93 protein-coding genes and 2 tRNA genes (2 of these 95 cut by a window edge) are annotated in these 115,343 nt (G+C 40.2%); 2 read left to right on the forward strand and 93 right to left on the reverse strand.

Going from position 1 to position 115,343, the window contains the following annotated elements; genetic code table 11:
• The 48 genes from recG to G610_RS0103255 all read right to left on the reverse strand — a co-directional run.
• Positions 1–1,561, reverse strand: partial view of an ATP-dependent DNA helicase RecG gene (recG, locus tag G610_RS0103020; RefSeq protein WP_051197575.1) — the 5' portion only. The gene continues 494 nt to the left of window position 1, outside the view; only the first 1,561 of its 2,055 coding nucleotides appear in the window; the start codon lies at positions 1,559–1,561; its stop codon lies off the left edge, out of view.
• A 10-nt stretch (positions 1,562–1,571) separates the two neighbouring features.
• Positions 1,572–3,317 (reverse strand): DAK2 domain-containing protein, encoded by a 1,746-nt coding sequence (locus G610_RS0103025; RefSeq protein WP_051197577.1) that lies wholly within the window; start codon positions 3,315–3,317, stop codon positions 1,572–1,574.
• Between the two features lie 53 nt (positions 3,318–3,370).
• The gene (locus G610_RS0103030; protein ID WP_026523598.1) at positions 3,371–3,733 is read right to left on the reverse strand and encodes an Asp23/Gls24 family envelope stress response protein; all 363 of its coding nucleotides are present in this window, start codon (positions 3,731–3,733) and stop codon (positions 3,371–3,373) included.
• A 144-nt stretch (positions 3,734–3,877) separates the two neighbouring features.
• Positions 3,878–4,063 carry a 50S ribosomal protein L28 gene (rpmB, locus tag G610_RS0103035; RefSeq protein ID WP_026494616.1) on the reverse strand — a complete coding sequence of 62 codons (186 nt, stop codon included), beginning with the start codon at positions 4,061–4,063 and terminating at the stop codon, positions 3,878–3,880.
• Positions 4,064–4,211: 148 nt separating this feature from the next.
• Positions 4,212–4,745 (reverse strand): J domain-containing protein, encoded by a 534-nt coding sequence (locus G610_RS0103040; RefSeq protein ID WP_026523599.1) that lies wholly within the window; start codon positions 4,743–4,745, stop codon positions 4,212–4,214.
• A gap of 28 nt (positions 4,746–4,773) precedes the next feature.
• The gene (locus G610_RS0103045) at positions 4,774–5,166 is read right to left on the reverse strand and encodes a GerW family sporulation protein (RefSeq protein WP_026523600.1); all 393 of its coding nucleotides are present in this window, start codon (positions 5,164–5,166) and stop codon (positions 4,774–4,776) included.
• 16 nt (positions 5,167–5,182) lie between these two features.
• Positions 5,183–6,247 carry a hypothetical protein gene (locus G610_RS0103050; RefSeq protein WP_026523601.1) on the reverse strand — a complete coding sequence of 355 codons (1,065 nt, stop codon included), beginning with the start codon at positions 6,245–6,247 and terminating at the stop codon, positions 5,183–5,185.
• A gap of 1 nt (position 6,248) precedes the next feature.
• Complete coding sequence (locus G610_RS0103055) at positions 6,249–6,584, reverse strand: hypothetical protein (RefSeq protein WP_026523602.1); 336 nt, start codon at positions 6,582–6,584, stop codon at positions 6,249–6,251.
• Between the two features lie 22 nt (positions 6,585–6,606).
• On the reverse strand, positions 6,607–8,052 hold the full coding sequence (locus G610_RS0103060; RefSeq protein WP_026523603.1) for a peptidoglycan D,D-transpeptidase FtsI family protein: 1,446 nt from the start codon (positions 8,050–8,052) through the stop codon (positions 6,607–6,609).
• Complete coding sequence (locus tag G610_RS0103065; protein WP_026523604.1) at positions 8,030–9,421, reverse strand: FtsW/RodA/SpoVE family cell cycle protein; 1,392 nt, start codon at positions 9,419–9,421, stop codon at positions 8,030–8,032. The genes G610_RS0103060 and G610_RS0103065 overlap by 23 nt, the downstream gene beginning before the upstream one ends.
• Before the next feature lie 3 nt (positions 9,422–9,424).
• The gene (locus G610_RS0103070; protein WP_026523605.1) at positions 9,425–11,773 is read right to left on the reverse strand and encodes a peptidase U32 family protein; all 2,349 of its coding nucleotides are present in this window, start codon (positions 11,771–11,773) and stop codon (positions 9,425–9,427) included.
• Between the two features lie 42 nt (positions 11,774–11,815).
• Positions 11,816–12,223, reverse strand: a complete 408-nt coding sequence (locus G610_RS0103075) for a cell division protein ZapA (protein ID WP_196808053.1) — start codon at positions 12,221–12,223, stop codon at positions 11,816–11,818.
• 163 nt (positions 12,224–12,386) lie between these two features.
• Positions 12,387–13,409 (reverse strand): Holliday junction branch migration DNA helicase RuvB, encoded by a 1,023-nt coding sequence (gene ruvB / locus G610_RS0103080; protein ID WP_026523607.1) that lies wholly within the window; start codon positions 13,407–13,409, stop codon positions 12,387–12,389.
• A gap of 63 nt (positions 13,410–13,472) precedes the next feature.
• Positions 13,473–14,090: a Holliday junction branch migration protein RuvA gene (gene ruvA / locus G610_RS0103085; RefSeq protein WP_026523608.1), complete on the reverse strand. Its 618-nt coding sequence runs from the start codon at positions 14,088–14,090 to the stop codon at positions 13,473–13,475.
• Complete coding sequence (locus G610_RS0103090; protein WP_051197543.1) at positions 14,087–14,629, reverse strand: Gx transporter family protein; 543 nt, start codon at positions 14,627–14,629, stop codon at positions 14,087–14,089. The genes ruvA and G610_RS0103090 overlap by 4 nt, the downstream gene beginning before the upstream one ends.
• A gap of 12 nt (positions 14,630–14,641) precedes the next feature.
• Positions 14,642–15,160 carry a GNAT family N-acetyltransferase gene (locus tag G610_RS0103095; RefSeq protein WP_026523610.1) on the reverse strand — a complete coding sequence of 173 codons (519 nt, stop codon included), beginning with the start codon at positions 15,158–15,160 and terminating at the stop codon, positions 14,642–14,644.
• A 76-nt stretch (positions 15,161–15,236) separates the two neighbouring features.
• Positions 15,237–17,024 (reverse strand): ABC transporter ATP-binding protein, encoded by a 1,788-nt coding sequence (locus tag G610_RS0103100; RefSeq protein ID WP_026523611.1) that lies wholly within the window; start codon positions 17,022–17,024, stop codon positions 15,237–15,239.
• 48 nt (positions 17,025–17,072) lie between these two features.
• Positions 17,073–18,854 carry an ABC transporter ATP-binding protein gene (locus G610_RS0103105; protein ID WP_051197545.1) on the reverse strand — a complete coding sequence of 594 codons (1,782 nt, stop codon included), beginning with the start codon at positions 18,852–18,854 and terminating at the stop codon, positions 17,073–17,075.
• Positions 18,855–19,033: 179 nt separating this feature from the next.
• The gene (locus G610_RS0103110; protein ID WP_026523613.1) at positions 19,034–19,426 is read right to left on the reverse strand and encodes a NusG domain II-containing protein; all 393 of its coding nucleotides are present in this window, start codon (positions 19,424–19,426) and stop codon (positions 19,034–19,036) included.
• Between the two features lie 198 nt (positions 19,427–19,624).
• Positions 19,625–20,656 carry a branched-chain amino acid aminotransferase gene (locus G610_RS0103115; RefSeq protein WP_026523614.1) on the reverse strand — a complete coding sequence of 344 codons (1,032 nt, stop codon included), beginning with the start codon at positions 20,654–20,656 and terminating at the stop codon, positions 19,625–19,627.
• 108 nt (positions 20,657–20,764) lie between these two features.
• Entirely contained in the window at positions 20,765–22,225 is a 1,461-nt protein-coding gene (locus G610_RS19540; RefSeq protein ID WP_051197548.1) for an AI-2E family transporter, read from the reverse strand.
• A gap of 62 nt (positions 22,226–22,287) precedes the next feature.
• Positions 22,288–23,106 carry an Mrp/NBP35 family ATP-binding protein gene (locus tag G610_RS0103125; protein WP_026523615.1) on the reverse strand — a complete coding sequence of 273 codons (819 nt, stop codon included), beginning with the start codon at positions 23,104–23,106 and terminating at the stop codon, positions 22,288–22,290.
• A gap of 21 nt (positions 23,107–23,127) precedes the next feature.
• Positions 23,128–24,129: a glycosyltransferase family 2 protein gene (locus G610_RS0103130; RefSeq protein ID WP_026523616.1), complete on the reverse strand. Its 1,002-nt coding sequence runs from the start codon at positions 24,127–24,129 to the stop codon at positions 23,128–23,130.
• Positions 24,116–24,607 (reverse strand): 3-isopropylmalate dehydratase small subunit, encoded by a 492-nt coding sequence (gene leuD / locus G610_RS0103135; RefSeq protein WP_026523617.1) that lies wholly within the window; start codon positions 24,605–24,607, stop codon positions 24,116–24,118. Before leuD ends, G610_RS0103130 begins: the two co-directional genes overlap by 14 nt.
• Positions 24,608–24,627: 20 nt before the next feature.
• Positions 24,628–25,893 carry a 3-isopropylmalate dehydratase large subunit gene (leuC, locus tag G610_RS0103140; protein WP_026523618.1) on the reverse strand — a complete coding sequence of 422 codons (1,266 nt, stop codon included), beginning with the start codon at positions 25,891–25,893 and terminating at the stop codon, positions 24,628–24,630.
• A gap of 46 nt (positions 25,894–25,939) precedes the next feature.
• Positions 25,940–28,369 carry a YfhO family protein gene (locus G610_RS0103145; protein WP_026523619.1) on the reverse strand — a complete coding sequence of 810 codons (2,430 nt, stop codon included), beginning with the start codon at positions 28,367–28,369 and terminating at the stop codon, positions 25,940–25,942.
• 91 nt (positions 28,370–28,460) lie between these two features.
• The gene (ilvC, locus tag G610_RS0103150; protein WP_026523620.1) at positions 28,461–29,489 is read right to left on the reverse strand and encodes a ketol-acid reductoisomerase; all 1,029 of its coding nucleotides are present in this window, start codon (positions 29,487–29,489) and stop codon (positions 28,461–28,463) included.
• Between the two features lie 67 nt (positions 29,490–29,556).
• Complete coding sequence (gene ilvN, locus G610_RS0103155; protein ID WP_026523621.1) at positions 29,557–30,072, reverse strand: acetolactate synthase small subunit; 516 nt, start codon at positions 30,070–30,072, stop codon at positions 29,557–29,559.
• Between the two features lie 129 nt (positions 30,073–30,201).
• Entirely contained in the window at positions 30,202–30,693 is a 492-nt protein-coding gene (gene ilvN, locus G610_RS0103160; protein ID WP_026523622.1) for an acetolactate synthase small subunit, read from the reverse strand.
• Between the two features lie 14 nt (positions 30,694–30,707).
• On the reverse strand, positions 30,708–32,342 hold the full coding sequence (ilvB, locus tag G610_RS0103165) for a biosynthetic-type acetolactate synthase large subunit (protein WP_026523623.1): 1,635 nt from the start codon (positions 32,340–32,342) through the stop codon (positions 30,708–30,710).
• Positions 32,343–32,388: 46 nt separating this feature from the next.
• On the reverse strand, positions 32,389–34,899 hold the full coding sequence (locus G610_RS0103170; RefSeq protein WP_026523624.1) for a homocysteine S-methyltransferase family protein: 2,511 nt from the start codon (positions 34,897–34,899) through the stop codon (positions 32,389–32,391).
• Between the two features lie 121 nt (positions 34,900–35,020).
• Positions 35,021–36,094: an acyltransferase family protein gene (locus G610_RS0103175; RefSeq protein ID WP_026523625.1), complete on the reverse strand. Its 1,074-nt coding sequence runs from the start codon at positions 36,092–36,094 to the stop codon at positions 35,021–35,023.
• Positions 36,095–36,166: 72 nt separating this feature from the next.
• The gene (gene atpC, locus G610_RS0103180) at positions 36,167–36,586 is read right to left on the reverse strand and encodes an ATP synthase F1 subunit epsilon (RefSeq protein ID WP_026523626.1); all 420 of its coding nucleotides are present in this window, start codon (positions 36,584–36,586) and stop codon (positions 36,167–36,169) included.
• Between the two features lie 66 nt (positions 36,587–36,652).
• Positions 36,653–38,056 (reverse strand): F0F1 ATP synthase subunit beta, encoded by a 1,404-nt coding sequence (atpD, locus tag G610_RS0103185; protein WP_026523627.1) that lies wholly within the window; start codon positions 38,054–38,056, stop codon positions 36,653–36,655.
• A 15-nt stretch (positions 38,057–38,071) separates the two neighbouring features.
• Positions 38,072–39,010: an ATP synthase F1 subunit gamma gene (gene atpG, locus G610_RS0103190; protein WP_026523628.1), complete on the reverse strand. Its 939-nt coding sequence runs from the start codon at positions 39,008–39,010 to the stop codon at positions 38,072–38,074.
• 11 nt (positions 39,011–39,021) lie between these two features.
• The gene (atpA, locus tag G610_RS0103195) at positions 39,022–40,821 is read right to left on the reverse strand and encodes a F0F1 ATP synthase subunit alpha (RefSeq protein ID WP_026523629.1); all 1,800 of its coding nucleotides are present in this window, start codon (positions 40,819–40,821) and stop codon (positions 39,022–39,024) included.
• A gap of 22 nt (positions 40,822–40,843) precedes the next feature.
• Positions 40,844–41,335, reverse strand: a complete 492-nt coding sequence (locus tag G610_RS0103200; RefSeq protein ID WP_155830940.1) for an ATP synthase F0 subunit B — start codon at positions 41,333–41,335, stop codon at positions 40,844–40,846.
• A gap of 22 nt (positions 41,336–41,357) precedes the next feature.
• Positions 41,358–41,573 carry an ATP synthase F0 subunit C gene (gene atpE, locus G610_RS0103205; protein WP_026494584.1) on the reverse strand — a complete coding sequence of 72 codons (216 nt, stop codon included), beginning with the start codon at positions 41,571–41,573 and terminating at the stop codon, positions 41,358–41,360.
• 230 nt (positions 41,574–41,803) lie between these two features.
• Positions 41,804–42,487, reverse strand: coding sequence for a F0F1 ATP synthase subunit A (locus G610_RS0103210; RefSeq protein WP_026523630.1), 684 nt, complete (start codon positions 42,485–42,487; stop codon positions 41,804–41,806).
• 182 nt (positions 42,488–42,669) lie between these two features.
• Entirely contained in the window at positions 42,670–45,030 is a 2,361-nt protein-coding gene (locus G610_RS0103215) for a hypothetical protein (protein ID WP_026523631.1), read from the reverse strand.
• A 129-nt stretch (positions 45,031–45,159) separates the two neighbouring features.
• Positions 45,160–46,038, reverse strand: coding sequence for an HAD-IIA family hydrolase (locus tag G610_RS0103220; RefSeq protein WP_026523632.1), 879 nt, complete (start codon positions 46,036–46,038; stop codon positions 45,160–45,162).
• A 78-nt stretch (positions 46,039–46,116) separates the two neighbouring features.
• Entirely contained in the window at positions 46,117–46,320 is a 204-nt protein-coding gene (locus tag G610_RS0103225) for a DUF6465 family protein (RefSeq protein ID WP_026523633.1), read from the reverse strand.
• 76 nt (positions 46,321–46,396) lie between these two features.
• Complete coding sequence (locus G610_RS0103230) at positions 46,397–47,071, reverse strand: UDP-N-acetylglucosamine pyrophosphorylase (protein WP_026523634.1); 675 nt, start codon at positions 47,069–47,071, stop codon at positions 46,397–46,399.
• A 49-nt stretch (positions 47,072–47,120) separates the two neighbouring features.
• Positions 47,121–50,588, reverse strand: a complete 3,468-nt coding sequence (locus tag G610_RS19545) for a DNA topoisomerase III (RefSeq protein WP_035796762.1) — start codon at positions 50,586–50,588, stop codon at positions 47,121–47,123.
• Between the two features lie 114 nt (positions 50,589–50,702).
• Positions 50,703–52,082, reverse strand: a complete 1,380-nt coding sequence (locus tag G610_RS0103240) for an ATP-binding protein (RefSeq protein WP_026523635.1) — start codon at positions 52,080–52,082, stop codon at positions 50,703–50,705.
• Between the two features lie 23 nt (positions 52,083–52,105).
• Complete coding sequence (gene asd, locus G610_RS0103245; protein WP_026523636.1) at positions 52,106–53,191, reverse strand: aspartate-semialdehyde dehydrogenase; 1,086 nt, start codon at positions 53,189–53,191, stop codon at positions 52,106–52,108.
• A gap of 54 nt (positions 53,192–53,245) precedes the next feature.
• A complete protein-coding gene (gene argH / locus G610_RS19550; RefSeq protein WP_051197550.1) occupies positions 53,246–54,673 on the reverse strand; it encodes an argininosuccinate lyase in 1,428 nt (475 codons plus the stop codon).
• Positions 54,674–54,840: 167 nt separating this feature from the next.
• Positions 54,841–57,024 carry a leucine-rich repeat protein gene (locus tag G610_RS0103255; RefSeq protein ID WP_081667176.1) on the reverse strand — a complete coding sequence of 728 codons (2,184 nt, stop codon included), beginning with the start codon at positions 57,022–57,024 and terminating at the stop codon, positions 54,841–54,843.
• A 272-nt stretch (positions 57,025–57,296) separates the two neighbouring features.
• Between G610_RS0103255 and G610_RS0103260 the strand changes: the two genes are divergently transcribed.
• A tRNA-Thr gene (locus G610_RS0103260) sits at positions 57,297–57,369 on the forward strand.
• A gap of 86 nt (positions 57,370–57,455) precedes the next feature.
• Here G610_RS0103260 and G610_RS19555 read toward each other — a convergent pair.
• From G610_RS19555 to G610_RS0103465, 40 genes are all read right to left on the reverse strand, one after another.
• Positions 57,456–58,382 carry a mechanosensitive ion channel family protein gene (locus G610_RS19555; RefSeq protein WP_051197552.1) on the reverse strand — a complete coding sequence of 309 codons (927 nt, stop codon included), beginning with the start codon at positions 58,380–58,382 and terminating at the stop codon, positions 57,456–57,458.
• A gap of 6 nt (positions 58,383–58,388) precedes the next feature.
• Positions 58,389–60,929: a 1,4-alpha-glucan branching protein GlgB gene (glgB, locus tag G610_RS19560; RefSeq protein ID WP_051197554.1), complete on the reverse strand. Its 2,541-nt coding sequence runs from the start codon at positions 60,927–60,929 to the stop codon at positions 58,389–58,391.
• A 649-nt stretch (positions 60,930–61,578) separates the two neighbouring features.
• Positions 61,579–62,139: a DUF4340 domain-containing protein gene (locus tag G610_RS0103275; protein WP_026523638.1), complete on the reverse strand. Its 561-nt coding sequence runs from the start codon at positions 62,137–62,139 to the stop codon at positions 61,579–61,581.
• 80 nt (positions 62,140–62,219) lie between these two features.
• On the reverse strand, positions 62,220–64,349 hold the full coding sequence (locus tag G610_RS0103280; RefSeq protein WP_026523639.1) for a Gldg family protein: 2,130 nt from the start codon (positions 64,347–64,349) through the stop codon (positions 62,220–62,222).
• Positions 64,349–65,422, reverse strand: a complete 1,074-nt coding sequence (locus G610_RS0103285; protein ID WP_026523640.1) for an ABC transporter ATP-binding protein — start codon at positions 65,420–65,422, stop codon at positions 64,349–64,351. The genes G610_RS0103280 and G610_RS0103285 overlap by 1 nt, the downstream gene beginning before the upstream one ends.
• A gap of 147 nt (positions 65,423–65,569) precedes the next feature.
• Positions 65,570–66,007, reverse strand: coding sequence for a dUTP diphosphatase (gene dut / locus G610_RS0103290; protein ID WP_026523641.1), 438 nt, complete (start codon positions 66,005–66,007; stop codon positions 65,570–65,572).
• Between the two features lie 83 nt (positions 66,008–66,090).
• Positions 66,091–67,398, reverse strand: coding sequence for an alpha-amylase family glycosyl hydrolase (locus G610_RS0103295; RefSeq protein WP_026523642.1), 1,308 nt, complete (start codon positions 67,396–67,398; stop codon positions 66,091–66,093).
• A 208-nt stretch (positions 67,399–67,606) separates the two neighbouring features.
• Complete coding sequence (locus G610_RS19565) at positions 67,607–69,250, reverse strand: DEAD/DEAH box helicase (RefSeq protein ID WP_051197556.1); 1,644 nt, start codon at positions 69,248–69,250, stop codon at positions 67,607–67,609.
• A gap of 78 nt (positions 69,251–69,328) precedes the next feature.
• The gene (pgsA, locus tag G610_RS0103305; protein ID WP_026523643.1) at positions 69,329–69,865 is read right to left on the reverse strand and encodes a CDP-diacylglycerol--glycerol-3-phosphate 3-phosphatidyltransferase; all 537 of its coding nucleotides are present in this window, start codon (positions 69,863–69,865) and stop codon (positions 69,329–69,331) included.
• Positions 69,849–71,246, reverse strand: a complete 1,398-nt coding sequence (gene rimO / locus G610_RS0103310; RefSeq protein WP_026523644.1) for a 30S ribosomal protein S12 methylthiotransferase RimO — start codon at positions 71,244–71,246, stop codon at positions 69,849–69,851. Before rimO ends, pgsA begins: the two co-directional genes overlap by 17 nt.
• A gap of 13 nt (positions 71,247–71,259) precedes the next feature.
• Positions 71,260–71,541: a DNA-directed RNA polymerase subunit omega gene (gene rpoZ / locus G610_RS0103315; protein ID WP_026523645.1), complete on the reverse strand. Its 282-nt coding sequence runs from the start codon at positions 71,539–71,541 to the stop codon at positions 71,260–71,262.
• A gap of 36 nt (positions 71,542–71,577) precedes the next feature.
• Positions 71,578–72,201, reverse strand: coding sequence for a guanylate kinase (gmk, locus tag G610_RS0103320; RefSeq protein WP_026523646.1), 624 nt, complete (start codon positions 72,199–72,201; stop codon positions 71,578–71,580).
• Positions 72,202–72,285: 84 nt separating this feature from the next.
• Positions 72,286–73,173 (reverse strand): YicC/YloC family endoribonuclease, encoded by an 888-nt coding sequence (locus G610_RS0103325; protein WP_026523647.1) that lies wholly within the window; start codon positions 73,171–73,173, stop codon positions 72,286–72,288.
• 180 nt (positions 73,174–73,353) lie between these two features.
• Positions 73,354–75,147, reverse strand: coding sequence for an Rqc2 family fibronectin-binding protein (locus tag G610_RS0103330; RefSeq protein ID WP_026523648.1), 1,794 nt, complete (start codon positions 75,145–75,147; stop codon positions 73,354–73,356).
• Between the two features lie 61 nt (positions 75,148–75,208).
• Complete coding sequence (locus G610_RS0103335) at positions 75,209–76,855, reverse strand: putative polysaccharide biosynthesis protein (protein WP_026523649.1); 1,647 nt, start codon at positions 76,853–76,855, stop codon at positions 75,209–75,211.
• A gap of 5 nt (positions 76,856–76,860) precedes the next feature.
• Positions 76,861–78,306, reverse strand: a complete 1,446-nt coding sequence (gene glgA / locus G610_RS0103340; RefSeq protein WP_026523650.1) for a glycogen synthase GlgA — start codon at positions 78,304–78,306, stop codon at positions 76,861–76,863.
• A 15-nt stretch (positions 78,307–78,321) separates the two neighbouring features.
• On the reverse strand, positions 78,322–79,416 hold the full coding sequence (trpS, locus tag G610_RS0103345) for a tryptophan--tRNA ligase (RefSeq protein ID WP_026523651.1): 1,095 nt from the start codon (positions 79,414–79,416) through the stop codon (positions 78,322–78,324).
• Between the two features lie 50 nt (positions 79,417–79,466).
• Positions 79,467–80,654 (reverse strand): cobalt-precorrin-5B (C(1))-methyltransferase, encoded by a 1,188-nt coding sequence (locus tag G610_RS0103350; protein WP_196809799.1) that lies wholly within the window; start codon positions 80,652–80,654, stop codon positions 79,467–79,469.
• Between the two features lie 374 nt (positions 80,655–81,028).
• On the reverse strand, positions 81,029–82,504 hold the full coding sequence (gene rho / locus G610_RS0103360) for a transcription termination factor Rho (protein WP_026523653.1): 1,476 nt from the start codon (positions 82,502–82,504) through the stop codon (positions 81,029–81,031).
• A gap of 165 nt (positions 82,505–82,669) precedes the next feature.
• A complete protein-coding gene (locus G610_RS0103365) occupies positions 82,670–82,969 on the reverse strand; it encodes a hypothetical protein (protein WP_026494560.1) in 300 nt (99 codons plus the stop codon).
• Positions 82,970–83,052: 83 nt separating this feature from the next.
• Positions 83,053–83,964 carry an SPFH domain-containing protein gene (locus G610_RS0103370; RefSeq protein ID WP_026523654.1) on the reverse strand — a complete coding sequence of 304 codons (912 nt, stop codon included), beginning with the start codon at positions 83,962–83,964 and terminating at the stop codon, positions 83,053–83,055.
• 17 nt (positions 83,965–83,981) lie between these two features.
• Positions 83,982–84,434: an NfeD family protein gene (locus G610_RS0103375; RefSeq protein ID WP_051197558.1), complete on the reverse strand. Its 453-nt coding sequence runs from the start codon at positions 84,432–84,434 to the stop codon at positions 83,982–83,984.
• Between the two features lie 30 nt (positions 84,435–84,464).
• Complete coding sequence (locus tag G610_RS0103380) at positions 84,465–87,011, reverse strand: ABC transporter substrate-binding protein (RefSeq protein WP_026523656.1); 2,547 nt, start codon at positions 87,009–87,011, stop codon at positions 84,465–84,467.
• A gap of 32 nt (positions 87,012–87,043) precedes the next feature.
• A complete protein-coding gene (locus G610_RS0103385) occupies positions 87,044–88,261 on the reverse strand; it encodes an ABC transporter permease (RefSeq protein WP_026523657.1) in 1,218 nt (405 codons plus the stop codon).
• Positions 88,254–89,909 carry a biotin/lipoyl-binding protein gene (locus tag G610_RS0103390; protein ID WP_026523658.1) on the reverse strand — a complete coding sequence of 552 codons (1,656 nt, stop codon included), beginning with the start codon at positions 89,907–89,909 and terminating at the stop codon, positions 88,254–88,256. The genes G610_RS0103385 and G610_RS0103390 overlap by 8 nt, the downstream gene beginning before the upstream one ends.
• 41 nt (positions 89,910–89,950) lie before the next feature.
• Positions 89,951–90,904, reverse strand: coding sequence for a carbohydrate ABC transporter permease (locus G610_RS0103395; RefSeq protein WP_081667178.1), 954 nt, complete (start codon positions 90,902–90,904; stop codon positions 89,951–89,953).
• Between the two features lie 3 nt (positions 90,905–90,907).
• The gene (locus G610_RS0103400) at positions 90,908–91,918 is read right to left on the reverse strand and encodes a carbohydrate ABC transporter permease (protein WP_242829604.1); all 1,011 of its coding nucleotides are present in this window, start codon (positions 91,916–91,918) and stop codon (positions 90,908–90,910) included.
• 16 nt (positions 91,919–91,934) lie between these two features.
• Complete coding sequence (locus G610_RS0103405) at positions 91,935–93,299, reverse strand: PFL family protein (RefSeq protein WP_026523661.1); 1,365 nt, start codon at positions 93,297–93,299, stop codon at positions 91,935–91,937.
• A gap of 10 nt (positions 93,300–93,309) precedes the next feature.
• Complete coding sequence (locus tag G610_RS0103410; RefSeq protein WP_026523662.1) at positions 93,310–93,582, reverse strand: ACT domain-containing protein; 273 nt, start codon at positions 93,580–93,582, stop codon at positions 93,310–93,312.
• Between the two features lie 16 nt (positions 93,583–93,598).
• Complete coding sequence (locus G610_RS0103415) at positions 93,599–94,396, reverse strand: MBL fold metallo-hydrolase (protein WP_026523663.1); 798 nt, start codon at positions 94,394–94,396, stop codon at positions 93,599–93,601.
• Positions 94,397–94,466: 70 nt separating this feature from the next.
• Complete coding sequence (locus tag G610_RS0103420) at positions 94,467–96,635, reverse strand: cell division protein FtsA (protein WP_051197560.1); 2,169 nt, start codon at positions 96,633–96,635, stop codon at positions 94,467–94,469.
• On the reverse strand, positions 96,635–97,228 hold the full coding sequence (gene coaE, locus G610_RS0103425) for a dephospho-CoA kinase (RefSeq protein WP_026523665.1): 594 nt from the start codon (positions 97,226–97,228) through the stop codon (positions 96,635–96,637). The genes G610_RS0103420 and coaE overlap by 1 nt, the downstream gene beginning before the upstream one ends.
• 2 nt (positions 97,229–97,230) lie before the next feature.
• A complete protein-coding gene (polA, locus tag G610_RS0103430; protein WP_026523666.1) occupies positions 97,231–99,888 on the reverse strand; it encodes a DNA polymerase I in 2,658 nt (885 codons plus the stop codon).
• A 23-nt stretch (positions 99,889–99,911) separates the two neighbouring features.
• Positions 99,912–100,235 carry a zf-HC2 domain-containing protein gene (locus G610_RS0103435; protein WP_026523667.1) on the reverse strand — a complete coding sequence of 108 codons (324 nt, stop codon included), beginning with the start codon at positions 100,233–100,235 and terminating at the stop codon, positions 99,912–99,914.
• Positions 100,236–100,416: 181 nt separating this feature from the next.
• Positions 100,417–101,844, reverse strand: a complete 1,428-nt coding sequence (locus G610_RS0103440; protein ID WP_026523668.1) for a glycoside-pentoside-hexuronide (GPH):cation symporter — start codon at positions 101,842–101,844, stop codon at positions 100,417–100,419.
• Positions 101,841–103,340: a DUF6937 domain-containing protein gene (locus G610_RS0103445; RefSeq protein ID WP_026523669.1), complete on the reverse strand. Its 1,500-nt coding sequence runs from the start codon at positions 103,338–103,340 to the stop codon at positions 101,841–101,843. The genes G610_RS0103440 and G610_RS0103445 overlap by 4 nt, the downstream gene beginning before the upstream one ends.
• A complete protein-coding gene (locus G610_RS0103450; RefSeq protein WP_026523670.1) occupies positions 103,333–105,816 on the reverse strand; it encodes a glycoside hydrolase family 2 protein in 2,484 nt (827 codons plus the stop codon). Before G610_RS0103450 ends, G610_RS0103445 begins: the two co-directional genes overlap by 8 nt.
• A gap of 220 nt (positions 105,817–106,036) precedes the next feature.
• Positions 106,037–106,119, reverse strand: a tRNA-Leu gene (locus tag G610_RS0103455).
• 81 nt (positions 106,120–106,200) lie between these two features.
• Complete coding sequence (locus tag G610_RS0103460) at positions 106,201–106,470, reverse strand: hypothetical protein (protein ID WP_026523671.1); 270 nt, start codon at positions 106,468–106,470, stop codon at positions 106,201–106,203.
• 36 nt (positions 106,471–106,506) lie between these two features.
• Positions 106,507–107,253 carry an alpha/beta hydrolase family protein gene (locus G610_RS0103465; RefSeq protein ID WP_051197563.1) on the reverse strand — a complete coding sequence of 249 codons (747 nt, stop codon included), beginning with the start codon at positions 107,251–107,253 and terminating at the stop codon, positions 106,507–106,509.
• Between the two features lie 262 nt (positions 107,254–107,515).
• Between G610_RS0103465 and G610_RS0103470 the strand changes: the two genes are divergently transcribed.
• Entirely contained in the window at positions 107,516–107,698 is a 183-nt protein-coding gene (locus G610_RS0103470; RefSeq protein ID WP_026523673.1) for a hypothetical protein, read from the forward strand.
• A gap of 93 nt (positions 107,699–107,791) precedes the next feature.
• Here the strand turns inward: G610_RS0103470 and G610_RS21955 are convergent, their stop codons facing one another.
• From G610_RS21955 to G610_RS0103495, 5 genes are all read right to left on the reverse strand, one after another.
• Positions 107,792–109,345, reverse strand: coding sequence for an Ig-like domain-containing protein (locus G610_RS21955; protein ID WP_051197565.1), 1,554 nt, complete (start codon positions 109,343–109,345; stop codon positions 107,792–107,794).
• A gap of 54 nt (positions 109,346–109,399) precedes the next feature.
• Positions 109,400–111,046, reverse strand: a complete 1,647-nt coding sequence (locus tag G610_RS0103480) for a putative manganese-dependent inorganic diphosphatase (protein ID WP_026523674.1) — start codon at positions 111,044–111,046, stop codon at positions 109,400–109,402.
• A gap of 137 nt (positions 111,047–111,183) precedes the next feature.
• A complete protein-coding gene (locus G610_RS0103485; RefSeq protein WP_026523675.1) occupies positions 111,184–111,993 on the reverse strand; it encodes a hypothetical protein in 810 nt (269 codons plus the stop codon).
• 111 nt (positions 111,994–112,104) lie between these two features.
• A complete protein-coding gene (locus G610_RS0103490) occupies positions 112,105–113,832 on the reverse strand; it encodes an ABC transporter ATP-binding protein (protein WP_035796766.1) in 1,728 nt (575 codons plus the stop codon).
• 60 nt (positions 113,833–113,892) lie between these two features.
• Positions 113,893–115,343, reverse strand: partial view of an ABC transporter ATP-binding protein gene (locus G610_RS0103495; protein ID WP_026523677.1) — the 3' portion only. The gene runs 274 nt beyond the window's last position; 1,451 of the gene's 1,725 nt are visible here — the last part of the coding sequence; its start codon lies off the right edge, out of view — the gene reads right to left on this strand; it ends in the stop codon at positions 113,893–113,895.

Raw genomic sequence — 115,343 nt, forward strand, 5'->3', positions numbered from 1 at the left:
CTTTTTCGGAAGGCTTCATTTTTCCGTGAAGAAGACCAATTCTTAAATCAGGAAGCGTGCGCTTAAGCATTTCACTGTAATCAGTGACATTCTCAGAAGAACTGTTCTCCCCCTCTTCTATCATGGGACAAATTACATAGCACTGCCTTTTTTGCATTACCTGATCGTGTATGAATTTATAGGCTGTAGGTCTGTATTCTTTTCCTACAACGCAGTTCTTAATAGGTATTCTTCCGCCAGGCATCTCATCCAATACAGAAACGCTAAGGTCTCCATAAAGAATAATAGCAAGAGTTCTTGGTATCGGCGTTGCACTCATTGCGAGAATATGAGTATTAAAGCCCTTTTCTGAGAGCTTCTCTCTCTGTTTTACGCCAAATCTGTGCTGCTCATCTGTGATAACCAGTGAGAGCTTATTGTAGCTTACTTTTTCCTGTATAAGCGCATTGGTCCCAACAATACAGTTGCACTCACCGCTTTCAATAATTGCATAGGCTTCACGCTTCTCCTTTGCAGTTAGTGAGCCAACAAGAAGTACCGGTTTTAAAACAAGATCGTAATCCTTAGCCATTTTTACAAAGGATTCATAATGCTGTCTTGCAAGAACCTCTGTTGGAGCCATAATCGCACCCTGGTATCCGTTTGCAGCTGTAAAAAGAAGAGCCATAAAAGCAAGAATGGTTTTACCGGAACCAACATCACCCTGAATAAGCCTGTTCATTACGTGAGGCCCCATGAGGTCCGACTTTATATCATTCCAGATAGACAGCTGTTTCCCTGTAAGCTCATAGGGAAGATTTGAAAGAAGCTTATCAATCTCTCCCGATTCACTATATACATAGTCATTAATTGACTCTTCGGATTCTCTTTTAAGGAATCTGATTTTCAGGATAAACTGCAGTATCTCATTAAATGCAATTCTCCTTCTGGCCACAGTAAATTCATCCATATTGGCAGGAAAATGAATCTTCCTCACAGCCTCGGAATAGTCCATTAGATTAAGCTCACGCTTCATGCTCTGTGATAAAGCATCTTCAAGATAAGGAGTTGCACCTATAGCCTGGGTTACTGTCTTTATCATCAGCTGATTGGACAGACCCTTAACAAGAGGATATTTCGGCTGCATGGTACCCATGATTTCGAGATAGTCTTCATACTTATACATTTTGGGCTGTTCCATTACAAAGTGATTACCCTTTTTCTGCACCAGTCCTCTGAAAACATAAAAGGTCTTAGCCTTTATGTTATTGACCATGTAAGGCATATTGAAATATGTAATGTTCATCTCACCTGTTGCATCCGAAGCTTTAAAAGCAAGTATGCTTAAGTTTCTTACACGCCTTACAGCAACCTTCCCTGCCATCGCAACTCTTACCGCACAGGTCTCGCCTTCTGTAAGATCAGCAACATTAATTACAGGCCCGCAGATATCATAATCTCTTGGAAAATAATTAAGGAGATCTTCTACAGTTCTTATTCCGCACTTTTCAAAAAGGGCGCTGCTTTTATCGCCAACGCCCTTTAAAGATGATACATGTTCAATTAAAGATGGATTTTTCACCTTCAAAATTTTACTCCGCACTCACAATATAGTAGTAAATCGGCTGTCCGCCATACTGAACTTCTACATCACACTTAGGGAACTTCTCAGAGATGCGATCACTAAGTACATTTGCTTCGTCTTCGTTAATATCTGAACCATAGTAGAGACTGATAAGCTCTGTTGAATCATCAGCAATCTTCTCAATCATCATGGCTGTTACATCATCAATGCTACTGCCTACACCAAGAATTCCGCTATCGCCGATTCCCATGTAATCGCCCTGCTTGATTGTAACATCATCAATCATGGTATCTCTTACTGCATAAGTAACTTCACCTGTCTTAACAGTACCGATTGCATCGATCATAGCTGCTTCATTATCCTCAGCCGGAATATCAGGAATGAAGTTGATAGCTGCTGTGATACCCTGAGGAACTGTCTTTGTAGGTATTACAACGATCTTCTTATCAGAATCGTTATCTTCCATCATTACCTTAGCCTGGTTAGCAGCAAGAATAATGTTCTTGTTGTTAGGAAGTACGAAAACTGTATCTGCATTAACCTTGCATGCTGCATCATAAATATCAGCAGTGCTGGGATTCATGGTCTGACCGCCTTCGATAACGTAGTCAACGCCAAGACCTCTGAATATCTCTGCAAGACCATCGCCTGCACATACAGCTACAAATCCCATCTCTTTATGCTCAGTGGGAACCTCGGGCTCCTCTGCAGCAGCCTGGCTGCTTACTGTTCCATCCTTAAGCGGGATGTCATCACCTGCACTGTATGTAGGTGTTGCTTCAGCTGCGCCATTAATTTCTGTTTCTATCTCTGCGTACTCACCACTTTCATTCTCATGGAAAAGCTTCTCGCGGTGTTCCATTCTCATGTTATCAATCTTCATGTTGGAAAGCTGACCATACATGAGTGCTCTCTGAATAGCAAGTCCGGGATCATTGGAATGTACATGAACCTTACAAATCTCGTCATCAGCAACCATTACGATACTGTCACCGATTGACTCAAGAAATGCCTTGAAATCCATTTCCTGCTTGATATTTAAAGGCTTGCTCAAAAGTACGATAAACTCTGTACAATAGCCAAACTTAATATCAGTCTCAAGCTCTGCAGCAACCTGCTTCTTTGATACAGGTGTAGCAGCTGCTTCATCAACCTTGTAATCAACGTCTCTGCCCTGATAGAAATCAAGAGCGCCCTTGAGAACCTGTACGAGTCCCTGTCCGCCTGAATCTACAACGCCTGCCTGCTTTAGAACAGGAAGCATCTCAGGAGTCTTAGCAAGAACTTCATCTGCGTATTTAATGATCTCTTCAAAGAAAGGACCAAGGTCTGTAGCGCCTTCCTTAGCAAGCTCAGAAGCCTTCTCACTGGCTCCCTTAGCTACTGTAAGGATTGTACCTTCCTTGGGCTTCATAACTGCCTTATAAGCAGTCTCAACAGCTTTTTCAAATGCAGCTGCGATAATCACAGCATCAAGCTCAGAATAATCTCTGCATCCCTTTGTAAATCCTCTAAGCAGCTGAGAAAGAATAACACCTGAGTTACCTCTGGCACCTCTCATGGCACCTGAGTAAATGTTCTTACAAAGTGTAGCCATATCCACATCATCCGACAGCGACTGTACATCCTTAGCTGCTGACATGATGGTCATTGTCATATTGGTACCTGTATCTCCGTCAGGAACGGGGAATACATTAAGCTCATTGATCCATTCTTTTTTTGCATTCAAGTTGCTTGCGCCGGCAAGAAACATTTTCTTAACCTGTGACGCATTAATTGTGTTACTCAAAGTTAAGCCCTCCTTGATCAATCGATGACGCGAACGCCCTCGACAAAGATATTTATCTTTTCTATTTCAAGGCCGGTGAATTCCTCAACCTTGTATTTAACATTATCAATAAGATTATCAGTTACAGCAGAAATGCTAACGCCATATGCGACGATAACATGAAAATCAAGAGTAAGCTTTCGTCCCTGGCCTACAGAAACTCCGATTCCTCTCTTGATATTATCCTTTTTCAAAAGACTTACAAGTCCGTCTGCTACGTTAACGTTTGCCATGCCAACTATACCAAAGCATTCATTTGCAACGGCACCGGCATACTGAGCGATAACTTCATTGTCGATAGCAATATTCCCCATATGGGTATTTATTGAAGTAGACTTCATTCCACACCTCCATTAAATTGCATACATAAAATGATTATACAGTAAGCAGTCGTAAAATGGAACACGAATTTATCTTGTGAATTTTCCAAGAAAAAAGGACTCACCCGTAAGTGAATCCTTAAAATCTTTCTTACTTAGAACGGATTATGCACGCTCAACTTTTTTAGATCTGAGACAGCTTGTACATACATTCATTCTCTTTGAGCCGCCTTCAACCTTAACAGCAACCTTATGTACGTTTGCATTCCAAACTCTATTTGTTTTTCTATGGGAATGGCTTACGTTGTTACCGAAATGAACGCCCTTGCCGCAAACTTCACATTTAGCCATTTTGACACCTCCTTATAAGCCATATTTTAAATCAAATGCTACAGCGGATAATCAACAAATAATAAATTTACCCGCAACATGAGATATATTAACAGATATTATAAGAAAGTGCAAGTGAAAATTTAAATATTTATAATTTCCTGTAACCTTATGCCTTCATATAAGAATCATACTGTCTTAAAAGAACATTATATTCCTGATTAATCAGGTCACACATCTCATGATCACCGCGAAGATTATCCGGATGATATATCTTCATAAGATCACGATAGCGCTTCTTAAGAGAAAGAAGTGAATCTACCCCTGTAAAGAAAATCTCTGCACGGTGATATTCATCTTCCCTTATGTAACCCTTCTCCTGTTCAAGCTTCTTCCACTCACGCTCGATTTTCTTCTTATCGGTGTTGAGCTTATCAAAACCATCCTTCAGGATCTCAATCTGCTGATCAAACAGAGCCTGCTCATCCTTAAGCTTCTGCTTATCGTGCTCAAGCTTACTTCTCTCGCGCTGGATGCTGGTTCTGAAGTAGCCTACTTCCTTCTCAATCTCGGCCACCTTCTTGTCAACCATTGCCTGTTCCTGCTCGAGGCGCTGACTCTCTTTGTAAATCCAGAGCTTCATCTCAAGAAGCTCTTCCTCCGTCGCAACATCAATACGTTCTTCACTAATGAACTTTTCCATACGGAACCCCCTATACTAACTATGAAACTCAGGTTTCATCCTCAGGAAAAGCGATACTTTCAGCCTCCTCGTCGCTCATAATATCGCTACCTTTGTTTAAGAAACGATCGGCTATATCAGGAACGAGATCCAGTACCTTGGTAACTGCATCCTGATTCTTGATGTTTACAAGCTTTGTCTGACCGTTTTTAATTACAAGAACTGCGCTGGGTGACATTTTGGCTGCAAAACCGCCTGCACCGGAGTTCTTTTTATCACCATCGCTTGCACCTGCACCTACACCAAAGGACACATCCACAAGCGGAAGAATGATCGTATCACCGACCTTTGTAGCTTCGCCAACTACAGTCTTAGAACCAAGCATAGTATTCATACCATGCATAAGTGAATCAATAACACCATTAAAATTATGCTCTGCCATAAAACTCTCCCCTAAGTTATGAATTAAGTATCTTCTTAAATCGTCTGATGGTCTTGCGTACGTCCTTATTAAAATAAAGAACCGCAGCAGCCCATACTATCGTAACAAGTCTGATTCTACCTTTGATTCTGACAGATCCGGCTATCACGGGATTCTCAAAATCAGGTGTTATATATACCTTACCTGCAAGTATGGGATAAAGTATTCCGTAAGCGGCGAAAATATCTGCCGTCGCAGTGGGATCACTCATACCTACACGCAGATTAATGTTGCATTTCCTTGGAATGATCATCTTCAGAACTCTTAAAACCTGCTTCTTGGAAACATTAAAAGCTCTTTTAAAAATATCATTTTCAAGCGTTTTCTTAACCATGTCTATCTTAGCATAAATGCTAGATATTGTACATTTAATTTTTTGATACACATTTTGTGGTGTTTTTATAATTTGAACCACAATATCTTTTATTTTCTTCAGTACGTCGAGGAAGCTTTGCTTTTCTTCCTCCTCTTCATCATCAAAATTTTCTTCTGATGAAGCGTCATTTTCACGTTCTGCGCCATCCGGGTTCGAATCATCATTTTCTGCAGAGCTATCACTATCTTCTATATCGGTATTTTGAGTTTCATCCTGAACTTCGTTTTGAGATTCGTCCTTAGACTCTTCTTTTGACGTTTCTGCATCACTTTCCGGCTGTTCTGATTCAGATTCTCCGGATTCCTGATTTTCAAAGCCCTCTTCCATTTCGTATGGAAGCTCCTCTTCAAACTCCTCTGTGGTGTCCTCATCTTTATTTTTGCCGGGGAAAACCTTGAAAAACAAAACCTTTACGGTAAATTCCATATCCTTTGGATATTCGATATAACCTCTTACAAGATGCATAAGAAAATTGAATCCTGCTTTTGCCTGTATTCGATCCTTTAGCTTGTCTACTTCTGTTTCCAGGTTGGTCTCTTCAATATCAGCGTTTACATAGTATCTTATGGGCACAAATAATAGCAGCAAAAGAACTACCAAAACCACCGCCAGGATCACAAGAAGTACAATCCCTATTATTTTTAAAATTGTCAGAAAAAGTGACATCTTATTCCCCCAAAACTGTGTTTAAGTATCCTTTCAAATCGCCTTCCATACCACAGGCTGATGCCTCCTCGCTTATCTTTACAATCAGATCAAAGGCTTCTTCTCGACTCCCTGCTATTCCGTAAACAAAAGCAGGATGCTTTTTATAGTATTTCTGTTTCAAAAACGCACAGTGAGTAATTTCAAGTTGGTCCGCTTCATTGGCAGCAGCTGTTATAACATAAATAAGGAGCTGCCCTGCGCCATGTTTGAGCTTCCACTTAACCTTAGCGGAATTTTTTATGGATTCACCCACATATAAATTTTTATAAAATCTGCAATATCCGCGTATTGACATATATTTCCCTCGCTAAGTTCTCTCAGCTAAAGTATTTATCAAAAATCCTCTTAGCTATGGGCACGGCGAATTCACCACCTGACCCTGCGTTTTCTACTATTATGGTAACAGCAATTTCAGGATCCTCATAGGGTGCAAATCCCGTAAACCAGGCATGAGAATCAGATGTTGAATCCTTGAACTCGGCAGAGCCGGTCTTTCCTGCTGCAGTATAGGATAATCCCTTTAGCTTTGAAGCAGTTCCCTTTTCTACAACTTCATGCATAAGATCTCTTAAAAACTCAGCTTCTTCTGAGGTTATGAGCTGCTTAGTCTCATCTTCATAAAAACTCTTAATGACTTTTCCTTCATCAGAAACAACTCTGTCCATTACCCGAGGCTTTACAAGGCTTCCTCCATTTGCAATAGCCGAAGTGATAAGGTGCATATGAAGCGGCGTAACCGTAGTTTTTCCCTGACCTATTCCAAGCTGCATGATATCGTTATCGCTAAGACCCTCATTGCAAATTGCTGATGACTTTTTGTGGTTCATATCCCAGGGAAGTTCACTTCCAAACATAAGCCCGGACAAAGTGCTGTTAAAAGAGTTCCTGTCCAAAGTTATAGCCATATTTGCAAAGGATGAATTACATGACTTTGCAAAGGATAAAGGAAAATCAACGCTTCCGTGGCTCTCGCCATGAAAACAGTTTATGGTATTGCCCTCGTATGTAAATCTGCCGTTACAGCTAAAGTGATAATTCTTGTAGTTATCACCATTTTCTCTGAAATATTCAAGAGCAGTAACTATCTTAAATGTGGATCCCGGAGGATAGAGTCCCTGTGTCGCTCTGTTTAGGAGCTGGGTATTGTCTTCGTCTGTAGTCATTGATACCCATTCCTTATCAAGGTTATTGGGATCAAAGTCAGGCTTTGAAACCATAGCAAGGATTTCACCTGTCTTAACATTTGAAACGATTACCGCTCCTTTATGGGCAGAAAGCGCCTCATAAGCAGTTTCCTGTAGTCTTGTATCGAGGGTTGTATAGAGACTGTCTCCCGGGAACTTTTCTTCATTCTCATAGGCATTAGCTTTTGAATTAATGGAGATATTGCTGTTTATCAGGTAATAGTTGGCCATATCTTCAATTCCGCTTCTTCCATGGGATGAAAAGCCCACGATATGAGCGAAAACTTTTTCGTAAGGATACTCTCTTACTTCTTCGCCTTTATCATCCTTTACAGTTCTCGCCAATATCTTGCCATCTGATGAATAAATTGAACCTCTGGAATTCTGCTTTTTCAAAAGAGCCTGATGGGTATTATAGCTGTTATCCATCATCTCCTGCTTATTAGAAAAAGAAAATACACAGATATAGCTTATCATTACGGCAAAAAGCACAATAAAAGCAGAGCCGATAAAGACTATGGAATATAGATTTTTATTTGTAGTTTTACTGTTTTTTTCAGTCTGATTTTCTTTGTCCATTATTTACGGCCTTATTTCTATAGGCTGCCTCTTTCTTTTTCTCTAAATAATCCTGGTACCTCTCATCGCTCCTGACAAGGCACTCGCCCTCAATAAAAGCAAACATAACTATGGATACCAGTACAGAAGTTCCGCCATAGCTAACAAGAGGAAGCGTCACTCCTGTAAGAGGAATGAATTTTGAATTTCCTCCCGCTGTAAGGAACACCTGAAAAATATACGTGACTCCAAAACCAAGACAAAGGAGTCTTCCAAAATCATTTTTAATCTTGTAGGCTTCACGTAATACCATTACAAAGGTTGATATACAAATCGCAAGAAGGCAGCAGGCAAAAATTATGCCAAGCTCCTCTGAAATCGCTGCGAAAATAAAGTCTTCCTCAACGTAGGGAATAGATGTGGGATTACCCCCATAAAGCCCCAGTCCAAAAAGTCCTCCGCCGCTTATTGCAAAAAGTGACTGTGCTATCTGATAGCCCCCTGTTTCGATATCAGCCCACGGATTGATAAATGCTGCAACTCTGACCTGAATGTGAGGAAAAAGCTTGTATGCTACGACACTGGCAAGTCCTCCAAAGGCAAAGCCCGAAATAAAGTACAAAGGATTCCCGGTTGCCACAAGAAGAATGCACATATATACCACAAAGTAAATAAGCGCACTTCCAAGGTCTTTTAATAAAACAAGAATTATCACATGAGCAGCAGCAAGCACAGAACAAATAGCTACGTTCTTAAAATTTGTCTTCATAGACAGGACTGACGCCGCAAAAAATACAAAGAAAAGCTTTACAACCTCTGTAGGCATAAAGGAAATGCCGGCGATTCTGAAATTGATTTTTGAGCCATTGGTTACAGTTCCATATACCAGAAGCACAGTCAGCAAAATAAGCCCCGCTGCTGCAAAAACGTAGCCCATCTTTTCTAAAATCTCTAATCTGAATATTATCTCAGGAATAAGCAGTGCGATAACTATTGAAACCGATGCTATCATGAACTGCTTGATGCCCTTCCAGTAAGAAACTCTCGTAATTACCAGCATCCCAACCATCAGCATAAAACACATATTGTGAATAATAAGCCTGTTTCCGTCAGGATATATCATCTTATACAGTGAAATGGTTGTGAGGATTACAAGGGTTTGGATTGCAAGAAGAAGCAAATACCGCTTACTTCCCGTCTTTGCGATTATCTGAATAAAGCAGGCAAATTGGGTAAGAAAAAGAAACGCCGTCTGAAAACCGTAGATCCATCCGCGTCTTTTTTCTCCTTTATAGACAAATACCAGGAAGCTGAAAAATGTATAAGCAAGAATACATCCCCCAATTACATACTTGGCTATTTCAGATAAATAAAAATCAAGTATCCCCAAACTTTAATCTGCGCTCCTCTCAAAATGTCCCGTAGTGTAATCCATACTAAGAAGCTTTTCAATATACATATCCTTATCCTTTCCGGATCCGAATTTCAAAAGCTCCTCATATCCCCTAATTATATCTCTGCTCATATCTGCCTTCTCGGTGGTAAGATCCACCCTGAAGCAGGTGTTGTATTTTGATGAAAAACTACTGAGCTTATCTGCCTTTTTAAATAATGATACAGGTACGCTGTTCCAGATAATATTGGTGCAGTATCTGCAATCATAGGTTACAGGCATGGTTCTGCCTGTTCTGTCATTTATAAAAATAGTCTCGTAGGAAACTTCGCCGCCTCTTTTTCCTGTGCAGTCCCCAAAGGTGTTCCTGATACAGTTTGCAGTGTGCATCATGGGAACCCTTCCATAAACCTGCAACATAGCTGTAGGCAGTGAAATCTGCTCATGTCTACCCGATGAAATTATGTGACCATAAATACCTTTCATGGTATCGTTCATCTCGGGATAGCTAAGCTCTAAAGGAAGCGAAAAATCCGTAAAGCCTTGATTTTTAAGGATTTCTCCATATAACTTAAATGCTTCTTCATTCCAGAGATAAAGACCATAATCCGGAACTATTCTACCCTTATAGCCATAATGAAGTGCATAGGAAAGCTCCTCAAGATTCCTTACAACTATGCCATCAAGGCCGAATTTATCCGCATAATCAAGAATTCTTTTCAGATCGTATCTGTCAGGAATACCCTTTTCACATCTAAGTACATAAGGAAGCGCAGCAAAAACCTCTGCTCTACCCATATCAGGCAATTCCTGATTTAAAAGAAGGAGCCTTGAGTCCACAATAACTCTGTCGATATTGCCTCTGTTTACACATTCCTGTGAAACCACGTCAAGCTGAGCCTTACTCATTACGCTTACGCAAAGAGTAGGCTTACTTATAAAGCTCTTAATTTTCTCATGTTTATATTCATTTCTCGGAAGCCTTTCTATAGGTGGCATTTCGATGTTATCTTCATATCCGCGGTTTCTTATTATAGCTTCTTCAAGCTCTGCTGCAGCTTTTCTTCTTAGCTCATTAAGTGCTTTTACAGGCATGAAAATTCCTGCATCATCCAAAGCAATATCACAGGATGAAACTGAAAACTCCGAATTACCAAACTTTAAAAGCTGTTTTTTGCAATCATCTAAAGCCATTGGTCTGTTCTGAGCTCTCTGAACAATGTCGCCCGTAACTGTAACCGATACGGGATCATCTGTAACAGTAGTAAGTGTTAATGCAGCCTCTTTATCAGCAATTAGTTCGCATTTTAAATCAATCGGAATAAGCTTTTTGCCGGATAAGTATTTTTCTCCAACCTCTCTAAGAACCTCTTCGTCAGATCCGTTATAGGAAGGATTCTCTAGAGTCACCATATCCTTACTGTTGTGTCTGAAATAATAGCCCTCGCCAATTTCAGAACGAAGATACAGGCTTGATAAAATCTTCTTATCTCCCGCATTGGATAAAAGCTTAACTGTGCCCTTTTCCTTGCCTGCTGCAATAGCTTCGTAATACTTATCAATAAATCTTCTGTAAACAGAAGTAACTCCTGCTGCATATTCAGGCTTTTTCATTCGACCTTCGATCTTAAAGGAATTGATTCCCGCTTCTATAAGCTCAGGAATCCTGTCTACCATACACATATCCTTAAGACTTAAGGGATAGCACTCTTTTCCGTGTCCGTTAAGCTTATAGGGAAGTCTGCAGGGCTGTGCGCAGCGACCTCTGTTGCCGCTTCTCTCACCTACCATACTTGAAAAAAGGCAGGCTCCTGAATAGCTGTAGCACATTGCACCATGAATAAAGGCTTCGATTTCGATGCCTACGCCATCTATCTTTTTACAATATTCATGAATTCCGTGAATCTCATCAAGGGTAAGCTCTCTTGCAGGCACAACTCTTGTGGCACCAAGCTCCTTAAGAAGTCTTGCTCCCTCGGGCCCCGTTATTGTCATCTGTGTGCTGGCATGTCTCTCAACCCATGGGAATTCTTCGCTTATAATTTTGAACACACCAAGATCCTGGATGATGGCACCATCCAGGCCTGCATAGGCATAAGGTTCAAAGAATTCCTTAAAAGAATCTATCTCATTTTCTTTGAGCAAAATATTGGTAGTCAGATAGATCTTTTTGCCATGAAGATGCGCATATCTTATGGCAGATACAACCTCTTCCTCTGTGAAATTGTCAGCAAATGCTCTTGCGCCAAAGCCCTGTCCGCCAAGATATACAGCGTCAGCACCTGCAGCAAAAGCGCCCAGCATGGTCTCGTAGTTCCCTGCCGGGGCAAGTAATTCAACTTTATCCATATAATTCACCGAAAAAGGCTGCCCATATCGGCAGCCTTCACATTACTTTTTCAGAGTCTTAAGCTCTGTTTCCATCTGAATAATCTTTCTTGAATCCTCTGTAATGTCAGACTGAAGATTCTTAACGTTTTTCTCAGTATTTTCAAGCTTTATCTGAGTGGCAATAAGCTCATGCTTAATGTCATAAAGCTCCTTTTCCTTGTCACTGAGCTGACCCTCTAAAAGCTCAACCTGTTTCTTGGCTTTAAAGTAGTCATCAGCAATATTAAGCTGAAGCAGAACGTTCTGAGTATCGAGTGGCTGTCTCTTGAAGCCCTCCATCTTGTTATAGTCTGCAATCTTATTATTTATATATGAGGCAACCTTCTGTAAGTATTCCTCACTTTCATATCCACTTAAGGTAAAAACCTTTCCCCCAATGATAACCTCGGTATCTGTCTTAGAAGCCATAATTTCCTCCCCCGAAAAAGTGTTATGAATGAATTATATACTTCTTTTAGCCCCTATTTCAAGAGAAAATCCAAGAATTATATAATAAAAAACCTACAATATACTGTATTTATCAGATATTATACTACAATATATATTGCAGGAAAATATATATTGGGTTAAATTATTCAAAATCAAGTCCCAAATGCTGATATGCCAGATCTGTCACAACTCTTCCCCTTGGAGTTCTGTTAATAAGACCATTTTTCAAAAGGTAAGGCTCATAAACATCCTCAATTGTTCCCGGATCTTCGCCTATGGAAGCAGCCAGCGTATCAAGACCTGCGGGGCCACCACCAAATTTCTCAATAAGAGTAATCAGAAGTGTTCTGTCATTGTGATCCAGGCCCAGCTTATCAACATCCATAAGGTCAAGGGCAGTTTTAGCAACTTCTTCTGTGATAACGCCATCATACCTTACCTGTGCATAATCCCTGACTCTCTTAAGTATTCTGTTGGCAATTCGCGGCGTTCCGCGACTCCTTTTTGCCATCTCTTTTGCGCCGCCTGCTTCTGTTTCTACATTAAGGACCTTTGCGGACTGAAGGATAATATTCATAAGCTCTTCAATCTCATAAAACTCCATTCTATAGAGCATCCCGAATCTGTCACGAAGAGGTGCTGAAAGCATTCCTGCTCTTGTGGTGGCACCAACCAGCGTAAAATGAGGAAGATCAAGTCTGATGGATCTGGCAGTCGGACCTTTTCCAATCATGATATCAATCTTATAATCCTCCATTGCAGGATAAAGAACCTCTTCAACCTGCCTGTTAAGGCGGTGAATCTCATCAATGAAAAGGACATCACCTTCCTTAAGATTATTTAAAATAGCAGCTATTTCACCCGGCTTTTCAATGGCAGGACCGCTTGTAACCTTGCAGTTTACACCCATCTCATTTGCGATGATCTCCGCAAGGGTTGTCTTTCCAAGTCCGGGAGGTCCGTAGAGAAGAATGTGATCAAGACTCTGACCTCTCTGCTTTGCCGCTTCAATTGAGATGTTCAGATTGTCCTTAATCTTCTGCTGGCCAATGTAATCGGCAAGCTTCTTTGGACGAAGTGACCCCTCAAGCTTTATATCTTCATTTGTAAACTCAGCATTTGTGGTATTTGATTTTGCTGATGTGCGAATAGTTCTCTTTTCCATAAAAATCTCCATAGTAGGAATTTATGCTCTGCAATGTATCATTTAAGAGACATAGCTGCTGTCTTAGAATAATTCCTTCAAGGCAAGCTTAAGTATGCTTTCTGTATCAGAACCGTCTACATTTCCTGCTGACAGAACCTTTCTCACTGCTTTTGCAGCCTCTGTGCCGGAATATCCAAGAGCAACCAGTGCTTCGATTGCCTCATTTTGAGGTTCGCTATCACTTGAAGGAATAAGTGAATCTGCATCTCCTGAAACTCTTCCTGATGTAATATCCTCTGAAGAAATCTTGTCATGAAGCTCTAATACAAGTCTTTCAGCTGTCTTTTTGCCAACACCGGGAGCCTTTGAAATAGCCTTGGAATCTCCTGCCAAAATTGCAAATCTGAGATCGTCAGGTGTCATAACGGATAAAATAGCCTGACCGCCTTTTGGACCAATACCGCTTACGCTGATAAGAAGCTTGAAAAATTCCAGCTCATCCTTAGACAAAAAGCCATAAAGGTTCATGGCGTCTTCTCTAACACTTAGATAGGTATAGAGCTTAACCACTTCTCCCTTGGCAGGAAGCCTGTCAGCCGTATATGCAGATACAAACACGTTATATCCGATACCATTAACATCTATTACAGCAACGGTATCATCAATCTGATCCACAATTCCATTTAAAAATGCAATCATCTATTTTTACTCCTGATAAAACTTTTATTTAAATATATGCTCAACTTTTCAGCGATAAAGCCATTGAGGAAGCCCGTTACGGCGCCTGACACAAGAAGCACAGGCAGATAAAACATGATTCCTGACGTCTTTACTATAAATGCGGCAACCAAGAGCTGCGCAATATTGTGGCAAAGTCCGCCTATAACGCTTACTCCTCTCATATCAAAAAGCCCTGATTTTTTCGCAATTATCATACATAAAAAACTGATAAGGGCGCCTGATATCGAGAACATGATTCCAAAAAGATTTCCAAATAAAAAGCCGCTTAAAATAATCCTTAAAACATTAATGACAATGCCTTCTTTTGCACCGTACCTGTAAATAAGGATTACAACGGCCATATTGGGTAGTCCCAGCTTCATACCAGGAACTCCGAATGGGAATGGAATCAAAGACTCAACATAAGATAAAATAAGCGAAAGGGCCAGCATAAAGCCCAGAATCACAACATAAGATGTTCGATTATCGTCATTTCCCCAAAACTCTTTACCATTCATACCATATACATTTTATCTAATAAGCTTCTCCATGTAAATCATGTCATAACATCTGCCGAATTTCCTGCCACACTCATTAAAAGTTCCGCAGAGTTTATATCCCATGTGTTCATGGAAACGCATGCTGTTATTTGTGAGGTACTCATCCTCCACCTTGGTGTAAGCAATGCAGGCATAGAGATTAACAACGCCCATCTTTAACAGTCTCTCTTCAATTGCCTCATAGAGAACTCTGCCTGCTCCAAGTCCGTGATAATCCTTATCAAGATAAATGCTAAGTGTTGCGCAGTGATCGTATGCTGCTCTGTCTACAAAACTGCTGGCATAGACATAGCCTATGATTTTTCCCTCATACTCGGCCACAAGATAAGGATATTTTTTAAGGGTATTGCTGATTCTGCCTCTAAAATCCTCGACAGTCACATCCTCGATCTCGTAGGTGATTGCAGTTTCCTCAATGTAGTAATTGTATATCTCAATGAGCCTTGATGCATCCTCAAGGCTCACCTCTCTAATTTTTAATTTTTCCATAATCTCCTCCAAAAGCTATATTTCTAATAGCTTAATAAATAATAAACTTTATCAGTTTAAATTCAAAATGTCCGGATCAGGCAATGCCCCTTAGTCCCTCAACCTGAGCTGTGTAAAGCTTATAATAATCGCCTTTTTTAGCCATGAGTTCATCGTGGGTTCCGGCTTCAGTAATACCGCCGTCATTAATATACATAATCTTATCACAACCTGTGATGGTTGATAATCTGTGAGCGATAATAAAGCTTGTTCTGCCCTTAAGCATAGCATTAAGTCCCTGCTGCAGCGCTTTTTCCGTCTGCACATCGATACTTGAAGTTGCTTCGTCAAGTACCAGAATTGCAGGATCGGATAAAAGTGTTCTCGCAAAGGATATAAGCTGCTTCTGACCCTGAGAAAGAATTGCACCGCGCTCTCTAACTTCAGTATCATAGCCGTCTGACATACCATTAATGAAATCATGAGCACATACGGTCTTACTTGCTTTTACAATTTCTTCACTGGTGGCATCGAGCTTACCATACCTGATATTGTCCTCAATTGTACCTGAGAAAATAAAGCTGTCCTGAAGCATTATTCCCATTTGCTGACGAAGTGACTTAAGTGTAACCTTTGAAATATCCTGTCCGTCTATAAGAATACTTCCGCTGTCCACGTTGTAGAATCTTGATATCAGGCTGACAATCGTACTTTTTCCTGCGCCTGTAGGTCCAACCAGGGCAACGCTCTCACCGGGCTTAACCGTAAATGAAACGTCATGAAGAATCTCTTTGCCCTTTTCGTATGAAAAGCTTACATTCTTAAACTCAACTTCGCCCTTCATCTCTTTCATGGGAACTGCATCCTCAGCATCCGTAACGGTTACAGGTTCATCCATGGTCTCGAAGATTCGCTCCAGATAAGCGATGTTATTAATAAAGTTATTGAAAATATTTCCAAGGTTCATAATGGGCTGCCAGAATCTTGAAGCATAGCTTGATATGGCTACGATTGTTCCAAGGGTCTGATGTCCCCCTGCAAAAATAACAAGTCCGAAGATGTATATAGCTGCTCTAACAAATACAGATATGGTATCAATTCCGGGCCATACAAGAGTACTGTAGTAAATAGCCTTCATCCAGGTTTTTCTGCAATCTCCTGAAAGGTCCTTGAATATCTTTGCATTCTCATCCTCTCTTGCAAAAATCTGTGTGATTCTGGCTCCTACAATATTCTCCTGAAGATATGCGTTCAGGTTGGAGTTTTTATTGGAAACTGCCTGCCATGCTTTTCTCTGTCTGTTCTTAATCCAGAACATGAAAACCATGAGAATAGGTACACCCGCAAGAACCACAAGGCTCAGCTGAATATCCACATAAAGCATAAAAGCCACGATAAAAATCAGGTTAAGAAATTCCAGAACCAGATTTATAAGACCGTTACTTAGCATATCCGAAACTGAATTTACATAGTTAACTACCCTTACCAGAATTTTTCCATGAGGTCTGTCGTCATAATACTGGAAAGGGAGCTGTTGCAGATGCTCAAAGAGATCTTTTCTTATCTGGTAAATGATATCCTGGGATACATTTACCATGATCTTTGATCTGACTGTTATGAAAAGCATACTCAGCAGGTAAAATACTGCCATGGTTATAACCAAAGTAAACAGCATTTTCTTATCAGCGTTGGGAATAGCCTCATCCAGAGCCTTCTGAACTAGAATCGGGCTCACAAGGGCCGTAATTCCGCCTATGGCTGAAAGCACCAGTGCCAGTATCATTTTTCCTGCGTGTCTTTTAATATATACAGATGCCCTAAGGAGATGCTTTATATCAAAGGGCTCTTCAAGTATTTCATCCTGTTTGTAAGTATTGCGTGCCATTTTTGTCTCCTATTTTTTTAAAAAACAAATTGTCGTAATGTTCTGTATTTAAGCACCGGCCTGCAGTTTAACAAGCTCTGCGTAGTATCCACCCTGCTTTATAAGTTCTTCGTGGGTACCACGCTCAGTGATCTCACCATGCTGCATGATAAGTATCTGATCCGCATCCTTAGTGGTGGAGATACGCTGGGCAATTATTATCTTGGTGCATTTAAAATCAAGCTCCCGCAGGTGATCCTGAATAGCCTTCTCTGTCTCTAAATCAACAGCAGAGGTAGTATCGTCGAGAATAAGAATTGATGGTCTTACGGCAAGGGCTCTTGCAAGAGATATCCTCTGCTTTTGACCGCCGGAAAGTCCAACACCTCTCTCACCTACAATTGTCTCATAGCCTTCAGGCATCTTTGCGATAAAATCCGAAGCCTGTGAATATCTTGCAAATTTGGTAACATCCTCTTTGCTTAGGAACTGATCACCGTAAGCTATATTTCCATCTATAGTATCCGAATACAAAAGCACATCCTGAGTTGCAAGACCTATATTTTTCCTTAGCTGGTTCAGCTTTATATCCTGCACGTTAACGCCATCAACAAGGACTTTGCCCTCTGTAGGCTCATAGAATCTGGGAATCAGATGGATAAGCGATGTTTTACCACAGCCGGTTTCACCCATTATGGCAACGGTCTGTCCAGGTTCAGCAGTAAATGAAATATGCTTAAGAACAGGAAGCTTACCATCGGAGTATTTAAAGCTAACATCCCTGAATTCAATTTTCCCATCGAATCTGTTGGGCATAAGGGCTGTATATTCTTTATCAACGATCTCAGGTTCTGAGTAATAGATTTCCATGACCTTAACGGATGCCGCAGAGAATCTCTGGAACTCGTTCATGATGTTTCCAAGCTGTCTCATGGGGTTGGCAATAGCCCAGATAAGACCTGAAAATGCCACGTACTGCCCCATGGTCATCTGATCTCCGATAAGGAAAAGTCCGCCCACCAGCAAAAGTATAAGAGGCAGCAGGTTTGCAAGACTTTCTACATAAGGGAAAAATCTAAGCCATGTATAAGCTGTCTTTTTATTGGTTTCTCTATAATCTGTGTTGCATTTATCAAAGTTTTCTATCTCATAATCTTCTCTGGCAAAGGCTTTAACCACGCGGTTTCCTGCGATATTTTCCTGGGCCATTGTATTCATTCTTGCAAGCTTTTCACGAAGAAGCCTGTGCATGGGGGCTACCTGCATCTTGAAGGCTACAATAATCGCAAGAATGAAAGGCGCCACAGCTAAAAGGCAAAGCGCCATTTTCCAGTTCATGAACATGAAATAGATACCAACTGCGGTAATCAGAGAAATGGCTTCAATAACCATTCTTACAACCCAGGCAATCATGTGTCTTACAGCGTCAAGGTCACCTGTTACTCTTGTCATAAGGTCACCTGTTCTGTAGGTGCTATAGAATTTCATGTCCTGTCTTTGGATTTTGTCATAAAGAATGTTTCTGACACGGAATAAAACTGCCTGTGATACTTTCTCGTATCCAAGACAGTCGAAGTAGACTATGATGCATCTAAGTAATGTGAATCCTATCATCATGAAGATGAGGCGATAGAATTCATCAGGGTGTAATGCAAAGTTTTCTTTTGCATTAGGGCCGGTTAAGAATTCATCAATGATTCTCGATGAAAAGTAAGGAACAGTGAGTTGCATCATGTTATAAACAACTGTCCCGAAAATAATAACAACATAAAGTCCCCTAAATCCCTCCATGTTGTCCCAAATCCACTGCAATCTTGTTCTAGGAAATTTCCACTCAGCTGACTGATTCATGATTATTATCTCCATTTAGTCCCATGTGCGTGCTTATGGAGGCAATAGCCCGTTTCCGGACTCGTAAGGCTCGTATACGCAAAATTATTGGTAATATTTAGGCTGTGGACGAGCCTTCAATCACCGGTAACGGGCTATTGCCTTCAACGCTTCGCACATGTCATTGAATTGGTTATAGGTTATTTGGTTATTGCGTCAACGTTGCTAGACGTATCTGATGAGTTATGTATAGTTATTACCAGTTTGTGGGGGAGGCAGATGATGGATTCGCCGTTGTGGCTGATTTTGCCTTGCTTAATGCAGAGCTTGTCCGGGCAATCGGCTTCGGTTACATAGCATACACCATTATTGATGATGAGTTTGTTGGTGCCGCCGTCAGTGCCTGTGATAAGTAGTTCGGTATTCTCAGACAGAGGTAATTCATAAACTGTCTCTCCGTCTACTGATACTTCTGCGTAGTCGCCGGTTTTAGCTAAAGCTTTGTTTGCTACAAATATGCAGACAGCAATAATGCAGACAGCAAGAAGTAAAATGTATGTGTTTTTCTTTTGATTTTCTCCGCCCATAATCATGTATATTCACTTTAAACAAGTGAATAATGCACCTCTTTTAATATCAATTATCTAATAACCCGCACCTTTGCTAGTTATTAAATGCAGTTTTGATTATACTCCATAAACTAATATGACCACAGCCTATTTCGAATAATTATTTAAGAATAAATACGAAATTAGCTGTGGTCTATACTTTCTAAAATATAATCCTACAAATTATTTAATAACGTGAACCCAACCTTCGGGAGCTTCGATCTCACCCATCTGGATGCCTGTAAGTGTGTCATAAAGCTTCTTGATAACAGGTCCCATCTCTTCCATACCGGATTCGAAGCAGATCTCCTTGCCGTGGTCATTAATCTTGCCAACGGGGCTGATAACTGCGGCTGTTCCGCAAAGTCCCATCTCCTTGAAGTTTGATACTTCGTCAAGTCTTACAGGTCTCTCATCAACCTTAAGTCCAAGATAATCCTTAGCAACCTGAACAATTGATCTTCTTGTGATGGAAGGAAGAATTGAATTGGTGTGTGACTTAGGAACAACTAAGTTTCCATCAGCATCTACGAATATGATGTTTGCTCCGCCTGTCTCCTCGATATAGGTTCTGCTCTCAGCATCGAGATATACGTTCTCAGCAAATCCCTCTTCATGAGCTGTAACAATAGCATGAAGGCTCATTGCGTAGTTGAGGCCGGCCTTGATGTTACCAGTTCCGTGCGGTGCTGCTCTGTCAAAATCACTTATCTTTACAACGATGGGCTTTGCGCCACCCTTGAAGTAAGGGCCAACAGGTGTTACGAAAATTCTGAACTGATACTCATCTGCAGGCTTAACACCGATTACATTTCCTGTAGCAAACATAACAGGTCTGATATAGAGTGTTGCGCCGCTTCCAAAAGGCGGTACCCAGTCTTCATTCGCCTTAACAACCTCTTCAACAGCCTTGATAAATCTGTCTTCAGGGAATGCAGGCATCTCAAGACGCTTAGCTGAATCTACCATTCTGGTTGCATTTAAGTCAGGTCTGAAGCAAACGATATGACCATCCTCTGTCTCATAGGCCTTAAGTCCTTCAAAAACTTCCTGAGCATAATGAAGAACACCTGAATCTTCGCTGAGGACTACTCTTGCATCCTCTGTAATAATGCCATCATCCCATTTTCCATCCTTAAAGTTGGAAACATAGCGATAATCTGTCTTGTGATAGTTAAACCCAATACCAGACCAATCTAAATCTTTTTTACTCATAATATCTGCTCCTCCCTATATAAAAAGATTTTATTTGCTTAATCAGTACTAAAGCATTTGAATTTCGTTCATTAAATATTATCAATTATAAAACTTGAAAAAACAGTGTCAAGATTCAATATTATCCTCATTATCAAGTTTTGATTCTTGATCTTTTTTAACATCATCTTCCGCAGAGTCATTAATATCTTCAGTCTCATCCTTTGCAGATGCCATGGGAACCACGTTTTCGATATAGCTCTTACCCTTTTTATAGAATTTAAACATTCTTCTAAGGCTTGATGACTCGTTATGGACGTAATACTTGCTGTTATCGGCATCTTCAATATTGGTAATGCCGTCATCATCGATATAGGCAGCATCGATGTAGGATGAAGTATCCCTCGGGAGCTTCTTTTCTTTAAGCCGCTTTCTTGCAACATAACCTATGAAGGTATAAATGCATGCAAAAGTAGGCACACCGATAAGCCATCCGATAGGTCCAAAAACTCCGCCAAATACAAGTATTGCAAATATTACCCAAAAGCTTGAAAGTCCCGTTGAGTTACCAAGGATAATCGGTCCGAGGATATTTCCGTCAAACTGCTGGATTATCATTATAAGAAGCAGGAAAACCAAAGCCTTCAAGGGATTTATCATAATCAAAAGTATCGCTCCAAAGAATGCTCCGATATAAGGTCCAAAGAAAGGAATAATATTTGTCAGACCCACTACGAATGACAAAAGTACCGCATATGGAATCTTTAAAATCTCACAGAAAATAAATGTGATAATTCCGATAATCAATGAATCCACCAGCTTACCGATTACAAAACCGGTAAATGTATAGTGGGCATATCTGAATGCTCCGATAACTTCGTTGGCACTTTCTTTTTTCATGAAGGCATAGCAAAGCTTCTTTGCCTGTCCCATGAAAAGCTCTTTCGAGTTAAGAACATAGATAGCAACAATTACACCTACCACCAGATAAAGGAAAATCTGTATTGCGCTCATCATACTCTTTGATACAGTTGAAATTACTGTGGAAATGTTGGGTATTACCTTGGATTTAAACATCTCCATCACAGTTGATGAGTAGGTCTGGATCAGATTATCAACAGTGGATCTGACCCTTGGATTATCATTTAAATATTTATCTACATATTTTTGCAAATTGGTAATGTAGTAAGGGAAATTTCTGATGATCTCATTTATACTTCTGACAAGCTGAGGTATCAGCACCATCAGCATTGCATAGAGAATAAATGCAGCAAAGCCCATTGTCAGTAAAACACTGATCTTCCTGATATTCTTGCGCTTTTTTCTGTGTTCAGGTTTTTTGAGGTCGATTCCCCTCATTTTATGAACAGGATACAGCCACCTGGACTCAATAAAATTGAGAACTGGTGTAAGGATATAAGCTATTACGCATCCTGTGATGACCGGCGCAAGAATGGAAATAAGCGAGCTTATGGCCCCTGCTATCTTGCTGCCATTAAAAAGAACATAGTAAAAAAGAATAATTACTATGGCACATATGATTACGGACAGCATTATGCTGACCTGTTTTTTCCCCGGTTTCCACTTCATGGAAGTACCCCCAAAACATTTTCATATATAGTAGAGCTTAAATGTTTTAATACTTACTGGATTTAGATATTCTCAAGTCTGTAAACAAGACTATCAAGGAAATCAGGTTCATACTCCTCAATTTTGCCTGCATCACACTTCTTGGAAAATTCAGGATCAAGGGGTATCTTGGCAAGAACGTCCATTCCTTTACTTGCAGCGTAGGAATCAAGCTTGCTCTCTCCAAATACATAAATAGGTTTGTTGCAGTGAGGACAGTTCATATAGCTCATGTTCTCAACAAGACCTATGATGGGCACATTCATAAGACCTGCCATGTTTACTGCCTTCTCAACGATCATTGAAACAAGCTCCTGAGGTGTTGAAACCACAATAATTCCATCTACAGGAAGTGACTGGAAAACAGTAAGGGGAACATCACCTGTTCCGGGAGGCATATCAACAAACATATAATCTATATCGCCCCAGTTGGTCTCACCGTAAAACTGTTTTACAACACCAGCAATTACAGGACCTCTCCAGATAACCGGATCTGTGTCATTCTCCATAAGAAGATTAACTGAAATAAGCTTAATTCCCTTATCTGATACAGCAGGAATCATATTACCGTTTTCGTCAGCATATCTAAGGGGATCAGCACCGAACATCTTAGGAATTGAAGGGCCTGTGATATCTGCATCAAGTACACCTGTCTTGTATCCCTTTCTGTTCATAGCGCAGGCGCAAAGTCCTGTAACAAGGCTCTTACCAACGCCGCCCTTACCACTGACTACGCCAATGATCTTCTTTATATTTGTCCCCTCAGCGGTCTTTACACGGAAGCTCTCCATGCTCTCACGCTTAAAGTCCTCGGGTGTTTTTTTCTTCTTTTCTTCTGCCATTTCTAAAAAATCTCCAATTCTTTATTTCTCAAATTTGACATCAGTTAAGGAAATAGTCTCCTTATCCGATTCATCGCAAAGATATTTGCCGATGATATATCTGGGCCTGTTTTTGGTCTCCAGATAGATTTTGCCAATGTATTCACCTATTACGCCAAGGGAAATCATTGTAAGTCCGCCGATGGCCCAAACAGAAAGAACCGTTGTGGTCCATCCGGGAATAGTATGTCCTGTAAAATATCTAACAAGACTATATATAAGTACAACAATACTTACTATAAAAATGAAAACACCAAGCTCAGCAATAAATCTTATGGGTTTGGTACTAAGAGATGTAATTCCCTCAAATGCAAATGAAAGCATTTTGAAAAGTGGATATTTACTCTCTCCTGCAAATCTCTCGGAACGCTCATAATAAACGATGTCGGTATCAAGACCGATCATGGGAACTATTCCTCTAAGGAAAAGATTTACTTCTCCAAATTCCGCAAGCATATTAAGAGCTTTGCTGCTCATAAGTCTGAAATCAGCATGGTTAAAGACAATGTCTGCTCCCATCCTGTTCATTAACTTATAATAGCCTTCCGCTGTAAAGCGTTTGAAAAATGTATCCGTAGTGCGTCTGCTTCTTACGCCAAATACAATATCCTTACCTTCGTTAAATTTCTCCAGCATCTCATCAATTGCATTAATGTCATCCTGAAGATCCGCATCCATGGAAATAGAGACATCACAGATATCCTTCACAGTCATTAGACCTGAAAGAAGTGCATTCTGATGTCCCCTGTTTCTGGAAAGCTTAATCCCCTGAAAAATAGGATTCTCATTATGAAGCTTCTCAATGATCTCCCAGGTATTATCCTTTGATCCGTCATTTACAAAAACAATTCGGCTGTCGGAAGTAATAACTCCCTTGCCGATCAGATCATTGTATTTTGCAAGAAGCCTTTTTGAAGTCTCAGGTAATACCTCCTGCTCGTTATAGCAGGGGATTACCATGAAAAGTCTGTTAGTTGTTTGCATTGATATAATTTACCAGTCCTTCACTGTCTATTATTTTCTGCATAAAAGGAGGAAATGCCTGACCCTGATAGGTCTTGCCGGTGGTCTCGTCAGTGATAACGCCTGTATCAAAGTTGATGCTTACTACATCTCCATCAGCAATTTCCTTAGCAGCTTCTTCACACTCAACTATGGGTAAACCAATATTAATACTGTTGCGATAGAAAATTCTTGCAAAGGTCTCAGCAATAACGCAGGAAACTCCTGCGGCTTTAATTGCGATCGGTGCATGCTCTCTGGATGATCCGCATCCAAAGTTCTTGTTTGCAACGATGATATCGCCTTCCTTTACATTCTTTATAAAATCCTTATCGATATCTTCCATGCAGTGAGCGGCAAGCTCCTTGTGATCTGTGGTATTAAGATATCTTGCAGGAATGATTACATCTGTATCTACATTGTCGCCGAATTTAAATACTCGTCCCTTAGCTTCCTTCATGTCTATATCCTCTCATATTCTTACAGCTCAGAAGGCTGTGAAAGTTTGCCGGTTATTGCACTTGCAGCTGCTACTGCAGGAGATGCAAGATAAATCTCGGAATCGGTAGCGCCCATACGTCCTACAAAGTTACGGTTTGTGGTTGATACACATCTCTCTCCTGATGCAAGAATTCCCATGTATCCACCAAGACAAGGGCCGCATGTAGGTGTAGAAACAACTGCGCCTGCTTCGATGAAGATTCTGATAAGTCCCTCTTCCATAGCCTGCAGATAAATTGACTGAGTAGCAGGGATAACAATACATCTTACTCCGTCAGCAACCTTTCTGCCCTTTAAGATATCTGCGGCGATTCTCATGTCATTAATACGTCCGTTTGTGCAGGAACCTATTACAACCTGGTCAATCTTAATATCAAAATTCTCATCAAAGGTATGAGTATTCTCAGGAAGATGAGGGAATGCTACTGTGGGCTTAAGTGATGAAAGGTCAATGTCATAAACCTCATCATATTCAGCATCCGCATCAGCTTCGTAAACCTTGATCTCTTTACCCGGAGCATGCTCCTTAAGATATTCAAGAGTCTTCTCATCTACAGGGAAAATACCGTTCTTTCCGCCTGCTTCGATAGCCATGTTGGCGATTGTGAATCTGTCGTCCATTGAAAGTGAAGCTACTCCTTCACCTGTAAACTCCATGGATTTATATAAAGCGCCGTCAACACCTATTTTACCGATGATGTGAAGAATTACATCCTTACCGCTTACATTCTCAGAAAGCTTACCTGTAAGGTTGAATTTGATGGCTGAAGGAACCTTGAACCATGCTTTTCCTGTTGCCATGCCGGCTGCCATATCTGTGGAACCAACGCCGGTACTAAATGCACCAAGTGCTCCATAAGTACAGGTATGTGAATCAGCTCCGATTATAAGGTCGCCTGCAACGGTCAGACCTTTTTCAGGAAGAAGTGCATGCTCGATACCCATCTGTCCTACTTCAAAATAATTGGTGATATCATTTTTCTTTGCGAATTCGCGAACGCATTTGCAGTTCTGCGCTGACTTGATGTCCTTATTTGGAACGAAATGATCCGGGACGAGCGCGATCTTATCTTTATCGAAAACGCCCTTAGTGTTAAACTTTTCCATCTCCCCGATAGCGACGGGACTTGTGATGTCATTACCAAGAACAAGGTCAAGATCTGCCTCAATAAGCTGGCCGGCCTTAACTTCATCAAGGTGTGCATGTGCTGCCAGAATCTTCTGGCTCATTGTCATCTTGCTCATAAATTCCACGCTCCTTATATTTTTCCCAACTAATAATTTACCATTTTTAACGCTGTTTGTAAAAACGAACAAACACTAAATATGCCGATAAAACAGCAATTCCAATAATAGTTAATATAATTCCCTGACCATATCCCTTAGGAGTATAGTCAGCTCTTATTTCATGTACTCCCGCAGATACCTTAACAGCCATCATTCCATAATCTGCGTTTATGATCTCAGCCTCTACTCCATCCACTGTCATGGTGAAGTTATCCATATTAGGTACAGAGAAGAAAATAAGCTTCGTCTTATCAAGATTAGCTGTTGTTGCACTAAAACCATGGGTATCAGGCTTAAATGAAACACAGGCGGTTTCACGCTTCTCCTCACAGTTCATATTGAAAAACTCAATAGGGATCTCTGCCTGGTAGTAAGCTTCGGGAAGTTCTTCTAATTCACCCTCAAGCTGATCAGCGTCATCATCACTTACAATTACGCCTGCGCTAAGGACCTTATCTCTTATGCCATCATTAAGCATCTCTTCGTAATCGGATTCTGCTATATAGTAATCATAGGCAATTCCCATGGGTATATAGTTTTCGTTGTAGTAAATATCTATACCGTTCCTGGAATCGACATTTATGAATTCTTCTATACCATCTCCGTTATTGAATATTCCATCCTTATTGATTATTGAATTCTCAAGATAATATTTCTGAGACAAAATTGCTCTTAGTCCAACCTTCTCAGCAGGTATCTTGGTCTCAACTGATCTATTTATACCGCCTGTTTTTCCAAGGAAGTCAAAGGTCTCACCCGGTATGGTACTTATAAAACTATGAAGTGAAGACTTTCCCCATACAAACTCATAATTGGTAGCGGTATCATCTGTCTCAATTCTGTAGAACTCATCTCCTTCAAGCTTAGGAGATGTCTTAAGCATCTGAATCTCCCACTGCTCTTTACCGTAATCTGTGATAAGATCGCTTCCCGCCTTCAGCATAAGGAAAAGAGTAAGTACGCTTCCAAATACAGTAAGTACGAAAAGAACATTAAGCCTCATTATGGGCTTTTTAAGAGTCTTTTTGCCGATTTTCCTAAGGCACTTTGGAAATGCAAAAACAGTGATTACCAAAAGCACCATCATTACTGCGGTTCCAACCACCTGCTTTTCATAGATCTTCGTATTCTCTATGAGCTTATTAAATACAATGTCCCCATTTTTATCATAGCTGGGGAAAATTGATATAAGCAAAATTACTATGTATACGAAGTTAGTGATAAGCACACCCTTTTTCAGGTGAATGGATCTGCCCCTCTCTATCATTTTGGCAGTTACCATAGCCATGAAAAGAATGGGCATATAGAACCATCTGAAATAATAAGTGGCGTTAAACATTGAAAAGCTGGCATTCAGTATCGGTATAAATGAAAAGATAAGACATACCAAAAGCAGTCTTTTATACTCATCCTTCTTAAATTTATGTGATATAAAATATGCCACAACTCCTGCTATTCCAAACACCGGCAGATATGCTGCAAGGGAAGCTACTCTAACTTCTCCCGTGTAGAAAACAGTGCCCTTACCGATAATATCAGGAATCATTACCATGCTTTTAACTATGTCCCAAAGCATCTTCATGCTTGGATAAGCAACGGCGTCATAACCGATCATCAGCTCCGATAATCTGTCATTTCCCGTAATTCCATAAAATGCCTGAAGCAGATAAAAGCCGCCAATCAGGCATCCAAGCACTCCGCCAAAGAGTGCCCTTAAAAACATTCTGAAAATCTGCTTTGGTCTGTTACCCGGAACGAATCTCACCACAAAATAAATAAGCAGAAATACTACCTGTCCAAAAAAGAAATAGTAATTTATGACAGCCATAAGTAGCGTCATAAGTGAAAAAGCCACAAGCTTTTTTCCTGCGGGTATATAAAACCAATGATCCTGATGATGGTCTATCTCCATTAGCTCATCAAAGGTATACAGAAACAAAGGGAAGAACGCCACAACATCCGTAAAATGGTTAAACACAATGTTACATGCATTAAAACCTGAAAATGCATATAGCAAAGCTCCGATCATTGCGGATTCGTCTCTGATAACATGCTTTCTTATATAGAAATAAGCGGTCCCTGCACAGATTGCATATTTTAATGCCATTAGAAATGGCATCATATATGGAATAGCCGATTCAGGAAATGGAATTGTCAGCCAGAAAAACGGACTTCCCAACAGATAAAAAGAGAAGGAAGTCATCATTGTGGTTCCAAGATCAACATTCCAGTTTAGAAACAACTCTCCGTTCCTAATAGCTCTGTGAGCCTGCATATAAAAAGGAATCTGCTGCACATTGTAATCACCGTAATAGAAAAATGGCATCCCTCTGGTGATAAAAAATGGCAAGGCAGCCACCATATACATTACAAAAGACAGCACCATAATCTGAATTATACGAATATGTGTGGGCCTTGTTCTGTAATATTCCATTACTAAAACACTCCAAATAAATTATAAGATAGGATTTTATCTCTGATGAAAAAGGCTGCCGCTTTTGCGGCAGCCTCCATGTATCACAAAATTAGTTGTTTATAAGCTTGTCGTTCTCGTTGTTCCAGCTGTAAAGCTTTCTGATCTCCTTACCGATCTGCTCAGCGGGATGCTCAGATGCAAGCTTTCTCATAGCATTGAAGTGAACCTGTCCGCCTGCTTCACTCATATCAAGAAGGAATTCCTTAGCAAAGGTTCCATCCTGGATATCGGAAAGGATTTTCTTCATAGCCTTCTTGGTATCTTCTGTAACGATCTTAGGACCTGTTACATAATCACCGTACTCAGCTGTATTGGAGATTGAATATCTCATTCCTGCAAAACCTGACTGATAGATAAGATCTACGATGAGCTTCATCTCGTGTACACACTCGAAGTATGCGTTTCTCGGATCATAACCGGCCTCAACAAGAGTCTCAAAACCAGCCTGCATAAGTGCGCAAACACCGCCGCAAAGAACTGCCTGCTCACCGAAGAGGTCTGTCTCTGTCTCTGTTCTGAATGTGGTCTCAAGGATACCTGCTCTTGCACCGCCGATACCAGCGCCATAAGCCAGAGCCTTATCAAGAGCCTTACCTGTAGCATCCTGATGTACAGCTACAAGACAAGGTGTTCCCTTACCTGCCTGATACTCACTTCTTACTGTGTGGCCGGGAGCCTTAGGAGCGATCATTGTTACATCAACATCCTTGGGGGGCTGAATGAGACCAAAGTGAATATTGAAGCCGTGTGCGAACATAAGCATGTTGCCTGCTTCAAGGTTGGGCTCGATATCTTCCTTATACATCTTAGCCTGCTTCTCATCGTTGATAAGGATCATAATCACATCAGCCATCTTTGCAGCTTCAGCTGTGGGATAAACCTTAAGTCCCTGCGCCTCAGCTTTTGCTTTACTCTTAGAGCCTTCATAGAGACCGATAATGACGTTGCAGCCTGACTCCTTAAGGTTCAGTGCGTGTGCGTGACCCTGTGAACCATATCCGATAATTGCAATGGTCTTACCCTCTAAGAGTGATAAGTTGCAATCCTCCTGATAGAAAATGCGTGCTTCCTGTGACATGTTTCCTTACCTCCGTAAATTTAAATTTTATATATACAGCGAAATAGATAATATTTCGTAGTAAACCTTATTTTTCTTCCAGTTCCTTAACAGAAACTACTTTATCAACGCCTCTTGTAAGACCGGCAATACCTGTTCTTGCAAGCTCTAAGATCTCTTTGCCCTCAAGCATCTTAAGAAGTGCGTCTACCTTAGACTGGTTACCTGTGATCTCGATTATAAGAGACTCAGGTGTAACATCGATGATATTAGCTCTGAAAATATTGGCGATTGTCATGATACTCTCGCGCTCTTTCTCACCGGCTCTGACCTTGATAAGAGAAAGCTCTCTGTATACACTTTCTTCCGGCTCAAGCTCGTGAATATCTCTTACGTCGATGAGCTTACTGAGCTGTTTCTCAATCTGATCTAAGATCACATCATCACCTGATGCTACGATTGTTATTCTGGTATAGTTTGGATCTGTGGTAGTACCGGCTGTAATACTTTCGATATTATAACCGCGGCGTGCGAAAAGACCTGAAATCCTGGTCAAAACGCCTGATGTATTATCTACCAGCAGCTGAAATACTTTTTTCTTCATACTCCTCCAATGAACTGCCGTTTAAACTTATATCAATAAATTTTATGCGTTTTTAATGCATAAGTCAATGAAATACTTTTATAATTTAAAGCTTTAACGCTTTAAATTATTGTATATTTTAAACAAAGTTCAGTTTTTATCATTTTCACCGCATTTTGTAAGGGCTACAGTACCTGTTCTTGCTATCTCAACAATGGATACTGTGCGAAGCATTTCTATGAAAAGCTCAACCCTCTCAGGGGTGTCGCATATCTGAATCATCATAAGATTCTTACTCATATCCACGATCTGAGCCTTCATTATGTCGCAGTTTTCCATAATATCTCTGCGGTTATCTCTGTTGTAGCGCACCTTAATAAGAGTGAGCTCTCTGCATATACTCATGCTCTCCTTAAAGGTCTTTACCTTGATGACATCAAGCTTTTTGTTGAGCTGTTTTTCTATCTGTTCGATAGTTCGCTCATCGCCGCTTGATACAATTGTCATGCAGGACACATCCCTTGAATTGGTCTCGCCCACAACCAGAGAATCAATATTGAAATTTCTTCTTGAAAACAATCCCGCTACCTTACAAAGAACGCCGGCATGGTTTTCTACAAGTACAGAATAAATTCTTTTCATAATCTACCACCCCTTTACTTAGCCAGGTCATAAGGATCAACAACGATTTCTGCAATTACAGGTGCATCATCCTTTAAAAGTGCTTCTATAAGTTCTTCAGCCTCTTCCTGATTACTTGCTTTCATATAGTTCATATCATAAGCTTCAGCGATCTTATCAAGCTTTGGTGATTCGTCCAGAATAACCATATTGTATCTGTCATCCAGCTTATAGTGCTGATACTCACGAACCATTCCAAGGAAATTATTTCTGAAAATAATGATCTTTACGTTATTTCCATACTGCTTCAAAGTGGAAAGCTCCATCATTGACATCTGGAAACCTCCCTCACCCATAACAGCAACAACTGTCTTATTAGGATCAGCTTCCTTTGCGCCAAAGGCAGCAGGTATCGAATAGCCCATGGTTCCCATACCGCCTGATGTAAGGAATCTGCCTTTCTTTACAAGGTGCCATCTGCAGGACCAAATCTGATTCTGTCCTACGTCAGCTACATAAATGGCATCCTCAGGAAGTCTTATGGAAAGCTTATTAAGGAACTGCATGGGATCAACAAATTTTGAGGTGTCGATTTCAGGTCTTTTCTCAACCATGGTGAGTCTGTACTCATTCAAAGTATCGATCCAGTCCTGTCTCTTATGGATCAGATCCTCTTTATCCTCAAATTCATTTATTTTCTTGAAAATATGCTTTATATCTCCTACAAGAGGTATGGTAGGGCCTACGTTTTTACCGATCTCTGCAGGATCTACATCGATATGAATAAGAACCTTATTCTCAGTTATAAGATCAGGTCGGTTCACAGCTCTGTCTGCTACGCGGGCACCAACCATCAAAAGAAGGTCAGATTCATTAAGAGCTCTGTTTGCATAAGGTCTTCCGTTATTACCAACCATTCCAAAATACATGGGATCAAGAGAGCTCATAACACCTATACCCATCATTGTTGATACAACAGGAATCTGATTCTCTTTGGAAAACTTTCTTATCTCATCTACAGCACCGGAAAGGTGTACACCGCCACCTACGCAGATAATAGGTCTCTTTGCCTGAGCAACCTCTTTTACGACCTTCTTTATCTGAACAGCGTTACCCTCTACTGTAGGCTTGTAGGTACGCATATTAACTTTTTCAGGATATGAAAACTTGGATATCTCTGCCATCTGGATATCCATGGGAATATCAATAAGAACAGGGCCTCTTCTTCCGGTGTTTGCAATGTGAAAAGCTTCCTTGAAAACTCTCGGAATATCATTTACGTCCCTGATTAGATAACTGTATTTTACAAATGATTCTGCTGCGCCTGTGATGTCAGCCTCCTGGAAAACATCACTGCCGATAAGCTCAGAATTAACCTGACCTGTGATGCAAACAAGGGGAATACTGTCAGCATAAGCTGTAGCGATTCCGGTGATAAGGTTGGTGGCACCGGGGCCGCTTGTTACAGCACATACGCCTACATTTCTGCTGATTCGTGCATAGCCGCTGGCGCAATGAGCGGCATTCTGCTCGGTTCTTACAAGAACCTGCTTGATATCAACTTCTCCGAGAGCATCATAAAAAGGAGCTATTGCAACTCCGGAGTAGCCGTAAACAACCTTTACTTTTTCTTCTTCGAGACATTTAACTATCGCCTGTGCTCCGTTCATAATTAAGCCTCCATTTTTGTAAATTTTATCACGTATAGGGAAAATGTTACACTGCGCTGATGATGTTCTTAACCACTCTTACGCAGTTTGCTGCATCGGATGAATATCCGTCAGCACCTATTTCCCAGGCATAATCCTCAGTAACAACCGCGCCGCCGATGATTATCTTAGCGTTGCAGTTCTTTTCCTTAGCAATTCTGACCACGTTTTTCATTTCCTGCATGGTCGTGGTCATTAGAGCTGAAAGTGCGATAATTCCTGCATTTTCAGAAATAGCTGTATCAACTATCTTTTCACTTGGAACATCCTTTCCAAGATCGATAACATTAAATCCGTGGTTCTTAAGCATAAGGGCCACAAGGTTCTTACCTATGTCATGGATATCACCGTGAACGGTGGCTATTACTATTGTGACCTTATCCTTGGAATCCTCTCCACCTGCTTCTTTGAGAAGCGGCTCAAGCTTCGCAATACTGAGCTTCATGGCTTCAGCACTGGCAATTAGCTGCGGAAGGAAGTATTTTCCTTTATCAAAAAGCTCACCTACTTCGTTGATTGCAGGCATAAGCACATCGTTAAGAAGCACTTTAGGCTCGCACCCTGCATCTACGGCATCAAGGGTGTCCTTTTCAATGTTTTTCTTAGAGCCCTTCATTACGTCTGTTTTTACTTTTTCATAAAAAGCCGTTTTGGCATCGACTTCTTTAAGCTCAGTACCTTCCTTTGAAGCTGCTGTTTTTTCATCTTTTACAGAAGGTGTTACGGAAAGAGTCTGTCCTTTAGGTACGCATGCAACCTGCACATTCATACCATCGTAACGGTTCATTCTGTCGATATAACGAATATCGGCTTCTTCCTTATGCCTCAAAAGGTCTGATGCAAAAGCACTGTTTACAAGAAGTTCCTGAGAAGGATTACAGATAGCCATTGTAAGACCGTTTGCAATCGCCATTGTTAGGAAAGCTGTATTTATAAATGCTCTCTGAGGAAGACCAAAGGAAATATTGGAAAGTCCACAGATAGTAGCAAGACCTTTTTCTTTGCAGTAAGCAATAGTTGAAAGAGTCTCCAGCGCTGCCTCGGGATTGGCACCGATTGTGGCAACAAGGCCGTCAACAACAATATCCTCTTTTGTAAGGCCATGTTCGTAAGCCTTATTACAAAGTTCATCGATGAAGCTGTGCTTTTCAGCAAGATCCTTAGGAAGGCCTTTGGGTCCAACAGGAAGTGCTATAAACATCGCTCCGTATTTTTTCGCAAGAGGCAGGAATCTTTCTGCCTTATCTTTTTCCAGGGAGATAGAGTTTATAAGAGCTCTTCCCGGATATTTTCTAAGAGCCATCTCCATGGTGGCTTCATCACTGGTATCTATGCAAAGAGGAAGTGATGTAAGAGGCATTATCTCATCAAAAACATCACTCATCATCTGCTTCTCATCGATACCGCTCATGCCCACGTTAACATCAAGAATTGCTGCTCCATCGCTCTCTTGTTGTGATACAAAATCGCAGACCATATCAAGCTTGCCTTCACAAAGCTCTGCCTGAAGCTTTTTCTTACCTGTAGGATTGATTCTCTCACCCACGATCATGAAAGGATCATTAAGAGAAAATGCAACAGTTTCTCTCTCGCTTGTAAGGTATCTTATTCCTTCAGGCTTCCTTGAAGCATCACTCTCGAAGCCTGTGTATTTATCGTGAATTCCCTTAATATAATCAGGATCTGTTCCGCAGCATCCACCAATAACAGTGGCACCGGCATTAAGAATATTCTCCATCTCAGTTACAAAGGTATCGCAGTCCATGTCGTAGCCTGTACTTCCATCGGGATTCATAACAGGAAGTCCTGCATTGGGCTTTGCGATTACGGGAATAGACGTAACTGAAGCAATCTCTTTTACAATATTTACTATTTTATCTGGTCCTGTGCCGCAGTTTGTTCCGATTGCTGCAGCTCCCATGGATTCAAGAACTATAGCAGCAGTCTTGGCATCTGTTCCGAAAAGTGTTCTTCCATCTGCTTCAAAAGAAAGAGTAACCATTACAGCTATGTCTGAAACTTCCTTTGCTGCAATCAGGGCTGCTCTGCATTCCTGAAGACTGAGCATGGTCTCCACTACAAGTAGATCCACCCCTGCATCTACAAGAGCTCTTATCTGTTCCTTATAAACATCTATAAGTTCCTCAAAATCAAGGTCGCCCATAGGTTTAAGCTGTCTGCCTGTCATTGTGATATCACCGGCAACCAGGGCTTTACCGGCAGCACTTTCTTTTGCAATCCTGACAAGCTCTGTATTTATCTCAGTGACCTTATCCTCAAGGCCGAAGTTTTTTAGCTTAATTCTGTTTCCAGTAAAAGTCGGTGCATAAATAATATCTGATCCTGCAGCAACATAAGCGCTCTGCAGCTCTTTGATAACATCTTCGTGTTCTATAAGCCACTGCTCTGTACATGCGCCTGCAGGCAGACCTCTTTTCATAAGAAAAGTCCCGGTACCGCCATCAAGGAAAACAATCTTCTTGTCATTTATAAATTTAATCAGTTCTTCTCTGTTCATATAATGTAATCTTTCTTCAGTATATTTCTTCAAGTTTTGAGCTATTATAATACAGCATAGACTAATTTATCAATTTTAAAGGAATGTATATTTATGAATATCGAAATGAGTATCTGTATAATTATACATTTTTATCCTTTTTAGTCAAAGTTTTTATTTTATAAATTGTTAGCGAAAGCACAATCGTAAGAACAATCACCATAAATGGTCTGGCATACATAAAGGATTCATTCCCATATATCTCAGGATTTATTCTGTCTATAAACCAGCCAAACAAGGATATTACAAAAACATGCATATAATAAACATGTGATGAAATAGTTCTTCCCACAAATTCAAATGTCTTTATGTGAAAAAATTTCTTTTTGCCCATGTTTCTTCCGGCATTCTCCAAGATTAGTAAAGCAAGAACAATAAGAAATGATCCAAAGTAAACTTCCTTACTGTTCCAAATTGAATACTCTGCCATGGTTGAGATAATACCTAATGCCAGACATGTAATGCCTGCCGAAACATTATAGAAAAATTCCTTCTTCGAAAGCTTATCGCTAAACCACACTCCCAGCATTGTGAAGGGTACGCCTACAAAGAGCCAGTTTCTTACAACGTACCAGGTGGAAATACTGATATCAAATGGTCTTATGGGATAATAGGTCTGTAAGAGTTCAAGGACAAAAAGAAGCATCATAAGTGATACCGTAAGAAAAGGCGCCCAGCTTCTGACAAACCTTGCAAATATTATTACAAGCAAATACACATAAATAAGTGCCAATATAAACCACAGATGATCAAATGAATACGTAAAATCGTATATAAACTTACCGGAATTAAAAAGTATCAGTCTTGAAAATTCAAAGCTGTTGTACTTATCGGAAAGCCATTCAGATACTGTATGTCCTACTGTGCAGCTATACCAAAAGGAATATACCGTATAGAAAATCCAGACAGGAAAAAGAACCCCAAGAAGCTTTTTTGTTTTCTGAAAAACAGTCTTTCTGATATCAGATACTTCTATGCAGGATTCCTTTAAAAGATATTTCCCAGAAATCACAAAGAAGAATGGAACTGCAAAGCGTGCAAGGGCTTCGCACAAATCTCCTGTAATACCGGGAAACTTACAATGAATCAATATAACAAATATACAGGCAATCGCCTTAATTTCATCAAGTAAAGCACTATGTGCTGTTTTTTTCATACCCCTCCGGGACACCATATCATTTTAAAACTCCCAATATGATGTCAGATAATACAATATATAAAACAAACTTTAGTCAAGACCATAGTCTGATGAGTGTTTAAGTCTTGTAAGAGCTCTTGCCATGGCAGCCTGAGCAGTATAATACTCCTTGATGGATTTATTCTGTCTCATCTCTTCCTCTGCTCGCTCCAAGGCTCTTCTTGCTCTGTTTCTGTCGATATCTTCGGGCTTTTCAACTGTATCAACAATAACAATAACTCTGTTATTGGCAATCTGAGCTGAGCCCACACCAACGATACAGTCAATCTTATCGCCAATCTCATCTCTTATGGTCATCTTGCCGTTGTAGATAGCAAGCACAAGCTCCTCATGCTCCGGGAGAATGGCGTATTCACCGTCAATGCAGGGCAAAATAATCTCGGCCGCTCTGCCATTATAAAATATTCCGTTTATGGACATAACCTGTAGATTAAAGGTTTTTCTCTCCAAAACTTATCACCTCAAATAAACAATAGCTTTTGTTACGATCACTCAAAAGCAACTATTCGAAAGCTCTTATCTCTCGCCGCCTTCAAGCTTTTTAGCCTTTTCAATTACATCATCAATTGTACCTACATTGAAAAATGCAGCTTCAGGATAATCATCCATCATACCATCAATGATCATTTTAAAGCCTCTGATCGTCTCTTTAAGAGGAACATAAACACCCTTAACGCCTGTGAAGGTCTCAGCTACATGGAAGGGCTGTGATAAAAATCTCTGAATCTTACGTGCTCTGTAAACAGTAAGCTTATCATCTTCACCAAGCTCGTCCATACCAAGAATCGCAATAATATCCTGGAGCTCTTTATATTTCTGAAGCATCTCCTGAACCTTGGTGGCAACATAATAATGCTCTTCACCTACGACATCAGCTTCAAGAATTCGGCTTGATGATTCAAGAGGATCAACAGCCGGATAAATACCCTGTTCTACAATCTTACGGGATAAAACCGTCGTAGCATCCAGGTGAGCGAATGTGGTTGCGGGAGCAGGATCCGTAAGGTCATCAGCAGGCACGTAAACAGCCTGTACAGAAGTAACGGAACCTGTCTTGGTGGATGCAATTCTCTCCTGAAGCTGACCTAAGTCAGTAGCAAGAGTGGGCTGATATCCAACCGCAGAGGGCATACGTCCAAGAAGTGATGAAACCTCTGAACCTGCCTGTACAAATCTGAAAATATTATCAATGAACAAAAGCACATCCTGTCGCTCTCTGTCACGGAAATACTCAGCCATTGTAAGACCTGTCTCAGCAACTCTCATACGAGCTCCCGGAGGCTCATTCATCTGTCCAAAAACAAGAGCTGTTTTCTCTAAAACGCCGGACTCCTTCATCTCGGTCCACAGATCATTACCTTCACGAGAGCGCTCTCCAACACCTGTAAAAATGGAGTATCCACCGTGCTCTGTAGCGATATTCTGAATAAGCTCCTGAATAAGAACTGTCTTACCTACACCGGCGCCACCGAAAAGACCTATCTTACCACCCTTAGCATAAGGTGCAAGAAGGTCGATAACCTTTATACCAGTCTCAAGGATTTCAGCAACAGGGCTCATATCCTCAAGCTTTGGAGGCTCTCTGTGAATTGACCAGTGCTTTTCTCCGTCAAGATTAGCTCCGCCGTCAATGGTATCTCCAAGAACATTGAAAAGTCTTCCAAGGTTCTTCCTTCCAACAGGTACGCTGATAGGACCGCCGGTCTGATAAACAGGCATATCCTTAGCAAGACCTTCACTTGCTGTAAGCATAATGCATCTTACAACATTGTCTCCCACGTGCTGAGCAACCTCCATGACGCCCTTTTTCTCACCTACCATTACCTTAAGAGCATCACTTATGTATGGAAGATTACCATTTTCAAATAAGACATCTACTACAGGTCCCATAACCTGCAGGATTTTTCCTTCGTTATTCACTCGCTCATCCTCTTATTATTTACTAGCGCGATTTTTACGCTGTTTGATTTCTTTAGCTCTCTTAAGTGCTTTGGCTCCGCTGACAACCTCAGTAATCTCCTGGGTTATCGCCGCCTGCCTCTTTCTGTTATACTGTTTTACCAGCTCTCCTATCATGGATGTAGCATTTTTATTGGCATTATCCATGGCCATCATTCTGGCATTCTGTTCAGAACAGAAGGTCTCAACCAAAGTTCCAAAAATAAATCCCGTGATGAAGTTAGGAACAATGTTATCGATTATGGCCTTAGGGCTTGGATCAAAGATAAATTCCTCATTGTAGGCATCAATGATCCTGTATCTGTTTCTGGCATTCTCAATAATATCCAAGGGAAGTATCTTCTCGATCTTAACCTCGCTCGTAAGAGAATTCTTCATGGATGTATAGACTACATAGACCTCATCCAAAACACCGTTTCTGTAATCTTCAAGTATTGTAGCGGAAATATCTCTGGCTCTGTCCAGATTAGGGTTCTGCGCAGTATATCTGAAGTTCTCTTCTATCTTGAAGCCGAGACTTGTAAAATAATGTCTTCCAAATTCACCAACAACATAGAGCTTATAGTTTAGGAGTTTGTTACTCTCTCTAATATGCTCCTCTGCCAGCTTAACCACATTGTGGTTAAATGCACCTGCAAGACCTTTATCCGAAGTAAGTATCAGATAACCTTTTGCCCTTGCGTGAAAAGGAATCCCTTCCGCGTTCTGAAGGAAAATATCATCCACGTCATCGGGAATATGCCTTGATACTCTTGCAATCATAGCCTGAAGCGCATAGAAATAAGGCTCGGTATCTGCAAGCTGTTTCTTTGCCTTACGGAGCTTATTGGAGGAGATCATATACATCGCATTTGTAATTTTCATTGTGTCGCGAATACTGCTGATTCTATCGCGAATCTCTTTTATGTTAGCCACAAAAAATCACCTTAATCCAAATTCAATATCTTTCTCTTCTTTTTGAGCTCCTCTTTGAGGTGTTCATTGTTAATTCTCTCAAACTCATCAGCTGACTCAAGAATAGCCTTCTTTGTAGAATCCGAGAGGTCATTGGATTTAACTATATCTTCAATGATATCCTGTCTGTTTTCTTCAAAATACTTAAGGAGACGGACCTTATAATCCTTAACATCATTTACCGGCACAAAATCAAGCTTTCCGCCGTTTGCACAAACAAGCAGGATAACCTGTTCATACATTGCATAAGGCTTACCCAGTGGCTGTTTTAACAGTTCCATAAGTACGCTGCCATGACGAAGCTGACTCTTTGTGGTCTCATCAAGGTCAGATGCAAACTGAGTAAATACAGCCATCTCTCTGTACTGCGCAAGATCGATACGTATGCTTCCGGAAGCCTTCTTCATGGCCTTGGTCTGAGCCGCACTACCTACACGGGATACAGAAAGTCCTACGTTTACAGCAGGTCTCATACCCTCAAAGAACAGATCTGATTCAAGGAAAATCTGTCCGTCAGTAATCGAAATAACATTGGTAGGAATATATGCAGATACATCTCCCGCCTGGGTTTCGATAATAGGAAGCGCTGTTATTGAACCGCCTCCAAGATCGCTTGAAAGCTTACTTGATCTCTCAAGAAGTCTTGAGTGCAGATAGAATACATCTCCGGGATAAGCTTCACGTCCGGGGGATCTCTCAAGCAAAAGTGAAAGTGCTCTGTATGCAACAGCATGTTTTGACAGATCATCATAGATTATCAGAACATCTTTGCCCATCAGCATGAAATATTCAGCCATAGCCGTTCCTGCATAGGGTGCAATATACTGCAAAGGCGCACTGTCTGAAGCTGTAGATGCAACAACAATTGTATAATCCATAGCACCGGATTCTTTAAAGGTATTTATGAGCTTTGCAATGGTACTAGCCTTCTGACCGATTGCAACATAAACACAGATAACATCCTTACCCTTCTGGTTAAGAATGGCATCCATTGCAATAGATGTTTTTCCGGTCTGTCTGTCACCGATGATAAGCTCACGCTGGCCTCTTCCAATAGGGAACATGGTATCGATAGAAAGAATACCTGTCTCCAAGGGCTCATTAACTGAACGTCTCTCAACAATTCCGGGAGCCGGTTCTTCAACAGGTCTGTAAACCTCTGTCTTTATCTCTTCACCGCCATCTACCGGATTACCAAGAGCATCAATAACTCTTCCAATAAAGGCTTCGCCTACAGGAATACCTGCCTGCTTATAGGTACGGGCACATCTTGTACCCTGTCTTATTCCTTCGTCACTTCCAAAGAGTATGACACCGATATGATCATCTCTGATATCCTGTACCATTCCCTTTGTTCCATCCTCAAAACGAACAATCTCGCCGTAAAAGGCATGATCTATTCCTACAACATTGGCAATTCCGTCACCGACCCAAATGGTTCTGCCGACTTCCTTACCCTCTGCTTTAAGGTCAAATTTATTAACCCTGTCTCTGATAATAGAAACAAGATTCTCGGCATTAGTATTCTGCCTTTTTCTGGTAAGCTCAATTAATTCCTTAAGCTGTCTGGTACGACCTTCATCACTCCAGTCATATTCGAAGTTACCGTAGTTAACTACGAAACCGCCTCCAACCTTTGGATCATGAATAATTTCAAGCTCCAGGTCAGGATTACCAAACCTCTTTGCAAGAGCTTCCTTAATCTGCTCCGCCTGTCCTTCGGAAGGTGCAACTGATGAATATCTGAGTCTTGCTACGTTATCTCTTAACATAAATTAAAACCCCTGATTTTGGTTATTCGCTCTTCTCAATTGCCTCGAAAATGAACTTATTATAAAGTTCCTTATCTGTCTCCTCGTCATGCTTGGAAACGGCAATCTTATTAGCTGCATGCACAACAAGATCTGTGAGTTCTGATACATAAGCATCCTTCTCACGCTGTGCCTCTAACTGTGCATTGTGCTTAGCTTCAACGATGATCTGCTCAGCCTTGGCTTTCGCATCATTAACAATGCGATCATACTCATCATAGCCGTCCTTTTTGGACTTAGAGATGAGCTCTTCGCATTCCTTATCAGCATCCTGAAGCTTTTTAGCATAAGATTCTTTTAATTCTTCTGCTTCCTTCTGCTTTTTCTTAGCATCATCGGTAGCATGGTCTATCTCATTCCTTCTCTGATGAAGGATGCTGTCAACCTTTTTGAACAAAAATAGTCTGAACACCACGTAAAGGAGCAAAACATTGATCGCATTATATACGATGTTCATAATACTGATATTTAACACTGCTTTTTTCCCTCCCTAAAAATCAGGTAAAGAGTATCATGATAGATACAACGAATCCGTAAATAGCGGTTGCCTCTGCAAGTGCGCAACCAAGAAGAAGGAGCTTCATGATCTTACCGTCTGCCTCAGGCTGACGTGCTACGGCATCAACTGCCTTAGATGTTGCGATACCGATACCAACACCTGCTCCAATTCCTGTAAATGCTGCGATTGCAGCTCCAATTGCTGCTAAATTCATAAGTATACCTCCTACAATGTTGAATGGTTTAGCCCGTTGACGGAACTGAACATATGCCCTCGGAAAGGCATAAAAAAGAACTATTTATATTATTGAAATGGTCGACGTTGTGAAAATATGCCTTTCTACGGGCATACATTCAGTTCCGTCAACTCACTTAATAATTTCAGCTTTATATGGTTGTTTATTATTTAAAGTATTCTATAAACGATAGATAGTGGCTGCTTCTTTTATTCTACTGCCTCTTTTATGTAGAGTGAGGTTAAGAATACAAATACGTAAGCTTGGATTAATCCGTCGAAAATATCGAAATATACACTAAAGGCTGCGGGGATGATTACTGGAACTACCATCTTTAAAAGCTCCATGATGACTGTGGCACCGATGATGTTACCAAAAAGTCGCATGCAAAGTGACAGCGGTCTTATGGCAAGCTCAAGAACATTCATGGGAGTAATGATAGCCATGGGCTGCGTAAATGATTTAAGCCATTTGTTAAAGCCCTTTTGCTTGATACCGGCTGCCTCCACAAGAATGATACTCATAATAGCCAGTGAAGCTGTCACATTGAGATCCATGGTGGCCGGTGTAAGTCCAAACAGTCCAACCAGATTGGATGCTCCTATGAAAACAAGCACAACTGCCATGTAATCTCTATACTGAAGTCCCTCTTCTCCAAGCATTCCGCCGGTGATTCCGCGAAGGCCATCTGCCATCATCTCAGCAAGGAGCTGTCTTGTTCCAATATTATGTACTTTCATTCCACTTGTTAAAAATGCAAGTAATAATGCGATAACAGCTATGACACCCCAGGTTACTACAACCGACTTATTAATATCAAAAAAGCCGTTCATAAAGTCAAAGTGAATAAGCACTTTGTCCTCTAATAACAGCTCTTTTAAAAGTCCACCAATATCCATAAAAATAATACCATCCCCATAACAATTTATACTAAAAATACAACTACATTATTATACTTCTTTAGCACATTTTTCTCAATCATAATTGTATAAATATACTAGGTTCTCTTTGATTAAAAATATTCAAATAAAAATGAGTTTCCCACAACACTTGCAGGAAACTCATAATTAAAAATTCAGTTAAGTGAGTTGGCATTATTATTGAGTTCTGCCCGTTTATGGTTTTTCGCATACTCAACGGATGCAGCCTTTGCAGATCTCCTGTGTTTGCCTCTGTTATTTTCCATCTTATTATTGGCCATTTCTTTAGTATAAAGATCCCTGAAGGTAATCTGTTTTTTAGCTCTTTGAGTATTGCCGGATACATTACCCATAAACTCATCAAGAGCACCACCGGCACCGGCCGCTCTCAGCTTTCCTGCGCTGGTTCCCCTGCTGTCTGCATTACCGAATTCATTATAGTTTACGCCCATGACTTTTTCGCAATACTGAGGCAAAAGCTCCTTACACTGGTTATAGGCTTCATTCATTTTCCTGATATCTTTTTGAAGCTTGGCCTCATTCATAGGAGTCTTTCCGGTCATGTAATTCACTACTCTGTCACGATATTTCTGGAAAGAAGCTATGGCGTCTTTGGTATCATTATACAGACCCGAATTCCATCTGATTATTCGTGCATGATGCTTTACATCAAACATATTCTTATAATCATCAAGATTCTGAGGATTCTTCATCATTCTGATGAGATTCTGATCGGTAATATTATATTTTTCGCATCCCTTATCTATGTTGGTTTTATCTGTGATGCCGCGAGTTCCGATTCCATATCTGTTTTGAAGAATTTCAGTAGAAATCTGAGGGTTGCCTTTATCAACAAGTTTAACGTTAGTTTCACGAGCTACCTTAGTTGCCAAACCCATATTAACAACAGAAAGTGCTGCAATTGATAAATCTCTTCTGGTTTCTCCGGCGTCGTGAACATAACTTCCTTTATTGGTTAATGTATACGCATATATATTTTTTTCAGCTTCCTCTATGGCTGTAACAAGACTCATTCTCTGCTCGGCATCAGGTTTTTGACCTTTTATTATTAAATCCTTTGAAAGATTTTCAACAGTCGCCATAGATGACATCATATTTTTATAGGTTTCGCTGTTACTATGACCAAGATAAGAATTATTGGTATCCAGAAGTTTCCTGTAGATAGTATTAAGTGATGCACATTTGTCCATCATTTCATACTCTCTGTCAAAAGCAGAATTCTCTATTTTGAAATTCTGATAGTTCTGAAATGCCTCATTATATCCGCTTTTATTTTTATCAAAATTTATCTTGGTTGAATTCTCAACCCTTATATAGTCATCATTTGAAAAATGTACTTCTTTGGTATCATCGCAAAGGTCAATTTTCGCAGCCAGCTGCGGATTTGTTAGTTTTAAGTACGCTTTATATTTATGCGGTGCTAAAAGAATACGGTTAGATAAATCGTTTCCATCACTGTCCTTTATTGTGTTCGGTGTCAGAGTGCTGAAATTAGTTATTATCTGTTCTGTTTTTAAGCATTCAAATCCCTCGTATGATGTTTCTCCCGCCATACGTGCTTCTTTGTTTTGATCCTTTAATTTTTTATTATATTCGTCAATCTCCTCTTTGGATGCGTTTTTATCAGGCTTTTCCACAGGATGCTCATCGTAATATTTCTGTATTACTTCACCCATCTTTGCACTGTTTTGCTTATGAAGAATAACAAGTCCATCAGACATAAATCTTGCTTTATCATAATCAACCTCGCCTTTTTCATTAGTAGGACATGTTATTGTATACATAATATCAAGAAAAGCTGCCAATTCACCGTCTGATTCTTTGCCCAATGATAGCCTTTTAGTCTCCAGTGTTCCCAAAAAATCCATACTGGCGTTAAATCCATTCGGTTTTACGTTTTTCCACCAATAATCGCAAATCTGATCATGTTTTCGCTTTTCTTCTTCGCTTAAATTTTCGTAAGAATATTTTTCTAATATCTGTGGTTTTGACTGCTTTATGCATGTAATATTTCTTACATAATCATCTCTTTTTTGTTTGGCTTCTTCTGAGTCATCTACCTTTATCATATCGTAGCCAAATCTTGCTTTAGCAGAAGTAATGGCCATAGAAACATCATGTATGGTATCATGACCTATGAAATCTTTGACAAAATTATGATCACTCTCATATTCATGTCCATTCCAATAGTCATTTATTGAATCATCAAGCTTTTGTAAGCTATTAATGAGATTGCTCTGAAGAGGCTCTTTAAACAGTGGCTTACCATTTGTTAAGGTATCTACCTGCTTTTCAGCTTCTTCAAGGTTTCTCAGAACTTCATTATATGCATCAACAATAGGGCTTAGCTCCTCGCGAATGAAGGATATATCACCGCGTTCCAGCTGCCCGTTATGTCTAAGATCCCTCTCGTATTCATCAATCTCATTCTGATATTGTGTAAGATTATTACCGAGAGTATTTTTTAAATACTGAATTAACTGCTTAGCATACATTACATTTACCCCTTTTTACTTCATTCGATAATTGGTCTAACGCTGTCTCTATATATTTATATGCATCAGCTACAAAAAAACCATGGAAAATTTATGTCTGAAATAATCAAGCAAAAATAGCGGATTTAATTACTTTGAAATAAGTATTGATGCTAATTCCTTCACATCTTCAAGCGTATAGTCGGGTAACTTTTCCATCTCTTGGATCATTTTTTCATCTGATTCGCCTGAAAGGACACAGACAGAAACACTTCCTGCATTTTGTGCAACGGCAATATCTGTATATACTCTGTCTCCCACACAGCATATCTTATCATTTGGAATTCCTGTCATAGATGAAATTATATCCACCATGTTTCTGTTAGGTTTTCCAATATATGTAGGCTCGCTGCCGCTTGAAGCAGTAAGAAGCGCACATATACTTCCGCAATCAGGAAGCACTTCACCGGCAGGCATAGGGCATACCCAGTCGGGATTAGCAGCGATGAATTCAGAGCCTTTTCTTAAGAAGTGAACCGCAAGATCAAGATCCCTGTAAACAAGCTCAGTATCAAAGCCCACACATACTACAGGAATGTCCTTATCAAAACTCTTTTTTGTGTCTTCTGAAAAAAGTGACTCATCATCATACATGGATGAAGTAAATACATTTAATCCTGCTGATTTTAATTCGTTGTAAAAAGTCTTTGTACCAACCACCAGAATATGTCTGTCAGAATACTTTTCCTTTAAGTATCTTGCAGTTGCCATGCCTGATGTGTAGACATTTTCAGGCTCACATGGGAAACCAAGTCTTCTGAGTCTATCAACATAATCCGTGCCTGCTCTTGAAGAATTGTTGGTAAGGTAAATGTATTTCTTTCCTGTTTTTTTTAGTGTATGGATAAAATCTATTGCACCGTCGAATACCTCATCTCCGAGATATAATGTGCCATCCATATCAAGAAGAAAAAGTTCACAGTTATGTAGTTTCTCAAAATTTTGTTCAAATGATAATTCAGTATTCATTTTCTTTGTCCTTGTATATCCTTATATGAAAAAACCTCAGGTTTTACCCTGAGGCTTGGTGTTACATAAAAAATTTGATTAAAGATCGATGCTTCCTGTCATCTTGTTGTTAACAACATAGTATGCCTTGTTCTCTTCAGGCTTAACATAAAGCTGCATATCCTTAACGCCCTTTACGCCATACTCAGCTTCGCAAGCAGCCTTAGCTCTCTCAACGAGTTCATCCTGAGTGATATTCTTATCAGCATACTGAAGTTCAATCTTTGTCTTGATAGTTGCCATTGGTATTCCCTCCTCCGAATCAATAAGAATTAAAACTAAGTAAGATTATAGTCTTGTAGTTTTGACAAGTCAATTATCAATCTTCTGTTTTTCGTACAATATGATCCTTATCTTTGAAGATACTCTTTGAGGGAATGCAGCCTCTTACAGAAGAAAGAGGATAAATATTTGTCTCTCTTCCGATAACTGTTCCGGGATTAAGTACACTGCCACAGCCAACTTCCACATTGTCTCCAAGCATTGCACCAAACTTCTTAAGGCCTGTCTCAACCTGGTCTTCCTTGCCGTTCTTAACCACAACAAGTTTTTTATCGGACTTCACATTAGATGTAATGGAGCCTGCTCCCATGTGAGATTTAAAACCAAGAATAGAATCTCCCACATAGTTGTAGTGAGGAACCTGCACTTTGTTAAACAGAATAACATTCTTAAGCTCTGTTGAATTACCGACAACCGCTCCCTTACCAACAATAGCACTACCTCTGATGAATGCGCAGTGTCTTACCTCTGCTTCTTCATCAATGATGCAGGGACCTGCTATATAAGCTGAATCATAAACAATCGCACTCTTGGCGATCCAGATATTCTCGCCCTTCTTTTCATACTTATCCTGAGGAAGCTTATTTCCAAGCTCTATGATAAAATCTTTTATTTTGGGAAGTATCTCCCAGGGATATTTTGCGCTTCTCATAAGATCTGCAGCAATTGTCTCATTTAAATCATATAATTTCTCAATAGAATACTGCTCCATTTTAGTCTCCTCTCATGGATAAATTTATAAAAATAGAATATATCAATGCTCATTCAAAATCAAAGACTATATTGAACTGCTCATCAAATTTTAATGCAGCATCAAAGGTTGTTCCCTTCTTACTGGTAAAGCCTGTAATCTTATCTGTCTTTTTCTCAGTAAGAAGCTTTGTGAAATCCTCTTTACTCAGAGTTACACCTGCAATCTTTCCTACAAAGAATTTACAGCCATCCTCTTCCTTTTTGTAATCTTCACATCTGTATCCCATGAAGCCCTTAATGATTCTCTTTCCACACTTAGGACATTTGAGATTTTCAAGTGTTTCGTCTTCATTTTCAAATACGAATTTAAGACCTTCTATCTTACCATCCTCAGTCTTATTAAGGGTGAGCTTTGCATCAAACTTTTTACCGGACTTGGATTTAAAGCCTGTGATCAGATCTGTGATTCCATTTGTCAAAAGTGCTTTGACCTGTGCATCCTTAAGCTTAACTCCCGAGATACTTCCAATGTTGAATTTACAACTGTTTTCAGGATCGTCCTTTTTATAATTCTTACAGCCATATCCAAAGGAGGTTTTTACAATCTCTCCGCCGCATATAGGACAGGTAACATCCTTAAGAGTCTGCTGTTCCACATTATCAAAATCAAATGCAATTTCAGATGCACCGCTTTCATTTTTCTTAAGAACAAGGCATGCGTCGAACTTCTTTCCTGCTTTACTCTTAAAGCCGCGAATCGTAGAAGTATGGCCTGTACTTAAAAGCTCCTTTACATTGCTCTCCGTAAGCTGCTTCTGACAAATCTTACCAACAAAGAACTTACAGGACTGTGGATCATCCATCTTAAAGTTCTCACAGCCAAAGCCCTTGGTCTTTTTGATAATTCGACCGCCGCAATCAGGGCATACAACATCTGCCACATAATCAGGCTCTATTCCATCAAAATTAAAGGCTACACCGATCTTGCCATCTTCACCGGGTTTAAGCAGAAGCTTGGCACTAAAAGCTGTTTTGGATTTAGACTTAAATCCCTTTATTACATCCGTTTCTTCGCCGCGAAGCAAAGTTAAAACCTGTTCCTTTGTCAGGGTCTTGCCTGCAATCTCACCGATATTGAAATAGCAGCTGTTCTCTTCGTTTCTGCGATTTTCACAGGCATATCCATAACCGGTTTTAACAATTCTTCCGCCGCAGACAGGGCATTTCACATCTTCAAGATATTCATCGGGAACTTCGTCAAAATTAAAGCCCACGTTATACTTACCGTTTTCATCCTTGGAAAGCTGCAAGGTTGCACTGAAGGGCTTTTTATTTTTTCCTGCAAAACCTGAAAGGACGCCGGTTTTCCCTTCTGTGATGAGAGTTTTAGCTTCATCTTCAGTGAGCTCACGACCTGCGATAGTACCAATACTGAAGTTACACTTTATGTTTTCATCAAAATAGTTACTGCATCCATAGCCAAAGGTAGTGGTTGTAATCTCACCGCCGCAGACAGGACACTTTACACCTATGGGGCGTCTTGCCACGGCTCCCTTTGCCTTATTTCCAGCAAGAGGGCTGATATTTTTAATAATATCCTGAGTAAGATCTTTTTCTATTATCTTCTGAGTCTCTCGCCTTATGTAACTCTCAAGCTTTGTTCTGTATTCTTTACCGTTAACAGAGCCGTTGTAAATACCTTCAAGGCCCTTCTCCCAGCTGGCTGTCATATCGGGGTTAAGGATTGTAGGCAACGTTAGAACCACAATCTCATAGATCATCTCACCAAGAGTTCCGGGAGTAACAATCTGATTCTTACTCTGGTTCAGGTATTTGATGGTTATAAGCTTTTTAATGATCTCAGCTCTTGTTGCGGATGTGCCGATACCGGTATTTTTTATCTGCTCTCTAAGTTCTTCATCCTCGATGAGGTTACCGGCATTTTCCATGGCAAGAATAAGGGTTCCTGTCGTGTATCTCTTTGGCGGAGCCGTCTTACCCTCTTTTAAATCATATCCGTTTACACTTATGGTATCCCCTTCTTTTGCACTCTCAACGAACTTAACAAAATCCTCTTTAGAGATACCTGCATCATCTTCTTCCTCGGTCTTATCTGAATCGTTCCCCTTATCCTGAGGAAGTCCCATTACCTCTAAATAACCGGGAGACATAAGAAGCTTTGCTGTTGCAAAAAATCTCTCGCCATCAACCATAATCTGGAGCTTTGCTGTTTTATACTCAGCAGGCGGATAAAATATCGCAACAAACCTTCTGCAAATAAGCTCATATACGCTCTTTGAAAGTGGTGATAATGAATTAACAGCCCCTGTCTGACCTGTAGGGATTATTGCATAGTGATCCGTAACCTTGGAATCATCTGTATAGGGCGGTCTGTCTATGCCCTTATATAAGCCGTTCTGAAGAACATTATTAACATATCCGGAAATTCCCTGGAGACTTGTAAGTCCTCGAAGATTCTTGGTAATCTCTTTTGCAACGGCTTTTGTAAGCACTCTTGCATCGGTTCTGGGATAAGTTGTGAGCTTTTTCTCATATAACTCCTGTGCCACGGCCAGGGTCTGTGAAGGGTCAATCTTGAATCTCTTTGAGCACTCTGCCTGAAGCTCAGCAAGGTTAAAAAGAAGCGGTGCTTTCTTCTTACTTTTTCCTATTTCGATACTGTCAATAACAGCTTCTTTCCCTGTAAGAGAATCTATTAATGCTCTTGCATCGTCTTCTTTTTTAAAGCCATTTTCTTTATAGAGAAGAGGCGATTCAAAATACTTACTGCCTTCTACAGCTCTCCACTCAGCGTTTATACCTGCTTCGGAAAATGAACCTACTATTCTGTAAAATGAAGTCTCTGTGAAATTCCTAATCTCACGCTCTCTCCTTACTACCATTCCAAGGACGCAGGTCATTACACGGCCAATTGCAATTGCAGTATAGGAATTGGTGGCAGCAGCATCATTTATAAGCCTTCCGTATTTTACAGAAAGAGCTCTTGAAAAATTGATACCAAGGCTGTAGTCCTCAATAGCACGCATGATTCCTGACTCACCTAGAAGCGCGTAATCAGACATGGGCTTCGCCTCTGCAATTCCTCTTTTTATCTCATCATCAGTCTGAGAATCAATCCACACTCGAAGCTCAGTCATGCCATCTCTGACACCGCCAAAGTTCCTTATATTTTCTTCAATTGTCTGTCCTTCTTTTCCCGAGTCTCCTGCCCAGTAAACAACATCGATATCTTCTCTGTGAAGAAGTCCTGTTACGGTGTTGTACTGCTCAGCATTTCTTTTTATGACATCATACTTGTATTTTTCAGGAAGAAAAGGAAGATCTTCAAGCTTCCATTTTTTATATTTAATGTCGTAATCCTCAGGGTACACCATCTCTACAAGATGGCCGTAACACCAGGTTATTACGTACTGATCGTTTTCTATATAATTATTTGTTTTCCCCGATACTCCCAAAACTCTTGCGAAATCTCTGGCAACTGATGGTTTCTCAGTAATTATCAGTTTCTTAGGCAATTCCTTTTGCTAGTCCTTTCGAATTTAGAGATTGCGATAAAAAATCCAGAGATCATAGTTGTCATAACAGATCTCTGGATAACTTATAATCACAAAGTGTATTATACCCTTTTATCAGCCGTTCATCAAATCATCGAGTCCAATCAATTTGATGGTTGAAGATTCAGCTGCAAGCTCCTTAAGTCCATCTTCAAAGCCCTGAGCTGAGAACAGATAATAATAATCAGGGTTGAGCTTTGCTCTCTTTGAACAGCTTCTGATAAACTCGATATCTGATATATCAAGTTTTCTGTTCCATGAGCAGATACCAACAAGAGTGTCTCCGATATCGCTCTGAGCAACAATATCAAGAGTACCCATCTTACCTACCCATTCACCTTCATCTTCAATCTTGAAGGGCAGTCTGTCGTATTCAGCCATCTTAAGAATATACTCTTTGCAAACAAGCTTAAATGCGTAATTTACATATTCCTGCAAACCATCAGAAATATACATATCATAAAAATCTTCAGCATCCATTCTGATAATCTTACTGAGATTCTGATAAAGGAATCTGAAGAAGAAGTGCGCAAGAGGATCAATTATTCTGTAAACGCCCTTCTGCACATTTTCATGTCCGGTTGTTGAGAATGAGTAAACCTTCTCAACCATGCCAAGATCAATAAGGCTCTTTAAGTAAACCATGATCTTAGCTCTTGAGAATCCTGTAGCATGATGGATATCATTTAGCTTGTTCTGTCCGTTTGCAAGTCCATAAAGGATGGTATTGTAAACAGCTGTCTCTCTCAGGTTCTCTTCAAGCATTGCACTTGTAGTCCTGAGGAGAACACTATTGCTTGCATCGAGGAATTTATCGATGACATTCTGTTTGAAAGTCTTTTCCTCATCAAAATAATCCCAAAGCTTTGCTTTTCCGCCAAATACAGAATATACGCAAACAACATCGGTATCACTCATTTTAGCGAACTTTCTTCTCATTTCCTGGAAAGAATATGGCTTAATCTTCAAAAAACTTGTTATGTAGGATGCCTGATTACCAAGCTTTGCTACCATATTATTCTCAATCCATGCAGCATTGTTTCCAAGAAGCAAGAGCATCATCTGAGGATGACCATCTCTATAGATTATCTTGCTGACTTTTTCAAGGAAATCCGGACTGGATTTCATTATTTCTTCAAATCGATCGATAAAAATAAGCAAAGGCTTGCCACTATTTATGGCCATTCTCTCGTATGCTTCAAAAATGGTCTCATAGTCAGGATATTCAGGAAGAGATGCACCTTTATCATGAAGATCTTTGGCCCAAATATACTGCTGCAATCTTTCAGATGATGAAACAGCACAATAATATGTGTACTGCTTATCCGATGCAAATGTAGTAAGTACAGTCTCACTGCCGGTTTTAATGTGACCATAAACAATTACAATCTGATTTTTCCCCGTCTCATAATAGCTGTTTAAAATATCTAGTTCTTGTACTTTGCTCTTTTCCATAGTCGGATTCCTATTCTTAAAAATTATTTCTTGTTAATGTAACCCAGTGCCTTAAGAAGCTCAGCGCATTCAACTGCTCCGCCTGCAGCTCCTCTTAATGTGTTATGTGAAAGGCCTACGAACTTGTAATCGTAAAGTGTATCCTCACGAAGACGACCAATGCTTACGCCCATACCACCTTCGTAGTTTACATCCAGAGCTACCTGAGGACGGTTGTCATCTTCAAGATACTGAATAAACTGCTTGGGTGCGCTGGGAAGCTGAAGCTCCTGAGGCTTACCCTTAAATGTTACAAGCTTCTCTATAAGCTCTTCCTTTGAAACCTTTTTCTTAAATCTTACAAATGCAGCTGCTGTGTGACCGTATAAAACGGGAACGCGAATACACTGGCAAGTAATAAGCGGACTTGTTGCAGGAACGATAACTCCGTTCTCAATATGTCCCCAAATTCTAAGGGGCTCCATCTCACTCTTTTCTTCCTCACCGGAGATGAAAGGAATGATGTTGCCTTCCATTTCAGGCCACTCCTTGAAGTTCTTTCCTGCGCCTGAAATAGCCTGGTATGTTGTAGCAACAACTTCATAAGGGCCATACTCTCTCCATGCGGAAAGTGCGGGAGCATAGCTCTGAATTGAACAGTTAGGCTTAACTGCGATAAAGCCTCTGGTTGTTCCAAGACGCTTCTTCTGGAATTCGATAACGTCTGAATGCTCAGGATTGATCTCCGGAACCATCATGGGAACATCAGGAGTCCATCTGTGAGCACTGTTATTTGAAACTACAGGAGTCTCTGTCTTTGCATACTCTTCTTCGATAGCCTTGATCTCATCCTTTGACATGTTTACAGCTGAAAGAACAAAATCTACGCCTTCTGTTACTTCTTTTACATTTGTAACGTCCTTGATAATAAGCTTCTTAACGGCTTCAGGCATAGGAACTTCCATCTTCCATCTGTCGCCAACAGATTCTTCATAAGTCTTACCTGCACTTCTGGGGCTTGCTGCAACTACAGCAACTTCAAACCAGGGGTGGTTTTCAAGAATAGTAATAAATCTCTGGCCTACCATTCCTGTTGCGCCAAGAACTGCTACTTTCAATTTCTCGCTCATTTTTTCACTCTCCTCTTATATAATAACTAAATTTGGTACCTAAAAAACATGCCGTCAGTCTTCATCCTGACAGTCCGGATATAACGGGCTATGGGTTTTAGTCCAGAAAAGATCAAGGAATTCAACGTTTCCTTTAATCTCATTTTTCATTGCCTCCGGACCCGGAGCTCCTACAGTAAGACGCTTCTCTACACAGGTCTTAAGGCTTATTGCATCATATACGTCTTTATCGAATTTATCGGAGAACTTCTTAAGTTCATCCAGCTCAAGATCTGATATTCCAACTTCTTTATCTATGCAATAAAGTACAAGTCTTCCTATTATGCCATGGGCATCTCTGAAAGGAACACCTTTGTTGACAAGATAGTCGGCTGCATCTGTGGCATCTGTAAAGCCTCTTATTGCGCTCTTTTCCATGGTCTCTTTATTGAATTTCATGGTAGAAAGCATATCAGTGAAAAGAATAAGGCAGTTCTTAGTAGTATCAATTGCATCAAAACTTACTTCCTTATCCTCCTGCATGTCCTTATCATAGGCAAGAGGGATTCCCTTCATGGTAACAAGAAGCGAATTCAGCGCTCCGTATACTCTTCCCGTCTTACCTCTTACAAGTTCTGCAATATCAGGATTCTTTTTCTGAGGCATAATGCTTGAACCTGTTGAATAAGCATCATCGATAGTGACAAAGCCGTATTCATTTGAATTCCAGATTATTACTTCTTCACTGAATCTGGATAGATGCATCATTATTATAGAAAGAGCTGACAGGTATTCAATCAGATAGTCTCTGTCCGATACCGAATCCATGCTGTTCTTTGTGGGTCCGTAGAAATCCAGCTGCTGTGCTACAAATTCTCTGTCCAGCGGATATGTGGTTCCTGCCAGTGCTCCGCTTCCAAGTGGACAAAAATTCATTAACATATAAATATTTTCAAGTCTACGGGAATCTCTTTTGAACATCTCAAAGTAAGCACCGAGATGATGTGCAAGTGTTACAGGCTGAGCTTTTTGAAGATGTGTAAAGCCCGGCATGTAAGTATGAATGTTTTCAGACATTAGTTTATTAAGAGTCTTTAACATATTGTAAAGAAGGTCAGCTGTATTACGAACCTCTTCACGGATGTAAAGACGCATATCAAGTGCCACCTGATCATTCCTTGACCTACCGGTGTGCATTTTTTTGCCGACATCACCAATCCTGTCAATCAGATTTGATTCCAGGAAACTGTGAATGTCTTCATATTTATCTGTGATCTCAAGCTTTCCTTCGTTTACGTCACTAAGGATTGAATCAAGGCCGTCAATGATTGCCTTGCATTCGCTTTTAGTAATTATTCCTTGTTTTTGCAGCATTTTTACATGAGCTTTGCTTCCGCATACATCCTGGTTTATTAACCTTTTATCGAAATAGATTGATGCGTTGAACTTCCAAGCCAGCTCACTGATTTCACCTTGAAATCTACCGCCCCATAGCTGTGCCATTCATTTCTCCTCATTTATTAAACTACACATAAACCTTTTTTCATAATTATGTTATAACTTATCACAGTGTGAAAGTAAAAACAAGGATTATTTTTGCCCTTTTTAATAAATTATGGGGGACAGTATTTTTAACCAAAATCGTCCCCCATAATCGATATTACAATGTTTTATTTTATAGAAACTTTCTTGCTCAGCGCTTTTTTATAGAAGAAATTTTTATATTTCTTCTTAGAACTCTTAGGTACCTTAAAGGTAACTGTTTTAGCAGTTCCCTTGTAAGCCTTCGCTTTTACTGTCTTAGTTGTAAGTTTTTTAGTCTTAAAGGTTATTTTTTTAAGTGCAGGAGTCTTTGCAAATACCTGATTGCCGATATTCTCAACATTTTCACCGATTGTAATTGTCTTAACCTTGCTTGCTCCTGCAAATGCTTTATCTTCAAGTGTTTTTACATTTTTGCCAACAACTATGGATGTTGCAGTCTTATTCTTGTTAAATGCATTCTTTGATACGCAGGTAACCTTATAAGTTACTTCTTCAAATGTAACAGTTTCAGGTATTCTAATTGTCTTTGCCTTTGTATCCTTAGACGCCTTAAATGAAACAGCAGGATCTTCACTTTCTTCGGATATTACTACGTAAGTCGCCTTATTATCGGAAGATGTAAATTCTGTTCCCTTGGCCTTTACTTTATTTTCAGTATTAACCTTTGCGGCATCCTCATTTGTTTCTGCCTTTTCAGGGTCGGAGCCATCAGGATTAAGTATTTTGAAGGTCTTACTTGCAGAGCCTCTGTAATTACATTCAGGAAAATCTGTAGCTGTAATCGTAACAGTAGCTGTACCCGGATTTACATTATCTTTATATGTAACATTATACTGTCTGCCCTCTTCAAGAAGTATTCCATTATGTCTTACGGTAACTTCAGGCTTCTTCTCTGTTCCGTCTGATTTATAAGTGGACTCAGAAAGAGTTATCATATCAGCTTTAAGATTTATCTTGGTGATATCAAAATCCTTTTCTATCCAATAATCATCAAAGCATTTTCCTGCAACATATCCAATGTGGACTCTTACAGTATATTCTCCTACATAATAAGGTGCGGTACTTGAATCAAAAACAGTTGTACCGTTACGTCCTTCATATTCATAAAATTCATCCGGAAATCCATCCAGATTTGATGGCTTTATCAGTTCTACTGTAGCTAAGTTTCCATCATATTCTTTGCTATCAGCCTTTAATTCAAATTTTCTTTCTTCCCCACAATTGAAACATTTGAGTGTTAGTGTTGAACCTTTAACAGTCGCATCAAAATTATGAGCAGTACATTCATCTCCTACAAAGTAGCCAGGATTACCATAGCTGTCTATACGTGCATATCCATAATTCGCATGTGAAGAATCATATTTTGTTCCATTTCCGCCTTGCAGTTTTATACAATTTGAAAACATATAATTACCGTCATCACCGGAAACCCTTGAAGTCGACCACAGTTCAGAAACCTTTATAGTTCTAAGGTTCATACAACCATTAAACATCGCCTCCATATTTTCGACTTTAGATGTATTCATATTCGATAAATCAAGCTTTGTTAATGATTCGCAGCCCTTAAACATATTGCTGGTAGCTTCAAGTGTCGGGTTTGTCATATACGGTAACTTCACATCTTTTAGTTTTGTACACCCCGCAAACAAACTTTTTGCTTCTTTCAGTTTCGGGAAATTTAACTTACTCATATCCAATGTTTCTAAAGAACTACAACCAGAAAACATACTTGACATGTATTCAATTCTATTAGTATAAAGCTTGTTCAAACCATAAATATGTTTTAATGAAGAACAACCATAAAAAAGTGAATTAATGTCCGTGATAATAGATAAATCCCAACCGGTTACATCAATTTCCTCGAGGCTCTTGCAATAACCAAACATTGCAACAATACTTACAACATTTGATGGCACCTTGACTTTGACATTCTTCAGTTTTGTACAATTCGTGAACATAGAATTCATAGATTTAACCTTGGAAAAATTTGCTTCTGATAAATCTATAGACTCAAAAAGTGTATTCGCAAATAGAAAGTCACAATTAATAGGAAGAATACAATTCGAAGTTGCTTTGAATTTTGTAACTACGCTTGAGGAACATGCCTTCATAAGGTCTGATTGAGTAAAAGGTCCATCTGCTATCAATGTTGTTCTATCATCGCTAATTGTGAATACATCATTCCCAGCCTTCGCATTAATAACAGCATCAAATGGCATAATATCCATTCCTGCTTTTGGAGCAAAACACACTAGAGAAGACAAAACTATCGTTCCTAATAAAATTTTCTTAAACACTTTTCCTACCATAAAAAATCCAAACCCCTTTCAAAAAAATTACATTCACTTTGAGCTTTAAATAATAAATACCTAAAGAAATTAAAACCCCTCCATATGCAATTTTATTACAATAAAAGCAAGCTTAGGATACGAATTTTGAACAGTTTTATTCATAATTCGTACTTGACAGTAAAAGTATATTATGAGTTTATTTTCTTTGAATTTTATATAGATTTACCTATTAATTTAAACTTGTCAAAAGTCTTTAATATAGGTATAATTTCATTTGTGTTCACATACACGCTGGAATAGCGCAGTCGGTAGCGCAACTGATTCGTAATCAGTAGGTCGAGGGTTCAAGTCCCTTTTCCAGCTTAGGAGTCGACAATGTCGGCTCCTTATTTTATTAATAAAATAAGCTGCTACACTATCCCAAAGTGTAACAGCTTATATCTAAAATTTCATCTCATATGTACATCCACCTGAGGGAATGGTATCTCGATACCATTCTTATCAAAGGCTTTTTTGATGGCTTCGTTCATGGACCATTTTGCTTTAATGTACTCCTGGGGCTTAACCCAGCCTCTAATTCTTAAGTTAACTCCTGAATCAGCAAGTTCATCTACATATACCGCGCATTCCTGCTTATCTGAAATAAATTCATTATTATGCATTACATCAAGGGCTACTGCTCTTGCCTTATCAATATCCGCAGAATAGGCTATACTGCACATAGTATCAAGAATTCGCATCGAGTTACCGAAGTTATTAACAACAGTTGCTGATGCCAGAATCTTATTTGGCATTACAACCTTTCGAAAATCTGCTGTCAGCATCCTGGTGTTAATAAGTGCTATTTCAGTTACTGTTCCTTCCATTCCGGAACCTGTAACTTCTATATAATCGCCAACTCTGAAAGGCTTTGCTATTAAAATCAGGATACCACTTGCAAAATCAGAAAGTGTTCCCTGAACAGCAAGACCGATAGCTACGCCGGCAGATCCGAGAAGTGCCACAATGCTTGCTGTGTCCATTCCAAAGCCCGCAGCTATTGAAAACAGAAGCATTATCTGAAGCGCAGCCTTTATGAATTTGGCAAGGAACATTGCTATCGCCTTATCGATTTTGGTTCTCTCAAGGGACTTCTCAATAATATTGGTTACAATCTTTATTACCTGCCACAGTACAACAAGTACTATTATTGCGAGAGCAACCTTAACAGCTAAGGCAAAGGCCTTATCCGGAAGTTCTTTCATATATTTTTCGATAACTCCCGGATTAAGGTTTTCATTACCTGTAACTTCAGCTAACGTTTCCATAGCTGCCTCAGCCTGTGCAGTAGCTGTAGCTGCCGCTGTTGAAGTAAGGGCATTTATCATGTAATTCATTATGTATTATTCGTCCTTCTTTTTAGTATTTTTTGTATTTGTCTTTGTGGCTGTCTTCTTTGTGGTTTTAGAAGCAGTCTTCTTTGCTGTCGTTTTAGCTGTTGCAGTCTTTTTAGCAGAAGCCTTGGCAGCTGACTTCTTAGCTGAGCTGCCTGTTATGGACTTAAGAGCAGCCTCGGAAACAACGCTTGAAATTCTCTCTTCCTCTATCTGCTCATACTTCTTCTCAATTGCTTCCTCCTGAGCAGCAAGTTCTTTTTCATAGCGCTCATGAAGCTCCTTAAGAAGTTTAGCTTCTTCCTTCTCCTGTCTGTCCTTGAGCTCTCTCAATGCCTTTTCGCGCTCGTTCTGCTTTTTGATTGCTTCCTCTTCGCGGATCTTTCTGATCTTCTTCTCCTGAGTTGTATAAGGAGTGTATGAGAAAATAGCAATTGAAGTAGCAGCAACCTTAACAGGAATTGAATAAGGTCTTCCGTCAGCTTCAGTGAAGTCAGCTTCAATTCTTCCCGGATTAACAATACCCTGTCCGCCAAAGTTGGTATCATCAGAGTTGAAAATCTCGTAGTATTTACCATCAGCAGGAACACCTACTTCGAAGGTTCTGTCTACACCTGCCATGTTTACAACTACAAGGAGCATGTCACCGTCTTTTTCTCCCTTACGGATAAAGGACATCATGCACTCCTCAGCTGCCATGCTGTTAACCCACTCAAAGCCTGCATCATTGGTATCAAGCTGATGAAGGGCCGGTCTCTGATTGTAGATCTCATTCAGCATGTGGATCATGTTTTCAAGGAAAACAGCGTTATCAATACTGAGAGCTGAAGGATCCATGTAGAACATCTTCTTTCCGGGATGACACATAGCATAGGCAACTGCAAGTCTCACACCTGCCATCTTCTGCGCTGAATCACCGGGCATAAGATCATAAAGTCCCTCTAAGCCTTTTCCGATTTCTTCGTGAGTAAAGGCAAGGATAAATCTCTCTGTATAGCAGTAAATAAGCGAGAATGTAAGCTCATTATGATTACCTGATCTGAAAAGCGGATCATTCTGAATGTAGTCAAGGAAGTCCTTGGTCCATCCGTTGTTCCACTTATAGTCAAATCCAAGTCCGCCGTCATCAAGCTCTCCTGTAACTCTGGGCCAGCAGGATGTCTCCTTGGTCATGGTAATAAGTCCCGGATTCTTTGTCTTTAATACATTGTTAAAGTTGCAAAGGAATTCTTTTGCTTCAAGGTTCTCGTTTCCGCCATACATATTGGGAATCCACTGACCAGGCTTTCTGTCATAGTCAAGATAAAGGATCTTTGCTATATCTGCAGCTCTAAGTCCGTCCAAATGGAACTTCTGAGTCCAGAAAAGTCCGCAGGATACAAGGAAATTGGTAACCTGTTTTCTTCCAAAGTCAAAGATCAGATCGCCGGTTCTGGGATGTACGCCCATTCTGGGATCAGGATATTCATAGAGAGCCTGTCCGTCAAAGGCATTAAGTCCGCACTGAAGCTTCGGGAAAAATGTGGTAACAAAATCCATAAATACCTTGATACCTGCTTCGTGCATGATATTAACGAATTCCATAAATCCATCCGGTGTTCCATATCTTCCCTGAACTGAGAAGAAACCGGTAATATGATAAGGATGTCCTCCAATATGCTCCATTACAGGGAAAAGCTCAATAGCATTAAAGCCGTGATCCTGAACATAGGATAAAATATCAAGAGCAAGCTCTTTATAATCAGGAATATGATTCTGATGCTTTGCTGCAAAGGATTCAATATTTATCTCACAGATTGAAAGAGGATCGCTGTCTCTGTCAAATTTGGTTCTGTCTTTTATAAATGCTGCATCAGTCCACTTAAAGTCCTTAATTCCAACAACCTTTGATACAGTAAAGTCTTTATCTGCAAAAGCATATCCATAAGGATCGGGACGCTTGAAAATGACGCCGCCCTTAGTTTTTATCTCGTACTGATAGCCTACGCCATCATTTGCACCGGGAATAAAAATCTCAAAGACGCCGGACTGTTCAACTCTCTTCATCTGGTTGACTCTTCCGTCCCATTCGTTAAAATCACCGATAACGCTGACTCTTGCAGCATCAGGTGCCCATACAGCAAAGCTTGTACCTTCAATACCATTAATGGTCATAGGGTGTGCACCAAGCTTCTCATAGATGTCATAATGAATTCCGCTGTTGAACTTGATGAAGTCCTCTCTGTCCATCTGCGGCTGAAAATTATAGGCATCATAGATTTCCTTGGTCTCACCGTTATCAAGCTTTATCCTGTATTTATAATCGGTACCTTCCTTAATAGGTATCAGCGCTGCAAAAAAGCCTGCTTCATCTGCAAGCTCCATTTTATAAGTTTTGCTGCTACCAGAAGGTACAACTGTTATTTCAACTGCTGAGGGATAAAAGGTCTGAATAAGAAGATTGGAGCCAACTTTGTGGGCGCCCAAAATGCGATGAGGATCGTCTCCGTCAGAATAAATTATTTCTTCAATCTCCGGCCAATTCATAAGTTTATAAAGCTTATTGTTCATCACATTTACCTCCACCTACATAAATTTTCAAAATTCTCTGACAAATATTATAGCACAAAAACTTTGCTATGCTCGGTTTTATCCAATATTTCATTTCCTTGTTCCGGTAAAGCACGGATATATCAGCATTTAACGAGTTTAAATGCTATGCCCGTGCTTTAAATCACCGGAAATGAAACATTGGTCTAAAACCGGCAGTAGAGTCTTTGTGCTTTTAAAGGTGTCTGTATTTTTGGAATTCTATCTCTCCTTTTACAAAAGTGTTAGTAAAATATTTATAACGCTCTTTATTACACAACATATATAAGAAAAGCTCTTTAGGTAAATTTATATACCTATTTCACCCCGAAACTTCGCCGACCGGTATATAAAATAAAAATCTTAATTTGACTTATATACTTTTTCTATATTCCATTCCTGTAATACTCGCCTCATGTACTTATAACGCATAGAAAAAAGTATATAATTGAGCCTGATATCTCTATCTTATATACCTGCCCCGCTTAGTCGCTTATAAAAAGACATATAATTTCTGTGTGTTTTTCTATCTTATATACCTGCTTCCGAATATTCATTTTTTCCAATAACACAAATGTAAACTGTGGAATTATAATTTATCCAGTTTTCGTATGTAGTAAGGTTTGAAATTCTACTCTGCGGTTGTGTCTTCTTCTGCTGTTGCAGTTATATCATCAACTGAGAAACCAAAGTTGGTTTTGATGATGGAGTTTACTGTGTAAATAGTGGTGTTATCATCAACTAAAATGTAATACTTGTTCACCGTGTTATTATAATCACCGATCTTGATTGTATGAGTATCACCTGTAGATAGCGTGATTTCTACGGTTTCAGCAGGTTCTGCAAGGCCAAAGTCAGAAAGGTCGCTGTAATCCTCTACTATCTGGTCTGAGGTAATTGATTTAAGTGAACTGATTTTTGTTGTAATCTTGCTTTCATCAACATCTACTGATGAATCCTCTTTTAATGTCCAGGTTTCATCGTCTGCTTTTTCAAGAGTAAACTCTCCGTTTGTATTTTTCACGTGCAATACTGTAACGTCAGCATCATCCCCTAATGATAAAGCGGTATAGGTAGATTCGCTCTCCTTTGCTGCTTCGTCCTTATTGTATTTTTGAAGTCCATAGTATCCACCCACAAAAACCAATAATAAAGCTAAAAGAATAATCAGCTGAACTTTTTGTTTTTTCATATTGTGCTCCAATCTGTTTTATTAAAATATAGAATTCTGCTTTCCCTAAGAAAAACAGAATTCTATTTACACTAAATTATTTATTTCCTTCTTCTGATGATCCAGACTGCAAGACCTGCGAAGAATATCACAAGCACAAGTGCTGCAAAGCCTGCCATCATGAATATGCAATAGCTTCCTTTTATTGATAAGGGTGTTTCTGCGTCTTTGGCAGGAATTGTAACTAGTTCCTTATCAAAGGTTACAAGGGCATTTATTGAGTTAGCAAAAAGTCTTACGTTGTTGCCCTGAACCATCTGGTCAGCGCCTTCAGTAAACATGTCACCTGAAGAATAGATAACCGCTGTTGATGATCCGGAATCAAGTTCTTTTACAGCTTTAAGACCTATAATGTAAGGACCGTTCTCGCTCTTATCATCAGGATTAGTAATTGACTGAAGGTAAGCACTGTCAGAACTCTTAAGAAGCTCTGTAACAGTAACGTCATCTTTTGCAGTATAACTAATAGCCTGACAAAGAGGTGCAAAAACACTTCCAAAGCCTTGTGATGTAATGGAGCTGGTAATAGTATCAGTTCCAAGTTCAGGTAAAATGTAATATGGATCAGAACCTGCTACATAGTTATTAGCATCTGCCTCAATAATCACATTGCCTTCTTCAAGGCTTGCACCATAGTAATCAAGGATCTTGCCAAAATTAGTAAGCTCTCCGTCTGTCTTATAGAAGGTGATTATAAGTGCATTTCCGCCATTATTAAGATAATCAATTACCTTGTTTGCTTCATCCTCGCTGTAATCTACAAGAGGTGTATTGAGAATAAGGAGCTTGCAGTCATCCGGTACCTTTTCACTTGTAAGAAGTGAAAGCTCTGAAACCTTTATATTGTCCTTATCCAGAACATCGCTGAATTTGGATGTAAATGAAATCTCATTGTGTCCTGTGATGCTGTAGGCGTTCATCATGTCATCATCGGAGAGGCATACATATTGAAGTGCATAAGTAAGCTCGCCCTCTGAGTCATAACCTGTGATTGACTGCTGATAAGTCTGATAGTCCATTGTGGATTCGAACATATCATTATAATTGATAACCTTGCTTCTTCCGTTAGTCTCATTTACAACTATTACGCTTGAATAAGCAACCGAACTATCAGTGTAATTCTTTGCAAATTGAGGATTAAGAACAGGGTCAATATACTTAAGTGAAATATGATCATTTAATGATGCATACTGCTTTAGGATTTTCTCAATTGATTCATCCTTGGTCTTTGACTGGGCATCATCTTCCTGTGCAAAGAAATATAAAGTTATATCATCAGTGATCTCTTTTGCAATTTTCTCAGAGTCAGCTGTTAATGAATAAAGGTTCTGGGCTGTAACATCAGCTTCTCTTATCTCATCAGGTATCTGAAGTGCTGCCATATTTGCTGCTATAACCGCTGCAATAAGGATGATGACGGTTACAGAGCTGTAGGCTGTAATGCTGAAATTCTTTTTAGAAACAGAATATCTTCTCTTTTGAATTATCTGCACTGATAAGACAAGGAACAGAGCTGTTACTGATACAAAATAAACAATTGAAGTTACATCGCAGTTACCTGTCATCATCTTCGCCATTCTTGTTGAAAAATCAATGGTTGATGCAAGAAGATTCTTGGCAAAAGTAGAATTTAAACTGTTATAAAAATTGGAGCTTAAATTACCAAGCAAAATAATAAGTATTGAAATTACTGCACAGATAAGCGGGTTATCTGAAAGGTTGGAAATGAAAATGCATATTGCAATAAGCATCACTCCATAAAGGAAGAACCCAAGTATACTTGTGTAATTCCATAAAAGCGGAACATCCCCAAAGAGGTTAAGTACAAGAGGCATTACGCAGATAAAAGCTACAGGTATTGCAAATATAGCTACAATTGCCAGAAACTTTCCAAAAACAATACTGCCAACTGAAACAGGAGCTGTAAGTATCAGCTGATCTGTCTTATTTTTCCTCTCCTCTGAAAAAGCTCTCATGCTAAGGATCGGAATCAGGAACATAAGTCCCCAGTAACCAAGGTTATACAGGGATCCGTTTATATTGTTTGAGAGTCCCATAAGGTTAAAAATAGTAAAGAAAAGTGAAAACATAAAAATGACTGCAGCGATAAACAGCGGTCCTATAAATGAACGAAGGTAGGATTTAAACTCCCTTTTAAATATAGCAAGCATTATTCCTCATCCTCCTTATTTTCAGCTTCTTCTTTCTTATCCTCGGCAACATTTTCCTCTGTTGCTTCTTCGGATTTTTCTTCAGCAGAATCAGTGTCAGCCTTTGAGGCTTCACTGTTATTCTGAATCTCTTCATCTCCAAGGCCTGTAGCTTCCAGGAATACATCCTCAAGAGTCTTTTTCTGAGTCTCCATAGAAAGTACAGGCAGTCCGATTCCTGCAAGGGCTCTTGCGATATCGGCTCTGATGTCCTCAGATGAATTGTTGACTACTTCAACTATTACGCCACCCTGAGCATCCTTTTCTTCCTCAATAGTAATTTCAGAAATTGAAGGTACTCCTGCAAGAGCGCCTCTGATCTGAGCTTCTGTACCAAGAATTGACATTTTGATATGCTCAGCACCGCTAAACTTATCTTCAAGTTCTGAAGGAGTTCCCTGACAAACAAGCTTGCCATGAGAGATAATTAGCACGTCATCGCAAACTTCATTAACCTCAGACAAAATATGTGAGCTGAGGATTACGATATGATCATCTCTAAGAGATCTGATAAGATTCCTTATCTCAATGATCTGCTGAGGATCAAGACCAACTGTGGGTTCATCCAAAATGATGACCTCAGGAAATCCAATAAGAGCCTGAGCAAGACCTACTCTTTGTCTGTAGCCCTTTGACAGATTCCTTATCATGCGCCCTTCATATTCGCCGAGCATAGTAAGACTCATGATTTTCGCAAGCTGGTCTCTTCTTTCTTTTTTGGGTACCTTTTTAAGATCTGCAACAAAATAAAGATATTCGGATACAGTCATATCCATATAAAGAGGTGGAAGCTCAGGAAGATATCCGATACACTTTTTAGCTTCCTCCGGTTCTTTTACAATATCATGTCCATCGATTGTTACCGTTCCCCCATTGGCAGCAATATATCCTGTCATGATGTTCATAGTTGTTGATTTACCTGCACCGTTAGGTCCAAGAAAACCGTAAATCTTACCTTTTTCAAGAGTAAATGATAAATGATCTACTGCTTTGTGATTGCCATAGCTTTTCACAATATCCTTGACTTCAATCACAGTAATTACCTCCCTTTATCGCTTTTAAAGCAAAAAAATCTGTGCAGTTAAGATAATCGCTTATCTCTATGCACAGACTTTAGTTTACTACTGTATTAAATTTAATTTGTGACTTAATATGCAAGAAATTGTGAAAAAACTGTGTTTTTACTGTTTTCCTGTTGAACCAAAGCCGCCGGCTCCGCGCTCTGATTCCTTAAGCTCATCAGCAACCTCAAACTCCACCTCAAGATAAGGCTGAATAATGATCTGAGCGACTCTCTCATTGGGAGTAATTATGCGCTCTACATCAGAATCGTTATGTACAGCAACGATTATCTCACCGCGATAATCAGAATCAACAACTCCTACACAGTTAGCAGGGCGAAGACCTTCCTTTGTTGCGATACCACTTCTTGCATAGATACCGCCGAAATATCCATCCGGTATTTCCATGGCAAGACCTGTTCCGATCTTTGCTGTTGTGTGAGGAGCGATCTTTGTATCCTCCTTCACATTGGCATAGAGGTCATAGCCTGCAGCTGCAAGACTGCCTCTTCCCGGAAGTGTAGCTTCGCTATCAAGCTTTTTGATTTTAACTAACATTTTTCATACTCTCCTTTATAATGATGTTCTGCTCTTGCGTGTACTTGGCAAAACTATAATGTACATATTCAAATACTCATATTTTAATAAGGCTGAAGAACATAAGCAGTGCATGCAGGGATATCAAGGCCACCGCCAAAATCTATTGTATCACCGGTTATGAGATCATGAGCTCTTCCTGCTCTTGCATTGAAATCAACATGAACAGGATTATCATCTGCATTAACAGCTATCATAACTCTGTCGCCCTCAGTCTCACGCTCAATTATACAATATTTATTCTGAAGAACCAGCTGCTTCATATCACCGTATTGCAAAGCTTTGCTTTCCTTCTTTGCTTTATAGAGCGCTGCGATTACATCTGTAAGTTCATTCCACTCCGGCTTATCAAAACAAGCTCTAAGAGCGGGATCCCCTTCTGACTTGTGAGCCTTGGCTCCCCATTCAGAGCCGTAATAAACAGTAGGTATTCCGGGCATTCCAAACATCATTGCATAGATAAGCGGGAGATGTCTTTCGTTATTAAGGTTACTTGCTATTCTTGACACATCATGATTGTCTACAAACGAAAGAAGATGCTCACCTCTGTACATGCACCAGTTTTCAGGACCAAACTGACGAAGAAGTGAATGAACTATCTCAAACATATTCATAGAATTAAAGCTTGAGAAAAGCCCTTTATAGCACTCATAGTTTGTAGCACTGTGGCAAAGCTCCGGTCCCATAACCTTGTGATAATCGCCGCCGATCATCTCACCCACAAGGAAAAAGTCCTCTTTTCTTGCAAGCATTGAGCCTCTGAGCCTTTTGATAAAATTCTGTTCAAGGCAATATGCCACATCAAGCCTTAGGCCATCTATATCATATTCATCGATCCAGCTGTTTGCGGCATCAAGAAGATAGTTAACGACATTCTCATTCCACAGGTTCAGCTTAACAAGATCGTAGTTACCTTCCCAACCTTCATAATAAAGACCGTCATTATAGCCGTCATTACCATCAAAGTTAATATGGAACCAGTCCTTATACTCACTGTCCCATCTCTTTTGAAGCACATCCTGGAATCCGAAAAAGCCGCGACCTACATGATTAAATACTCCATCAAGAATTACCTTAATGCCTTCCTTATGAAGCTTATCGCATACCTTTTTAAAATCCTTATTGGTACCAAGACGTACATCGATCTTTTTATAATCCCTTGTATTATAGCCATGGGTATCGGATTCAAATATTGGATTAAAGAGCACTGCACCAACACCAAGCTTTTTAAGGTGCGGTATCCAGTCTATAACCTTTAATATCCTATGCTCCTGTTTGCCATCATTTTCAAACGGTGCCCCGCAATAACCCAAGGGATAGATTTGATAAAAACCTGTTTCGTATGCCCACATAATTATCCCCTCATAAAAAAATGTAAGTAAATATTGATAAACGAATTGCTCCGTTTCTTCGAAACTCTCGCAATTCTACAAATATTCGGAAACCGCTAATTTACTTCGTAAATTGCTAATTCCTCATATTTGTTAGGGTCATGAAGTCAAAATGCTCAACATGCAAGCATGCCCGCATTTTTGACTTATGACACCTATATCAATTATATCAGTTTTCTCTACGACTTATGCCAAGTTTTTCACTTTTGGGTCTGGTATTTCTTCTAAACTTATCAGCTGATGCCTTTTTATGCTTTGCACCTTTACCTGCATCGGAGAAGAATCCGCCCTTTTTACCATCCTTGGAGAAGAATTTCTTCTTACCATCCTTATCTGATGAGAAGCCTCTTCCTCTGCCACCGCGGTCCTTATCTCCGAAGAATCCCTTGCCGTCACGTCTTCTGTCACCTGTTCTCTTGCCATCACGGAAAGAATGACCTCTTCTTGGAACCTTAAAGTCAATCTCTGCAGGAGCCTTACCCATCTTGAGTTTGAGAAGACCTGCTGCAAGCTGCTCTGCTGTATATTCGCCTTCATCGATTTTCTTCTGAACAAAGTCATAAGCATCGCCGACTTCGTTATTCTCAATAAGATCAATTACCTCAGAGAAAACCTTTCTTGCCTTTGCTCTCTGAACTTCCTTAACTGAAGGTATATCATTTTCTTCAATCTTCGTATGGCAGTTTCTCTCAATTTCGCGAAGCTTATACATCTCTCTTGGTGTTACAAGTGTATAAGACTTACCGCTTTTACCTGCACGGCCTGTTCTGCCTATTCTGTGTACATAATATTCTGTATCTTCAGGAATATCGTAGTTAAATACAGCAGTAACTCCGCTAACATCGATTCCTCTTGCAGCAACGTCTGTTGCAATAAGGAAATCGGCCTGTCCGAATCTGAAAATATTCATAACAGTATCTCTCTGATACTGTGAGAGATCTCCGTGTAGGCCTTCAGCTCTAAAGCCCTTCTTCTTAAGACTTGATGTAAGCTCATCTACTCTCTTTTTGGTATTACAGAAAATAAGGCTTCTCTTTGGCTGATTGTATTCAATAAGTCTTGTAAGAGCTTCCTCCTTATAAACCTGAGGAATCACATAATAACTCTGTTCAATGGCCTTAACTGTGATCTCCTTGGGAGTCATACGGATGTACTCTGCGTCGTGCTGATACTTTTTGGTGATCTGCAAAATAGGCTCAGGCATTGTTGCTGAGAAAAGAGCTGTCTGTCTCTCTTCAGGCATACCTTCAAGAATGGTCTCAATATCATCCCTAAAGCCCATATCCAGCATCTCATCAGCTTCATCAAGAACAAGGATTTTAACATCCTTCATCTTCATGGTGTGGCGTCTCATGTGATCCATTACACGTCCGGGTGTACCTACAACAATCTGAACTCCTGATGAAAGTGCTCTTATCTGTCTTGAAATGTCCTGACCGCCATAAACTGCAAGAACCTTTATTCCATGCATGTATTTACCAAAGCTTCTAAGGTCATCGGCTGCCTGCATTGCAAGCTCTCTTGTGGGACAGAGAATTACTGCCTGAAGATGCTTTGATTCAGGATTGATGCTCTGAAGTGTGGGTATACCAAAGGCAGCAGTTTTTCCTGTCCCTGTCTGGGCCTGTCCGATAAGGTCTGTACCTCTCATCATCACAGGAATCGCAGCAGCCTGAATGGGTGACATGTATTCAAATCCCATCTCTGTAACTGCACGAAGAACTCTTTCATCAATTCCTTCAGCCTCATCATATCTGATACGTGTATCTTTCTTTTCCTCTTCTTCCATTACGTCTTTTAAAATATCTGACATTCTTACCTCTTTCTTTTTATAAAAAAATGGAGGACAACATTTAAACAATAAATGCTGTCCCCCACTAGCATTACTAAATTACATTGCTCCGCTCATAACGTCTTTATTCTTAATAAGATAATCAACAAGCGAAACTATAGTGAGCACAAGTGCTATATACATTATTATCGTTGTTACTACCTGCAACTGTCCGATATTGGCGATCATTAAAACTACCATTATCATCTGGAAAGTTGTTTTGAACTTACCCCAGTAGCTTGCGGCTATAACCCTTCCCTTTTCAACTGCTATCAGTCTGAAGCCGCTAATTATAAACTCTCTTGCGATAATCACAACCACTATCCAAGAAGGAATTCTGCCAAGCTCTATAAGGCAGATCATGGCGCTACAAACAAGAAGCTTATCCGCAAGCGGATCCATAAATTTCCCAAAATCTGTTACCAGATTATATTTTCTGGCGATTTTGCCATCAGCCAGATCCGTAAGCGATGCAATTACGAAAATCGTAAGTGCTATCCACTTATCAGGCTCTCCAAAAATCGGCACAAGTAAAAATATAACAAAAAACGGAATAAGTAAAACCCTAAATACAGTAAGTTTATTCGGTAAATTCATCCTGGTCCCCCTCCACAATAAGTTCCCCAACCAGATCGTAATCGTTGGAACCTGTTATTTTTACTTCTACGAACTGTCCGCTCATAAGATCAAACGGTACATTCATTATAAAAATATATCCATCTACATCAGGCGCATCCATAAAGGTACGACCAACGTAAGTATAACCATATTCGTCTTCGTCATCATCAGTAATTCTGCCCTCAATTACAACAGAAACTGTCTGACCTACACGATTTCTTGCAGCCTCAAAAACTATCTCCTGCTGAAGCTCCATTATCTCATCGCGGCGCTGTTCTTTGATATCTTCATCAATCTGATCCGGCATCTCGCCTGCAACAGTGTCCTCTTCCTGGGAGTAGGTAAAACATCCAAGTCTGTCAAATCTCATCTCTTTTACAAACTCCAGTGTCTCCCTATGATCCTCGTCAAGCTCTCCCGGGAATCCTGCGATAAGAGTCGTTCTTAAACATATATCAGGAATTCTCTCTCTGATGTATTTTATTCTCTCAGTAATCTCAGCTCTGTTGGTCTTTCTGCCCATCATGCGAAGCACATGGTCAGAACCGCTCTGAATAGGGATATCAAGATAATTACAGATCTTAGGCTCATTTGCTATGGTCTCTATCATCTCGTCTGTAATCTCTTCGGGATAACAATACATAAGCCTTATCCAGTTGATACCCTCAACCTTGCAAAGCTCTTTAAGAAGTTCAGGTAGCTTCTTCTCTCCATAGAGATCTACTCCGTAAAGTGTTGTCTCCTGTGCAACAAGAATCAGCTCTGAAACACCTTTATCAGCAAGTGTCTTTGCTTCAGCAACAAGCTCATCCATAGGAACTGAGCGATATCTTCCTCTTACCTTGGGAATTACACAGTAGGTACAGTTTTTATTGCAGCCCTCTGCAATCTTAAGATAATTGAACTGACCGCCTGTAGTCTGGATTCTTTTCCTGTTTCCTACAGGCTTTTTATCAAGACTGTCCAGATACTCTTTCTCAGATAGTGATTTTTCTGAAACAGCGTTCTCTTCAAGAACAGAATCCAAAGCTTCTATAATATGCTCGATTGATGCTGTACCGATAATTCTGTCAACCTCAGGAATCTCCTTAAGGACTTCATCACGGTATCTCTCAGCAAGACAGCCCGTTACAATAAGCGCCTTATACTGACCGGAAGTGCGATACTTTGCAAGATCAATGATAGTGTTGATACTTTCTTCCTTAGCATCACCAATAAAGCAGCATGTGTTTACTACAGCTGCTTCAGCGATCTCTTCATCATCTGTGAATTCATGACCTCTGCTGGATAGCATTCCGAGCATAACCTCGGAATCTACACGGTTTTTATCACATCCAAGTGATACAAATAAGATTTTCATAGATTATTATCTATTACTCCTCTGTAGTGATCTCTTCGTTCTCTGCAGTAAGAGCAGCCTTCTCTTCATCAGAAAGAATACGAAGCTTGTCTTCATTGAGCTCGTCAACAGCGATTGAAAGGAATTTCTCCTTATCCTTAACCTTTACCATAGGCTCATCACCTGCGATAAGCTGTCTTGCTCTCTTAGCTGTAGCCATAACGATTGAGTATCTTGAGCTGATGATAGGCTCATTACCTTCCTCAACGTCCTTATTAACTACCTTCATTAAATCTACGTATGACGGATGTATCATCTTTTTCCTCCATTAAAAACATAAGTTTATTATAGCTTATTTAAGTTCTGAAAGCTGCTCTCTGATGCTGTTTATGAATTCCACATTACGATCAGGTGTATAGTGAGCTGCCTGTATGATTTCATGCATTGTGGTAACGCATGTATCAAGATCATCATTGATTATAATATTATCATATTCGTCAATACCCTGTCCCTCTTCTTTTGCGCGAAGAAGTCGGCCGTGTATGACATCCTCTGTTTCTGTTCCTCTGCCGATAAGTCTCTTCTTAAGCTCATCAACTGATGGCGGAGTTACAAAAAGAAGAAGTGCTTTAGGGAATTTCTTCTTAATCTGAAGCGCTCCCTGAATCTCGATCTCAAGGATTACATCTTTTCCCTGATCCAGTTTCTCTTCAACGAAGGCCTTGGGCGTACCATAGTAGTTACCTACATAATTGGCATATTCAACAAGTCCGTCCTCAGCTATAAGCTTCTCGAATTCTTCTTTTGTTACAAAAAAGTATTCTTTTCCATGGGTCTCACCTGGTCTGGGATTCCTGGTCGTAGCTGAAATTGATAAAGCATAGTTATCATACTTGCTTAAAAGAGCCTTCATCAGTGTGCCCTTTCCGGCACCTGAAAATCCGGAAACAACGACAATAATACCTTTATTATTCATCTAAATACCACACTTCCTTTGCGGCTTTGTTTTAACCCGCAATAGAGCTGATAATAACACAAAACTACAGGTACTGACAAGCATTTATTCAATATTCTGAATCTGCTCGCGGACTTTCTCAACGTCTGTCTTAAGAGAAATTCCTCTGTCTGAAATCTCAAGATCTGTTGACTTGGACAAAATAGTGTTGGATTCTCTGTTCATCTCCTGAGCAAGGAAATCAAGCTTACGTCCGATTCCGTCCTTGTCATCGCCCTTATTAAGCTCATCCTTCATAGCCTTAATATGACTGCGAAGTCTTACAAGTTCTTCATCAACAGAAACCTTATCAGCATAAAGTGTAACTTCCATAATAAGTCTGTTCTCGTCAACGGCCTTATCCTCAAGAAGCTCTTTTACCTTATCGCGAAGTCTGTTTCTGTACTCCTCAATAATGATAGGTGATCGCTCTGTGATAAATTCAACGCTATCCATCATATTGGAAAGCTTCTCTTCAAGATCCTGACGAAGGAATTCACCCTCTCTTGATCTGGATGCAGCAAACTCCTCACCGGCGCCATCCACAGCTTTTTTAAGCTGCTCCCACATTTCATCTTCATTGGGCTCAACATCTTCCATGCTGAAAACATCGGGATATTTGGATAAAGAAGATACTCTGATATCATTATCAATTCCAAAATCCTCTGACATCTGCTTTAAGTAAGTCAGATACTCTTCAGCAATTGCTTTATTGTACTTAACCTTTGAATCTGTCTCTGAAAAATCTTCATAAGAAATGAAAACATCTACCTTGCCGCGCTTAATGAATTTCTTAAGCTCGTTTCTGATCTTGGATTCCAAAGCATTGAACTTCTTTGGCATTTTGATGTTGATGTCAAGATAACGGTTGTTAACCGACTTCATCTCAACGGTAAATTTGTGCTTCTCGTCTGCTACTTCACAGCGTCCGTAGCCTGTCATACTGCAAACCATAAACCCTCCTGGATTATTGAAGATTAAGAACGAAATATCACTCTTCGTTCTATCCAATATTTTCTATTTGGTAATTCTATTTTTACATACAATCCTAATAGAAATACCTCATTAATAATATGATGAAATGGCAGTATTCGTCAATGTTTTAGGAGTTTTTAATGCACCATTTAATGAATATTATTCCACTTCCTTAAGTGCTGATATATCAGTTCCTATAACCATTGAATAATTGGTGTAATAAACCACAAATCCAGGCTTTGCACCACCCGGTTTTTTCACATCCTTGCGCTTTAAATAATCGATCTCAACCTTGTCCTGCTCTCTGCCCTTGGAATAATAGGCTGCAAGAGCTGCCGCCTCTTCAAAAGCTCTGTCCGGAACTTCTTTACCCTCAGTAATAAGAACAACGTGGGAGCCGGGAATCTTCTTGGCATGAAACCACCAGTCACCGCCGTTTGCCACCTTGAAGGTAAGCTCATCATTCTGATAATTATTCTTTCCAACATAAATATGGAAGCCGTCACTGCTTATATAGTGGAATGGCTTACTCTTTGATTTCTGGGAGCGGTTCTGCTTTCCGTTTTTACCCTTGCCGCTTATTCTGTCAGCAGCACTTCCCTTTATGTAACCGCCTTCAATAAGCTCTCTTCTGATGTCAGTGAGATCCTCTTCCTGCCTAGCTATGTCAAGAGATGCTGCTATTGACTCTAGGTGAGATACGGTCTCAGCGACCTCCTTCATCTGAACCTCCAAAGCTTCTGTAGTTCGCTTCATTTTTGTGTATTTGTCAAAATACTTTTTCGCGTTCTGAGCAATGGTAAGCGTGGGATCTAATGTTATCTTTACATCTTTTCCTGTATTGTAGTCATTTACTGTGATTGATGTAGCTTCCGGCTCAGCGCTATATCCGTAAACAGTTAAAAGTTCACCGTAGACTCTGTACTTATCCTTTTTCTCTGTATCCTTAAGCTGATTGGTCTGAAGATCAAGTGTCCTTATATTTCTCTCAAGAACTGTACTTACAACCTTTCTGAGGTCAGCAGATTTTTGTCTAATTCTGGTAACTGCATTTTTCTCTGAATAAAAATGTGTAAGAAGCTCAGAAATATCATCAAATTCTCTATAGTCAGAGTCATCTCCGCTGTGATACATGGTAAGAGAAATCGCAGCATATTCCTTGGGCTTATCGTTTATATAAACAAGCTCAGGTGAAAACTTACCTTCTCTTACAAGACTCATAACTTCGTCAAAAGCTGACCAAAGCTTCTCACATTCAACATTTTCAAGAGCAATGGCTGACTTATCACTGTCAACATTTGCTCTGAAGCAAATCTCTTGAGAAATCACAGGGGAAAGGCCGGTAAAGCTTCCATAAAGCGCCTTGAAAACAGGCTGACCTTTAGAAGAAATAAGGCTCATGAATTCATCCTTAGTACATTCAAGAGGATTTAATTTACTCTGGGTATCAGGGACAAAATATTCACGTCCCGGAAGTACCTCTCTTACCGAGCTTACACTTGATGGAATATGCTTTATGGCATCAATTATCTTATTGTCTTCATCAATGAAAATAATGTTACTGTATTTTCCCATGAGCTCAATAAGAAGTGTCTTATGCCTTAAATCTCCCATTTCATCAAGATGCTCAATCTCCATTCTGATAATTCTCTCAAGAGAAGGCTGATCGATAGAGATTATCTTGCCGTTTTGAATATGTTTTCTGAGAAGCATGCAAAAGTTAGGCGCAGTCATGGGACTCTGCTTATTCTCATCAGTCATATATACAAGAGGAAGGGATGGGTCAGAAGACATAAAAAGTCTCCTCTGACCACCACCGTTTTCAACAGCCTTCCTAACAGTGATCAAAAGCTCATCCTTCTCTGTCTGTGCAATTTTATATAGTCTGCCGCCAATCAGTTCGCTTTTTAAATCTCTTACAATATTGGCAACAGTTAATCCATCAAATGCCATAGTAAACCTTTCTAAATGTAAAACACCAATAAGTTAAAACAAGGCTTTGGCCTCTTTACAATTACATAATGTGAACCTTCTTAAGAAGTCTCACCATACTTTCTCCCTTAGGGAATGATAAAAGCTCATCCTCTGTAACAGCCTTGGTTTTCACCATCATAAGGGCATATACAATAACTGCCACAAACATAGCCGCTGCAACAGAAATGAGATTAACAAAATAGTCACTTCCAAGGAAAAGCCCAAGCAAATAATCAAAAAGTCTGTATACAAGGAATGCGAAGATTCCCATAAAAGCTGCTGATAATCCCGGTAAAAGATAAAGCTTTTTATAATCCTGAAATACATCCAGGTATCTTCCGATCGCAACCTCATTTAATACGCACATCATCAGCGAATAGACTATTGTGACTATAGCAAGGGACTTGTTGCCAAGATCTGTATTGTTAAGCAAAACAACAAGAACAACAGTCTGCACCGCCAGTGCAATGGCAGCGTTTATAACAGGAATATTTACTTTACCGATACCCTGCAAAATCGCATTACTTACAGTTGAAAGTGAATAGAAAATAACTGTAATTGCAAGAAGCTGCATCAAAACTCCGGCTTCATGAAGCGTTGATTTTTGAGGGAACAAAAGCATCAAAATAGGCTCTGAAAGTGCAAAGAGTCCTGCAGCTGAAGGAATTGCTATCATCATTACAATCCTATTTACCTTCGCAACAAGCGTAGCTGTACCCTCATAATTCTTCTGAGCATAGTATGTGGAAATGCTGGGCATAATTGTAGCAGCCGCAGCAGATGCAATTCTTATAGGGAAGTTCGTAATAACAACTGCTTTACTTGAATACACACCAAATCTGGTAATAACCTCATTGTGAGGAAGTCCCTTAACACCTGTCATAATCTTTGAAAACAGAGTCTGATTAAGGGATGTTGATAACTGATAAATAAAGGTGCTGAAAATAAAAGGTGTAACAAACATGATTATCATGATAAATATTTCTTTATAAGTCATATCCTCATGATGGTCATGTATAACTTTTCTTTGTATAAAGTCCCTATTCAGTCTGTAAACAAAGAACATAAAAATAAGTGCTATCAAAACTCCGGAGCCTGTACCTAAAGCACTTCCTACAGCACCGTACATAGCTCTTGTGGAATCATCACTGCCCTTGGATATGGCAAACCTAACCAGAAAATATGCTCCGCCTACAGAAACAACCGCATTCAAAATCTGCTCAACAAGCTGAGATACACTGGTGGGGATCATGGTCCTATGGGCCTGGAAAAAGCCTCTTAGAACACCCAACGGTCCAAATATAAATATAATAGGTGCGAAAACCCTGACGACAGGAATAGAGTGTCCATCAAGAAAAAGCGGAGCCCCGAAGAAAACAAAGAGACTTCCCAATCCTCCCATTATGCACACATAAATAAGCGCACAGTGAAAAATTCGCTGTGCGTTGCGATACTCGTGAACAGCAAGCTTCTGGGAAATGATCTTACTCATTGCAGAAGGAATGCTATAGGACGAAATAAGCAATACAATATTATAGATGTTGTAAGCGCTACTGTAATAACCGTTACCTTCATCACCGATTATCCCGGTTAAAGGTCCGCGGTATAACAGTCCGATAACGCTACAAATTAAACCGGCTGATGCAAGGATTCCTCCCTGCATCAGCATACTTTTCTTTTTACTCATAATAATCAGGGTCTAAGCCAATCGTACATCTCCTGATATTTGGAAGCAGATACCTTCCAAGAGAAATTGGCTGCCATTGCTCTGTCAATCATCTTATTCCACTCACGTTTGTTGTCATAGAATACGCGCTCTGCTTCACGTACAGTATGCATCATCTCATGAGCATTGTAATTAAGGAAACCAAATCCTGTACCCTTACTCTCAAACTGATTGTAAGGCTCAACTGTATCTGTAAGACCGCCTGTCTGTCTGACAATCGGAATAGTACCGTATCTCAAGGCCATCAGCTGTGAAAGGCCGCAGGGCTCAAACAGTGAAGGCATAAGGAACGCATCGGAAGCGGCATAAATCTTATGTGACAAAGGATTGGAATAATAAATATTAGCAGAAATCTTGTCACTGTACTTCCAAGCGAAGTGTCTGAACATATTCTCGTATTGCTCTTCACCTGTTCCAAGAACTACTACCTGAATTGCATCCTGGCAAAGCTCATCAAGAACATAAGCAATAAGGTCAAAGCCCTTCTGATCTGTAAGACGGGAAATGATACCGATCATCATGATCTTATCATCCTCGGGAAGTCCAAGCTCTCTCTGAAGTGCTCTCTTATTCTTAGACTTTTCTTTACGGAAATTGATGGCATTATAAGGGTGATCTAAGAATTTATCCGTCTCAGGATTGAATTCGCCATAATCGATACCGTTTACAATACCTCTGAGATCGTTGGTACGAGCTCTTAAAAGGCCATCAAGACCCTCTCCGTAGAACTCAGTCTTAATCTCTTCCGCATAGGTGCTGCTGACAGTTGTAATAGCGTCAGCATATACAATACCACCCTTTAACAGATTGGCATCCTTGTAATAGCCAAGCTTGTCGGGAGTGAAATAATAATCAGGAAGTCCTGTAATATCCTGTACATCCTTAGCGTCCCATTTTCCCTGGAACTTAAGGTTGTGGATAGTCATTATGGACTTAATGCCACGGAAAAATTCATTACCCTGGAATCTCTCCTTGAGATAAACAGGAATAAGTCCTGTCTGCCAGTCATGACAGTGAATGATATCCGGTCTAAAGCCAATTACAGGAAGAATTGAAAGTGAAGCTTTGCTAAAGAACGCAAATTTCTCAATTTCCCAAAGTACATCTGAACCGTAAGGAGCCATTCCGCTAAAGAAGTACTCATTATCGATAAAATAATACTTAATGCCATCTACTTCGGCATAAAAGATTCCAACATACTCACTTTTCCAGTGGAAATCCATGTAAAAGTTGGAGACATATTCAAGCTTATCCTTCATCTCCTGTGACATACATGAATACTTGGGAAGTACAACACGCACATCAAAATATCTGGGATCAAGCTCTTTGGGAAGTGAACCTACGACATCAGCGAGTCCTCCTGTTTTGATAAAAGGTACACCTTCAGATGCTACAAATAAAATGTTCTTCATGCGAAGCCTCCATTTTTAGTCGTTATTTTCCTGATATTTTGCTGACTGCATAGCAATCAATTCTTCATCGCTGAAGTAGTCAATCCTCATTGCCTTCTTTACATCGCTGAGAGTCTGTGCGGCTCTTGCTTCGGCAACCTCAGATCCCTTTTTAAGAACATCATATACATAAGGGATGTCCTTCTGGAACTCTTCTCTGCGCTTTCTGATGGGCTCAAGCTCAGCCTGGAGAACGTTATTAAGGAACTTCTTAACCTTAACATCTCCAAGACCGCCTCTCTGATAGTGTGCCTTCATCTCATCGAGATTAGCATAATCAGGAGCGAACTCTGCGAAATGCTCATCCTTTGCAAATGCAGTAAGGTATATAAATACAGGATTATTCTCAACTTCACCGGGATCCTCAACTCTTAAGTGATTGGGATCTGTGAACATGCTCATTACCTTTTTCTTGATAGATTCCGGAGATTCTGAAAGGTAGATGCAGTTACCGATAGACTTACTCATCTTAGCCTGTCCGTCTGTACCGGGAAGTCTAAGGCATGCTTTATTGTCAGGCAGAAGAATCTGGGGTTCAACAAGTGCCTCTCCATAAATGGAATTGAACTTATGAACGATCTCTCTGCACTGCTCGATCATAGGCTCCTGATCCTCACCTACAGGAACAGTTGTAGCCTTAAATGCAGTGATATCAGCAGCCTGGCTGATAGGATATGTGAAGAATCCTACAGGAATGCTTGCTTTAAAATCACGCATCTGAATCTCAGATTTAACTGTGGGATTTCTCTGAAGTCTTGCAACAGTAACAAGATTCATGTAATAGAATGTAAGCTCGGTGAGCTCCGGTATCTGTGACTGTACAAACAAAGTACTCTTAGCAGGATCAAGTCCAACTGCAAGATAATCAAGAGCAACTTCGATAATGTTCTGTCTTACCTTTTCAGGATTCTCAGCGTTATCTGTAAGTGCCTGAGCATCGGCTATCATGATGAAAATATCATCGAATTCGCCGGAGTTCTGCAACTCAACCCTTCTTCTAAGTGATCCGACATAATGACCAATATGAAGCTTACCTGTCGGGCGGTCGCCGGTCAATATTACTTTAGACATAACTTTTTCCATCTCCTTAATGATTTACTAAAATATTATACCACGAAACCTCATGGTTTTTTAATAGAAAGTGCAAACTGTTCCCTACTAACTGCAGCAAGAACATTTGACATGTTTGGCGTCTGCCCCAAAGGGCCATATTCCTGATGAATCGGCACTACACCAAAGCCCATGGGCTTTCCGCCTATTCTGTTCTGCATATAATCACCGATTTTTGCACAAACGCTGTTCATAACGGCATCACGGATTCCCCATTCCGTAAGCTTTGACAGCATTTGATCGGTTGTAGCCAGCTCCTGTATTATTCTGGCCTGAGCTATGGTACCGCCTGCAAGGACTGTATGTAAAGATAAAACTTCTCTTCTTCCATCCGCTGTCCAGGTGTGAGTATCCATAATACCTGCAGCAAGCCTTATCAGCTTCGAGCAGTTACCAACAAGAAGGAAATTCTCCATTCCTATGGCAGCAGCCATGTCTATAGCACTTCCGATATAATTGCGGCATCTAATGCAATGAGTCATTGAAATATGAACAGCATCCTGAACATACTTATGTCCTGCATTCCCGGGTACTGCAATAATGTTCCTGATTCCTCTGTCGTACTGTTCTTCCAATGAGTTGGCAATTTCCATTAAAATCTCGTTCTGAGACGTGGGAACTATATTGCCTCCGCTTCCAAGAATAGTGTTGGTTGCAGGATTGTTATTAAAAGATACAGTAGAAACCTTTATCATGAGAAGCGGCATTACATCTGCAAATCTGACTACATCTGCAACAGCCTGAAAAATAACGTTCCGCGCTTCCTTATCAATAGCCGCATAATTTGCAAGGCCTATCTCATTAGTCTCTGTAAGCCTTGTTATGCCCTCCATACCATCAAGGTATAGATTTATATATTGCGGCTTTATATATACTCTGTCAGGAATATCTGCAAGCTTTCTTACTCTCTCAACGCTTACATGAATCTCCGCAGTATTTATAAGCCCAGGAATACGCATACCATTTAATACAACAGCATATTCACGAAGAGCTGTATTTTCAGGGTGAGGCACAAATCTAATGGGAATATCAATTATCTTGCCATCATCCCTCTGAAATTCTATACTATCATAGGTAATTCTAAGCAGTAAGGCAGCAGCCGCAGCTTTCGCAGCAGCCGCAGCAAGTGCGCCGCCGGTCAAACCGGGAATATTTGAAAAACCGTTATCGCTTTTTTGTACAAAATCTGCGTTTCCCAAAAGCATTCCTCCTTACTTTTTTAATATATAAAGTATACCACATTCACGATATCTCGTGCTTTCTTTAAATTACACTTTAATAAAGTTTACAAAATCTCGTTATTTGTTATTTTTAATTTCGAGTTATTTTATACTTAGTTTATGTTTTGTCCATATTCTGTACAAATTTGGCCCGTATTATAAATGTAACAGGAGTTAGAACTTCTGACTCCCCCAACAAAACTTTTTTCATACCGGGTTGTCTGGTTCCCCACCGGACAACCCCTCCTCCCAAAATTCCGAACACGCAAGTGTTCTTTTTTTATGGGAAATCCGGAGAAATTCCTATATGATAAAAAGGACACGCCTTACGGCATGTCCCTTCAAAACTCTATTTAGTTATATCTCATCTGCTTTTCAACCATTCTGATAAACTCGTTATTATTTCTGGTCTTAGCAAACATATTGATGCACTGATCAACAGCTTCATCAGCCTTCATACCATTGAAGCCCTTTCTGAGGGTATTAACAGCAGCAAGCTCATCGGGCTTAAGAAGTAGATCCTCTCTTCTGGTACTGGATTTGGCAATATTGATTGCAGGGAATATTCTCTTTTCCTGCATCTTTCTGTCAAGAACCATTTCCATGTTACCTGTACCCTTGAACTCCTCGTAAATAACATCGTCCATCTTGGAGCCGGTCTCAATAAGAGCTGTTGCAAGGATTGTAAGACTTCCGCCTTCCTTCATATTTCTTGCTGCACCAAAGAATCTCTTAGGCATGTGAAGAGCTGCGGGATCAAGACCACCTGAAAGTGTTCTTCCTGACGGAGGAACAACGATATTGTAAGCTCTTGTAAGTCTTGTTATTGAATCAAGAAGAATCATAACGTCTTTATTGTGCTCAACAAGGCGCTTCGCTCTTTCAATAACCATCTCTGATACTCTCTTGTGGTGTTCAGGAAGCTCATCGAATGTTGAATAAATAACCTCAACGTTAGGTCCTTCAATACATTCCTTGATATCTGTAACTTCCTCAGGACGCTCATCAATAAGAAGAATAATGAGATGAATGTCAGGATTATTTCTCTTAACTGACATTGCTACATCCTTAAGGAGTGTTGTCTTACCTGCTTTCGGAGGTGAAACGATCATTCCACGCTGGCCCTTACCGATAGGAGAAATGAGATCCATGATTCTCATGGCAATTGATGATCCGGGATACTCAAGTACTATCTGTCTGTTAGGAAAAATAGGTGTCATATTCTCGAAGTTCCAACGTCCCATTGCAACCTCGGGCTTATAACCATTTATAGTATTAAGCTGGAGAAGAGCTCCGAACTTATCGCTTTCTTTCTTCTGACGGCTGATGCCTGCAAGTATATCACCAGTCTTAAGATTATACTTTCTGATCATTGCAGGAGCTACATAAACATCATTTTCTCCGGGAAGGAAATTCTCGCAGCGGATAAATCCAAATCCATCCTGCATTACTTCAAGGATTCCGTGTGCAGGAATACCGTTTGCAAGCTCTTCCTCAGAAACTCCGTCTTCCTTCTTTGCATTTTCTTTTTCTTCGCCCTTTGCTTCTGCAGGTCTCTTTCCTTCAGAAGGAGCACTCTCTTCACGACTAACTGTCTTATTCTCAGACTTTGCTGAAGCATCGGTTGTGATTACAACCTTCTTTCTTGCAGGCTTTGCAGCAGGCTTTTTAGCCTTTTCTTCAGCTGCTTCGCTGGCCTTTTTCTCAGCAATTTCAAGCAGAGCATCAATAAGCTCTGATTTTTTCATAGTAGTAACGCTTTTAACACCATTCTGCTTTGCAAGATCCCTTAAGGACGCAAGTGTTAGTGTCTCTAATTTTTCTCTCAACGTAATTACCCTTTCTTTTAAACAAAAAAATTATAAACAATCACTAAGTTTTCTAACCATATCAATGTGGAATTTATAACGGAACAATAGAATATAGTCTACTGACTAAAGACACAATACATCATAAAAAGAATAAATGCAACAAAAATTTTAAAAAATAAGAAATTATTCAGAATTGGATTTACCGCCGTCAATCATGATACCGATTGCTTCCATGGCAACCTCGTATAAAGTAGCCATCTGCTTGGCTCCCTCATCGTCCATCTCAGCAAGCTTATTGTACTGAGCGGTAAAATAGTTTTTGGCCTGTACTACGGTAGCGTTACTAATCACTCTGCCGTTACTCATGATTGTACCGGTCTCGGAATTGTACTTACCTGTAGCGCTTTTCTTTTGAGCATCACCCATTCCCATGGACTGCGCCAGTGAATGAATAAGAGCTTCTCTACCTTTATTATCCGACATAATCTTTTCCCCTCGTTAGATTATATTTGTATTAAGCCGGAAGCCATCAATCGATGACTTTCCGGCATAAAACCTAAATAATATCAGCTCTTAACTACTTCCTTAATGGACTCGGCAAGACCTGCAACACCTGCAATACTACTGGGAACGATGATCTTAGTAGCCTGACCGTTTGCAGCCTTCTCAAATGCCTCAAGGCTCTTGATTGTAAGAACAGACTCATCTGCGCCTGCTTCCTTAAGCATCATTATACCATCAGCATTAGCCTTCTGTACATTTCTGATAGCTTCAGCCTGACCTTCTGCTTCTCTGATCTGCTTCTCCTTCATAGCTTCAGCCTTAAGGATTGTAGCCTGCTTATCAGCTTCTGCCTGAAGAATCTTACTCTGCTTCTCACCTTCTGCAACTGTGATAGCTGACTGCTTCTCACCTTCTGCAAAGAGGATTTTCTCTCTCTTCTCACGCTCAGCCTTCATCTGCTTCTCCATGGCATCACGAATCTGCTCCGGAGGATTGATGTTCTTAAGCTCTACACGTGTGATCTTGATACCCCAGGGATCTGTTGCGATATCAAGTGCATCCTGCATCTGAGCATTGATCTGATCACGGCTTGTAAGAGTCTCATCAAGAGTAAGAGATCCGATTACGTTACGAAGTGTTGTAGCTGTAAGGTTCTCAATAGCTCCGATAGGATTGCGAACACCGTAAGCATAAGCTTTGGGATCAGAAATACGGAAGAACACGATTGAGTCAATCTGCATTGTTACGTTGTCCTGTGTGATAACAGGCTGAGGTGGGAAGTCACAATACTGCTCCTTCAGATCCACTTTTCTCGCAACCTTATCGATAAAAGGAATCATGAAGTGAAGACCGACATCCCAGGTCTCCTTGTAGGCACCAAGACGTTCAACGATAAAAGAATGAGCCTGAGGAACAATCTTGATGTTCATTGCAATAAGAACAAGAATAAGAATAATAGCTATAAAATATGGCATACCTTTTCCTCCTTAAATTATTCTTTATTTACAAATAATTTATTTCCCTCAACTCTTTGAATGACAACCGTTTCCCCAACTTCTATATTCTCGTCATCATTCACACTTCTGGCATTCCATGTGGTTCCGTCCATCATTACGGTTCCTGCTTCAGAAGTGTTGTCTATTGCGGTAGTCACCTTAACTTTTCTGCCAACAATCGCATCTATATTGGTTTTAGATATCTTACTATTAAGATACTTCATTGAAAGCGGTCTTACAAGCAAAAGTGACACAATTGACACAAGAATAAACACAACTATCTGAAGAGGTACTGATGCACCGCAAATCGCCAGTAAAAAGGCTGCGAATGCACCAAAGGCAAACCAGATTGTAGATAGTCCAAGAGTGATTATCTCAATAACTGCAAGAACTATTGTAGCTAAAAGCCAAAATGTCTGTGGATTTAAGTTAAATAAGCTATTATACATACAGTTCGCCCTCCCCTGAATTCAGATTGATTATGAAATCTCGTTTACGTAAATCTGTACACGGCTCTGAATGATATCAGCAACCTCTGCGGCGGTTTTCTGACCACTGAAGTAAGCTGCAGCCTCTTCTTTTATGATCTTATTAACTTCTTCGTTATATTTACCTACCTGGCTAACTGATCCAAGGTAATCAATTACTTCCTGAACCTCTTCATCAGTCATAGGATCAATGATGATCTCTGTATCTCCGATGTAGAATACATCATCATATTCAACCTCTTTACCATTTTCATCTGTGTAAGTAGGTCTCTTCTTTGCTGCCTCTGCAAGCTCATTTATTTTCTTCATGCTTACAGGCCATGCAGTATCGATAGTATTCTGGTATTCATCTGTAAGGAAATATCTTACAAACTGCCAGCATCCGTCCTTAACCTTTGAGCTGTCGCTTATTGTAAGCTGCAGGTTCGGGAAAATAGCAGCACCTGTGCCATTTTCTGAAGGGAAGCCAACAGCGACAATATCCTTACCGTAAATACCCTTCTCTTCGTAGCTTACATCAGAGAAACCACTAATACTGATTCTGGAAGCAAGAGCCTTACCCTCTCTCCAAAATGCAGAGTTATCTGCAAAATACTCATCATCATCAAGTTCCTCCGGGAATTCGTTGGCAAATTCCAGAAGATGAATAAATGCATCTGAGTTGTAGCTGCAGGTAAGTGTTGACCAGTCAATGAACTGTGAGCCTGTAAGACTGAGAGCCATTTCAAAGAGGTCATCTCTTCCCAAAGCACCAAATACATTCTTATATTCTACGTTTTTATCCTTGATAAGCTTCTCAAGATCAGCTATAGTCCAGGTCTTGTTATCACTAACATTCTCTTTAGCTGTCATAACAGTCTCAACGTAGAAGCTTGGAATAAGCTTATACATCTTGCCATCTGTCTTGAATACTTCCATTACACTATCAAGGTACTCATTCTTGGAGAGCTCCTCGTCGTTCTTGAAATAGTCAGACATATCAAGGAAAAGTCCCTTTGAAATATAACTATCAACAGGCATATCTGTATCAAGAACAAGGATATCCGGAATATTACCTGAAACAATGTCAGTGTTAAGTCTGTTAGCACCGCCTGAATAGTTATCATCGGTGTCGTATTTTGAGTAATCAGAGATTACAATTCTGTACTCTTCGTTCTCTTTATTGAACTGTACAACCTGCTTTCTTACATCATAGTCAATGTAGTTACAGCCAAGAATAATGGTCTTCTTATCCTTTACATCCTTAGGATTGATTTTGGTAAGAATAGCAAGGATATATGCTTCATCAGTAGGAAGCAGACAGAAAATATCTGTCTCGTTAATAGCTGCAAATGAGTAAATACCATAAACACTGATGTCTGAATCTACGTAGTTCATGATCATCTTGGGTTCAGCATCACCGATGTTGTATGAATAAATACCTTCACCATTTGAAAGAAGAAGGTCAGAGCCAATACCTGATGCAATATTGTACTCGTATGCAGCAACTGTAGAGCCCTCAATCTTGTTAAGCTTAGCAGCATCAAAATCAAGGTTATAGAAATCCATGTATTCTTCACCATTGATCGCTGCTATTACTCCGCCATCGTTTTTGCCATATAAAGCAAAGTAGTTACCATAAGAAGAATCAAAATCTTCGCCGCAGTCAACGTCCTTTATAAAAGAACCGTCGTCTTTGTTGTATAACTGAATACCGTTGGAATCAGAAACTGCAATACCTTTATCTGTGGGCACGAAGGATGTTATATAGAAATATGTATCTTCGCTCTCTTCATATTGCATCTTCTGTCTAAACTGCTCAGTTCCATCAGCTGAATACTTTACAATATAGTATTCCTCTGAACCCATGGACATAGAGCCGCCAACCATGCCGCCATCTTCTGTGAAAAAGGCGCCTTCATCACTTGACTCAAAATCGCCTTCTTCAAGCTCGATAACTTCGCCATCTTCTTCTCCTGGAGCATCGGGAGTATCAGGTGTATCTGCATCATCACCACCCTCATCTTCATCAGATATGTCAGCGGGACCTTCACCTGCAGCTTCAGCATCCTGAGCAGCCTTTGCATCAGAATCATCTGTTGAACCATCTGTAGCCTCAAAAAGTGAAACAGGGCCATCAGTAGAGCCACCGGGGAGAATGTTGCTATAACCGGATTCAATTGTATAAATTGAACCATCCACAGCAACAGCTACCTGTGACACAGTTGCATAATCACCGCCACCAATCGGCACCTTCTCGACGTTTGATCCATCACTGTTCATGGTGAAAACAACAGTCTGAACATCATCACTACCATAGAAGTTACCTGCAGCATAAAGCTTATCGCCGAAGGTTCCAAGGTAGCTTATAGAATTAGTATCTACATCACTTCCAAGATCGATGTCATTTTCCTTGTAAACATAGTCCTTAACATTGTGCGTAGCTTCTGTCTCATCGCCTGATGTTGCCTCTTTTTTCTTACCGCATCCCGCAGCAGATATAACCATAACTGCAGCAAGCGATAAGCTAAGCGCACGCTTAAGATAGATTTTCTTCATAAATTACCTCCATAATGAGAATCGATAAAATGTTAAAAATGTTTCCATTTATCGTTATGATATTTGACTCTTGATTCCATGTCATACTTCCAGTCAAGGAATCCGGCCCATATCTCACCGGCTCTCCACTTCCGGTGTCTGTAGCTGTGAACTACTATAATAGCAATCATTATAAATGACACTATTGCAAAGATAATCTGGACGAGAAGCATGTATGCGAGGATATTCTCATAGGCTCTCGCATTGTTCTCCCAGTACGGATATATAATAGGCTTAATCTGCATAGATCTCTTACTAAAGCTGCCAATAACATCCAAAAGATTCTTGTTATGATATCTTGCAGAATTATCTACTACTTCAACAATATTGGTATTAAGATTAAGATTCTTAATAAGAAAACTCTTGGCGTAATTATCTACAGGATTAGGCATTACAACCTCCATGCAGATAATACCTTTACTTTCAGTGTTCAGGTCTGACTCGCCGTTTTCATCCTCGTCATCATCCTTCTTTTTGACATTAACACTTCCTATGCTGGTATCAGTAGCAAGTACGGAAGAATCAATTGTTCCATAGGTTGCAAGAGACTGATATGAAAGATAGATCGTAGGGAAATTTAGTCCTGCTTCCTTTACATATTTACCGGAATCTCTTTTTACAACTCCGGAAATATAATGAGGAACACCCTTTATCAAAACCTGCATTCCCACAATATCAACAGAACCAAACAGCTGCCATGCAAGGTCTTCATCAAGCATTACAAGGTCGGTCATCAGTGAGTCGGAATTTATGTAGTTACCGGATAAAATCTTCATAGGATGGAACTGAAAGAAATCACCGCCGATACCAACAGCAAAAGCATCAACGCTTCGCTTGTCTCTTGTAACTGTAATGCTTCCCATTGCACTGTAGCAATCGTTCCATACTGCATCGCCGCCCTGCTTGCTGGCTGTAGCCTCCTGATAACCATCAGCTATAAGCCCTTTATTTATATTGTATTCGTATTCCTGTATAGAGTCAGAGCCTATACCTGCACTCTCTGAAAATATCATGGTAACCTGACCGCATCTGACATCATTGGACCATCTTGAGCCCTCGTTCTGATCATAGATTCCATCAGATATATGGTCCTTAACTGCATTCAGTATAAAGATAGTTGCGATCATTAAAGCCAAGGCTATCAAATATATGATCTGCGGAGCACGCAGATTTTTTATTTTGTCTTTTATACCTGCAAAAAATTTATTCATTGTTATTAGCCAGTCTCACCTGATCTCCTGAATTTACAAGGGCTGTTGTGGTGGTTATTACGTACTCATCTCCCTCAAGACTTCCGCTAATAGCTGCTGTAGTATCATCTGAAGCAAGTACTTCAACATCTACTCTGGAAGCAATATATCTGTTTCCAAGAGGTGATGACTTGGACTTAACAACAAGGATAAACTTACCGTTCTGGTCCTCACGTACAGCACCTGCAGGAATAGTAAGGTCATAAACATTTGACTTCTCACCAATCTGAAGACTTACTGACTGACCATTCTGAACTTCAGGACTCTCAATAGTAAATGTAAGAACCTTCTTTGTATTAGGATTCTGTTTATCAGCAGTGATTGATTTAAGAGTTGCCTTGAAATCAGTGTAATACCAAGCATTCTGAGGCTCAGCTATATCACCGACCTTAAGTCCCTTTGCCTGATCAACTGTAACGCTGAAGCTCGTAACCATATCCTTACCGTCAACCTGAATTACGGCAACTTCATTATCGGCACTTGTTGACTCACCTGCCTTAAGTGTAAGTGATGTAACTGTACCTGCAACAGGAGCTTCGATCTTACCGCCTGTAGACTCAGCTTTAAGCTTCTCTACGGTTTCCTTCTGTTCTTCAATATCATCTCTCTGATTGCAAAGCTCGATTTCCTTACCAATTTCAGTAAGAAGCTCTGTTCTCTCAGTTGTAGCCCTTTCAAGCTCAAGTGCTGTCTTGTTTTTAGCATCCTGAAGGCTTGCGGCCTTTCTCTGATAATCACTGTCAACCTGTCCGGCCTGTGTAGTCATCTGAGATACATCCTTAGCATTATTTGCCTGCTGAATTGTAAGATCACTCTTTTCCTCATTGAGGGCATCAAGAGTCTGATCAGCAAGCCAGTATTCCGCATCATATTTAGCATATTTCTTTGAATAATCTTTATCTGTTTTCTTTAATGCATCACGTTTTTCCTTAGCGTGATCTTTTGTCTCCTGAGCCTCAGTGATCTGCTCTTCGATCTGAGCCAGCCTGTAAGTAATCTCTGCATCCTGATACTGAGGTGTAGCCTCATCATAGTTATACTGTGCTGATGTATAGGACTGAGCCTGGGACTGCTCATCAATTACTGCCTGAGCAGCTTCATCGGCAGCCTTTGCAGCATCATATCTGTCACTGGCAGCCTTAAGCTTTGTCTGATAATCATCAAAAGTAAGAGTTACACCGCTTCTGATTCTGGTAATTGATGCATCATCAATATCACCTGAGAAAAGCGCAGATTCATAGGTCTGTGTCATTTCTTCAAGCTTTGTCTCAGCTTCTGTAAGCTCTGTAGATTCTTTGTCCTCAAGATAGTACAGAATATCTCCTTTATCTACATGAGCACCTTCCTGTACTGCAACACTTTTAATAACTCTTTCCTGAGAAACCTTAACATTGTAAGGATCCGACGCTTCAACCGTACCTGTTCCTCTTATCATCGGAGAAATATTACCTTCCTGAACCTGCTGAATAGCAACCTCAGGCAAAGAATAATTCATGATGGTATTTGAAAAGAATGTGAGCAAAAGAAGTATTACAAGAAATGCAATTGTAATATCCTTGATAATATCCTTTCTGCTCTTTTTGTTCACGGTTGTACTTACTTCTGACATACCTCTTCCTCTTCCTTAAAAATCTATTCTAAATTTCAATATTATCCCTTTAAGCCGCCCTGATATGAAATACCCTCAACCAGGTATTCCTCTCCATACAGGAATATCAAAAGTGGCGGAACCAGATATATAACAGCAACTGCAAAGGCAAGACTTATCTCACCAGCATTTATCTTCGACAAAAATACCGACAGCGGATGCAGCTCATCATTTGATAAAAGAATAAGCGGCTGCTCAACCATATTCCAATAATCAATAAACACAAGAATTGCTATTGAAATAAGTCCGCTTTTACAAAGCGGCATACATATCTTGGAGAAAATCTGCCACTCTCCTGCGCCGTCAATTGATGCGGCTTCCATAACCTCAGTAGGTATTCTTCTGATGAATTTCGTCAGAAGGAAAACTGCAAATGGTGAGAAAAATCCCGGAAGCAATATCGCCCATCTGGTATCAAGTATTCCCAGCCACTGGGAAACCAGGTAATTGGGAACCAACGTAACCTGATAAGGCATCAGCATCAAAATAATATATATAAAGAATATGACTTCTCTAACTCGTCCCTGATATCTTGCAAAACCGTAGGATGCAAGCATTGCGATCATCAGCTGTACTCCCACGATTGGCACTACATAAAGTACACTGTTCCAAAACTTAACCAGGTACTCAGGTGATTTAAACAGCACCGCATAATACTGACTAAAGGAAACTATATCCGGTATAAACTTTAGGTTAACGGTCTTGGATATGAATACCTTTCCGCCGTTTTCCGTAGTCTTGAATACAGCTCCGTAATTGGCGCTTATCTCAGATGAACTCATAAACGAATTCGTAATGGTAAGTATTATGGGTGTAAGAAAAAGCACCGCAAAAAACGCAGCTATTATCGTGCCGATAATAATGCCGTATTTATATATTCTCTTGTTTCTATGCGCCTTCCTTATCGCTCTTTCATAAAAGACCGTTTCGGAACGCGGCTTTCTAATCTCAGCCATTTATTAGCCTTCTATATCCCTTCCATATCGGTCTTCTGTGATAAACATAATAAACATAAGTATTACTACCACTATTGCCATCATAATGGCTGATGCCGACAGCTTCTGATAATCCACAGAAGCAAAGGTATTATTCATAAAGTGCTGCATCATGTACAGGGTCTGGTAGGGATAATCTCCGGTAAGAAGGTAAACCTCTCTGAACACCTTAAATGAATTTATCAGCGACATTATGGTTACAAACAAAATTGTTGATGAGAGATATCTCATCTTAATGGACCAGAAAATCTGTCTCTCTGTGGCACTTTCCAGTCTAGCAACCTCAATCAGATCCTTAGGCACACTGGACAGTGCAGCCATAAACAGAATCATGTTATATCCAAGGTTCTTCCACAAAAACAGAATTACTACCACGATCTGGGCTTTATCTGATTTTAGCCAGTCTATTTTGGACGGACCACCAAAGGCAAGATAAACCTGATTGATAAGTCCGTTGTAGTCAAACAAAACCTGCCAGATAAGCACAATTGAAGCTATAGGCACCATCATAGGGCTAAGGAAAAAGCTTCTGAACTGACTCTTAAATGGAATACCCGATTCCATAACAACAGCCAGAAACAACGACAGCGCCACAGCCAGCGGCACTGCTACAGCTGAAAACATAAGTGTATTACTGGCCGCCTGTTTAAATGCATTGTTATTAAATACTCTTACGAAATTATCAAAGCCTACAAACTCCTTCTGAATGGGGTTATTTACAACTGCATAAAAAACTACCACCAGGAAAGGAAGAACAAAAAATGTAAGAACTCCTGCCAGTGAAGGACTAAGGAAAAGCCATGAAACAACTGTCTCTCTGATCTTCTTCCTTGTGGATTTCTTTTGAAGATGCTCTTTTAAATTCGTGCGCTTTTTAGGCATAGCTGTCTGACCGGCAGCATTACGCCTAAGCATTCTATTTAGTTTTTCGCCTTTGTCCTTGACCTTATCAAGAACTTTTAGCTTATTTTCCATATTTACTCACTAGATTTTAATTTTTAAAGCTATGTATAGGAGCGGGAATTCTTCCGCCTCTGTCTACAAATGCAGCACAGTCAAACTTATTAACAGGCATAATGGGACCAAAGCCAAGGAGTCCGCCGAAATCAACTGTGTCACCTACAGTTTTGCCTATTACAGGAATAAGTCTTACGGCTGTTGTCTTCTGATTGATCATTCCGATAGCCATCTCATCGGCGATGATACCTGCAAGGGTTGTAGCCTTGGTATCACCTGGGATTGCTATCATATCAAGTCCAACAGAGCATACGCAGGTCATGGCTTCAAGCTTCTCAAGAGTAAGTGCACCTGCATTAACGGCATTTATCATGCCCTGATCTTCACTTACAGGAATAAACGCACCTGAAAGACCTCCCACATAAGAAGATGCCATAGCTCCGCCCTTTTTAACCTGATCATTCAAAAGTGCAAGAGCTGCTGTAGTTCCGGGAGCACCTGCATGCTCAACACCGATCTCATGAAGAATATCAGCAACACTGTCGCCAATTGCAGGGGTGGGTGCCAGGGAAAGATCCACGATTCCAAAAGGAACGCCGAGTCTCTCAGAAGCTTCCTTGGCAACAAGCTGACCAACTCTTGTTACCTTAAATGCAGTCTTCTTGATGGTCTCGCAAAGAACCTCGAAGTTCTCTCCTCTGACTTTTTCAAGAGCAGTCTTAACTACTCCGGGGCCGCTGACACCAACGTTGATTATTCTGTCAGCCTCTGTAACGCCGTGGAATGCTCCTGCCATGAAAGGATTATCATCGGGAGCATTGCAGAAAATTACTAGCTTGGTACAGCCTGAGCTGTCAGTATCCTTTGTCTTATTAGCAGTTTCAAGAATGATATCTCCAAGGAGCCTTACAGCATCCATATTGATACCTGTCTTGGTAGAACCAACATTTACTGATGAGCAGACAACGTCAGTAGATGAAAGTGCTTCGGGAATTGACTCAATAAGAAGCTTATCTGCTGTTGTCATTCCCTTACTTACAAGTGCGCTGTAACCACCAAGAAAATTGATTCCTACATCCTTAGCTGCTCTGTCCAAAGTCTTAGCTATTGTGACAAAGTCTGAAGGCGTCTTACACGCAGAAGCACCGATGAGGGCAATTGGCGTAACCGAAATTCGCTTATTTACAATCGGTATACCGAACTCTTTTGAAATCTCCTCACCGGTTTTAACCAGATCCTTTGCACTTTCGTGGATCTTGTTATAGATTTTTTCATTAAGTGCTTTTAAATCTGTATCTATGCAATCAAAGAGGCTGATGCCCATTGTAATTGTGCGGACATCCAGGTTCTCTTTTTCTATCATTTCATTAGTTTCTGATACTTCGCTGATATTTATCATGATATCTCCTTTAGATTCTGTGCATTGAGTCAAAGATCTCTTCTCTCTGACATTTAACTACAACACCGATATCATTTCCAATATTTTCAAGGGAATCAGAAAGATCGTTGAATGCCACCTTACTTCCTGAAACATCAACAATCATCATCATGTTAAAATAACCGGACACGATTGTCTGTGAAATATCAAGAATGTTTACATCATTATCAGCAAGGTATGTACATACTTTTGCAATGATTCCGACGGTATCTTTTCCTACTACAGTAATGATAATTTTGTTCATAAGACACTTCTCTCCTCTAAAACTCCAAAACCTGTGACAATTCATTTCTGGCAGCAACCATGATAGGGAAATCACTGCCATGATATGGGTTATTACCCATTTCTATTTCAACCCTTACCGTCTCATAAGCCAGTTCAGGAAGATTATTTTCTTTACTCAGGTGCCCGAGAATTATTCCTTTTAGATTATCATGCAGGATTCTGCAAAGAAGCTCCCCACTTTTCTCATTGGACAAATGTCCTCTTTCCCCGAGAATTCTTTTTTTCAAATAGTATGGATAAGGTCCTGTCTGAAGCATCCTTACGTCATGATTGGCTTCTATAAGAACTGCATCAAGTCCCTGAAGACAATCAACGGTATATTCGTTATAGCATCCAAGGTCAGTCGCTATAGCCATTTTGCTCTTGCCACAGCTTATTCTGTAGCCGACAGGCTCTAATGCGTCATGCATTATGGTCATTGGATTGATTGTAAGATCCTTTACAGATAATTTCTTATCTGCCTTGATCTCGTGAAACTCAGCGTTATCCATCTCCCTCTTTTTATCGCTGATTCTGATGCCTTCTATTGTCCCCTTTGTGGCATAAACCGGTATCTCATACTTTTTTAGAATAGTATGCAGACCATTTATATGATCTGAATGCTCATGCGTCACAAATATAGCATCAATATCCGCCAATGACAAATCTAATTTGCTAAGGCCCTCTTCAATTCTTTTCTTGCTGCATCCCGTATCAACCAGGATATGTGTGGTATCGGAACCAACATAAATACTGTTTCCGCTACTTCCACTGGACAGACTCGCCAGTCTCATTTGTTAAATCTCCGTTTTAAATATTATCGATAAACTGTGAAAAAACTGTGTTTATTGTATGAATAAAGAATTATTTCCAATAAACTTCGATTTTGTCACCCTCATGAATAGCCTGCATATAGTCAGGTGTACCGCCGTTAAGTGTAGTAACGATGGACCTTCCGTTGGGCTTACTGAGGTCAAAATCTATTTCATCAAATATATCTACAAAGATATAATCTGATTTTCCATGAAGTGTGATGGGCTCATTATTCACAAGGACGTGTAAATCTCTTGTGATAACTCTCCTTGAAGGTGCAGGTGCAGGTTCAGGTCTTACTCTCTCTTCATTACCTGAAATACTATAGCTTCCATCTTCATTTTCTTCAACATTAAGCTCAGCATCGGCATCATAAGAGGACTCTTCATTCTCCTGCTCGATGGCAACCATATCTGCATCGGGGAAGTTCTGATAGTACTCAAGCACAGCATCCTTACCGCTCTTGAATTCCACCTTGAAGTTCTCATAGACAGGTGTATCCATGCCTGCCACTTCGTTGTTAACTGTAATAACAGTATCCTCTGTAAGCTCGATATCAAGAAGTCTTGCGATCTGCTCTGCTGTCTCATAGTCGAGAATCTTGATCTCATCACCGGTTTTGATGTTGTAGTAACCGGTCTGAGGCTCACCGTTAACTTCTGCAGTTCTCGGAACATCAATACTCTTTCCATCTACTGTGATATTAAAGGTGCCCTTGAACTCGGTGATGTCAGCAAGCTCGCTTCTTCCGGGCTTACCGGTTGTGGAGCTCTGTACCTCAATAATGTCGTTAGCATGAATCTTGGTATGAATATCTGCAGGTGATCCGTTAAGTGTGATAACAGCTGACTCACCGGGTTCACCTCTTACCATTCTCTCCTGTCCGTTAACTGAGAATCTAAGCTCCTCACCGCGCTTAGGGAAAAGATCCTCGTTAGGGAAATCTGCCTGCATAGCAGCATCAACAATTGCCAGCTTACCATTGTCATAGATCTTGGTCTGCTGGCCATTGAAGGATACAAATACAAAGTTGTTGGACTGCTCATAGAAGCTTACGCAGATACCAAGAGGCGTAACCATAAGTGAATCACGCTCAACCTCGGAGTTTTCCTCCAGGAACTTGATATTTTTCATAACTTCTTCGCCACGAAGCGCAACACGCTCTTCCGGAATCTTCATCTCTTTTGCAAGAGCCTTGGTATATCCCGGAACGCATCCGCCGCCACCTACTACGAACACAGCACTAACAGGCTTATTGCCGTTAAGCTGTTTGATCTGCTGGGTGACCATCTTGCTCATTTTCTCAACAAGAGGCTTAATCATCTTGGCTATTTCCTTGGAAGAAATAGTCTTCTCAAGTCCCATGATGTCGATGTATTTTACCTGCTCCATGTGACTTGCATCAATTTTAATCTGATCTGCGGTATTGAAATCAACAAGGCAGTGCTGAGCAATAATCTCAGTAATTGAATCACCTGCGATAGGAAGCATTCCGTAGGATGTAATTGTTCCATCGTCGGTGATACAAATATCGGATGTACCTGCACCCACGTCAACAAGTGCAAGATTAAGCATTCTAAACTGCGGAGGAATAGCAACCATCATAGCAGCTATAGGCTCCAGCGTCATGTTCGCAACCTTAAGATCAGCTCTCTCACAGGCTTTATAAAGACCGTCAACACAGTCATCCGGAAGGAATGTTGCTATAAGATCAAGAGCAACTCGTCCTGCATTATGTCCTTCAAGATTAGCAATCTGATAATCATCAAGGTAATAGTGCATTACAGAATATCCAACAAGATAAAACTTCATGTCGGACTGATTCTGCTGAAGGAATTCCTGATATGCCTTCTCAACTGCCTTAGACTCAAGGTTATAAATCTCTTCCTGAGTCATCTCGCGATTGTCGGTATACTCCTCTTCGAAATTAGTCTTAACCGTACGAAGTACACGACCAGCGGCAGCTATACATACATCAGTAAGATGTATCTGAGTCTTTTCCTCAAGCGCTTCCTTAACTTCTTTTATGGTAGATCCGACTTTGCCGATATCATGGATCTGTCCGTCAAGCATGGCTCTGGTCTCATGCTTCCTGACAGTCTGGGCCATTACATTGAAGGTATTATCCTGCATGTAGCCAACAGTACCTACAACACTCCTTGTTCCGATATCCAGTCCGAATACCACCTTCTGTTCAGATTGTTCACTCATCGTAGCCATTAGTTTTCCCCCAGCTTCAAATCTATACAGCGCTGCATCCCTTCTACATCGCCGCTGTTATCTATTACAAAATCCGCATGCTGCCTGAATTCTTCATCTGACAGCTGTCCCTTTAAAATATCATCAATCTTAGAATCGCTATAACCTCTTGTGGTTTTAAGTCTCTGCCTTCGAACTTCTTCATCAGCGTAAACATACCACATTTCATCAACTATCTTATCGTACCCGTTCTCAATCAGAAGTGCTGCCTCAATGAAAAGATAGTCCAAAGTGTTCTTTTTCTTTTCTTCCTCTATCTGATCAAATATAAATCTGTTCACTGCAGGATGAAGAATATCATTCACCTTAGATAAAAGTGCTTTATCCGAAAAGATCATCCCGGCCATTTTGGCCTTGTCTATTTCGCCCTTTTCATCAAGCACAGCCTCAGATAAAAGCTCAACTATCGGCTCGTAGCAGGGCTGCCCCTTTAGCTTAATGTCATTGGCCACCTGATCGGATAAAATAATCCTGCATTTGCAATGCTTCTCTATGTAGCTTAGAACCGTACTTTTACCGGCGCCGACACCGCCGGTAACTCCAATTACCTTCATACTCACTTTGCCTCGAACCAGTCAGTGCCAACGTGGCAGTCTACATCAAGAGGTACGGCAAGTTCTGCTGCATTTGCCATCTCTTCTTCAAGAATAGCCTTAACCTTATCCTCTTCTGATTTAAGTGTCTCTATCAAAAGTTCATCATGAATCTGAAGTATCATTCTGGACTTAAGCTGTTCATCCATAAGTCTTCTGTAAACACGGATCATTGCAATTTTCATAATGTCAGCAGCTGTTCCCTGAATAGGTGCATTCATGGCAACTCTTTCGCCAAACTGTCTCTGCATGAAGTTACCGGATTTAAGCTCAGGCATTGGTCTTCTTCTGCCGTAAAGTGTTGTGGCATAGCCCTTTTCTTTGGCATCTGAGATAGCTTTATCCTGATATCCCTTAACTCCCGGATATGTGGCAAGATAATCTTCCATGTATTTCTTGGCATCCGATCTTGAAATATTTAGATCCTCACTTAAGCCAAAAGCACTGATTCCGTAAACAATACCAAAGTTAACAGCCTTAGCATTTCTTCTCTGGATGTCTGTAACTTCATCAAAGGGTGTATGGAATACCTTTGAAGCTGTAATTCTGTGAATATCTCTGCCTTCATGATAAGCATCAATAAGTCCCTTATCCTCAGACATGTGAGCCAGAATTCTAAGCTCAATCTGTGAGTAGTCCGCATCAGCAAAAACATAGCCTTCCTTTGGAACAAAAACCTTGCGGATTGCTCTGCCAAGCTCTGTTCTCATAGGAATATTCTGAAGGTTAGGCTCTGTTGAGCTTATTCTTCCTGTGGCTGTTATGGTCTGATTGAAGTTCGTATGAATTCTCTCATCATCCTCAATAAAAGCAGCAAGACCGTCTGCGTATGTACTCTTAAGCTTGGTAAGACCTCTATACTCAAGAATATCTGCAATTATGGGATTCTCCGGAGCAAGCTTTTCAAGAACGTCAGCTGCTGTTGAATAACCGGTCTTTGTTTTCTTACCGCCCTTAAGTCCCATCTTTTCAAAAAGAATCTCTCCAAGCTGCTTGGGAGAATTGATGTTAAACTCTTCTCCGGCTGCAGTATGAATATTCTTCTCAAGCTCTGCTATTCTTCCTGTAAGTCTCTCGCCGTAGGCAGCAAGCTCCTCTCTCTTAACAAGAATGCCTTCACTCTCCATGTCATAGAGAATGTATGTAAGAGGCATTTCAATATCATAGAAAAGAGACTTCATCTCTGTATCAGCAAGCTTTTTCTCCAAAATTGGAGCACTCATATAAGCTACATAGGAAATATATCCGGCATACTCTTTTCTCTCATCAATGCCCGCTTCCTTCATGCTCTTTTTACCAAAAATCTGGACCTTGGATCTGATAGATAGCTGTAGCTGTTCTCCTGCAACATCCTCAGGACTGTAGTCGTTCTTAAGAGGATTAAGGAGATATGCGCCTATAAGCACATCAAAGCATCCCAATGTATCTCTCTTGTAATTCTCCACTTCATAAGGCTTAAAGAATGGATATGCATGTTTAATATCAAAGAATGAAAGCCTTACATTCTCTGACATGGATGAAAGCTCATTACCCAAAATCTCTGCATCAATTCCATCACCTTCAAGATAAAAAGCTTTTTTATCATCAAAGCAAACTGCAATGCCGATGAATTCTTCCTCTGCGAGAATTCCGATTCCGACGAATTTATCCTGTTTATCCTTTGCATAGTCTTTAGCCTTTGCAAATATCTCTTTTGCTTTGGCAGCATCACTTACATGCTCAAATTCAATATCAGACTTTGTCCGTGTTACATCATTCTCAAATCTGCCAAAGAGATTCCTGAAGTTCAGCCTCTTGAACATCTCATAAGCATCCCTTGTGAAAATGTCATGAAGCTCAGCATTCTCAAAGTTGTAATCAAACTCGGCATTTACATTTATGGTGGCAAGAACCTTGCTAAGATCACAGAGATCTCTGTTGTTTGCAAGAGATTCCTTAATAGCCTTCTTGGTTATATTTTCAAGGTTATTATAGATATTCTCAATTGAGCCATATTCAGCCATAAGTCCCATTGCGGTCTTCTCACCAACCTTGGGAACACCGGGAATATTATCCGATGAATCGCCCATAAGTGCTTTTAGCTCAATAAACTGTAAGGGAGTAACGCCGTAGAGATTTTTTACATCTTCTGCAAAATAATTCTCTATCTCGGTGCCGCCTGCCTTAGTCTTGGGAATTCTGATACAGATATGTTCTGATGCGATCTGAAGAAGATCCCTGTCTCCTGAAACAAGACGAACCTCCATTCCCTGAGCTTCACCCTTTTTAGCAAGAGTTCCAAGAATATCATCAGCCTCAAGGCCTGCCTTCTCCATGCGACAAATACCCATGGTATCAAGAACCTCTTTCATAAGAGGCACCTGAGATCTGAGTTCTTCGGGCATAGGCTTTCTGGTACCCTTATATTCTTTATAAATCTCATGTCTGAATGTGGGAGCGTGAACATCGAAAGCAACGGTCAGATAGTCCGGCTTTTCCTCATCAATCAGCTTAAACATCATGTTAAGGAAGCCATAAACAGCACCTGTATGAACTCCCTCTGCGTTTGTCAGATCCGGAAGTCCGTAAAATGCTCTGTTCAATATGCTGTGTCCGTCAATTAAAAGTAATTTTTTCCCCATTTTCCCAACCAACTTTTATAGAATCAAAGTATAAACGCAAGCGCTACCGCTACTACAACCTCAATAACAACAAGTACCTGTAAAAAGAACGCTGTTTTTAACAGTCTTTTTCTAGCGCCGAGCCTCTGATAGGCTCTGTTCATCATAAGTTCGAGCTCATGGCTTAAGTTAAAGTTCGTGCCATCCTCAAGACTCTGCGTACCTGTTTCAACAAGAAACTGTATTGTAAGTTCTTCCTTACAGCTCTTGCAGCTCTCAATATGTCCCAAAAAGATCTCCAGTGCCCGAACATCAAGTTCATCATCCAGAAATCCCGGTATCATTCTCTGAAATTCCTTACAATCCATAGTATCCTCTGCGATTGCCCAAAGGCATAACCCCAATATCTTGTATGAATATAATACTACCGAGCATACTTATAACCAATATATAGAATACACTAAAATGTCCAAAGCTACAACCTGTGAAAGCCTATTAATATGAAAAACCCCTGCCGTTTTCATAAACGACAGGGGCTATGTTAACTAATTAGTTTCTTGCTGCAATCTCTTTTGAGATTTCTTCTATTTTTTCATCTGTAAGGATGTACTTTTTCTTGAACCAGAAAATTGCAAATACAAGACCGATGATAGGAATAATTGTCATGGTCATTCTAAGTCCCATCTTCTGAACTGCTTCAACACCCTGAGAATAGTCAATCTCAGTTGCAGTTTCTGCCGTGTCATTACTAAGATTCAGAATCTGAAGTGCAATAGCTGCGATAAATGCAGATACACCAGATGCAAGCTTAACTACGAAAGTCTGCATTGAGAAAATAACTGACTCATCTCTTCTGTTGTTCTTAAGTTCGCCGTAATCAACCGTGTTTGCAAGGAATACAGTTGTAATAACTGAAAGCATTCCGTTTGCTGAGAAAATGAAAAATCCCGGAATAAACAGTAAAAATACGTTAGTCATGGATGTTGATGCAAGTATAAGAAGTGAAATATATCCTGCAATAGCCATTCCCATGCTGATGAAGTAAATCTTTATGGAAGTGAAAAACTTTCTAAGGAAAGGATACAGGATCATCATAGCAAGGATCTGCATTCCACCGCCAAAGGTTGAGAAAAGTGTATATCCGTCTCTCCAGGTAGTTCCGCCAAAATCGTACTTAAAGAAGTAGATTACAAGGTTAGATGTGATGTAGATCGAACAGTTTACAATGACGATAGCTACAACTACTGCCATAGCCTGGTCGTTCTGAATAAGTGCTCTGAACATCTCGCCTATTGAAGCACTCTTCATATCTACTGTAGACTTTTCTTTTACATTGATACAGCAGATAACTGTAAATACTACAAAAAGCACTGCGATTATGATTGTGAAGTAAGAAAATCCGATTCTCTCAACTTCTCTGTCAGCAATACCCTGTCCTCCAAACATGTGTCCAAGAGCGGCTACAGACTTAACAGTTATGATTGTGATGATGGCAGAACCAACACCTGCGCATGAACGTGCAAGAGTTGTAAGTCCTTCTCTCTCCTTACCACCCTCTGTGAAAGCAGGGATCATTGACCAGTAAGGGATATCCATCATTGTATAGGTTACGCCCCAGAGGATGTATGTAACTGCAGCATATGTTACAAGTCCGCTTCCTGACATTGTGGGCGGAGCTGAAAACATAAGATAAAGCACGATAGCATTGGTAATTGTTCCAATCAGGAGCCATGGTCTGAATTTACCCCATTTTGTCTTGGTCTTACCAACAATAGCTCCCATGATGGGATCGTTAAATGCATCAAATACTCTGGCAACCATAAGGATTACGCCCATGGCAGCAGCGCTTACTCCCAGAATATCCTGGAAATAATAAAGTACCCAGGATGCTGAAAGCATGTATACCATATCCTTTCCTACTGCACCAAGTCCGTAAGATACCTTGGCAGCACCGGTTAATTTAGATTTTTCATTCATAAGTTTTTACCTCCCTTAGCAGCGTCCTTCATTTTCATCGCCAGCTCTACTACTTTATATGCACCGTCATAAAGACCGGCCTTTTTATTCTCCATAATGTTCTCACACATCTCATCGAGAAGCGGTGTCTCAAGGAACTGTGTAAGCATCTGCACTGTGTGAGGTATATCTCTGCACTCAAGTGTTCCATCGCCCACTTCTGCCGAGTGGATAGCTCCCCACATCTCGTGTTTTCCGACTCTCTTTATGAAAAGCTTGGGAACAGGATAAAACGCAAGTTCACTGGGCTTTGTTACAAGAACATCGCAGCTTCTCATAAGAAGGTTTGTACAGTAAACGGCTTCAAATATGTTTCCATGCCAGAAGCCATGAATTCCTGTAACCTCTGTATCAGGGTTAAGAGCTGCTTCCGCGAACTTTTCTGTATCAGCAAAATCACCAAGGTGTTCATGAATGTGGTTTTTCATCTCAGGAATCTCATTCTTAAGATCTTCCCAAACCTGCTTATAATCGCCAACATTTACATAAAGAGCAGCCTGCTTTTTCTCGATATAAGGAAGCAGGAACTTTATTATTGCAGCAAAAATCTCTTTCTGTGCTCCTGCACCGCCGATTGTAAGAAGGAATCTCATGGGCTTTCCATCTTTTCTTCTGTCCATTCTGGCCTTGCAATCAGCTTCGATATTGGCCACAAGTTCATGGTCGATGTAATGACCTGTGTAAACAAGATCATCCTGAGGCATGGGCTTACATACAGTCTTCTTATTCATTCCGTTAAGAATTCTGTAACCCATGTATGCATTTCTGCACTGGATTGTGTGAACAGAACCTTCAGATAAGTGAAGGGCCATGGGCCAGTTATCAGGAATGGCATTTACAACATGCTTCATGCCTGCGTGAATAGCTGCCTGAGCGGGCCACACGTGAGTTGCGATTACAGGAATATCCTTGGGAACATTCTTATAAACAGGAGCCATAAGCTCTGCATTTTTCTGATCTGCAGCATTGTATGAAAGTGCTCTGAAGCCCTCGTAGTTAGTGGGCTCCCAAACAAGCTTATTGAAAATAGGATTCTTTGAAAGTCTTGAACCCAGTGAATAAAGATCGTTCTGTGCACTGATAACCTTTGTACAGGTGGTATGCTTGTAGGAGTTAAGGTCCATCCAGTAAGGTGTATATCCAAGGTGTCTTGCGCATGAAGCCATGGCCATGCTGATTCTGTAATGGCCAAAGCCCATTCTGATATTTCCAACGATAAGTCCCTTTTCTGTGTCAAAAGGAATTGAAGCACCTGTATCTTCGCCTTCCTTAAGTACTTCAATATTCTTAACACCAAGAAGATTGCCTATATACTGATTCTCTGTAACCATAACAGGATAATTGCAATTTGAATCATCACCGAACTTTTTGGCGAATTTCTTTTTTGAGTTTAAAGCCTTTTTGTAGATCTTATCGCTCATCACATTTCCGAAAATTACTTTTGACTTTTCAGACATTCGTCTCTACACCTTCCTTTACATGAAAAACTATTTCTTTTTTTATTTTTTCGCAGGCGTCAAGCTTGATTATCAGCTTGCCGCTTGACCCCTGACGTCTTCTTGTCTTTACATAGACACCTGCCATGCCACCTCGTAGTGGTACATGCTTAGGACCTATAAGCTCAATAGCTCCTTCTGTCTTAACTCTCAATGATTCACCAAAATAAGGAATTACATTTCCGTTCTGGTCAACGGCTTTAATTCTTACCTGAGCCACATCATAGGATCTGTCATCACTTAATTCTGATGAACTCACATCGCACAAAATATCAATTGATGAAACAGTCTCCTTAACCAGAGTCTTAACAACTTTGCCGTTTTTAATAGCTTCAAACTTAAAGCTTGTGGCTTTGCCGCCCCAGTCGCCAATGTATTTCTGATACATATCAACTACATCCTTGACGCTCATACCATGGAAAGCCAGCATTCTGCCGCCGGTTATCATATCTGAAAGTCCAAGGCCGCCCATGCCGTATCTTGCAGCATTGTTGAGAGCCTGTTTTACTTTCTCAGCCATTCCTTTAGAGAATTTCTCGTTCTGAGCTAGCTGATCACCGATAAAATCATCAACAAGAATCGGTCCGTGAGCCAGATTCTTAAAAGGCGAATCCTCTTTTTTGTACTCTTTTATGAAAACATCATTCTTGTACATCTTCACGGAATCTGCATTTGTAAGAAGCCATATATCTCCTCTTATGCACTCGGGATGTTCTCCGATATCCATTGAAGATGTGAGTTCAAGCACCGGCGTATCATCACCCTGCATAGCATAGGTAAGCGCCGCCATTTTGGGATTCCTGAACATATCCATAACGCCGTGATAGCAGATTCTGTCGCCGGAACCAAAGTCCTTATGAGTGTTGTAGTCAAACATGCACCAGCCAAAACCACCGGCAACATCACTTTCACCTGCAATAGCATCCATTACCTTTACATGTCTCATGGCATGCTCGCTTCTGTGAATTTCATCATCGAAGCTCTTTGTGGGATACATGTGTCCGTTATACTCTGTAACAAGATAAGCCTTATTCATATCAGGAGTAACGGCTTTTTTCTTCTGACAACCGGGCTTTTTACCGTCAAATGAAAAATCATTGTAGGTATATACATCCTCAAGAAGATTCATCTTGGTAGCTGCTCTTACGCCGCCTGTAGCTCTTGAAGGATCAAGCTCATGTGACAGCTCATTGGTCTTTTTATAAAATTCATCATCATCGGCGGATTCGTTTATTCTTACGCCCCAGATGAATATGGAAGGATGATTCCTATACTGCGTTATCATCTCTTTTTCATTAACAAGAGCCTGTTCCTTCCAGGCATCATCACCTATATGCTGCCATCCCGGGAATTCCATGAATACCAGAATTCCAAGTCTGTCGCAGGCATCGATGAAGTCCTGTGACTGGGGATAATGCGAAGTTCTTACAGCATTTACGCACAGCTCTTCTTTTAATATCTTCGCATCAAGTTCCTGCAGTGCTGCAGGCATTGCATAGCCAACATAAGGATAGGACTGATGCCTGTTAAGACCTCTTATCTTCAGCTTCCTTCCATTTAAGTAAAAGCCGTCTGCATGAAACTTCATGCTTCTAAAACCAAAGGTCGTAACTACTTCATCTACAAGCTCTTCATTCCTGAGTATCTGAGTTCTAAGCTCGTATAAAGCAGGATTGGTCACATCCCAAACAACAACGGGAAGTGTATGAAAATCAAATGGCACCTGTTTTCCTGCAGGAATTTCTATAAGCTCTTTAAAATCCCTATATTCTTCTTTGTAATTTTCCGGCTTCTCACCGCTGATGCGTCTTATGGCATGCTTTATAACGCAGCCTGCTGTATCACCGGCTATTGTAGTCTTCGCATGAAGAAAAGCACCCACAGCTGCAGGCTCAACAGCAGTTGCATTACCTGCATATATATCAGATGTATCTGTTGATATAAACAAATCCTCTATATAAGTCTTCTCGGTTACTTCTAAAACAACATCTCTGTAAAGTCCGCCATAGGTCATGTAATCTATAACAAATCCAAAGGGAGGCACATTAAGGCTCTCTCTGGAATCAAGCTTTACTACAATGCAGTTTGGCTGATCATATTTAAGCTTATCGCTGATATCAAAGGAAAAATCAGTATATCCGCCAGAATGTGTCCCAAGAAGCTCGCCGTTTATATATACAGTAGCTTCATGGGCAGCGCCCATAAATGTAACCGCTACTCTCTTGTCCTTCCATCTACTATCCGCAGTAAAAACTCTCCTGTAGCAGCTGACCTTCTGATAAATAGCATCATCAAAATAATTAAAAGGTGTCGTTACTACAGAATGAGGTATCCTGACACTTTCTAAATGATTGTCATCATAGTCAGGAGCTATCATCTTATCTTCAAATACATCAGAAAATTTCCAGTCATTATTCAAGTAAAGTGTTTTTCTCATTTTGTACCTCGCTTGGAAACGTCAAAATACTTTTCGGGTTTCCTTGATTTTATAGTATCATTATGGACTTTTTATATCAAGAAACGTATTTACTAATTTTCGTTTCCTTTATTTGTGCAAAAATACTAGGGATTTATATTGAAGGAATTACATTTCAATGTTTTGAGAAATAAAAAAGGAACAAACACCATAAAGTGCTGTTCCTGATTTTAAAATTTAGTGCCGGTGGTGGGACTTGAACCCACACGCCCGTGAGGACAACAGATTTTGAGTCTGCATCGTCTGCCATTCCGACACACCGGCGCGCCATAAATTCGCGACCCGTTTATGTTATCACAACAGTAAACGATATTCAAGCATAATGAAAAATTTTGAAGTCAGAAATCAGCCTTCCCATTCCTCATATTCAAAATCATACTTTTCTTTTCTGGCTGAGCGCTTTCCAAGCAAATAGAAAATACCTGCAACCGCTACTACAATAGCAAATACAGTAACGCCAAGGGTAATGGCTTTTTTGGCATCATCGCTAAGTCCGTCATATCCATCCTTTGCCTTAGCATAAGCCTTTTTTGCATTGTCACCTGTAATCTCTATTATTCTCTCAGCACTGTCTCTGATTTCTTTTGTATCGATATTCTCAAAAAAACTACTCATAGTCATATCCCCCGTTTTCAACCTTCATGCAGTAAGCTACATGTTCTCCTCTATAAATGATACCATCTCTTTACCTGCTTTAACAACCTCTTTCCCGTAAAAACCGTGTCCGGCATCGGTTATCTGAATAATCTTTGCAGCAGGAAATTTCTTTCTGGCATTTATACTATAGGAAATAGGAACTACCTGATCTACATTGCCATGAAGTATCAGTACATTTCCGCTAAACTTCACCATATAATCATCTATATTAAGTTTAAGAGCATCCTCATAATATCTTCTTCCAACAGGAAGCCCGAAAACCGTAGATGTTTCTTCAATCATATCCTCAGATGGATATTTTTCCTTAGCATCATCAAAAAGTACATACGCAGGATAAAGAAGTACCATCGCCTTTATATCTTCCCCAGCCTCAACAGCTGCAATAGTAGATGCAACGCCGCCCTGGCTCACACCCATGAGGAATATATTTTTTCTGTCAGCAAAAGGAGCCTTCCTGATGTTTCGGATAACCGCCTCAATGTCTGCACTCTCAGTAAGAACAGACATATCAGTCATCTTTCCATCACTTTTAGAAGACAACCCACCGCCGCAAAAATCAAATATATAGCAGCCTATTCCTTCCTTTACCAGAATCTCCGCGTATGGCCTTGTACCTTCACGATCTGAGCCAAATCCATGTGACATGATCACAATCGGATATCTTCCCCTGGAATCATCCGGTAAATATAATTCCCCCGAAATCTGAAACTCTTCTCTCTCCACGATATAAGTTTTAACCATACCAGCCTCACTTATACAGGAATAACTTTCTTAAAAACCTAAGAAAGAGCCACAGTTTATCGCTATTATTTTATCAAAATTACACACAATTAACAAGTTTAAGGCTATATTATAACGATTAAAAAAACATAAAAATAATATTTAATTTTTTAGAAATATTCTGTTGAATTTTTTCATTTATGTACTACAATATATTGTAGTAAAAGAGTTGTGCGAACAACTACATGTATGGAAAACGTTTGTGTTATAAGGGGAGTTATATATGTCAACAATTACCGCCGCTAGAAACGATAGTGTTGTTAATTATTCAATTATCAGAAATATGATCAGATCAATCGGAAGACAGCATTGGTCAGTTGCAGAAGCAATGGACGAGTATGATATTCCTGAAGATCAGCGCGAGATCTATATGGAGACCATCGCTGAGGAGTTTTTTGTAAGCTGAATATTTTGAATCCTTATAGGATCATTCCTTTCCTTAATCATAAGACAGAAATGGGTAAGCACTCGCTATGCTTACCCATTTTTGTGTCTATATTTATTTAACTGTTATCTTACATTTTGCGACCTTTTTGCCATCCTTGGTCTTTACGGTAATGGTGCAGGTACCTGGTCCCTTTGCGGTAACGACACCCTTGCTGCTTACCTTGGCAACCTTCTTGTCGCTGCTCTCCCATTTAAGTTTGGCTTTTGCGGAAGAAGGCTTAAGCTTTGCTTTAAGAGTCACCTTACTTCCTTTTTTCATGGTGAGCTTTTTCTTATTAAGCTTTAAAGACTTAACTGCAGTTTCTTTTGTTACTGTTACGTAGCACTTATCAGAGATTGCACCGTCACTGGTAGAAACAGTTATTACACAGGTTCCGGCTTTAACTCCTGTTACCTTGCCTGAAGAATTAACCTTTGCTACCTTCTTGTTGCTGGACTTGTATTTAAGTCCTTTAAGCTTTGCTCCGTTGGGCTTGGCGTTAACCTTGATTGTCGCGGATTCGCCCTTAGCAAGCTTAAGATTAGCTTTTACGATCTTAAGTCCTTTAAGCTTATCAGCTTCAGTCTCTGTGCCATAGTCATAATCCTTGGAGCTCATGGGATACTCGGCATTAAATGATGAAGAAGAATATTCTGCCCATCTCTTGTGGTCAGCAAAATTCTTATCAGCCTTCATATAGTACTTATATGAATTAATCTTCTTACCTGCATCCCAGGTACTGTCTACGTTGTAATAAAGATTACCAACTCTTACAATATTCCAGCCATGATTACCACTGGAGGTATTGCCTGCAATAAGTCTGCAATCAACTCCGTTATCGTTAAGAATTCTGTACATCAAAAGCGCATAGCCCTGACATACAGCGCTGTTATTTACCGCTGCCGCAAAACAGCTGTATTTAAGATTGGACTTTCCATAGTTATATTTTACGTGATCACAGATATAGCCATATACAGCTTCGATCTTTTCATATTCACCCTTTGAAGCAAGATTAAGACTACTTGAAATTGCATTAACCTTACTTGTAACCTGTGCCTCCTGTGAAGTTGTGGTGTAGTAAGTGAATTTATAAGTAAGAGTTCCGATGGTATTACCTGAGGATTTACCATAGGAAACCTGCATTCCTACGCCGCTGTAACCCCACTTGAGGTAATCTCCCATGTTACCGGCACCGCTACCAATATGCTTAACAGCTTTCTTAAGAATATCTGATTCCATATTAACAAGCTGCGTCGCATTATATCCCGTTCCCTGAAGCTCAAAATAAACATAGATGATATCTTTTCTGGTAGCCATTTCAGTACGCAGAACCTCTGCCATCTCATCCTGAGTCTTACATTTTTCAGCTGCAAGAAGATTCTCCGGTGTAACGGTAACTGATGGAAGTCTATTCAGGTCATTCTCGTTAACAAGGCCTGCATAAACAGGGTTAACCATATAATAGGCATTGGAATTCTCGAGATTTAAATTACCGGGATCGCCATCGCATGAAGATGCTTTAACATTAAAACTAAAGAAAAAAACAACCATCATTGCAGCAAAAATAGCAGGCACTATGGCCTGTTTGCCGCTATGATGGAACTTATTTTTAAAGAAATATCTCATATAAAACTGCCTCAAACAAAAATGTAGTACATGTATATTATACCACATATTGCATCATTGCTGCAGCGCTTCTACAATTGTTGGCAATAATTGTTTTTTCCTTGAAACAACGCCTTTTAACAAGGCTGTATGTTCGCTGCCGGCTTCTACATGGAATCCGGTATCTATGATATTTTCAGCCTTATTTCCTGCAAAAGCAATGATTGAAGACTCCGCAATGATGTTGGTCATCATGAAGAAAATCATATCAAGTCCGTCGCTCTTCATGATATCCTCAAGCTCAGGAAGAACTCTCTCCTTTATCTCGGCAAGCTCCTCGGCGCTCATGGAATTGATCTGACCGATTCCGATATTTTTATCTTCAACTGTAAATTTCTTGAAATCCTGATGCACGATCTGCTTTGGAGTTTTGCTTCCAAGATTGGATCCTGCTCTGAACATCTCCCTTGCAAATTCTTCAACATCGATCTCAGCAATCTTAGCCAGTTCTTCTCCTGCCTTTTTATCGATTTCAGTACAGGTAGGTGATCTGTACATTAGAGTATCTGAGATAATAGCAGACAGCATAAGTGAAGCTGTGATCTTATCTACAGGAACGCCTGCCTCCTTATACATGGAATAAATAATTGTGCATGAAGAACCAAGAGGCTGATTTCTGAAAAATACAGGGTTTGCAGTCTCTATTGATGAACCAAGTCTGTGATGATCAATAATCTCAAGAATCTCAGCATTATCAATTCCATCTACGGTCTGGCTTCTCTCGTTGTGGTCAACAAGAATGATCTGCTTCTTTTTAGCACCAAGTAAGTTACGACGTGAGATCATTCCCACAAAATTCTCTTTTTCATCGAGAACAGGGAAATATCTGTGCCTTACCTGAGCCATGGTTTGCTGGATATCCTCAATGAAGTCATTCATGTGGAAAGTAACAAGCTGATTTCTTTTCATAACTGAGCCAACAGGTGCACTTTCATTGATAAGCCTTGCAACAGTGAAGGTGTCATAAGGAGTTGTGATAATTCTGCAATTTCTCTCCTCAGCCAGCTTCTGAATGGTATTTGTAACCTTGCTCTCTATGCAGACAACGATACATGCTGCTTCATTCTCAATGGCAACAAGCTGTGTCTCATATCTGTTACCGCAAATAACGATATCTCCGGGATCAATAACCTCTTCCATGATCTCAGGTGATGCATTGGCGATAAGCACCTTTCCCTGTGTAAACTTTTCAGACTTATCACCTACAAGCATTTCACCATCGAGAGTATCTACGATATTGCCATAGCTTGTATTTGCCTCGGACAAAAGGCTTGCATCATGAACATCCATACAGGTCTCCATGATGTCATTGGTGGTTACAAGACCTTCTAAATGACCATCTTTAGTAATGCAGAGAGTTACTACGTTTTCCTGCTTCATTCTCTCCCATGCGCGCTTAAGTGAAATCTCATCGTTTTCCGCGTGAAGATCTCTTATCTCCATATCGCAGACCTGAGTGCGTACATCCTTGGTATAAACAGGTGACTGAACGCCGAATCTGTTAAGCACAAACTGTGTCTCTTCATTAAGATGACCGCAGCGTCTTGCTTCGTATTCTTCTCCGGTTATTTTACTTTTTAGATTTGCATAGCAAATGGCTGCGCAAATAGAATCAGTATCGGGATTCTTGTGTCCTATAACATATACAGGTCTGTTTTTCATCTATTATATTCTCCAAAAACAATCTATAGTGTTTATACATTGTACAATAAAATTTTAATATATATAAGACTAAATTTCATAAAAAAAGAACGAGGATTTCGAATATCGAAATTCCCGTTCCTATCATGGTTCAATTATTATTTACACTTCTTAACTCTTACTTTGTAAGATACTGATTTGTAACCGAAATCACTGATCTTAACGTAGTACTTCTTACCCTTCTTTAGCTTTATCTTCTTGGAAGACTCCCAGCCTTTGCCCTGATAAGAATACCAGCAATTGTTTGAATCAACCTTATTCTTTGACTTATATCCTTCTACATGAACACCACACCAGCCTTCAGGCTCAGTGTTTACAACGCTGAACTTGTAATAACCGGTCTTGGGTGCTTTGAATACATACCAGTCTACATCCTTATCAACGCTGGTAACTACTCCGCTGGCATCCTTTTTAACTTTAAGGCTGTCTGCCTTTGATGCGGAACCGTTGTATTCTGTCTCAAATCTTGCAGGAACCTCATTGACGATTTTGAGTCTTACCTTGTAATGATGCTCCTTAGAACCACACTTAATTGAAAGCTGAACAGTCTTGCCGGGATTTAATGAAAACTTTTCAGAACAATCCATTCCTCTCTCGGTATATGTGTACTCATCCCACATAGTCCTATAGTCATAGATCATTTTTGTGTAAATGTCGCCCCAGCACTCTTCTCCGGACTTGTTTGTAAGACTGGTAAGTGTAACCTCTATATGAGTTGTTCCCTTGGCAGGAGAAGTGAACTGATAATCATAGCTCTCATTTCTTCCCTCAAAATCTAAAAAGTACTCCTGGTTGACATTAAGCTGTGTAGCAGCCTTAGCCTCTGTCTTAACTCCTGCAAAAATCGCAGCTGCAAAAGCACAGCTGATTAATGCAGCTTTAACCCCTGTTAAAAAACTTTTCTTCATCAAAACTCTCTCCTTTTCTGACTATATAAAGTGTCTTTTATTTCCCCTCAATAAAAATCAAAACAACGCTTAACAGTATATCATAGTTTCCAGTAATAATCATCCCCAAAATCACATCTCAAACTGACTTTTATATAGTTTCGCATAAAAGCCACCGGCGCTAAGAAGTGATTCATGATTACCCTGTTCGATAATCCTGCCCTCATTCATAACAAGAATTCTGTCTGCTTCCCTGATGGTTGAAAGTCTGTGAGCCACGATAAAGCTTGTCCTTCCTGCCATCATCTTCTGGAATGCTCTCTGAATTCTCATCTCGGTTCTTGTATCGATAGAACTTGTAGCCTCATCAAGAATAAGCATCGGAGGCACATCAAGCATGGTTCTCGTAATGCAAAGGAGCTGCTTTTGTCCCTGAGAAAGGCTTCCGCCATCTTCGCCGATAACTGTATCGTATCCATCGGGAAGTCTTTTTATGAAGCTGTGGGCATGGCTCTTTTTAGCTGCTTCAATGACCATCTCATCGGTAAAACCTTCTCTGCCCATTGTGATATTTTCTTTTATTGTGCCGCTTCGTAGCCATGTCTCCTGAAGCACCATTCCGTAGTTTGACCTGAGATCATGCCTCTTTAACTCTCTGATATCTTTGCCATCAACACTGATCGATCCCTTATCGACATCATAGAATCGCATTAGCAGGTTTATTATAGTGGTTTTACCGCTTCCGGTAGGACCCACAATAGCTACTCTTTGGCCATCTGTTACTGACAGATTAAGATCCTGAATAAGCTCTCTGTCCTTATCGTATGAGAAAGCCACATCCTTAAGTTCTACATTTCCTGTGACATTTCCAAGTTCTTTACAAAGGTCTGCATCAGGAATCTGAGCCTCTTCATCAATAAGGTCAAACACTCTCTTCGCGCAGGCAAGGGCGTTTTGAAGCTCTGTTACAACACCTGAAATCTCATTAAAGGGCTTGGTGTACTGTGTAGCATAACTTAAGAAAATAGTAAGCTCTCCCACACTCATTATTCCCGAAAGGCAGGCAAATGCACCTGAAAGCGCAACGCAGGCATACACAATATTGTTGATGAATCTGGTGCTGGGGTTAGTAAGTGATGAAAAAAATGTGGCACGGAGACTTGTATTTGCAAGTCTGTCGTTTATCTCATCGAATTTTTCCTGGTTTTCATCCTCATGTCCAAAAGCCTTAACAACCTTAAGATTCCCTATCATCTCATCGATCAGCGCTGTCTGATCTGCTCTTGATATGGACTGCTCTCTGAAAAGCGAATATGATCTGCTTGCAATAAATCTTGCAACCAAAAGCGATAAGGGTGTAAGCAAAAATACAACAGCAGCTATGGGGACACTTAAATAAAACATGAATATCAGCGTTCCAAGTATGGTTACAATTCCTGTAAACAGCTGTGTAAATCCCATAAGAAGGCCATCGGCAAACTGATCGACATCAGCAATAACCTTACTTACAATTTCGCCCTGAGGATGTGAATCAAGATACTCAAAGGGCAAAACGTGGAGTTTTTCAAAGGCATCGTTTCTGACATCTCTTACTACTCTGAAAGTTATCCTGTTATTTACTCCATACATAAACCACTGGCATGCAGCAGTTATCACAATTACAACAGCAAGCCTTATAAGGAGCAGCTTAATCCTCTCAAAATCAACGTTTCCTTTTGAAACAATGCAATCAACAATATTACCTGCCAGAATCGGTGCATATAAAGTGAAAAGTGCCGATACAACAGCAAGTCCTATTGAAGCAAATATAAGAATTCTGTATGCACTTGCATAGTGCAAAACTCTTTTAAGTTCACGCATAATTATCTCCGGTAAATCTAATTAATCATTTTTAAAAATCTTCTTAAGATTCTGCCTGTATCAACTTATCTTTCCATACTGAGATTCATAAATCTCTCTGTATTCATCGCAGTTTTCAATAAGCTCTTCGTGTGTTCCGATACCGCAAACCTGCCCATCATCAAGGACAATGATCTTGTCGCAGAATCTTATGGATGAAGCTCTCTGCGATACAATGAAAGTTACAGGATGATATTGAAGCTCGCTTATAGCTTTTCTTAAATTCTTATCAGTCATGTTATCAAGTGCTGATGAGCTGTCATCAAGAATTATTATCTGAGGCTTTTTAACAAGTGCTCTTGCTATGGTAAGTCTCTGTTTCTGACCTCCGGAAAGATTTTTTCCGCCCTGTGTTATCTCAGCATCAAGCTCGCCTTTTTTACCTTTAACCACATCGGTCGCCTGAGCGATTTTGATCGCATCCCACATCTCCTCATCTGTGGCGTTTTCATTACCCCATTTAAGATTGTCTCTTACAGTTCCTTTAAAAAGAACTGCCTTCTGAGGAACGATTCCAACAGCATTTCGAAGTGAAGCTGTTGTATATTCACGCACATCTTTTCCTTTGAATTTAACTACGCCATCTGTTGCATCATAAAATCTGGGGATCAGGTTGATCAGGGTTGTTTTTCCGGATCCGGTTCCGCCGATAATGCCGATTGATTCACCCTGTTTTGCTGAAAAACTTACGTGCTCTAGAGAATCCTCTTTACCTCCGTTATATCTTAGAGATACATCCTCAAAGGAAATCACGGTATCTGCCTCTCCCTGTGAAAGAGCATCTTCTGTTCCCTCAGCCATGGAATTCTTTTCATCCAGCATTGCCTGAATTCTGTTTCCGCAGGCTATGGCTCTTGTTATGTTAATTATCAGATTGGCCATTTTAATAAGCTCAACAAGTATCTGTGACATATAGTTGTAAAGAGCAACTACAGCACCGGTTGTAAGAACTCCTGTATAAACCTTATCAGCTCCTGATTTTAGCAAAATGATTATAGCGAAATTGAGGATTGCATAGGTTGCAGGATTCATGAGAGCTGACACTCTTCCTACATGCTCCTGAAGCTTTGTGAGAGCGTCATTTTTTTCTTTAAAATTCTGCACTTCCTCGTTTTCTCTGGAAAATGCCCTTATCACTCTCACACCGGATAAGTTTTCTCTTGTAAGCCCAAGAACCTTATCAAGACGAGCCTGCACCATCTTATATCTGGGGATTCCCCAAAGCATGATTCCAAAGACTACCACAGATAAAATTGCGATAGTCACAAGGAAAATAAGTGCCTGATGAAAATCAATCGTAAATGCCATTACCATGGCACCAAATACTACAAAGGGTGATCTTAAGAGCAGTCTAAGAGACAGATTAACAACAGACTGAACCTGGTTCATATCACTGGTCATTCTGGTTATAAGTGATGTGGTTCCAAGTCTGTCAATTTGGTCGTAGGAAAGACTCTGAATATTTTTGAATA

It is taken from the genome of Butyrivibrio sp. MB2005 (assembly GCF_000424285.1).
Taxonomy (GTDB): Bacteria; Bacillota; Clostridia; order Lachnospirales; family Lachnospiraceae; genus Butyrivibrio.

Bases quoted from the DNA above. Each gene is read 5' to 3' on its own strand.
- G610_RS0103025 (WP_051197577.1), bottom strand. From the start codon at position 3,317: ATGTTTCTTGCCGGCGCAAGCAACTTGAATGCAAAAAAAGAATGGATC.
- G610_RS0103030 (WP_026523598.1), bottom strand. From the start codon at position 3,733: ATGAAGTCTACTTCAATAAATACCCATATGGGGAATATTGCTATCGAC.
- rpmB (WP_026494616.1), bottom strand. From the start codon at position 4,063: ATGGCTAAATGTGAAGTTTGCGGCAAGGGCGTTCATTTCGGTAACAAC.
- G610_RS0103040 (WP_026523599.1), bottom strand. From the start codon at position 4,745: ATGGAAAAGTTCATTAGTGAAGAACGTATTGATGTTGCGACGGAGGAA.
- G610_RS0103045 (WP_026523600.1), bottom strand. From the start codon at position 5,166: ATGGCAGAGCATAATTTTAATGGTGTTATTGATTCACTTATGCATGGT.
- G610_RS0103050 (WP_026523601.1), bottom strand. From the start codon at position 6,247: ATGTCACTTTTTCTGACAATTTTAAAAATAATAGGGATTGTACTTCTT.
- G610_RS0103055 (WP_026523602.1), bottom strand. From the start codon at position 6,584: ATGTCAATACGCGGATATTGCAGATTTTATAAAAATTTATATGTGGGT.
- G610_RS0103060 (WP_026523603.1), bottom strand. From the start codon at position 8,052: ATGGACAAAGAAAATCAGACTGAAAAAAACAGTAAAACTACAAATAAA.
- G610_RS0103070 (WP_026523605.1), bottom strand. From the start codon at position 11,773: ATGGATAAAGTTGAATTACTTGCCCCGGCAGGGAACTACGAGACCATG.
- G610_RS0103075 (WP_196808053.1), bottom strand. From the start codon at position 12,223: ATGGCTTCTAAGACAGATACCGAGGTTATCATTGGGGGAAAGGTTTTT.
- ruvB (WP_026523607.1), bottom strand. From the start codon at position 13,409: ATGGAAAAGAGAACTATTCGCACATCAGCAAAATCAAATACCACAAAT.
- ruvA (WP_026523608.1), bottom strand. From the start codon at position 14,090: ATGATTGCATTTTTAAATGGAATTGTGGATCAGATTGATGATACCGTT.
- G610_RS0103090 (WP_051197543.1), bottom strand. From the start codon at position 14,629: ATGAATGGTAAAGAGTTTTGGGGAAATGACGATAATCGAACATCTTAT.
- G610_RS0103095 (WP_026523610.1), bottom strand. From the start codon at position 15,160: ATGGAAAAATTAAAAATTAGAGAGGTGAGCCTTGAGGATGCATCAAGG.
- G610_RS0103100 (WP_026523611.1), bottom strand. From the start codon at position 17,024: ATGGCACGCAATACTTACAAACAGGATGAAATACTTGAAGAGCCCTTT.
- G610_RS0103105 (WP_051197545.1), bottom strand. From the start codon at position 18,854: ATGAATCAGTCAGCTGAGTGGAAATTTCCTAGAACAAGATTGCAGTGG.
- G610_RS0103110 (WP_026523613.1), bottom strand. From the start codon at position 19,426: ATGATTATGGGCGGAGAAAATCAAAAGAAAAACACATACATTTTACTT.
- G610_RS0103115 (WP_026523614.1), bottom strand. From the start codon at position 20,656: ATGAGTAAAAAAGATTTAGATTGGTCTGGTATTGGGTTTAACTATCAC.
- G610_RS19540 (WP_051197548.1), bottom strand. From the start codon at position 22,225: ATGAAGTGGAAACCGGGGAAAAAACAGGTCAGCATAATGCTGTCCGTA.
- G610_RS0103125 (WP_026523615.1), bottom strand. From the start codon at position 23,106: ATGGCAGAAGAAAAGAAGAAAAAAACACCCGAGGACTTTAAGCGTGAG.
- G610_RS0103130 (WP_026523616.1), bottom strand. From the start codon at position 24,129: ATGCAAACAACTAACAGACTTTTCATGGTAATCCCCTGCTATAACGAG.
- leuD (WP_026523617.1), bottom strand. From the start codon at position 24,607: ATGAAGGAAGCTAAGGGACGAGTATTTAAATTCGGCGACAATGTAGAT.
- leuC (WP_026523618.1), bottom strand. From the start codon at position 25,893: ATGAGCAAGATGACAATGAGCCAGAAGATTCTGGCAGCACATGCACAC.
- G610_RS0103145 (WP_026523619.1), bottom strand. From the start codon at position 28,369: ATGGAATATTACAGAACAAGGCCCACACATATTCGTATAATTCAGATT.
- ilvC (WP_026523620.1), bottom strand. From the start codon at position 29,489: ATGTCACAGGAAGCACGCATTTTCTATCAGGAGGATTGCAACTTATCA.
- ilvN (WP_026523621.1), bottom strand. From the start codon at position 30,072: ATGAAGAAAAAAGTATTTCAGCTGCTGGTAGATAATACATCAGGCGTT.
- ilvN (WP_026523622.1), bottom strand. From the start codon at position 30,693: ATGAAAAGAATTTATTCTGTACTTGTAGAAAACCATGCCGGCGTTCTT.
- ilvB (WP_026523623.1), bottom strand. From the start codon at position 32,342: ATGAACGGAGCACAGGCGATAGTTAAATGTCTCGAAGAAGAAAAAGTA.
- G610_RS0103170 (WP_026523624.1), bottom strand. From the start codon at position 34,899: ATGAACAGAGAAGAACTGATTAAATTTATAAATGACAAGAAGATTGTT.
- G610_RS0103175 (WP_026523625.1), bottom strand. From the start codon at position 36,094: ATGAAAAAAACAGCACATAGTGCTTTACTTGATGAAATTAAGGCGATT.
- atpA (WP_026523629.1), bottom strand. From the start codon at position 40,821: ATGTTAAGAGATAACGTAGCAAGACTCAGATATTCATCAGTTGCACCT.
- atpE (WP_026494584.1), bottom strand. From the start codon at position 41,573: ATGAATTTAGCAGCAATTGGAGCTGCAATCGCAGCATTTACAGGAATT.
- G610_RS0103215 (WP_026523631.1), bottom strand. From the start codon at position 45,030: ATGTATGCTAAGCAGTTAATTCAGTATTTAAAAAATACTCTCGGTAAT.
- G610_RS0103220 (WP_026523632.1), bottom strand. From the start codon at position 46,038: ATGAATACTGAATTATCATTTGAACAAAATTTTGAGAAACTACATAAC.
- G610_RS0103225 (WP_026523633.1), bottom strand. From the start codon at position 46,320: ATGGCAACTATCAAGACAAAGATTGAACTTCAGTATGCTGATAAGAAT.
- G610_RS0103230 (WP_026523634.1), bottom strand. From the start codon at position 47,071: ATGGAGCAGTATTCTATTGAGAAATTATATGATTTAAATGAGACAATT.
- G610_RS0103240 (WP_026523635.1), bottom strand. From the start codon at position 52,082: ATGGAAAAGAGCAAAGTACAAGAACTAGATATTTTAAACAGCTATTAT.
- asd (WP_026523636.1), bottom strand. From the start codon at position 53,191: ATGAGCGAGAAATTGAAAGTAGCAGTTCTTGGCGCAACAGGAATGGTA.
- argH (WP_051197550.1), bottom strand. From the start codon at position 54,673: ATGGCACAGCTATGGGGCGGTAGATTTCAAGGTGAAATCAGTGAGCTG.
- G610_RS0103255 (WP_081667176.1), bottom strand. From the start codon at position 57,024: ATGGTAGGAAAAGTGTTTAAGAAAATTTTATTAGGAACGATAGTTTTG.
- G610_RS19555 (WP_051197552.1), bottom strand. From the start codon at position 58,382: ATGAATTACATGATAAATGCCCTTACTTCAACAGCGGCAGCTACAGCT.
- glgB (WP_051197554.1), bottom strand. From the start codon at position 60,929: ATGAACAATAAGCTTTATAAACTTATGAATTGGCCGGAGATTGAAGAA.
- G610_RS0103275 (WP_026523638.1), bottom strand. From the start codon at position 62,139: ATGAAAAAACAAAAAGTTCAGCTGATTATTCTTTTAGCTTTATTATTG.
- G610_RS0103280 (WP_026523639.1), bottom strand. From the start codon at position 64,349: ATGCTTGCTATATTTAAAAGGGAGTTTAAATCCTACCTTCGTTCATTT.
- dut (WP_026523641.1), bottom strand. From the start codon at position 66,007: ATGTTAGTTAAAATCAAAAAGCTTGATAGCGAAGCTACACTTCCGGGA.
- G610_RS0103295 (WP_026523642.1), bottom strand. From the start codon at position 67,398: ATGTGGGCATACGAAACAGGTTTTTATCAAATCTATCCCTTGGGTTAT.
- G610_RS19565 (WP_051197556.1), bottom strand. From the start codon at position 69,250: ATGTCAGATATTTTAAAAGACGTAATGGAAGAAGAGGAAAAGAAAGAT.
- pgsA (WP_026523643.1), bottom strand. From the start codon at position 69,865: ATGAATTTACCGAATAAACTTACTGTATTTAGGGTTTTACTTATTCCG.
- rimO (WP_026523644.1), bottom strand. From the start codon at position 71,246: ATGAAAATCTTATTTGTATCACTTGGATGTGATAAAAACCGTGTAGAT.
- rpoZ (WP_026523645.1), bottom strand. From the start codon at position 71,541: ATGATACATCCGTCATACGTAGATTTAATGAAGGTAGTTAATAAGGAC.
- gmk (WP_026523646.1), bottom strand. From the start codon at position 72,201: ATGAATAATAAAGGTATTATTGTCGTTGTTTCCGGATTTTCAGGTGCC.
- G610_RS0103325 (WP_026523647.1), bottom strand. From the start codon at position 73,173: ATGGTTTGCAGTATGACAGGCTACGGACGCTGTGAAGTAGCAGACGAG.
- G610_RS0103330 (WP_026523648.1), bottom strand. From the start codon at position 75,147: ATGGCATTTGATGGATTAACTGTTGCCAATATTGTAAGAGATTTAAAA.
- G610_RS0103335 (WP_026523649.1), bottom strand. From the start codon at position 76,855: ATGAGTAAAAAGAAAAGTATGCTGATGCAGGGAGGAATCCTTGCATCA.
- glgA (WP_026523650.1), bottom strand. From the start codon at position 78,306: ATGAAGAACATTTTATTTGTAGCATCTGAAGGTGTACCTTTTATCAAA.
- trpS (WP_026523651.1), bottom strand. From the start codon at position 79,416: ATGTCTAAAGTAATATTGACCGGCGACCGCCCGACAGGTAAGCTTCAT.
- G610_RS0103365 (WP_026494560.1), bottom strand. From the start codon at position 82,969: ATGTCGGATAATAAAGGTAGAGAAGCTCTTATTCATTCACTGGCGCAG.
- G610_RS0103370 (WP_026523654.1), bottom strand. From the start codon at position 83,964: ATGCCATATTTTATAGCTATTATTCTTATTCTTGTTCTTATTGCAATG.
- G610_RS0103375 (WP_051197558.1), bottom strand. From the start codon at position 84,434: ATGTATAATAGCTTATTTAACTTAAATCCACAGACATTTTGGCTTTTA.
- G610_RS0103380 (WP_026523656.1), bottom strand. From the start codon at position 87,011: ATGAAGAAAATCTATCTTAAGCGTGCGCTTAGCTTATCGCTTGCTGCA.
- G610_RS0103385 (WP_026523657.1), bottom strand. From the start codon at position 88,261: ATGAATAAATTTTTTGCAGGTATAAAAGACAAAATAAAAAATCTGCGT.
- G610_RS0103390 (WP_026523658.1), bottom strand. From the start codon at position 89,909: ATGTCAGAAGTAAGTACAACCGTGAACAAAAAGAGCAGAAAGGATATT.
- G610_RS0103395 (WP_081667178.1), bottom strand. From the start codon at position 90,904: ATGGCTGAGATTAGAAAGCCGCGTTCCGAAACGGTCTTTTATGAAAGA.
- G610_RS0103400 (WP_242829604.1), bottom strand. From the start codon at position 91,918: ATGGAAAATAAGCTAAAAGTTCTTGATAAGGTCAAGGACAAAGGCGAA.
- G610_RS0103405 (WP_026523661.1), bottom strand. From the start codon at position 93,299: ATGATAAATATCAGCGAAGTATCAGAAACTAATGAAATGATAGAAAAA.
- G610_RS0103410 (WP_026523662.1), bottom strand. From the start codon at position 93,582: ATGAACAAAATTATCATTACTGTAGTAGGAAAAGATACCGTCGGAATC.
- G610_RS0103415 (WP_026523663.1), bottom strand. From the start codon at position 94,396: ATGAGACTGGCGAGTCTGTCCAGTGGAAGTAGCGGAAACAGTATTTAT.
- G610_RS0103420 (WP_051197560.1), bottom strand. From the start codon at position 96,635: ATGGCTACGATGAGTGAACAATCTGAACAGAAGGTGGTATTCGGACTG.
- coaE (WP_026523665.1), bottom strand. From the start codon at position 97,228: ATGAAGGTAATTGGAGTTACCGGCGGTGTCGGCGCCGGTAAAAGTACG.
- polA (WP_026523666.1), bottom strand. From the start codon at position 99,888: ATGGGGAAAAAATTACTTTTAATTGACGGACACAGCATATTGAACAGA.
- G610_RS0103435 (WP_026523667.1), bottom strand. From the start codon at position 100,235: ATGGATTGTAAGGAATTTCAGAGAATGATACCGGGATTTCTGGATGAT.
- G610_RS0103440 (WP_026523668.1), bottom strand. From the start codon at position 101,844: ATGAATGAAAAATCTAAATTAACCGGTGCTGCCAAGGTATCTTACGGA.
- G610_RS0103445 (WP_026523669.1), bottom strand. From the start codon at position 103,340: ATGTCTGAAAAGTCAAAAGTAATTTTCGGAAATGTGATGAGCGATAAG.
- G610_RS0103450 (WP_026523670.1), bottom strand. From the start codon at position 105,816: ATGAGAAAAACACTTTACTTGAATAATGACTGGAAATTTTCTGATGTA.
- G610_RS0103460 (WP_026523671.1), bottom strand. From the start codon at position 106,470: ATGAGTAGTTTTTTTGAGAATATCGATACAAAAGAAATCAGAGACAGT.
- G610_RS0103465 (WP_051197563.1), bottom strand. From the start codon at position 107,253: ATGGTTAAAACTTATATCGTGGAGAGAGAAGAGTTTCAGATTTCGGGG.
- G610_RS0103470 (WP_026523673.1), top strand. From the start codon at position 107,516: ATGTCAACAATTACCGCCGCTAGAAACGATAGTGTTGTTAATTATTCA.
- G610_RS21955 (WP_051197565.1), bottom strand. From the start codon at position 109,345: ATGAGATATTTCTTTAAAAATAAGTTCCATCATAGCGGCAAACAGGCC.
- G610_RS0103480 (WP_026523674.1), bottom strand. From the start codon at position 111,046: ATGAAAAACAGACCTGTATATGTTATAGGACACAAGAATCCCGATACT.
- G610_RS0103485 (WP_026523675.1), bottom strand. From the start codon at position 111,993: ATGAAGAAAAGTTTTTTAACAGGGGTTAAAGCTGCATTAATCAGCTGT.
- G610_RS0103490 (WP_035796766.1), bottom strand. From the start codon at position 113,832: ATGCGTGAACTTAAAAGAGTTTTGCACTATGCAAGTGCATACAGAATT.